A 113221-nucleotide genomic window follows, 5' to 3' on the forward strand; every position below is an offset into this window, starting at 1 on the left:
ACGTGACGGCGTCCGAGGCCATCGCCTCCGCGCTGAAGCACACCTCGGGCACGGTGGTCTCCGCCGAGCTGGACGACGAGGACGACAGCGACAAGGTGATCTGGAAGGTCGACGTCCTGTCCGGCGACAACACCTGGCACAGCGTGAGCGTCGACCCGTCCAGCGGCAAGGTCCTGGGCTCGCAGGCCGACGACGAGGACGACACCGCGCAGGTGCGGGCGGCCCTGAAGGGCTCGTCGGTGACCGCCGAACAGGCCGCGAAGGCCGCCGCCGACAAGGGTGTCGTGACGTCGGTCGACCTCGACGACGACGGCAGGACCAAGTCCTGGGAGGCCGAGACCCGCAAGTCCGGCGGCACCGAGCAGGACTGGAAGATCGACCTGAACACCGGCAAGGTCACGGCGGACCGCGCCGACGCGCAGGACGACGACGACACGGACGACCAGGACTGACAGCCCCCGCCTGTTGCCATCCGCCCCGGCGCCCGTGCGGCTGCCGGGGCGTCGCGCGACCCGGGCCGCAGCGGGGCCTGGTGGATGTCGGCGCGTCGTTCGCCGCGGAGGCCGGGCGCGAGTCGGGTCAGTTCAGGCGTGGCGGGACCCAGCCGTGGTGCCGGAGGATCATGCGCACAGCGGCCCGGGAGGGTGTCAGCCGCATCGCCGTGTTGCGCAGGGCGACGGCCAACGGGTGGGAGAGCTGGTGTCCCATCCGCCCGGCCTGCCGGGCGTCCCGGGCGACAGCCTGACTGCGCGGACGGCGCTCCGCGTCGTACCGGGCCAGCGCGGCCTCGACGGTGGGCTCGGCCGCGAACGCCGCGGCCAGGGTGACCGCGTCCTCCAGCGCCTGGCAGGCACCCTGGCCGAGGTTGGGGGTCATCGCGTGCGCCGCGTCACCGAGCAGCGCTGTCCGGCCGACGGTGTACGAAGGGAGCGGCACGCGGAGTTCGTTGACGTCGTGATGCAGCACGTCGCCGGGCCGGGTCGCGTCGAGCAGGGCGGGGATCGGGTCGTGCCAGGTGTGGAAGCGCCGGCGCAGTTCGGCCATGGGGTCGGCGAACCGCGTCCCTGCGGGAAGGCTGAGGACGGCGTGCCACTCCGCCCGCCCGTCCTGGAGAGCGATGTGCCCGAACTCGGCCCCGTGCCCCCAGGTCAGCTCGAAGTCGGTGCACAGTTCGACCGCTTGCCCGGTGATGGCGCGCAGCACCGTCGAGCCGCTGTAGACCGGGCCGGGGTGGACCGGGAAGAGACGGTCGCGGACCGTGCTGCCGATGCCGTCGGCCGCCACCACCAGCTCGGCGTCCACGACCGTGTCGCCGCAGCCGACTCGAACCGTCCCGGGGCCGATCTGCTGGACCGAGCCGACCTCGCAGCCGACCAGCATTGTCTCGGCGGGCAGGGACTCGCGGAGCAGCCGGTGCAAGGTGGCACGCGGGATGCCCATGATCGGCGTGCCGACCGCCTTCTCCAGCGCCACGCCGTCCATCCTGGCCAGCCAGCCGCCCTCGGGTGTACGGGTGCCGCCGTTGTACTGGCCCCGCGAGGCCGCCCGCACGGCCTCGCCGACGCCGAGTTCGTCCAGGGCCCGAAGGCCGTTGGCAGCCAGCGAGATGCCCGCCCCGGCGTCGTCGAGCACGGCCGCCCGCTCGACCACCGTGACCTGCCAGCCGACGCGATGCAGACCGATCGCGGCGGCCAGCCCGCCGATGCCCCCTCCGACCACCACGGCCGTGTTGCCCATGCGGCACCCACCCCCGATTTCTACATCTGTAGAAAGACGACCTTACCCCCACCTCTACAGGTGTAGAAAGGAACCATGGCTTCGGATCGGCGCACCCACCTCGCAGACGCGGCTCTGGCCGTACTCGCCGACGGGGGGATCCGCGGTCTGACCCACCGCGCAGTCGACCGCCAGGCGGCCGTGCCGCCCGGCACCACGTCGGCGTACTTCCGCACCCGGGCCGCACTGCTCACCGGACTCGTCACCCGCCTGGTCCAACTCGACCAGGAGGAACTGCACACGACGGCCGAGCAGCTTCCACCCCTGCGCACTGCCGAGGAACTGGTGGACGGCATGGCGCTGCTCAGCCGGCAGCGGCTCACCGGCGAGGGCCGCCGCCGCTCGCTCGCCCGCTACGCCTGCGCCGTCGAGAGCGTGCGCGACCCGGAGCTGCGCGCGATCCTCGTACCCCGCGAGAACGCCGGCCGCGACGCCGTCCGCCGCTTCCTCGCCGAGCACGGCGTGACGGACGTCGAGGCCCGCGCCCACACCCTGCTGACCTGCGTCGACGGCCTCGTGTTCGACCGACTGGTCAGCGGGGGCAGCGTCCCTCGCGAGGCTCTCGAAGGCCTGGTCGCAGCGGCCCTGCGCCGGCCCCCGGCCGTCTGAGCCACGACGCACGCGCACTCGCGGACGGCGAGAAGGGGCCGTGTCGGGGGGTGTCCGCCCGCAGCGGTTGGCGCGTCAACGAACAGTCGGTCGGCGTGAGACCCCATCGCGCCGTTCCGAGGACGGACACCCCCCGGCGCGGCCCCGACCCACCACCCGGCGAAGGCGAAGGCGCGCACCCCCACAGGCGCTGCCACAAGCCACCAAAAGGCACGGACCCTCAACTCGGCGATCGACGAGGACGCGCACGAGCCCTGGACGACAGGCGAAGCGAACGCACAGAGCCCAGGGCGACAGGCGAAGCGAACGCACAGAGCCCTGGACGACAGGCGAAGCGAACGCACAGAGCCCTGGACGACAGGCGAAGCGAACGCACAGAGCCCTGGACGACAGGCGAAGCGAACGCGCACCCCACCACCGGGAAGCCGAAGCAGCCTCAGCCCTCCGTCAACCCCGCGACCAGCTCGTCAGCCGCCCGGTAAGGATCCAGCTCACCCGAGATGATCCGCTCCGCCAGCGCCCCGAGCCGCCGGTCCCCGTGCAGGTCCCCGATCCGCTCCCGCAGCGCCGTCACCGCGATCGTCTCGACCTCCCGCGACGCGCGGGACAGACGCCGCTCCGCGAGCACGCCCCGCTCCTCCATCCAGGCCCGGTGCTTCTCCAGCGCCTCGACGACCTCGTCGACGCCCTCCCCGCGCGCCGCGACCGTCTTCACGATCGGCGGCCGCCAGTCACCCGGCCCCCGGGACTCCCCCAGCCCCAGCATGTGGTTCAGCTCGCGAGCCGTCGCGTCCGCCCCGTCCCGGTCCGCCTTGTTCACGACGTACACGTCGCCGATCTCCAGGATCCCGGCCTTGGCCGCCTGGATCCCGTCCCCCATCCCCGGCGCGAGCAGCACGACGGACGTGTCCGCCTGCGAGGCGATCTCCACCTCCGACTGCCCGACCCCCACCGTCTCGACCAGGATCACGTCGCAGCCGGCGGCGTCCAGCACCCGGATCGCCTGCGGAGCCGACCACGCCAGCCCGCCCAGATGCCCGCGCGTGGCCATGGACCGGATGTACACGCCCGGGTCGGACGCGTGCTCCGACATCCGCACCCGGTCCCCGAGCAGCGCACCGCCCGAGAACGGGGACGACGGGTCGACGGCGAGTACGCCGACCCGCTTGTCCTGCTTGCGGTACGCCGAGACCAGCGCCGAGGTCGACGTGGACTTGCCGACCCCGGGCGACCCGGTCAGCCCCACCACGTACGCCCCGCCCGTCAGGGGCGCGAGCGCCGCCATGACCTCCCGCAGCTGCGGGGACGCCCCCTCCACCAGGGAGATCAGCCGGGCCACGGCCCGCGGCCGGCCTTCCCTGGCCTGGGCCACCAGGGTGGAGACGTCCTGCATCACAGCTCCGTTCAGATCAGGTAGGGGACGTACCGGAACTCAGGCCTGGGCCTTGGGCACACGCACGATCAGCGCGTCACCCTGCCCGCCGCCACCGCACAGCGCGGCCGCACCCACGCCACCCCCACGCCGCTTCAGCTCCAGCGCGAGATGCAGCACCAGACGCGCGCCGGACATCCCGATCGGGTGACCCAGGGCAATAGCGCCACCGTTGACATTCACCTTTTCGGTGGACACTCCGAGGTCCTTCATGGACTGCACGGCGACCGCCGCGAACGCCTCGTTGATCTCGATGAGGTCGAGGTCCTCGACGCCCAGCCCCTCCTTCTTCAGCGCGTGCCGGATCGCGTTGGACGGCTGGGACTGGAGCGAGTTGTCCGGCCCGGCCACGTTCCCGTGCGCCCCGATCTCGGCGATCCACTCCAGGCCGAGCTCCTGCGCCTTGGCCTTGCTCATCACGACGACGGCGGCCGCTCCGTCGGAGATCTGCGAGGCGGAACCGGCCGTGATGGTGCCGTCCTTGGCGAACGCCGGACGCAGCTTCCCGAGCGACTCGGCGGTCGTGTCACCGCGGATGCCCTCGTCCTTGCTGAACAGCACCGCCTCGCCCTTGCGCTGCGGGATCTCGACCGGGGTGATCTCGGCCTCGAACAGGCCGTTCTTCTGCGCGGCCGCGGCCCGCTGGTGCGACAGCGCGGCGATCTCGTCCTGCTCGGGCCGCGCGATGCCCAGACGGGTGTTGTGCTTCTCCGTGGACTCGCCCATGGCGACGCCGTCGAAGGAGTCGGTCAGACCGTCGTACGCCATGGCGTCGATCATCTCGACGGCGCCGTACTTGAAGCCCTCACGGGACTTCGGCAGCAGGTGCGGGGCGTTGGTCATGGACTCCTGGCCACCGGCGACGACCACGTCGAACTCACCCGCACGGATGAGCTGGTCGGCGAGCGCGATGGCGTCGAGGCCGGACAGACACACCTTGTTGATGGTCAGCGCGGGCACGTTCATCGGGATGCCGGCCTTGACCGCGGCCTGACGGGCCGGAATCTGCCCGGCACCGGCCTGGAGCACCTGCCCCATGATCACGTACTGCACCTGGTCGCCACCGATCCCCGCACGGTCGAGGGCGGCCTTGATCGCGAAGCCGCCGAGGTCGGCCCCGGAGAAGGACTTGAGCGAACCGAGCAACCGCCCCATGGGCGTACGCGCGCCCGCGACGATCACCGAGCTGTTCGCCTCAGAAGTTCCAGAAGACATGAGCTGCGATCCCCTTACCGGCTGCACAGCCGAGGAGTGAACGAGGGTTTACTTCGAATGTACTGAGTGGCACTCCGTGCCGTCATCGGGCCGTCGGTGTGATCGCGCGCACGTTGCGTAACCACCTCGGGGGCGCTGCACTGAATCCATGCTGACGCGAATCGACCACATCGGAATCGCCTGTTTCGACCTCGACAAGACCGTCGAGTTCTACCGTGCCACCTATGGCTTCGAGGTGTTCCACTCCGAGGTCAACGAGGAGCAGGGCGTGCGCGAGGCCATGCTCAAGATCAACGAGACCTCCGACGGCGGGGCCTCCTACCTGCAGCTTCTGGAGCCGACCCGCGAGGACTCCACCGTCGCGAAGTGGCTCGCGAAGAACGGCGAGGGCGTCCACCACATCGCTTTCGGTACGGCGGATGTCGACGGTGACGCCGAGGAGATCAAGGGCAAGGGCGTACGCGTGCTGTACGAAGAGCCGCGAGTCGGTTCCATGGGGTCACGGATCACCTTCCTGCACCCGAAGGACTGTCATGGCGTACTGACAGAACTGGTCACTTCGGCGCCTGTTGAGTCACCTGAGCACTGACCCTCGTACATAGGGGCCGGTAGGGTTGGGGGCGGTCGCCGCTCAGTCCAGGGTGACCGCGGTCCCGCCGTGCGACGGCAGGACCACCGGGGTCCGGGTTTCGGGGGACGAGCGTCGGGGCAGCAGCCTCTGCTCCGCCGATGATCTGACACCATTCCCCGGGGGCCCCGTTCGGCGTATGGACGGAGCTCGTTCGGTAAGAGTTGCGACCAGGGGACGGATGGGACCGCGCAGTGCGGGGCTACGAGAGCCAGGAGCGAGAGCCGGCGGCTGACGTCGACCACCTCTCTCGGTTCGAAGCCGAGATGAAACGGCTGAAGACCGAGCGGGAAAAGGCGATCCAGCACGCCGAGGACCTCGGCTACCAGGTCGAGGTGCTGCGCGCCAAGCTGCACGAGGCGCGGCGCACCATCATGACCCGGCCCTCTTTCGAGGGGGGCGACATCGGCTGGCAGGCCGAACAGTTGCTCCGCAACGCGCAGGTGCAGGCCGACCAGATCCGCGCGGACGCCGACCGGGAGCTGAGCGAGGCCCGGGCGCAGACCCAGCGGATCCTCCAGGAGCACGCCGAGCAGGCGGCCCGGCTCCAGGCGGAGCTGCACCAGGAGGCGGTGACCCGCCGCCAGCAGCTGGACCAGGAGCTGTCCGAGCGCCGCCAGACGGTCGAGTCGCACGTCAACGAGAACGTGGCCTGGGCCGAGCAGCTGCGGGCGCGTACCGAGCAGCAGGCCCGCCGGCTGCTGGAGGAGTCCCGGGCCGAGGCCGAGCAGTCCCTGTCCACCGCCCGCGCCGAGGCCGAGCGGCTGGCGACGGAGGCCCGGCAGCGGTTGACGAGCGCGGCCGAGGAGGCCCGGGCCGAGGCCGAGCAGATCCTGCGCCGCGCCCGCACCGACGCCGAGCGCCTGCTCAACGCCGCCTCCACGCAGGCGCAGGAGGCCACGGACCACGCCGAGCAGCTGCGGACGTCGACCGTCACCGAGTCGGAGTCCGCGCGCCGCGAGGCCCAGGAGCTGAGCAAGGCCGCCGAGCAGCGGATGGCCGAGGCCGAGGAGGCGCTGCGCAAGGCGCAGACCGAGTCGGAGAAGCTGGTCACGGAGGCCGAGGAGGCCGCCGCCAAGGCCCTGGCGAGCGCCGAGTCGGCGAACGAGACGCGCACGCGCACCGCCAAGGAGCAGGTCGCCCGGCTGGTCGAGGAGGCCACGAAGGAGGCCGAGAACACCAAGTCCGAGGCCGAGCAGATCGTCGCCGACGCCAAGGCCGAGGCCGAGAAGATCGTCGCGGAGGCCTCCGAGAAGGCCCGCACGCTCACCGCCGAGGAGACCGCGACCCAGCTGTCCAAGGCGGCCAGGACCGCCGAGGAGGTCCTGAACAAGGCGTCGGAGGACGCCAAGAAGACCACGAAGGCCGCCGCCGAGGAGGCCGAGCGGATCCGCTCGGAGGCCGAGACCGAGGCGGACCGGCTGCGGGCCGAGGCGCACGACATCGCCGAGCAGCTCAAGGGCGCGGCGAAGGACGACACCAAGGAGTACCGCGCCAAGACGGTCGAGCTGCAGGAGGAGGCCCGCCGGCTGCGCGGCGAGGCCGAGCAGCTGCGGGCGGACGCGGTCGACGAGGGCGAGAAGATCCGCGCCGAGGCCCGCAAGGAGGCCGTGGCGCAGATCGAGGAGGCGGCGAAGTCCGCCGAGGAACTCCTCGCCAAGGCCAAGGCGGACGCGGACGAGCTGCGCACGACGGCCCAGGCGGACAGCGAGAAGGTCCGCACCGAGGCCATCGAGCGGGCGACGACCCTGCGCCGGCAGGCCGAGGAGACCCTGCAGCGCACCCGGCAGGAGGCCGAGCGGCACCGCGAGGAGGTCGTCGAGCAGGCCGAGGCGCTCAAGGAGGACGCCGAGCGCGCGGCGCGGGAGCTGCACGAGGAGACCGAGCGGGCCATAGAGGCCCGTCGGGCGGAGGCCGCCGAGGAGCTGACCCGGCTCCAGACGGAGGCGGAGGAGCGGCTGACGGCCGCCGAGCAGGCGCTGTCGGACGCCCGCGAGGAGGCGGCGCGGATCCGTCGCGAGGCCTCCGAGGAGAACGAGCGGCTGCGGGCCGAGGCCGCGGAGCGGATCCGTACGCTCCAGCAGCAGGCCGAGGCGGAGGCCGAGCGGCTGCGCGACGAGGCCGCGTCGGACGCGTCCGCGGCGCGCGCCGAGGGCGAGGCCGTCGCCGTACGGCTGCGCTCGGAGGCGGCGAACGAGGCCGAGCGGCTGAAGTCGGAGGCGCAGGAGAGCGCCGACCGGATGCGCGCGGAGGCGCAGTCCGCCGCCGAGCGGCTCGCCACGGAGGCCTCGGAGACGCTGGCCGCCGCCCAGGAGGAGGCCAACCGGCGTCGCCGCGAGGCCGAGGAAGTCCTCGGCAGCGCCCGTCAGGAGGCCGACCAGGAGCGCGAGCGGGCCCGCGAGCAGAGCGAGGAGCTGCTGGCCTCGGCGCGCAAGCGCGTGGAGGAGGCGCAGACCGAGGCCGTACGGCTGGTCGAGGAGGCCGACCGTCGTGCCACGGAGATGGTGTCGGCGGCCGAGCAGCACGCCCAGCAGGTCCGGGACTCCGTCGCGGGGCTGCACGAGCAGGCCCAGGAGGAGATCACCGGCCTGCGTTCCGCCGCCGAGCACGCGGCGGACCGTACCCGCCGGGAGGCCCAGGAGGAGGCGGACCGGGTCCGTTCCGACGCCTACGCCGAGCGGGAGCGGGCGAGCGAGGACGCGGGCCGGCTGCGGCGCGAGGCGCACGAGGAGTCCGAGGCCGCCAAGGCGCTCGCCGAGCGGACGATGACCGAGGCGATCTCGGAGGCGGAGCGGATCCGCGCGGAGGTCGCCGAGCACGCCCAGCGGGTGCGCACGGAGGCGTCGGACGCGATCGCCGAGGCGGAGCAGAGCGCCTCGCGCACTCGCGCGGACGCCCGGGAGGACGCCAACCGCATCCGGTCGGACGCGGCGACCCAGGCGGACACCCTCATCACCGAGGCGCGCACCGAGGCGGAGCGGCTCACCACCGAGACGGTCCAGGAGACCGACCGGCTGCGGATGGACACGGTCAACGAGGCCGAGCGGGTCCGCACGGAGGCCCTGTCCGAGGCCGAGCGGGTCCGCACGGAAGTTCTGTCCGAGGCCGAGCGCATCCGCTCCGAGGCGGCCACGGAGGCCGACCGGGTGCGGGCCGAGTCCGTGGCCAAGGCCGACCAGCTGGTCGCGGAGGCCACCGGCGAGGCGGAGCGGCTGCGGGCCGAGGCCGCCGAGACGGTCGGCTCGGCGCAGCAGCACGCCGAGCGGACCCGCCGCGAGGCCGACCGCGTCAAGGCCGACGCGGAGGCGGAGGCGGAGCGGCTCGTCGGCAGTGCCCGCGAGGAGGCCGACCGCACGCTGGACGAGGTCCGCAAGGACGCCAACAAGCGGCGCTCCGAGGCGGCCGAGCAGGTCGACAAGCTCATCACCGAGACCACGGCCGAGGCGGACAAGCTGCTGACCGAGGCGCAGCAGCAGGCGCACAAGACCACCGCGGAGGCCGAGTCGCGGGCCGACACCATGGTGGGCGCGGCCCGCAAGGAGGCCGACCGCCTCGTCTCCGAGGCGACGGTCGAGGGCAACTCCCGGGTGGAGAAGGCCCGTACGGACGCCGACGAGCTGCTGGTCGGCGCGCGCCGGGACGCCACCCGGATAAGGGAGCGTGCCGAGGAGCTGCGCGACCGCATCACCTCCGAGATCGAGGAGCTGCACGAGCGGGCCCGTCGCGAGTCGGCCGAGACGATGAAGTCCGCGGGCGACCGCTGCGACGCGCTCGTCAAGGCGGCCGAGGAGCAGCTGGCGAAGGCGCAGGCGAAGGCCAAGGAGATCGTCTCGGAGGCCAACTCCGAGGCCGGCAAGGTGCGTATCGCCGCGGTGAAGAAGGCGGAGGGGCTGCTCAAGGAGGCCGAGCAGAAGAAGACCACGCTGGTCCGCGAGGCCGAGGAGCTCAAGGCCGAGGCGATCCGCGAGGCCAAGCGCACGGTCGAGGAGGGCAAGCGCGAGCTGGAGGTCCTGGTCCGCCGCCGGGAGGACATCAACGCCGAGATCTCCCGTGTCCAGGACGTCCTGGAAGCGTTGGAATCCTTCGAGGCACCCGCCGGCTCCAAGGACAACGGAGTCAAGGCGGGCGCGACGGTCGGCGCGCCCCGATCGGGTGGCAAGTCCTCGGACGGCTAGCGGAGCGGCCGGGCCGGGGAGCCCGATTCCGGGGCCATCCGAGGGCTTTGACCAACTTTTGGCAAGCGATCCGCCGCTTAGCCACTCAAAAGGGGTCTCATTTTCCAGATCAAACGCGCATCCGCTCGATGACACACCGTTTCGGCCCCTAGGATTCCATCTATCACCTCACCGGTCTCATTCGACAGGAACCCCATGAGCGACACTTCCCCCTACGGCTTCGAGCTTGTGCGGCGTGGGTACGACCGCGCTCAGGTGGACGAACGTATCTCCAAGCTCGTCTCCGACCGTGACAGCGCTCTCGCCCGCATCACCGCTCTGGAAAAGCGCATCGAAGAGCTCCACCTCGAGACGCAGAACGCCCAGGCCCAGATCACCGACGCCGAGCCGTCGTACGCGGGTCTCGGCGCGCGCGTGGAGAAGATCCTCCGCCTCGCCGAGGAAGAGGCGAAGGACCTGCGCGAGGAGGCCCGGCGCGCGGCCGAGCAGCACCGCGAGCTGGCCGAGTCGGCGGCCCAGCAGGTGCGCAACGACGCCGAGTCGTACTCGGCGGAGCGCAAGGCGAAGGCCGAGGACGAGGGCCTGCGGATCGTCGAGAAGGCCAAGAGTGACGCTTCCCAGCTGCGTTCCGAGGCGCAGAAGGACGCGCAGTCCAAGCGTGAGGAGGCGGACGCCCTCTTCGAGGAGACCCGCGCCAAGGCCGCTCAGGCCGCCGCCGACTTCGAGACGAACCTCGCCAAGCGCCGCGAGCAGTCCGAGCGCGACCTGGCCTCCCGTCAGGCCAAGGCCGAGAAGCGCCTGGCCGAGATCGAGCACCGCGCCGAGCAGCTGCGCCTGGAGGCCGAGAAGCTGCGCACGGACGCCGAGCGCCGCGCCCGCCAGACGGTGGAGACGGCCCAGCGCCAGGCCGAGGACATCGTGGCCGACGCCAACGCCAAGGCCGACCGCATCCGTTCGGAATCCGAGCGCGAGCTGGCCGCCCTCACCAACCGCCGCGACAGCATCAACGCCCAGCTGACGAACGTCCGCGAGATGCTCGCGACGCTCACGGGCGCCGCGGTGGCCGCCGCCGGTACGCCGGCCGAGGACGAGCCGATCTCCCGTGGGGTCCCGGCCCAGCAGTCCCGGTAACACCGGGGTATACGGAGTCTGAACCTCCGCAAAGCCCTCTGCCGCTCGGGTGGCAGAGGGCTTTGTCACGCTCTAGCGTGGCGGCATGATTGAGCTCGAGGGGCTGACGAAGCGGTACGGCGAGAAGGTGGCGGTCAACAACCTGTCCTTCACTGTCAGACCGGGCATCGTCACCGGCTTCCTCGGGCCGAACGGCGCGGGCAAGTCGACGACCATGCGGATGATTCTCGGCCTCGACCACCCCACCGCCGGTGACGTCCGTATCGACGGCAAGCGCTACCCCCAGCTCAAGGACCCGCTGACGTACATCGGCGCCCTGCTGGAGGCCAAGGCCTGGCACGGCGGGCGTTCCGCCTACAACCATCTGCTGTGCCTCGCGCAGAGCAACGGCATTCCGCGCAGCCGGGTGGGTGAGGTGCTGGAGACGGTCGGGCTGACGGCGGTCGCGAAGAAGAAGACCAAGGGCTTCTCGATGGGCATGGGGCAGCGGCTCGGCATCGCGGCCGCGCTGCTCGGCGATCCGCGGATCCTGATGTTCGACGAGCCGGTCAACGGCCTCGACCCCGAGGGCATCCACTGGATCCGCACCTTGATGAAGTCGCTCGCAGCGCAGGGCCGGACCGTGTTCGTCTCCTCCCACCTGATGAGCGAGATGGCCCTGACGGCCGAACACCTCGTCGTGATCGGGCAGGGCCGGCTCCTCGCGGACACCTCCATGGCGGACTTCATCGACCGCAACTCACGTTCGTACGTCCGGGTCCGCAGCCCGCAGCGGGAGCGGCTGCTCGATGTGCTGCACCAGGCCGGGATCGTGGCCGTGGAGAGCGGTGACGGGGTGCTGGAGGTGGACGGCGGCAAGGCCGAGCACATCGGCGAGCTGGCGGCGCAGCACCGGATCACGCTGCACGAGCTGAGCCCGCAACAGGCCTCGCTGGAGGAGGCTTTCATGCAGCTGACCGCGGGGTCGGTGGAGTACCACGCACACAGCGGGACGAGTACGACGAGCCCCGAGCCACCGCGGCAGCAGTGGGGCGACGGCTGGAAGAGGGGCTGAGGCATGGCGGTGACGCAGGTCGTACGGTCGGAGTGGACCAAGATCCGGTCGGTGGCATCCACGGTGTGGACACTCTCGCTGGTGGTGGTCGTGACGGTCGCCCTCGGCATGCTGATCTCGGCGCTGTCGAAGAACGAGTTCGACTCGATGAACGCGCGGGACCGGGCGCAGTTCGACCCGACGTTCATCAGCTTCGCGGGGATGAGCCTGGGGCAGCTCGCGATGATCGTCTTCGGGGTGCTGGTCGTGTCTAACGAGTACAGCACCGGCATGATCCGCACCTCGCTGGCCGCGGTGCCGCGGCGCGGCTCCTTCCTGTTCAGCAAGATCGCGGTCGCCGGGGGGCTGGCCCTGCTGGTCGGTCTCGTCACGAGCTTCGCCGCCTTCTTCCTGGGGCAGGCGATGCTGGGCTCGCACCGGGCGGAGATCGGCGACCCGGGGGTGCTGCGGGCCGTGCTCGGCGGGGGCCTCTACATGGCGCTGATCGCGATGTTCTCCATGGGCGTCGCCGCGATGCTGCGTTCGCCGATGCTGTCGCTGGGCATCCTGATGCCGTTCTTCTTCCTGATCTCCAACATCCTGGGCAACGTCGACGCGACGAAGAAGGTCGGCCGGTTTCTTCCCGACCAGGCCGGCAGCAAGATCATGCAGGTGGTCACGCCGATCGACGACGACACTCCGTACGGGCCGTGGGGCGGCCTCGGGATCATGGGGCTGTGGGTGCTCGTGGCGCTCGCCGGCGGCTACGTGCTGCTGAGGAAGCGGGACGCCTAGGGTGACGCGCCCCGGCCCGACCTTTTACCTCCTCTTGGAAGGAACCGTCAGCGCCTCGATATCCTCCTAACCCTTACGGGGGCGTGTGCCCCGCTGTCCTGAACCTTGCGATGGGTGCGGAGCATGATCGAAGCAGTCGGCCTGACGAAGCGCTACGGCGACAAGACCGCTGTGTACAACCTTTCCTTCCAGGTGCGGCCCGGGGCCGTCACCGGCTTCCTCGGGCCGAACGGCTCGGGCAAGTCGACGACGATGCGCATGATCCTCGGCCTGGACAACCCGACGGCCGGGCAGGTGACGATCGGCGGCTATCCGTACCGCAGGCTGCCCAACGCGGCCCGGCAGGTCGGCGCCCTGCTGGACGCCAAGGCGGTGCACGGCGGCCGGTCCGCCCGCAACCACCTGCTGTCCCTGGCCCAGCTCTCCGGTATCCCGTCCCGGCGGGTGGACGAGGTGCTCGGGGTCGTCGGTCTGCAGGACGTCGCCAAGAAGCGGTCCAAGGGCTTCTCCCTCGGCATGGGGCAGCGGCTCGGCATCGCCGCCGCGCTGCTCGGCGACCCGCAGGTGCTGCTGTTCGACGAGCCGGTCAACGGCCTCGACCCCGAGGGCATCCTCTGGGTGCGCAACCTGATGAAGGCCCTGGCCGCGGAGGGCCGTACGGTCTTCGTCTCCTCCCACCTGATGAGCGAGATGGCGCTGACCGCCGACCACCTCATCGTCATCGGACGCGGCCAGCTGCTCGCGGACATGAGCGTCACCGACTTCATCTCGGCGAACTCGGCGGACTTCGCACGCGTGCGGACGCCCGACACCGAGCCGCAGCAGCGCGAGAAGCTGTCGTCCGCGCTGACCGAGGCGGGCGGTCATGTGCTGCCCGAGCAGGACGGCGCGCTGCGCGTGACCGGGCTGGCGCTGCCCCGCATCAGCGACATCGCGCATGGCACCGACGTACGGCTGTGGGAGCTGTCGCCGCACCAGGCCTCCCTGGAGGAGGCGTACATGCGGATGACGCAGGGCGCGGTCGACTACCGCTCGACCATCGACCAGAAGGAAGGGCTCCAGCAGCCGCTGCCGCCCGGGGCGCAGCCGCCGATGCCGGTGCCCGGGCAGGGCCAGCCGGGCTGGTACGCCCCGCCACCGCCCCAGCAGGGCGGCGCGCCGGGCCAGGCTCCGGCGGGACCGTACGGCGCCCCCGGGGCTCACGGCGCCGCCCCGGGCGCCCCTGCCGCCCCCGCGCCGGGCACTTCCAACCCGTACGCCCAGCCCGGGCCTCAGACCCCGGGGCAGGCCGCGGCAGCCGCCCCGCCCGCGCCCCAGAGCGCTCCGCAGTCCGCGCCCCAGCCGGCCGCCGCGCCCGCGCAGCCCGCCGCCGCGCCCGCCGCCCCGACCTCCGACCTGACCAAGCCCGAGGACGCCCGATGAGCAGCCCCCAGTCCCAGATGCCGCAGGCCGCGCCCGCCTGGCAGGCGGCTCCCGGTTCCGCCTCCTACCCCGGCGGTCCCGGCTACACCTCGCCGATCCCGGTCGTGCGCACCCACCTCGGGCACGCCATCGCGTCCGAGTGGACGAAGATCAGGTCGGTGCGCTCCACCATGTGGACGCTCGGGGTGTTCGTCCTGCTCGTCATCGGCATCGGCACGCTGACGGGCGTGGTGGTGGCCGAGTCCGACCCGGCCCTGGACGGCGAGAGCCCCCTCGGCCTGGGCTTCTTCGGGCTGCTGCTGGGCAGCATGTGCATCATCACGCTGGGCGTGCTGACCACGGCCTCGGAGTACGGCACCGGCATGATCCGCACCACGATGGTCGCGTGCCCGAGCCGGGGCAGGGTGCTGGCGGCGAAGGCCGTGGTGTTCTTCCTGACCGCGTTCGTCGTGACGCTGGTGTCCGCGGCCCTCGTCGCCTTCCTGCACGTGGCGATGCTGGAGGGCGACGGCGCCAAGTCCCCCTCCGGCGGTGAGTGGCTGAAGGGCACGGTCGGCATTTCGCTCTACATCGCGCTGCTCGGCCTGCTCTCGCTCCTCATCGGCTCGATCATCCGGCACTCGGCGGGCGCCATCACCATCATGATCGGTACCGTACTGGCCCCGCTGGTGATCGCGCTGTTCATGTTCTCGGAGTCCCTGCAGGGCGTGCGCGACGCCCTGTTCGAGTACTCGATCCCGAACCAGCTGAGCGTCTTCTACGCCAACTCCCTCAGCCAGTCCGGCCCGTCCGGCTGGGACCCGCTGTGGATCATCCTCGGCGTCACGGCCGTGGCGTTCGCCGGCGCGTTCGTGCTCCAGGAGAAGCGGGACGTCTGAGAGCCTGTCGGGCCGGTCTCGTCCGCACTCACGGCCCCGCGACTCCGGAGCCCGCCCGCGCCCTTCGCCTCCGCCGCCGGTCATGAGCCAGTGGCACCATTGCGCCCATGCTGAACTACAACCTCGCCGTTCCCGATGTGCACGACGCCGGTGTCCTGTCCGCTCTGGTCGCCGAGGGCGACGAGCTCGACGTCCTGGTCAGGGCGGTGGACGACTGGTCCGTACCCACACCGGCACCGGGCTGGACGGTTGCCCACCAGATAGCCCACCTCGCGTGGGCGGACGCGAACGTACTCAGCGCCTTACGCACTCCGGACGCGTTCGGCGCCGAGCTCGGGCGGGCGCAAGCCGAAGGCAGCGGGTACGCCGACCAGGCCGCCGCCGCGGGGGCGGCCAGACCGCGGCAGGTACTCCTGGACCAGTGGCGGGCCGGTCGGGCGGAACTGGCGGCGGCGCTGCGCGACACGCCATGGGACCACGCGTTCCCCTGGTACATGTCGAAGGTGACCCCGGCCCTGATGGCGCCCCTTCGCCTGATGGAGACCTGGGCCCACGGACAGGACGTCTTCGACGCCGTGGGCGTGGCACACCGCCCCACGGATCGGCTGCGGCACGTGGCGTCCCTGGGGGTGTTGGGACGGGCGCTGTCCTTCGCCGCCGTCGGACTGCCCGAGCCCGCGGACCTCTTCTGCGTCGAGCTGACAGCGCCTGGCGGAGGGACCTGGGTGTGGGGCCCCGAGGCTGCCCGGCAACGCGTACAGGGCAGCGCCGTCGACTTCTGCCTGTGTGTCACCCGGCGTCGCCCCCGGTCCGAGACCGACCTGACGGCGAGCGGCGAGGACGCGCAGAAGTGGCTGGAGCTGGCGCGCGTCTTCCTCTGAGGGCGCGTCGGGGCGCCCGGTCGTGCGAGAGGCGTGACGGTTGCGGTCGGCCCTGTCCAGGCACGGCGACGGTCCCCGACCAGTGGCGGGTGCCGGCGCGGCGGCTCCTGAGCCGTCAGCGCTCCCTGCCCGGCGTGATCGGCCGGCCGACCGGCTCCGAGCCCGGTCAGAACCTGGGCGCGTTACGGGACCGCTGCATCCCCGGGGTGCGGCGGTCCCGCGCGTTCCAGCAGGCCTTGTGCCAGTGTCTGCGGTCGTCGACGCCCGTGTGCTCCGCCCAGGCCACCACGTGCGGCACTCCGTCAGGGATCATCTGGTCGCAGCCGGGGCAGCGGTACGACTTGCCCTGCGCGCTCGCGCCGGCCACGTGCCGTACGTTCCAGCTCTCGCCCTGCCAGTTCTCCGAGGACTGCCAGCCGCCGTAGCGGCCGGGGCGGTCGTCCTCGGCGCTCCGGCCGGAAGAACCGGCGTCCTTGGGTCGGTTGCGACGCGGGGACACGGGACACCTCTCGGGGCTATACAGGAAGCACGGGCCGTATTCAGCCTACGCGGCGCGCAACGGGGTACGCGTACGCCACCGATCGCCATAAGTGCCTCGCGGGCCCTGCGGACCCACCCCGGGTGCCCTCCCCCCGGGCTCCTGGCGGAACCGCGCATTCTGCAGACAATCCGCAAAATACTCCGCCCGGCCGTGTCCTCGGCACGTGTCAGACGGTTATGCGCTGTGGGGGAGCTCCGTGTCGGAGCCAAGGAAGCAGGAAAGCAATGCGCGTTGGAAGTTTCGTGTTGGCGGCCCAGTTCCCCGGTCAGGGCGAGGGAGAGGCGCTGCACCGCGCGGTCCGCTCGGCCGAGGTGGCCGAGGAGGCCGGGCTCGACACGGTCTGGCTGGCCGAGCACCACTTCGTGCCGTACGGCACGTGCCCGTCGGCCATCACCCTGGCCGCCTTACTGCTGGGCCGCACCCGGCGCATCCGGGTCGGTACGGCGGTCAGCGTGCTGCCCACCGTGCACCCCGTGGCCCTCGGTGAGCAGGCGGCGCTGCTGCACCACACGAGCGACGGCCGCTTCACGCTCGGTGTCGGACGCGGCGGCCCCTGGGTCGACCTGGAGGTGTTCGGCGCGGGTCTGGAGGCGTACGAGCAGGGCTTCCCGGAGTCCCTGGAGCTTTTGGTGCGATGGCTGCGCGAGTCGTCCGTGGCGGCCGACGGGGAGCGCTTCCGCTTCCGTGAAGTCCCGGTGGTGCCGCGGCCGTCGGAGGCACTGACGGAGGGCGCGGGCCCCGAGCTGGTCGTCGCCTGCACCTCGCCGTCGAGCGTGCGACTGGCGGCCGAGCGGGGCCTGTCGATGCTGCTCGGGATGCACGTGGGCGACGAGGAGAAGGCCGAGATGGTCGCGCTGTGGCGGCAGCACGCGCGGGCCTGCGGCCGGTCGCCGGAGGAGATCCGGGGCGCGTCGCATGTGTCGGCCGGCGTCTGCCAGATCGCGGACCGGCGGGTCGACGCGGCGGAGACGCTGATGAAGGCGATGCCGGGCTGGCTGAAGCAGGGCCTGGAGGCGCATGTCACGGTCGACGGGCGCACGCGCCGGATGCGCGACCCGCTGGCCTACACCGAACTGCTCTGCGGTCTCCACCCGGTGGGCACCCCGCGCCTGTGCGCGGACCGGCTGGCGGCGACCAGCGAGCGGACCGGTATCTCGCGCTTCGCGCTGCTCGTCGAGGGCTCCGGGGACCTGACGGCGACCGAGGAGAACGTGCGGCGGCTGGGCGCCGAGGTGCTCCCCCAACTCGTCTGAGAGCTTGGTGACTTCCTGGGGGCTTGCCGCTCCGGTACAGAACCGCACCTCCCGCGTACGGAGCGGCAAGCAAATGGCGCCGCGTCAGCAGTCCCGGAACTCGGGAGACTGGTTCAGCACCTGACTGCGAACCGAGGTGAAACGGTCCAGCTTCTCGTCGACCGAGGGGTCGAGCGGGAACACGGCCACCCGGTGGCAGTTCTGGAAGGCAAGGCGTACACCGAAGTGCCGTTGCAGCGCGCCGCGTATCGCGTCACTCGCAAGCGCACGCAGCAGCTGACCGCGTGCCTGCTCGTCCGGCGGGGGCGTCTGGTTGTCGGCGAACGCACCGCCGTCCACCTTCAGCTGGGCCACCAGTGAGCTGATCATCTCCCACGCATAGGGCAGGGAGGTCCGGACGCAGTCGACGAATTCCGCTTCGTCGACCTCGCCTCGCTCGGCCTGTTCGAGTAGGGCCGGTGAGACGTCGAGCGACATGAGTTCTCCTCTCGCACCCCCGCCCGGCGGGCAGGGGTTGCCGGACAGATAAGGAAGTTCGCGACACCGGACACGCTGCGTACACACGCCGCGACCTCCCGCTCATACGGTAAGCAACGCGCGGTGACGGCACCAGGAAAATGCGCAGATGAGACACTCCCAATGCGCACACCATGCACACAATCGGCCATTACCGAACATGTGTTTTCCAGGGCGAATCGCGTCGACAGGCGCCCGTCGAGTAGCGTTGCCGACCATGCGTCTCGTCATTGCCCGCTGTTCCGTCGACTACGCCGGGCGGCTCACCGCCCACCTTCCCTCGGCCCCGCGCCTGATTCTGGTGAAGGCGGACGGCAGCGTCTCGATCCACGCCGACGACCGGGCCTACAAGCCCCTGAACTGGATGTCGCCGCCCTGCGCCCTGAAGGAGGGCACCGGCGAGGAGGAAGGCGTCTGGACCGTCGTCAACAAGGCGGGCGAGAAGCTCATCATCACGATGGAGGAAGTCCTCCACGACTCCTCGCACGAACTGGGCGTCGATCCCGGCCTGATCAAGGACGGCGTGGAAGCGCACCTCCAGGAGCTGCTCGCCGACCGTATCGAGACACTCGGCGACGGCTACACGCTGATCCGCCGCGAGTACCCGACGGCCATCGGACCGGTCGACATCCTGTGCCGGGACGCCGACGGCAAGACCGTGGCGGTGGAGATCAAGCGGCGCGGTGAGATCGACGGCGTCGAACAGCTCACGCGCTACCTGGAGCTGCTCAACCGCGATCCCCATCTCGCCCCGGTGCGCGGTGTCTTCGCGGCCCAGGAGATCAAGCCCCAGGCCCGCGTCCTCGCGACCGACCGCGGCATCGGCTGCCAGGTGCTCGACTACGACGCGCTGCGGGGCATCGAGGACGACAAGCTGCGGCTGTTCTGACAGCCGGCACGAAGATGAACAGACGAGCAGGGCCGGGTCCGTTCCACGGACCCGGCCCTGCTCGTCGCTGCGGGTGTCAGATCACCGTGTCCGGGCTGCTCGGCGCGCCCGTGGTGCTCTGCGGCGCGCTCGCCGTGGTGCTCGTGGGAGCGCTCGGCGCCGGGCCGCTGGCCGAGTCGGAGGTGGACGGGCTGGTCGTCGGCGGCTGCGAGGTGGGCGGCTCGGACGTCGGCGGCTGCGAGGTCGGCGGCTCGGACGTGGGCGGCTTCGACGTCGGCGGCTTCGACGTCACGGGCGGCTTGGACGTCGCCGGCGGCTTGGAGGTGGACGGCGGCTTCGAGGACGACGGCGGCTTCGACGGCGACGCGGAGTCGCTCGGCTCCTGCGAACCGCTCGGGGAGGACGTCGGCGTCGGGTCGTCCGACGTGCCGAGGGTGCCGTCCGGGCCCGGGTCCGTCGGGCGGGCGGGCAGTTCTCCGGGGTCGCCGCCGCCGGAGTTCTCCGGCCGGTCGGCGCCGAGGCCGTCGTCGCTGACCCCCTGGCTGGCGGACGGGTTGACGCCGACCTGACCGGAGGGCGGGTTCTTGCCGTTGTCGGAGGTGGCGCCGAGCGTCACCACCGTGCCCAGGACGGCCACGAGCAGGGCCCCGGCTCCGGCGGCCACGAGGTTGCGCCGGGCCAGGCCCTTGAGGCCGCCCCGGGCCGCCCGTGAGGGCGCGGGCGAGCTGCGGTGGGTGACCAGGGCCGGGGAGGGCGGCTGCTGGAGCGTGGGGAAGGGCGCGGGAACGCCGCCGGGCGGCGACGCCGACTCCTCGTCACGGGCGTCGGGCACCTCCTCCCCCGCGGTCGGCCCGAGCCCGATCGGGGTGCCCGAGCGGTCGGCGACCAGGGCGAGGGCACGGCGGCCGGCGACGGTGCCGCGCTTGTCGGCGAGGGCGCCGCGCAGCCCGATGGAGGCCTCCAGTTCGGCCCGGGCCCGGTCGAGCCGGCCCGCGCACAGGGCGAGGACGCCGAGCTCGTGGTGGAAGTAGGCCTCTTCGCCGACGTCCCCGGCGAGCCGGGCGGCCTCGGCGCCGGAGCGCAGGGCCCGCTCCCAGGCGCTCCAGTGCAGTCCGGCGGCGAGCGCGGGGGCGGCGGTACGGGCCAGGTGCACGGCCGCGCTCTCCTCGCCCTCGGCGGGCGGCCGGGTGGCGGGTCCGAGGAGGGCCAGCGCGGCGAGGAGCGCGTCGGCCTCGGCGCACACCCGCTCCGGGGTGACCGAGGGGTGCCCGGCCCACCAGGAGTAGTGCTGGGCGGCGCTGCGGGCCGCGGCCTCGGCCTCGTCGGCGTACCCGGCGGCCTCCAGCTGGGCCGGCACGCCGGCCGCGAGGCGGTAACGGGAGCCGACCGGGGAGACCAGGCCGCAAGCGGCCAGTTCGCCGAGGGCGGCGTCCGCGTGGGTGTCGCCGACCAGGGCGGGCAGATGCGCCTGGTGCGGAACCTCGCCACCGAGGGCGAGCGCGAACCGCAGGGTGGCGCGGGCGGAGGCGCTCAGCCGGGCCGCCAGCAGCGGCGCGGGCGCGGCGGCCTCGCCGAGTGCGGGCAGCGGCACGTCGTCGCCGAGGTCGTAGGTCTCTGCGCTGTCGGCCGGGGGCGCGTCCTCGAAGACGCCGAACTCGTCGACGGCGCTGGTGCCGGCGCGCAGCCGGTCGCGCTGCCGCAGCAGGGCGCCCGCCTGGACGAAGCGCAGCGGCAGGCCCTCGGACTCGAACCAGAGGTCACCGGCCCAGTTGGACTCGTCCTCGGTGAGGGTCCGGCCGACGGCGTGTTCCAGCAGGTCGAGCCCGGCCGCGCGCTCCAGTCCGCCGAGGAGGACCTCCTCGACGGCGGCGTCGGCGGAGGGGGCCGGCACGTCCGGGGTGGCGCCGAACAGGAAGGCGCACTCGGGGGTCGCCTCCAGCAGCTCGTCGAGCGCGGCGCCGCCGAACTCCAGGTCGTCGAGGACGACGACCGCGCCGATCTCACGGACATGAGTCAGCAGTTCGTCCCGGTCCGGGCGGTGCAGCGGGGCGCTGTACACCGCGTGGAACAGGCCGTACAGCAGGTCGTCGGAGGTGCGTCCGAAGCCGTTGAGACGGACGACGCCGTCGGGTGCGAGGTCGGAGCAGTCCTCGGCGACGAGGTCGAGCAGGCGGGTGCGGCCCGAGCCGGGCGCGCCGGTGAGGCGGGTGGAGCGGCCCCGGGCGAGCAGGCGCACCAGGCGCTCGCGTTCGTCCTGGCGGGCCAGCAGCGGCAGGGCGGGCTGCGGGGGGCCCGGCGGGACGGGCGGGCGGGCCGCGCGCTCGGCCTCGGCGCGCTCGGCCTCGGTGAGCTTCACCGGCCGGGCGGGCCGTTGGGTGGGCGGGCAGGCCTCGATCTCGCTGCCGTCGACGGGGTTGACCGTCAGCAGGAAATCGCCGGCGACGAGCTGCACCGTGCGGGCGAGCGCCGGCGCGTGCTGGGCGAAGTCCGGTGTGAGGGATTCCCTCGGAGGGCGCTGGCGGGGCGCGGGGCCTCCCCCAGTCTCGAACACGCTCGACCGGGAGGCACCCCGCTCGTCGTGGCCGTACTCCTCGGGTCCCTGGTTGTCAGGATCCATAGGTCAAGCCCCCAAAAGCGTGTGTGTGCTTGGAAAAGCCCCTCCCGGCCTTGCTGCACACCGCGCTGTCGCTTCTGGTCCGGTCCCGCTCGAAGGGTGTCAAGGCAGCGGGCAGCCGAACCCTAAACCTTCGCACAGTATCTACGACAGTCCGGGGTACCGCTCCGTCCGTAACGTCACGGTCTCGTGAGGATTGTGCGCGTCGCACGGTTGGGCGACGTGCGTCCGGGTCTCCCCGGTCGCCCGGCTCACACCCGCACGAGCCGTCACACGCGGGGAAGCGTCTCCACCCCGATGCCTCCCTCGATCGCCAGGATCCGGTGCAGTCGGGTGGCCACAAGCAGGCGCTGCATCTGCGGCGGTACGTCGCGCAGCACCAGGCGCCGGCCGCAGCGGCCGGCCCGCCGGTGGGCCCCCATGATCACACCCAGTCCGGTGGCGTCCCAGGAGTCCAGTTCGGACAGGTCCAGCACGAGGTCCCCGACTCCGTCGTCGACGGCCGAGTGCAGGACCGTACGGGCGTCCGCCGCGCTCCGGACGTCGAGGCGGCCCCCGACGACCAGCTCGGCGTGGTCGCCCCTGATGTACATATGCGCTCCCCGTGCGTGCGAATCGTGCTCCGCGTTCTGGATGTGGGTGATGCAACCTCTGACTGTGTGGAGGAGCCAGAGGTTGCTTCCTGTAAGCGAACCGATACCGAATTCACCCTGGGGTGTGATGGGCCCCCGGGCATGTGCGGTTTCAGTGCTTGTAGAAGCCCTGCCCGCTCTTGCGGCCGATGTCACCGGCGTCAACCATCCGGCGCATCGACTCGGGAGCCGCGAACTTCTCGTCCTGGGACTCGGTGTAGATGTTGTTCGTGGCGTGCAGCAGGATGTCGACACCGGTCAGGTCCGCCGTCGCCAGCGGGCCCATGGCGTGACCGAAGCCCAGCTTGCAGGCCAGGTCGATGTCCTCGGCGCTCGCCACGCCCGACTCCTGCAGCTTCGCGGCCTCGACGACCAGGGCGCAGATGAGACGGGTCGTCACGAAGCCGGCCACGTCACGGTTGACGACGATGCAGGTCTTGCCGACCGACTCGGCGAACTCCCGGGCGGTGGCGAGGGTTTCGTCGCTGGTCTTGTAGCCGCGCACCAGTTCGCACAGCTGCATCATCGGCACCGGCGAGAAGAAGTGCGTGCCGACGACCCGCTCCGGGCGTTCCGTCGCCGCCGCGATCTTGGTGATCGGGATGGCGGAGGTGTTGGAGGCGAGGACCGCCTCGTCCTTCACGATCTTGTCGAGCGCGCGGAAGATCTCGTGCTTGATCTCGAGCTTCTCGAACACGGCCTCGACGACCACGTCCGCGTCCGCCACGGCGTCCAGGTCGGTGGTCGCGGTGATGCGGGCCAGGGCGGCGTCGGCGTCGTGCGCCTCCAGCTTGCCCTTGGCGACGAACTTGTCGTACGACGCCTTGATGCCGTCGGTGCCCCGCGTCAGTGCCTCGTCGGTGACGTCACGCAGAACCACCTCCCAGCCCGCCTGTGCGGAGACCTGGGCGATGCCGGATCCCATGAGGCCGGCTCCGATGACGGCAAGCTTCCGTGCCACTGTGCGACTCCCCTGACGCGCTGCTTATGTCTGCCTCTCGGGCGGACACTAGCGTTCGTGAGGCTGTGTGTGAGCGCTTAGTAACGCGTTTCACGTCTCAAGGCATGAGACGCGCATCACGTCTCACACGACGGACTTGGCGATCCTCCCGACGGCCGCGCCGAAGGGATTCCGACCTCAGCGGTCGGAGCGGTAATTCCTTGCGGTTTCTCGCTGGTTGGCGCTTCACAGACCGGCTGATGCCGAGTCTCCACGCCCTGTGACCGACCCGGATTGACAGTGCGCACTGCGGTGCCTGTGTGACGGGCACGATTGCGGACTGCCAACTGAGCGACGCGATGAACCTCTCCTCGGTGAACGACGCTCGGTCCCTCAGGACACGCGTACGAATCAGGTGCGCACGTACGAGGCCAAAGGTGATGAGGTCAGCCCATGACGCGAACGTCTAGATTGGCCACATGGTCAATCTGACGCGCATCTACACCAGGACCGGCGACCAGGGCACCACCGCCCTCGGCGACATGAGCAGGGTCGCCAAGACCGACCTGCGGATCTCGGCGTACGCCGACGCCAACGAGGCCAACGCGGCGATCGGCACGGCCATCGCGCTGGGTGGCCTGGCCGAGGAGATCGTCACGGTCCTCACCCGCGTCCAGAACGACCTGTTCGACGTGGGGGCGGACCTGTCGACGCCGGTGGTGGAGAACCCGGAGTTCCCGCCCCTGCGGGTCGAGCAGTTCTACATCGACAAGCTGGAGGCGGACTGCGACCACTTCAACGAACAGCTGGAGAAGCTCCGCTCGTTCATCCTGCCCGGCGGCACCCCCGGTGCGGCCCTCCTGCACCAGGCCTGCACCGTGGTCCGCCGGGCGGAGCGCTCGACCTGGGCGGCTCTGGAGGCACACGGCGAGGTGATGAACCCCCTGACGGCGACCTACCTCAACCGCCTCTCCGATCTCCTGTTCATCCTGGCGAGGACGGCGAACAAGGAGGTCGGCGACGTGCTGTGGGTGCCGGGCGGGGAGCGCTGAAGCGCCCCTTTCAGGGGCGCGGGGAACTGCGCGACCAGCCACCACGGGCCCGCGGCCGAGGTACCGGACCTAACGCTGCGCCCCCTCCCTCTCCACCGTCTCCCCGGCCTCCCCGGCCTCCCCGGCGGGAGCCCTCCGCGGCCAGACCAGATAGCTCAGCGCGATCAGTCCGTGGATCCCCGCCGCACGCCAGGCCACATAGCGCCAGCTCTCCAGCGAGGTGACGCGGCTCGGGTCGTCGACGTACCAGATGGCCAGCTGGAGCAGCACGGTCGCGACGACAGCGCCTACCAGCGTGCCCAGCCAGACCCTCCCCTCGTGGCGCGCCCGGGCCATACCGAACCGCGGCGGCCCGAGCGGCTTCGGGGCGCCGCCCAGCCGGTGGGCGGCGTGGCCGTCGAGCCACTTCACCGTGCGGTGGCCGTGCCCGGCCGTGTAGCCGATGTACAGCGCGGCCAAACCGTGCGTCCAGTTCGGCTCGGCGCCGTTCTTCAGGTCCAGTGCGGTGGCCACCAGCAGGACGACCTCCAGCAACGGCTCGCACAGCAGCAGCGCCAGGCCGGTGCGCGGCATCTTCAGCAGGTAGCGGACGGACAGGCCGGCCGCCAGCAGCACCCAGAAGCCGATCTCACAGGCGGCGATCAAGGCGACGATCACGGTTCGCTCCTCTCGGTCACCTCTCCAGGCTCCCGGGCGGGGCGGCGGGAATCGTCGTCGCGACCGACGAACCCCGGGTACATCGAAAGATGCAGCCGGACCCCCTACGCGCGGATCATGCGCGGAGCCCGACCGGCCGTGTTGGATGGTGCCATGGCCGCCGGACTCCCCCGCCCCCGACGTTTCGACGTCTACGTCGCGCTCGGCAGTCTGCTCGGCGGACTGCTGCTGTGGGGTGCCGGCCTGGCCACGAGACCGAGCACCGAGGTGTACGTGCTCCTGCCCGGGCGCTGGCCGGTCCTGCTGCCGCTGTTCGTGCTCGCCGGCTGCGAGTTGCTGCGCCGGGCCGCCCCGCGCACCGGCCTGTTGATCGGCACGGCCGCGATCGTCCTGGACGTCGTCACCCAGGGCAACCTGGTCTCGATCCTGATGTACACCGACCTGATGTACGCGGCCGTCCTGTACGGCCCGCCCGCCTCGGCCCACCGCATCCCGCGGATCACCGGGCTGCTCACCGTGGCCGGTGCCGTCGTGCCGTTCGCGGTCTGGCGCGAGCCCGAGGCGCTGCTGATCGGTGTGGTCACCGGCCTGGTCTCCTTCGGGCCCGCCTCCACCGGGCTGATCGTGCGCAACCACCGCGAGGCCGCCGAGGCGGCGCGGCTGCGCGCCGAGCAGACCGCGCTGCTCGCGGAGATGGACCGCACCCAGGCCGTCACCGCCGAGCGCGCCCGGATGGCCCGCGAGCTGCACGACATGGTGGCCAATCACCTGTCCGCGATCGCCATCCACTCCACCGCCGCGCTGTCCCTCGACGATCCGAAGACCTCTCAGGACGCGCTCGCGGTCATCCGCGAGAACAGTGTGGAGGGGCTCGCCGAGATGCGCCGCCTGATCGGCATCCTGCGCGACAGCAGCGGTGACGTGGAGCCGTCCGCCGCTCCCACGCTCGACGGCCTGGGCTCGCTGGTGGACGGCGCCCGGGCCAACGGCCTCGACGTCACCCTCGACGCCGAGCCGAGCGACGCGCCCGCCCCCGTCGAGCTCGCCGCCTACCGCATCGTGCAGGAGTCACTGACCAATGCGCTCAAGCACGCGGCCCCGGGCCGGGTCACCGTGTCCCTGAGGCGGCGGGACGGCTCACTCGTCGTCAGCGTGACCAGCCCGTACGGCGACCGGGACGCGCCGCGCGCCCCCGGGTCCGGCGCGGGTCTGGTCGGCATGAGAGAACGTGTGGCCCTGCTGGACGGCACGTTCGACGCAGTCCCCGAGGACTCGTGCGCGGGCAAGATCTGGGCCGTGCGCGCCACCCTCCCCGTCGACGGCACCCTCGAAGGAGAAACCGCATGATCCGCGTCCTGGTCGCCGAGGACCAGTCCGCCGTCCGCGCCGGACTGGTCCTCATCCTGCGCAGCGCACCCGACATCGAGGTGGTCGGCGAGGCCGCGGACGGTGAGCAGGCGGTGGTGCTGGCCCGCGAGTTGCGGCCGGACCTGGTGCTGATGGACGTTCAGATGCCGCGCCTGGACGGGGTGTCGGCGACTCGGCAGGTCGTCGGGGAGCGGCTCGCGGACGTACTCGTGCTGACCACCTTCGATCTCGACGAGTACGTCTTCGGGGCGTTGCGGGCGGGGGCGTCCGGGTTCCTGCTGAAGAACACCGAGGCGAGGCAGCTGCTGGAGGCCGTGCGGACGGTCGCGCGCGGGGAGGGGCTGATCGCCCCGGCGGTGACGCGGCGGCTGATCGCGGAGTTCGCCGCGAAGCCCGCCCGGGAGCCCGCGGCCGATCCGGCGGTGCTCGAACAGCTGACCCGGCGGGAGCGCGAGGTGCTGTCCTGCCTCGGCCGTGGGTTGTCCAACGCGGGCATCGCGGAGCGGCTCGACATGGCCGAGGCGACCGTGAAGACCCATGTCAGCAGGCTGCTCGGGAAGCTGGGGCTGCGGAGCCGGGTGCAAGCCGCCGTGCTGGCACAGGAGTTGGGTGTCTGAGGAGTCCGGTGGATGGTGGTCCAGACCTATTGACCGGTGGTCCAGACCTTTCTATTCTCACCGCACCACGAGTGGGCGTGAGGCTCAGTCACGCCCCCACAACTCCATCGAGGAGGCGCACCATGCGCTTCAGACACAGAGCCGCGGCAGGGTTCGCGACCCTGTTGCTCCCGCTGGCCGGCCTCGTCGGCCTGGCGAGCCCGGCCCAGGCAGCCACGTCCGCCACCGCGACCTACGCAAAGACCCAGGACTGGGGCTCCGGCTTCGAGGGCAAGTGGACGGTGAAGAACACCGGCACCACGGCCCTCAGTTCCTGGACCGTCGAGTGGGACTTCCCCTCCGGCACCTCCGTCACCTCCGCCTGGGACGCCGACGTCACCTCCTCCGGCACCCATTGGACCGCGAAGAACAAGTCCTGGAACGGCAGCCTCGCCCCCGGCGCCTCCGTCTCCTTCGGCTTCAACGGCTCGGGCTCCGGCTCCCCCGCGAACTGCAAGCTCAACGGCGGCAGTTGCGACGGCGGCACCACGGAACCCGGCGACAGTGCGCCGAGCGCCCCCGGCACCCCCACCGCCTCCGGCATCACCGACACCTCGGTGAAGCTGACCTGGTCCGCGGCCACCGACGACAAGGGCGTCAAGAACTACGACGTCCTGCGCGACGGCACGAAGGTCGCCACGGTCACGACCACCTCGTACACGGACACCGGTCTGACCAAGGGCACCGACTACTCCTACTCCGTCCAGGCCCGTGACACCGCCGACCAGACCGGCCCGGTCAGCGGCGCCGTCCGGGTCCGCACCACCGGCGGCACCACCGAGCCGCCGCCCACCGGCGACAAGGTCAAGCTCGGCTACTTCACCGAGTGGGGCGTCTACGGCCGCAACTACCACGTCAAGAACCTGGTGACGTCGGGCACGGCCTCGAAGATCACGCACATCAACTACGCCTTCGGCAACGTCAAGAACGGCCAGTGCACCGTCGACGACACCTACGCCGCCTACGACAAGGCCTACACCGCCGACCAGTCCGTCAGCGGCACCGCCGACACCTGGGACCAGCCGCTGCGCGGCAACTTCAACCAGCTCCGGCAGCTGAAGGCCAAGTACCCGCACATCAAGGTGCTGTACTCCTTCGGCGGCTGGACCTACTCCGGCGGCTTCGGCCAGGCCGCGGCCAACGCCGCCGCCTTCGCCAAGTCCTGCAAGGCCGTCGTGGAGGACCCGCGCTGGGCCGACGTCTTCGACGGCATCGACATCGACTGGGAGTACCCGAACGCCTGCGGCCTGAGCTGCGACACCTCGGGCCCCGCCGCGTTCAAGAACCTGATGTCGGCGCTGCGTACCGAGTTCGGCCCGAACTACCTGGTCACCGCGGCCATCACCGCCGACGGCTCCTCCGGCGGCAAGATCGACGCGGCCGACTACGGCGGCGCCGCCCAGCACCTCGACTGGTACAACGTGATGACGTACGACTACTTCGGCGCCTTCGACAAGGACGGCCCGACCGCCCCGCACTCCCCGCTCACGTCCTACCCGGGGATCCCGCAGGCCGGCTTCAACTCGGCCGACGCGATCGCCAAGCTGAAGGCGAAGGGCGTCCCCGCGAAGAAGCTGCTCCTCGGCATCGGCTTCTACGGCCGCGGCTGGACCGGCGTCACCCAGTCCGCCCCCGGCGGCTCGGCGACCGGCGCGGCCCCGGGCACGTACGAGGCGGGCATCGAGGACTACAAGGTCCTGAAGAACTCCTGCCCGGTGACCGGCACCGTCGCCGGCACGGCGTACGCCTACTGCGGCAGCAACTGGTGGTCCTACGACACCCCGTCGACCATCGCCGGGAAGATGAGCTGGGCCAAGAACCAGGGCCTGGGCGGCGCGTTCTTCTGGGAGTTCAGCGGAGACACCGCGAACGGAGAGCTGGCGAACGCCATCGACAGCGGCCTGAAGTAGGCCGGGCCAGAAGGACGTTCGAGGGGGCTCAGACCCTAAGCCACATTGACGCTCCCCCAGACTTCGTCCGGGGGGACCCCCACCCAGCGGGTGAATGTGGCTACGCCACATTCACCCGCTGACCGGGCGGGGCCGCTTCGAGCCACGCGAGAAAGCCGGTCAGCGCGTCTTCGCTCATCGCGAGTTCGAGACGCGTGCCCCGGTGCAGACAGGCCAGGATCACATGGTCGGAGAGCAGCGCCAGCTCCTCCTCCCCCTCCGGGACCCGGCGGCCGGCCACCTCGATCGCGGAACGCTCCAGGACACGGCGCGGACGGGGCGAGTAGGAGAAGACGCGGTACCACTCGACGCGGTCACCGTTGTACCGGGACACGCCGTACGCCCAGCCCTTGCCGTTGCTGTCGCCCTCGGACGGGGCGTCCCAGCGCATGCTGGCGTCGAAGGTGCCGCCCGACCGCTGGATCAGCCGGCGGCGCAGACCGAAGACGAACAGGCCCACCACCACGAGGGCCACCACGATTCCGCACACAGTCAGAGCGAGGACCATCGACACCGACCTCCTCGTCTCCTAGGTAACGGAACGTAAAAATCACCCACATCCGCCTCAGCCGCGGCCGGGCCCGGATCTCTCCGGTACCCAGCCGCGGCTGAGTGACGTCATCACACGGCGGTCGGGGTCAGCGCGCCGCCGTCGCAGCCCGCAGACGGACGTCCGCGCGGCGCTGGGCCTCCGCGTCGTCCTCCGCCTTGGCGCGCTCGAGCTCCTGCTCCGCGCGCTGGACATCGATCTCGTCCGACAGCTCGGCGACTTCGGCGAGCAGCGAGAGCTTGTCGTCCGCGAACGAGATGAATCCGCCGTGGACAGCGGCGACGACCGTCCCGCCCTCACTCGTACGGATGGTCACCGGGCCCGACTCCAGCACACCGAGCAGCGGCTGGTGACCGGGCATGACGCCGATGTCGCCGGACGTGGTGCGCGCGACGACCAGGGTGGCCTGGCCGGACCAGACCTCACGGTCGGCCGCGACCAGCGCGACGTGCAGCTCAGCAGCCAAGGGTGGCTCCTCGGGTCACCACCCGGCGGGAGTGCCGGGTGTTGGTTACAAGTCTAGTAGGCGTGAATGAGGGGGCGGGACGAGCCCCGCCCCCTCATGACTCGAGCGCTGCCCGGGTCAGGAGACGCCCAGCTCCTTCGCGTTGTTCTTCAGGTCCTCGAGACCACCGCACATGAAGAACGCCTGCTCCGGGAAGTGGTCGTACTCGCCGTCGCAGATCGCGTTGAACGCGGCGATCGACTCGTCCAGCGGCACGTCCGAACCGTCCACACCGGTGAACTGCTTGGCGGCGTGGGTGTTCTGGGACAGGAAGCGCTCCACGCGACGGGCACGGTGGACGACGAGCTTGTCCTCCTCGCCGAGCTCGTCGATACCGAGGATCGCGATGATGTCCTGCAGGTCCTTGTACTTCTGCAGGATGTTCTTCACGCGCATCGCGGCGTTGTAGTGCTCCGCCGAGATGTACCGCGGGTCGAGGATGCGGGACGTCGAGTCCAGCGGGTCCACGGCCGGGTAGATGCCCTTCTCGGAGATCGGACGGGACAGAACCGTCGTCGCGTCGAGGTGGGCGAAGGTGGTGGCCGGGGCCGGGTCGGTCAGGTCGTCCGCGGGGACGTAGATCGCCTGCATCGAGGTGATCGAGTGACCACGGGTCGAGGTGATGCGCTCCTGGAGGGTGCCCATCTCGTCGGCCAGGTTCGGCTGGTAGCCCACCGCGGAGGGCATACGGCCGAGCAGGGTCGACACCTCGGAACCGGCCTGGGTGAAGCGGAAGATGTTGTCGATGAAGAACAGCACGTCCTGCTTCTGGACGTCACGGAAGTACTCCGCCATCGTCAGGCCGGCCAGGGCCACGCGAAGACGGGTGCCCGGGGGCTCGTCCATCTGGCCGAAGACCAGGGCGGTCTTGTCCAGAACGCCGGACTCTTCCATCTCCGCGATGAGGTCGTTGCCCTCACGGGTGCGCTCGCCGACGCCCGCGAAGACGGAGACGCCCTCGTGGAGGTTGGCGACACGCATGATCATTTCCTGGATCAGCACGGTCTTGCCGACACCGGCACCACCGAACAGACCGATCTTGCCGCCCTTGACGTACGGGGTGAGCAGGTCGACGACCTTCAGGCCCGTCTCGAACATCTCGGTCTTCGACTCGAGCTGGTCGAACGCGGGGGCCTTGCGGTGGATGGACCAGCGCTCGCCCGTGTGGACCTCGTCGGTGTTCAGCACCTCACCGAGGGTGTTGAACACCTTGCCCTTGGTGAAGTCGCCGACCGGGACGGTGATGCCCGCGCCCGTGTCGGTCACCGGGGCCTGGCGGACCAGGCCGTCGGTGGGCTGCATGGAGATGGCACGGACGAGGCCGTCACCCAGGTGCTGGGCGACCTCCAGGGTCAGCGTCTTCTTCTCGCCCGCGAGCGCCGGGTCGGCGACCTCGACGTGCAGGGCGTTGTAGATCTCCGGCATCGCGTCGACGGGGAACTCCACGTCGACGACCGGGCCGATGACCCGCGCGACGCGGCCAGTGGCCACGCCAGCAGGAGCGGTCGGCTCAACAGTGGTGGTCATTTATCGGTCACTCCCCGCGGTCGCGTCGGCCAGGGCGCTCGCGCCACCGACGATCTCGCTGATTTCCTGGGTGATTTCGGCCTGGCGGGCCTGGTTGGCAAGCCGGGTGAGCGTCTCGATGAGCTCTCCGGCGTTGTCGGTGGCCGACTTCATCGCGCGCCGCGTGGCGGCGTGCTTGGAGGCGGCCGACTGGAGCAGCGCGTTGTAGATGCGGCTCTCGACGTAGCGCGGCAGCAGGGCGTCGAGGACGTCCTCCGCCGAGGGCTCGAAGTCGAACAGCGGAAGGATCTCGCCCTTGGGCGCGGCCTCCGCAGCGACCTCGTCGAGGCTGAGCGGCAGCAGCCGCGCCTCGATCGCCGTCTGCGTCATCATCGACACGAACTCGGTGTAGACGATGTGGAGCTCGTCCACGCCGCCCTCGGCCGTCTCCGTCTCGATGGCCTCGATCAGCGGGGCCGCGACCTTCTTGGCGTCCGCGTACGTCGGGTCGTCGGTGAAGCCCGTGAACGACTCCGCGATCTTGCGCTCGCGGAAGTTGTAGTGGGCGACACCGCGGCGGCCGACGATGTAGCTGACGACCTCCTTGCCCTCGGCCTCAAGCTTCGCCGTGAGCTTCTCCGCGGCCTTGATGGCGTTGGAGTTGAAGGCGCCGGCCAGACCGCGGTCGCTCGTGAGGAGCAGGACCGCGGCACGGGTCGGGTTCTCGGCCTCCGTCGTCAGCGGGTGCTTGGTGTTGGATCCGGTCGCCACCGCCGTGACCGCGCGGGTGAGCTCGGTCGCGTACGGGGTGGAGGCCGCCACCTTGCGCTGCGCCTTGACGACGCGCGAGGCGGCGATCATCTCCATCGCCTTGGTGATCTTCTTGGTCGCGGAGACGGATCGGATGCGACGCTTGTAGACCCGGAGCTGGGCTCCCATGAGTCAGGTCCCTTCCGTCATCACTTACCGGCAGCCGGGGTGTCCTCGCCGAGCAGCTTGCCGTCGGAGGTCTCGAACTGCTTCTTGAACTCCGCGATGGCCTCGGCGACCGCCTGCAGGGTGTCGTCGGACATCTTGCCGCCCTCGCGAATGGAGGTCATCAGACCCTGCTCCTTGCGGTGCAGGTAGTCCAGCAGCTCCTTCTCGAAGCGGCGGATGTCGGCGACGGGGACGTCGTCCATCTTGCCGGTGGTGCCGGCCCAGACGGAAACGACCTGATCCTCGGTGGCCATCGGCTGGTACTGCGCCTGCTTCAGCAGCTCGACCATGCGCTGGCCACGCTCCAGCTGCGCCTTGGACGCGGCGTCCAGGTCCGAACCGAAGGCGGCGAACGCCTCCAGCTCACGGAACTGGGCGAGGTCCACACGCAGACGGCCGGAGACCTGCTTCATCGCCTTGTGCTGCGCGGAACCACCGACTCGGGAGACGGAGATACCGACGTTCAGCGCGGGGCGCTGACCGGCGTTGAAGAGGTCCGACTCCAGGAAGCACTGGCCGTCGGTGATGGAGATGACGTTGGTCGGGATGAACGCCGAGACGTCGTTGGCCTTGGTCTCGACGATCGGCAGACCGGTCATCGAGCCGGCACCCATCTCGTCGGAGAGCTTGGCGCAGCGCTCCAGCAGACGGGAGTGCAGGTAGAAGACGTCACCCGGGTAGGCCTCACGGCCCGGCGGGCGGCGCAGCAGCAGCGACACGGCGCGGTAGGCGTCGGCCTGCTTCGACAGGTCGTCGAAGATGATCAGGACATGCTTGCCCTGGTACATCCAGTGCTGGCCGATGGCCGAACCGGTGTACGGCGCCAGGTACTTGAAGCCGGCCGGGTCGGACGCCGGGGCGGCGACGATGGTCGTGTACTCCAGCGCGCCGGCCTCTTCCAGAGCGCCGCGCACACCGGCGATCGTGGAGCCCTTCTGGCCGATGGCGACGTAGATGCAGCGGACCTGCTTGTTCGGGTCGCCCGAGCGCCAGTTGTCACGCTGGTTGATGATCGTGTCGACGGCCAGGGCGGTCTTGCCGGTCTGGCGGTCACCGATGATCAGCTGACGCTGGCCACGGCCGACGGGGGTCATCGCGTCGACAGCCTTGTAGCCCGTCTCCATCGGCTCGTGCACCGACTTGCGGACCATGACGCCCGGGGCCTGCAGCTCCAGGGCGCGACGGTCTTCGGTCTCGATCTCGCCGAGGCCGTCGATCGGGTTGCCGAGGGGGTCGACCACGCGGCCGAGGTAGCCCTCGCCCACCGCGACGGAGAGAACCTCACCGGTACGGGAGACCGGCTGGCCCTCCTCGACGCCGCTGAACTCGCCGAGGACGATGGCACCGATCTCGCGCTCCTCGAGGTTGAGGGCGAGGCCGAGGGTGCCGTCCTCGAACTTCAGCAGCTCGTTGGCCATGGTCGAGGGCAGGCCCTCGACCTTCGCGATGCCGTCACCGGCGAAGGTGACCGTACCGACCTCCTCGCGCGAGGCCGCGTCCGGCTTGTACGCCTGGACGAAGTTCTCCAGCGCGTCCCGGATCTCCTCCGGCCGGATCGTGAGCTCCGCCATCTGGGTTCCCTGCTCTCCTTGTTGGGCCCGAAGTTTCACTTTGGGGGTCTGGGGGCGACCCCCAGGATTCTTCTGCACGGCCCAACCAGGGCCGTCGTAAGTACGTTGTGCCTATTGAGTTGCTGCTCAGCCGGCGAGCCGGCGGCTGGCGTCCTCGATGCGGTCCGCGAGGGAGCCGTTGATGACCTCGTCACCGACCTGCACCCGGATCCCGCCGAGGACCTCGGGGTCCACGTCCAGGTTGAGGTGCATCGTGCGGCCGTAGAGCTTCGCGAGGGCGGCGCCCAGGCGCTGCTTCTGCGGGTCGCTCAGCGGTACCGCCGAGGTGACGATCGCCACCATGCGGTCCCGGCGGTCGGCGGCCAGCTTGGACAGGGACTCGAGTCCCGACTCCAGGCTACGTCCCCGCGGCGCGGTCACAAGGCGCGTGACCAGACGCTCGGTGGCCGACTGCGCCCGGCCGCCGAGGAGGCTGCGCAGCAGCTCGCTCTTGGCCGAGGTGGTGGCCTTGCGGTCGGTCAGCGCGGCGCGCAGCTCGGTGCTGCCGGAGACGATCCGGCCGAACCGGAACAGCTCGTCCTCGACGTCGTCGAGCTTGCCCGCCTGCTGGGCGGCCGTGAGGTCGGCGGTGTCGGCCAGCTCCTCCAGCGCGTCCACCAGGTCGCGGGACTGCGACCAGCGGGAGCGCACCATGCCGGCCACCAGGTCGGCGGCGGGGCCGCTGACCTGGGTGCCGAGCAGACGCTGGGCCAGCCCGGCCTTGGCCTCTCCGTCCTGCGCCGGGTCGGTGAGGACCCGACGCAGCGACACCTCGCGGTCGAGCAGCGCGGTGACGGCGGCCAGCTCGTCGGCGAGCGAAGCCGCGTTCACGGACGTCGAGTCCGTCAGCGCGTCGAGACGCTCACGTGCGGCTGCCAGGGCCTCGCGGCTCGCTCCGTTCATCGCCCGGCCTCGGCCTTCTCCTCGAGCTCGTCGAGGAACCGGTCGATCACGCGGCTCTGGCGGGCGTGGTCCTCGAGGGACTCCCCGACGAGCTTGCCGGCCAGGTCGGTGGCGAGCTTGCCGACGTCCTGGCGCAGCGCGGAAGCGGCGGCCTTGCGGTCGGCCTCGATCTGGGAGTGGCCGGCGGCGACGATCTCCTCGCGCTGACGCTGGCCTTCGGCCCGCATCTCGGCGATGAGCGTGGCACCCTGCTCCTGCGCCTCCTGGCGCAGGCGCGCGGCCTCGTGCCGGGCCTCGGCGAGCTGTGCCTTGTACTGCTCAAGGACGCTCTGGGCCTCGACCTTCATGGTCTCGGCCTCTTCGATACCGCCTTCGATCGCCGCGCGGCGCTCCTCCAGAACCTTGTTGATGTTCGGAAGCAGCTTCTTCCAGAAGAAGAAGAACACGATGGCGAAGGCGATGGTGCCGATGAGCAGCTCGGGGCCCGGAGGAATAAGCGGGTTCTGCTTCTCCTCGGCCGCCAGCTGCACCAGGTTGGCGATCACATCAGTGCCTTTCGTCGAAACGTGTCGGTGAGCAGGTGATTACTGACCGAACACGAACGGCATAACGATGCCGATGAGGGCGAGCGCCTCACAGAAGGCGAAGCCCAGGATCTGGTTGGCACGGATCAGGCCGGCGGCCTCGGGCTGACGGGCCAGAGCCTGGGTGCCGTTACCGAAGATGATGCCGACGCCGACGCCGGGGCCGATGGCGGAGAGGCCGTAGCCGATGGAGCCGAGCGAACCGGAGACAGCGGCGAGGGTCTCAGTGGCAGCCATGCTGTTTCTTCCTTCTCTTTCACGGACCGGCGGGGGTTGGCCACCGGACGTTCTTGGGATTTGCGGGGCGGGCGGGGCTCAGTGGTGCTCGGCCAGAGCGCCCTGGATGTACGTGCAGGCAAGGAGTACGAAGACGTACGCCTGGACGGCCTGCACGAAGAGTTCGAAGCCGATCATCACGACGGTCATGACGAAGGAGACACCGGCCGCCGGGACCATCCAGCTGTTCAGCAGGTACCAGGAGGCGACGGTGAACATCACCAGCATCAGGTGACCGGCGAACATGTTGGCGAAGAGTCGCACCGCGTGCGTGAACGGCCGGACGAGCAGGTTCGAGAAGAACTCGATGACCATGACGAGCGGCAGCACCGGGCCGAGCGACTTGTCGTAGCCGGTGATGTTCTTGAAGAAGCCGACGAATCCGTGCCGCTTGAAGGTCAGCGAGACCCAGGTCACGTAGACGACCGCGGCGAGAACCGCCGGGAAGGCGATGATCGACGAGACCGGGAACTGCGCGAGCGGGATCACGGACCAGATGTTCATGATCCAGATGAAGAAGAAGAGCGAGACCATCAGGGGGACGTACTTCTCGCCCTCCTTCTTTCCGAGGGTCTCGTAGACGATGCCGCGGCGGACGAAGTCGTAACCGGCTTCACCGACCATCTGCAGCTTGCCCGGCACGACCTTGGCCTTGCCGAAGGCCGCATAGAAGAAGCCGATGACGAGGACGGTGGTGATGAGGGCAAGCAGCATCACCTTGTTGAACTCGAACCCTCCAACCGTGGCAATCGGCTTGAAGAGGAACGAGTGCAGGCCCGGTGCCGGAAAACCACACCCGTCGGACATGATCCGACAGCTCCAGTCAAAGGCGAGCTGGGTCTGGTCAGCACTCACCGCGGGCTCCTTCGGCGTGACGCATAGGTACGGCAACCTCGTTGTGTCGGCGCGGCACGGAGCCGCGGTTCGGCACGGGACTGGTGTTACGGATGTGAGGGCGGCTGGGGGGCATCGAGCCTCGCGTTCGAGCAGGCGTCAGCTCAGATGCCCGCGCCCGCGATGCCGCAGTTGGCACCGGACGATAGCAGGAGTTCCTACTGCCCTTTATCGCGCCCCTACTCGTCACGACGACGACCCGGTCTTCTCGGGCTTCTCACTCTTCTCGGAGTCCGGGTCGATGTAGAAGATCTTGGCCTTCATATGCGCACGAGCCTGCGCGGCCATCCACACGACGGTGGCGATGACGAGCCCGAGGGCGAACGTCTTCGCGTTGAAGAGAGAGGTGTCCTTGAAGAGGGCGACGAACATCAGGAGAAGCAGGAGCTGGGCGACATAGAGCATCAGCCCCATGGCCTGGAACAACTGCGGGAGCGTTTTTGCCGTCCACTGGAGAACGAACAGGCCGATTCCCATGAAGAGGATGGCCAGCACGGTGCCTACGGCCGCTCCGACGGCTCCCTTGCCTCCGGCCACCGCGCCACTGACGGCGACCACGACCACACCGGCAGCCGCTGTGGGTACAGCGCACTGCAAGAGGTTCCGGGCGTCATTGGACGGCATGGCGGCAACTCCGCTTTCGCAGGGGGCAGGGGTGTCGTCATGGACGAGCGTAGTCCCGGGCTGAGTGGAGACCTCACGCCAATGGACCGTCGCACTGCGGTCCTTCGGCTCTATCCGGGGGTTCTCGTGAACCGTATCACAAACTATTTGATGCAGTCTTTACCTGAAGGTGTGCGGACTCTCACACATGAGAGTGAACCTGCGCGTCTGAGCAAGAACAGCGCCGAGATGTCTGGTATTGGGCGCTTCGCACCCCCATCGCATCCCCACGACTTGGCAATGCTCTCGTCAGATTCTTACCTTGTCCCCGCCTTGCGCCGGTCGGCCAGACGCGAACGGGGGCCGATGGCGGTCGCCCCGTTGACGCCGGCCACCCCGGAGACCACGGGCGGGCGGCTCTCGGCGCCGACCGGGGTGGGCTGGTCCGCCGCGGAGGCCGGCGTCGACGCCTCGGGTGCGAGGGCGGCGACCGAACCGCGGCGCCGGTAGCGCGGCGGCACGAAGCGCTCCATCCAGCGCGGGGCGCGGGGCGTGAAGCGCGGCAGCAGAAGCAGGATCAGCCCGATCGCGCTCAGGAACACCACACCGAGCACGATCCACATGGACGCCGAGTTGACCGAGTAGGCGAGAGCGCCGAAGGCGATCAGCGCCGACCAGAAGTACATGATCAGCACCGCGCGGCTGTGCGAGTGGCCGATCTCCAGCAGCCGGTGGTGCAGGTGGCCGCGGTCGGCGGCGAACGGGGACTGGCCGCGCCAGGTGCGCCGCACGATCGCCAGGATCAGGTCGGCGGCCGGCACCGCGATGATCGTCAACGGCAGCAGCAGCGGGATGTAGACGGGGACCGTCTGGTGCACGGCCTCCTTCTCCGAGCCCACGTACAGGTTGAGCGCGTCCGGGTCGACCTGCCCCGTGATGGAGATCGCGCCGGCGGCCAGGACCAGGCCGATCAGCATCGAGCCCGAGTCGCCCATGAAGATCCGCGCCGGGTGCATGTTGTGCGGCAGGAAGCCCAGGCACATGCCCATCAGGATCGCCGAGAACAGCGTGGCGGGGGCGGCGGCCTCGATGCCGTACGAGTACCAGATGCGGTAGGCGTACAGGAAGAACGCCGTGGCCGCGATGCAGACCATGCCGGCCGCGAGGCCGTCCAGGCCGTCGACGAAGTTGACCGCGTTGATGGTGATGACGACCAGGGCGACCGTGAGCAGGGTGCCCTGCCACTGGGTGAGCGCGACCGAGCCGACACCCGGGACCGGCAGCCACAGGATCGTCAGACCCTGCACGACCATCACGCCCGCGGCGATCATCTGGCCGCCCAGCTTGATCAGGGCGTCGATCTCGAACTTGTCGTCCAGTACACCGATCAGCCAGATCAGGGCGGCCCCGGACAGCAGCGCCCGGGGTTCGTTCGACGTCTCGAAGACCTGGTTGAGGTTGGTCAGGTGGTCGGCGACCAGCAGGCCCGCGCACAGGCCGAAGAACATCGCGATACCGCCGAGGCGCGGAGTGGGCTCCCGGTGCACGTCACGTGCCCGGATCTCCGGCATGGCTCCGGCCACGATCGCGAACTTCCGTACCGGCCCTGTCAGCAGATACGTCACCGCGGCCGTGATGCAGAGCGTCAGGAGGTATTCACGCACGGGCTTCCCCACAGGTCTCGCTGGCCATCTCAGCCCCACACCCTAGCGATGCGCGCATATGGGTGGGGACTTCCGGGTAGCGACGATGGTTGCACGAGTGGCTGTGCACCCTGATGCGCTTACCCCGACTCAAGCGGGATACGGCGGAAATCGACCGGCCAGCTCCCGAACATCTTCACGGGCTCTCGAAATCTCCGTCACGCCCCGCAGCACCCCGGAGAACAGTGCGGCGATCCGGGCCATCTCGGCCTCGCCCATGCCCTGCGTGGTGATCGCGGCCGTGCCCAGCCTGAGCCCCCGGGCGTCCCCGTGCGGCAGCGCACAACAGTCCATGACCAGGCCCGCGGCGGCCAGACGGCCCCGGGCGGTGCGTCCGTCGACGCCGAGCGGCGCCGGGTCGGCGGTGATCAGGTGCGTGTCCGTGCCGCCGGTGGTGACGACCAGGCCCTCCGCCGCCAGCCGGGCCGCCAGAACCCGCGCGTTCGCCACCACCTGATGGGCGTACGCGGCGAACGCCGGTGTTGCCGCCTCCCCGAACGCGACCGCCTTCGCGGCGATGGTGTGCATCTGCGCACCACCCTGTGTGAAAGGGAACACGGCCCGGTCGACCCGCTCGGCCAGCTCCGCGCGGCACAGGATCACACCGCCGCGCGGGCCCCGCAGCACCTTGTGGGTGGTCCCGCAGACGATGTCCGCGTACGGCACCGGGTTCGGGGCCGCCTTCCCGGCGACCAGCCCGAGGGGGTGCGCGGCGTCGGCGATGAGGTAGGCGCCCACCTCGTCGGCGACCTCGCGGAAGAACGCGTAGTCGAGATGGCGGGGATAGGCGATCGAGCCGCACACGATCGCCTTGGGCCGGCGGGTGCGGGCCAGGGTGCGCACCTGCTCGTGGTCGATGAGCCCGGACTCGGCCTCGACCCCGTATCCGACGAAGTCGAACCATCGGCCGGAGAAGTTGGCGGGCGAACCGTGCGTGAGGTGGCCGCCGTAGGGCAGGCCGAGCGCGAGGACGGTGTCGCCGGGGCGGAGCAGGGCGGCGTAGGCGGCGAGCACCGCCGAGGAGCCCGAGTGCGCCTGGACGTTGGCGTGGTCGGCGCCGAACAGCGCCCGGGCCCGTTCGACGGCGACGCGTTCGGCGGCGTCGGCGATCTCGCAGCCGCCGTGGTGCCGGGCGCCCGGATAGCCCTCGGCGTACTTGTTGGCCAGCGGGGAGCCGAGCGCGGCCAGCACGGCCGGGGAGCTGAAGTTCTCGGCGGCGATCAGCTGGAGCGTGGTCGACTGCCGCTCCCGCTCCCCGAGCAGGATGTCGGCAAGCTCGGGGTCCTGACGGCGCAGGACGTCGGCCTGGATGGCAGGGGTGACCGTCATGGTGGGCTCCGGGCGACGCATTGTCTGGGCGGTTCGCCTCCGGGCGCCTGAGTCCTTCGGCTCACTCGCCGTGGTGACGTAGCACCAATGTAGGCCCGGGCCCTGCGGAGCGCTCGGCTGTTACGTCCTTGCGGGGACGCCCGTGAGCGCCGTGACGACCGGGTCGAGGGCCTGGTGTATCTCGTCCCCGATGGACCGGAAGAACGTCAGGGGGGCGCCGTAGGGGTCGTAGACCTCGTCCGCCTCGGCCGTCGGCGCGAGCAGCCACCCGCGTAGAGCGGCCGCGGCGCGGACCAGCGCACGCGCGCGGTCGACCACGCCCTCCTCCAGGGGCGGCAGGGTCGCCGGGTCGATGGCCTTGACCAGGCGCGTGAACTCCTTGAGCGTGAAGGTACGCAGGCCCGCCGAGTGACCCATGGAGATGACCTGCGCCCGGTGGTCCCGGGTGGCGGTCAGCACCAGGTCGGCGCGGATCACGTGCTCGTCCAGGAGCTCGCGCCCGGTGAAGCCGGAGGCGTCCGCGCCGAAATCCGCCAGGACGGTCTCCGCGTGGGACTCCATGGGCGCGCCCTCGTGGCCCCAGGTGCCGGCGCTCTCCACGATCAGCCCGCCGCCCAGGATCCCGAGCCGCTCCCGCACCGCATGGCGGGTCAGCCGCTCGGTGATGGGCGAGCGGCACACGTTGCCGGTACTGACGTGGAGGATCCGGAAGCTGTCACGCGGGAGCCCCACGAACGTCGTCGTGATCTCTGCCGCGCTTTCCCCGTTGCCTATGCCACGCCCCGATCCAGGGGCCGTCAATTCGCCACCTCGAGGTCGGGTACGACCTTTCGCAGCTCGTCCGCCGAGATGGCGCCGGCGCGCAGCAGCAGCGGCACCTCACGGGTCACGTCGACGATCGACGAGGGCACGATGCCGGGGGTCGGGCCGCCGTCGAGGTAGACGGAGACGGAGTCGCCGAGCATCTCCTGCGCGGCGTCGCAGTCCTCCGGCGCCGGGTGGCCGGTCAGGTTGGCGGAGGACACGGCCATGGGGCCGACCTCGGTCAGCAGTTCGATGGCGACCGGGTGCAGCGGCATGCGCACGGCGACCGTGCCGCGGGTGTCCCCGAGGTCCCACTGCAGGGACGGCTGGTGCCGGGCGACGAGCGTGAGCGCACCAGGCCAGAAGGCGTCGACCAGCTCCCAGGCCAGCTCGGAGAAGTCCGTGACGAGGCCGTGCAGCGTGTTCGGGGAACCGATGAGGACGGGGGTGGGCATGTTGCGGCCCCGGCCCTTCGCGTCGAGCAGGTCGGCGACCGCCTCCGAGGAGAACGCGTCGGCGCCGATGCCGTACACCGTGTCCGTCGGCAGCACCACGAGCTCGCCACGGCGGACGGCGGACGCTGCCTCGCGCAGACCGGTCACACGGTCGGTCGCGTCATTGGTGTCGTATCGCCGTGCCATCTTTAGCTGGCCTCCTCGTACACGTACTGCTGGGATGAAGTCCACGAAGTCCAAGAGGTCCGCGAAGACCGCGGGGTGCCCGGTGTGCTCACGGCAGTGCCTTGCGGGCCGTGGCGAAGCGCGGGCGGTTGTTGAGGTCCGGGTGGTCGGCCGCGTCGGCCCAGCCCCGCTCCTCGGTGAAGATCCACGGCACCTGGCCGCCCTGGGTGTCGGCGTGCTCGACGACGACCACGCCGCCCGGACGCAGCAGCCGGTGCGCGGTGCGCTCCAGGCCGCGGATCAGGTCCAGGCCGTCCTCGCCGGAGAAGAGGGCCATGTCGGGGTCGTAGTCCCGGGCCTCGGGGGCGACGTACTCCCACTCGGTGAGCGGGATGTACGGCGGGTTGGTGATGACCAGGTCGACCTGACCGTCCAGGTCCGGGAAGGCGGTGAGCGCGTTGCCCTGCCGCAGGTCGACCCTGGACCCCTCGACGTTCTTGCGGGTCCACCGCAGGGCGTCCTCGGACAGCTCCACGGCGTGCACGCGCGAGCGCGGCACCTCCTGGGCGAGGGCGAGCGCGATGGCGCCGGAGCCGGTGCACAGGTCGACGATGCACGGCTCGACGACGTCCATGGCCCGCACGGCGTCTATGGCCCAGCCGACCACGGACTCCGTCTCGGGCCGCGGCACGAACACCCCGGGACCGACCTGGAGTTCCAGGTAGCGGAAGTAGGCACGCCCGGTGATGTGCTGGAGCGGTTCGCGGGCCTCGCGGCGGGCGATGACCTCCCAGTAGCGGGCGTCGAAGTCGGAGTCCCTGACGGAGTGCAGCTCGCCGCGCTTGACGCCGTGCACGAACGCGGCGAGTTCCTCCGCGTCGGTACGCGGCGAGGGCACGCCGGCGTCGGCGAGCCGCTGGGTGGCCTGGGCCACCTCCGCGAGCAGCACGCTGCGGGGGCTTGGGGGTCGCCCCCCAAATGACTGCTGCACGCAAGTCCTCCGTATTACTCGTACGTGATCACTCGTACGTGCTTGTGCCTGCCTTACGCGGCCGCCAGCTTCGCCGCGGAGTCCGCGTCGACGCAGGCCTGGATCACCGCGTCGAGGTCGCCGTCCAGGACCTGGTCCAGGTTGTACGCCTTGAAGCCGACGCGGTGGTCCGAGAGGCGGTTCTCCGGGAAGTTGTACGTGCGGATCTTCTCGGAGCGGTCGACCGTGCGGACCTGGCTGCGGCGGGCGTCGGCGGCCTCCCGCTCCGCCTCCTCCTGCGCCGCTGCGAGCAGCCTGGAGCGCAGGATACGCAGTGCCTGCTCCTTGTTCTGCAGCTGGCTCTTCTCGTTCTGGCAGGAGGCGACGACCCCGGTCGGGATGTGCGTGATGCGCACGGCGGAGTCGGTGGTGTTGACGGACTGCCCGCCGGGCCCGGAGGACCGGTAGACGTCGATGCGGAGGTCGTTCGGGTTGATCTCGACGTCGACCTCCTCGGCCTCGGGCGTGACGAGCACACCGGCCGCGGAGGTGTGGATGCGGCCCTGGGACTCCGTCGCCGGCACGCGCTGCACGCGGTGCACGCCGCCCTCGTACTTCAGGCGCGCCCAGACGCCCTGACCGGGCTCGGTCGCGCCCTGGCCGCCCTTGGTCTTCACGGCGACCTGGACGTCCTTGTAGCCGCCGAGCTCGGACTCGGTGGCGTCGATGATCTCGGTCTTCCAGCCGACGCGCTCGGCGTAGCGCAGGTACATGCGCAGCAGGTCGCCGGCGAACAGGGCCGACTCGTCGCCGCCCGCGCCCGCCTTGATCTCGAGGATGACGTCCTTGTCGTCGCTGGGGTCGCGCGGGACGAGCAGGAGGCGCAGCTTCTCCGTCAGCTCCTCGCGCTGCCGCTCCAGGTCCTTGACCTCGGCCGCGAAGTCGGGGTCGTCGGCGGCCAGTTCGCGCGCGGTCCCGATGTCGTCGCCCGTCTGCGTCCAGGAGCGGTACGTGGCGACGATGGGGGTGAGCTCGGCGTACCGCTTGTTCAGCTTGCGCGCGTTGGCCTGGTCGGCGTGGACCGACGGGTCGGCGAGCTTCTTCTCCAGGTCGGCGTGCTCGGCGACGAGTTCCTCGACGGCCTCGAACATCTTGGGGCTCCTGTGTACGGACGGGGGTGAAGGGCGGGCGACCAAAAACGCCGGTCCCGGAGCGCCCGGCGAAGGGGGCGCGTCCGTGGACCGGCGCTAGGGCCTGCCCGGCGGATCAGGTCGGAGGAAATCCGCCGTACCCGTCAGTGCCGGTGAGCGGGGCCTGGTGCGTGCAGCTGCAAGGCGCAGGAAGGAGTCGACGCGGAGCGTCGGCGACTGACGACAACGCCGCAGATGTGCGCGCCAGGCCCCGCGTCTCCGACAGGATCCGCCGGGCAGGCCCTAGGGGGCTCGCTACTTCTTGGAGCCGGCGGCCTTGCCGAAGCGGGCCTCGAAGCGGGCCACACGGCCACCGGTGTCGAGGATCTTCTGCTTGCCCGTGTAGAACGGGTGGCACTCGGAGCAGACATCGGCGCGGATGGTGCCGGACTCGATGGTGCTGCGGGTGGTGAACGACGCGCCGCAGGTGCAGCTGACCTGCGTCTCGACGTACTCGGGGTGGATGTCGCGCTTCAAGGTGTCTCCTAGTTTCGGGAGGGCGCCGGGTCGCCGCCGCGGGATGCGGGAGCGTGAACCGGAGCCGACGTACCAGTCTGCCAGGACTGGGGCCTACTCCCAAAACCGGGGGTTGTCGTTGTTTGTTCCCGCGGGCCGTCGTGAGGTGCTCGCGCCCACGCGGCGGAGCCGCACATCGATTCAGCCCCGCGCCCCTAGGGGGCGCTGACCACGCCCTTGGCCTCGCCGGAGGCGCTGCCCGTCGTCGCGCTCTTCGGGATCGGCTTGTCCTGCTCCAGGGCCTTCCAGATCTGGTCGGCCTTCTTCTGCTGGAGGAGGACGCGGTTGGGGTCGGCCGGGTCGTAGGCCACCGGCATCGTGACCATGTGCATGTGGGACGGGCTGATGCCCTGGAGGCCGCTCGCGAAGGAGGCGAGCTTGTTGACCGAGCCCAGATCGGAGTCGGTCGTCACCGTCTTGGTCGCGGTCTCCGCGAGGTCGAGCAGCTTCTTGGGGTTCGAGAAGACGCCGACGTCCTTGATCTGGTTGACCAGGGCCTTGATGAAGGCCTGCTGGAGCTGGATGCGGCCCAGGTCGGAGCCGTCGCCGACGCCGTGCCTCGTACGCACCAGGCCGAGGGCCTGCTTGCCGTCGAGCGTGTGGGTGCCCGCCTTCAGCTTCAGATGGCTGTCGGGGTCGTCGATGCTCTTGGTCGTGGTGATCTCGACGCCGCCGAGGTCGTCGATGAGCTTCTGGAAGCCGGCGAAGTCGACCTCCAGGTAGTGGTCCATGCGCAGGTCGGTGATCGACTCGACGGTCTTCACGGCGCAGGCGGCTCCGCCGGTGGAGTACGCGGAGTTGAACATCACGCTGTGGGCGGCGGGGTGCTTGCCGCCCTTGGTGTCCGTGCAGGACGGGCGGTCGATCAGGGTGTCGCGCGGGATGGAGACGACACTGGCCTTCTTGTGGCCCTTGTAGATGTGCACGATCATCGCCGTGTCGGAGCGGGCGCTGCCGTCGTCGGTGCCGCCGCCGAGCTTCTTGTTGCCTCCGGCACGGGTGTCGGAGCCGAGGACGAGGATGTTCTCGGAGCCGTTGTCGGCCTTCTTGGGCCGGTTCGTGCCGAGAGCCTGGTCGATGTCGACGCTCTTGAGGTTGCCGTTGAGCTTGAAGTACAGGTAACCGGCTCCGGCACCACCCAGCACGACGATGCCCGCGGTGGTCCAGGCCGTGATCATCAGGCCCTTGCGGCGTCTCGGGGGCTTGCGCCGCCGGCCCTTGCCGCGATGACGCGCTCCGTTGATGCCGTTGTTTCCCGGTATGCCCGGTTCCGGCGTGCTCTCGGCAGACATGTACTCCTCAGCTCTTCTACGGTCGCTTACCCCCTGCGATCAGTGCCAGGCATGGCCGGAAAAGAACCTTCCCCGCACTATCGTCGCTCCACCTGGGCAGACGGAGAAACTCGGGAAAGGGTTGCACAACGGACTGTGCCCACCGCGTAGGACGGTGGGCACAGCGCGTGTTCGGCACAGCGGGACGCACCCCGCTCACCTGCAATTTCAGCCGAAGATGTCGTACTGCTTGAAATCGGTACCGACGGACTTCCTTGTGGCGAAGATCTCGCTGGTCCCCTTGCCGGTGCCCGGGTACAGGTAGAGCGTGCCGCCGGGGGTGCGGGCCAGGAAGTCGGCCTTGCCGTCACCGGTGACGTCGCCCGGCGCGTCGAAGGCGTTGTAGCCGTCCCACGTGCGCACCTTCACCCGGGCCGAGAAGGCGCCCGAGCCGGCCTTGCCGGTGCCCTTGTAGAGGTAGAGGGAGCTGCCCGACTTGCTGCGGGCGATCAGGTCGGTCTTGCCGTCCCCGTTGAAGTCGCCCTTGCCGCGCACGGAGTTGTACTGGTTCCAGCCGGAGCCGACCTTCACGCGGGCCGCGAAGGTGCCGTTGCCCTTGCCCGGGTAGATCCACATCACGCCCGCGGAGTCGACCGAGAGCAGGTCGGGCAGGTAGTCGCCGGTGACGTCACCGGGGGTGATGATGCGGGTGCGGGTCTTCCAGTTGTCGGCGATCTGCTTGGTGGACCAGGTGCCGCTGGAGATGACGTAGTGCGTCCAGAAGACGTCGCCGTCGCTGCTGCGCCGGTAGACCAGGTCCTGGTAGCCGTCCCGGTCCAGGTCGGTCTGCAGGACGACGTTGACGCCGTTCCAGTTGCCCCAGGACTCGCGGGCGGCGAACGACGTGCCCTTGGAGTCCTTGGAGTAGCCGGTCTTGGTGGAGGCGTTGCGCACCCACAGGTCGGCCTTGTGGTCGCCGCTGATGTTGGTGTCGTCGAGGCGCGGGTAGGCGGCGCCCACGTACGTGCTGACCTTGCTGAAGACGCTGTAGGCGCCCTTCGCGACGCAGTCGGTAACGCCCCAGGACACGACACCGACGATCCGGTTGTTGACGACCAGGGGACCGCCGGAGTCGCCGTTGCAGGCGGAGACGGTGCCGGTGTCGCTGCCGGTGGCGGGCTTGCCCGCGCAGACCATGTGGCCCTTGATGAAGTCCGCGCCGTACGCGCCGGAGCACGTCGTGTCGGACTGCATCGGCAGTGTGGCCGTCTTCAGCGTCTCGGAGATGTCGTCGCTGGTGGAGCTGGTGCGGCCCCAGCCGTAGACCTTGGCGTCGGTGCCGGACTTGTACGACGTGGTGTCGCCGGACGTCGTCATCCGGATCGGGGTGGCCTTGACCGGGACGGGCAGGGTCAGCACCGCGATGTCGTTGTCGATGGTGTTCGCGTTGTACGACGGGTGGTTCCACTGCCGCCAGACACCGGTGACGGTGCCGCCGTGCAGGTCCGTGCCGTCGGCCGAGGGCAGCTGGGAGGTGCCGGTGATGACGGCGCCGTTGGCGTTCCAGTTGTAGCCCTTGACGCAGTGCGCGGCGGTGAGGATCTTCGTCGGCGCGACGACGGCGCCGCCGCAGAAGAAGCCGATGTCGTCACTGGTGCTGGAGGTGCCCCGGTCGTCGTAGTAGTGGAGCTGCGCCATCCACGGGGCCGTGCTGATGGTCGTCTCGTTGCCGCCGATGACCTTCGGGTCGATGCGGCCGGCGACGGTGCCCGCGGTGAGCGCGGCCTTGCTCGTCTTGCCGGCGACGTCGTCACCGGCCATGGCGCCCGCGACGCGCTTCTCCAGTTCGGCGAGCGACGGCGAGCTGACGGCGGGCTTGACCGTCGGCTGCGGCAGCGGCGTGGCCGCGTCTGCGGACGTCGTCAGCAGCGCGCCGGCCACGGCGGCGGCGACACCGGCCGCGGCGACGGGCAGGGCTATACGTATCCGGCGTCTGTGCCGACCGCCCCCGGGCATGGGTGTACCCACGAATGTCCCCCCTCGGGATCACAAGTTCGAAGAGAGCGTGATCCTACCCGCACACGAACAGCACAGAGGGCCGCCCCCGTGCGGGGAGCGGCCCTCTTGCGCAGTCCTTACCCGAGCCGGCCCGAGCGGGCCGGCTCCCCTCAGTCTCCGTTGCCGGGCGTCGGGGTGGTCTTCTGGATCTGCATCAGGAACTCGACGTTCGACTTGGTCTGCTTCATCTTGTCGAGGAGCAGCTCGATGGCCTGCTGCTGGTCGAGCGCGTGCAGCACCCGGCGCAGCTTCCAGACGACCGCGAGCTCCTCGTTGCCGAGCAGGATCTCTTCCTTACGGGTGCCGGACGCGTCCACGTCCACCGCCGGGAAGATGCGCTTGTCGGCGAGCTTGCGGTCGAGCTTGAGCTCCATGTTGCCGGTGCCCTTGAACTCCTCGAAGATCACCTCGTCCATGCGGGACCCGGTGTCCACCAGCGCGGTGGCGAGGATGGTCAGCGAGCCGCCGTCCTCGATGTTGCGGGCCGCACCGAAGAAGCGCTTCGGCGGGTACAGGGCGGTCGAGTCGACACCACCGGACAGGATGCGGCCGGAGGCCGGGGCGGCGAGGTTGTACGCACGGCCCAGACGGGTGATCGAGTCGAGCAGCACGACCACGTCGTGGCCCAGTTCCACCAGGCGCTTGGCGCGCTCGATGGCGAGCTCGGCGACCGTGGTGTGGTCCTCGGCCGGGCGGTCGAAGGTCGAGGAGATGACCTCGCCCTTGACCGACCGCTGCATGTCGGTGACCTCTTCCGGACGCTCGTCGACCAGGACGACCATCAGGTGGCACTCGGGGTTGTTGTGCGTGATCGCGTTGGCGATCGCCTGCATGATCATGGTCTTGCCGGTCTTCGGCGGAGCCACGATCAGACCGCGCTGGCCCTTACCGATCGGCGACACGAGGTCGATGATGCGGGTGGTGAGCACGCCCGGGTCCGTCTCCAGACGGAGGCGGTCCTGCGGGTACAGCGGGGTGAGCTTGTTGAACTCCGGCCGTCCACGCCCGGATTCGGGCGCCATACCGTTGACGGAGTCCAGGCGCACCAGCGCGTTGAACTTCTCGCGCCGCTCGCCTTCCTTGGGCTGACGGACCGCACCGGTGATGTGGTCGCCCTTGCGCAGGCCGTTCTTGCGGACCTGGGCGAGGGAGACGTACACGTCGTTCGGGCCGGGCAGGTAGCCCGACGTGCGGATGAACGCGTAGTTGTCGAGGATGTCCAGGATGCCCGCGACGGGGATCAGGACGTCGTCCTCGGTGATCTGCGGCTCGGAGGCGATGTCGTCACGGCCGCGACGGCCGCGGCGGTCGCGGTAGCGGCCGCGACGCCCACGCCGGCCGCCCTCGAAGTCATCGTCGTCCTGCTGCTGTGCCCGGTCCTGACGGCCGCCGCCCTGCTGGCTCTGCTGCTGGCCGCGCTGGCCGCCGCCCTGCTGGTCGTCACCCTTGCCGCCGCGGCGGTCGCGGTCCCGGCCACCACGGTCACCGCGGTCACCGCGGTCACGGCGGTCGCGACGACGGCCCTCGCCGCCGTCACCGGCGTCGGACTTGGCCTCGTTGTTCTGGGACTGCTGCTGCGACTGGGCCGGCGTCTCGGCCTTGGTGTCGTTCTTCGCCTCGGCGACGACGGTCTCCGCGGCGGAAGCCGGGGCTCCGGCCTCGGCGGTGGCCCGGCGGCGACGGCGCTCGGGCGCCTCGTCTCCCCCGCGCTCGCCCGCATTCGCACGGGACCCGTCGCGAGAGGGGCCGCCGGCCGGCTGGCCGGGGATCTCGATCTGCTGCTGGGCCACGGCCTTGTCGGCCTTGTCGGCCTTGTCCGCGGGGGCCTGGGAGGCCTCCTGCGCGTCCGCCTTCTTGTCCGCCTTCTCGGCGTTGTCGCCCGTACGGGTCCGCGAGGTGGCGCGGCGCTTGGGCTTGGTCTCGGCGGGGGCGTCGGCCTTCGCCGAGACCGGAGCGGCGCCGCCGGACGCCTGCGCCTCCTTGATGACCTCGATCAGCTGGCTCTTGCGCATACGCGCCGTGCCCCTGATGCCGAGGCCCGAGGCGACCTGCTGCAGCTCGGCCAGCACCATGCCCTCGAGGCCGGTACCGCGGCGCCGCCGGGAGCCGGCACCGCTGGCAGGCGCGGAGGCGTCCGTGGCGGGCGCGGCAGCGGTGTCCTCGACACGTGCGCCCATCAGATCGGTGGTGTCGCTCACGAAGGGTCCTTCCCTGGAGCGGACGTCGGCCTGTCTGGCTCGGCGACCGTTTGTGCTGTCCGACTTCGGTTCGTTTGGTGTGAACCGCGCCGGGGCGGTGGTCCGCCTAAGCGGCGGAGGAATCTGGTGATGGCGCTTCCTTGAGTCGTGGCACCCAGTGTCAGTGTCACGCGGCGTGGTCGCACCGGTTCCGGAGCATGCCCTGCGCCCCGCTCAGTGTCCTCGTACGGCGTACGGTCCGACGTACGGCACACAGTGCGGCTTGGGGGGCTCCCGGAAAAATGTCTGTCCCGGACGGGGACACGAGGCACCTCGCCATGGTGGGGTCGGGTGCAGACTTGAGGTTAACACTACCGGATCCAACAAACATTCCCCCTCTCGAAATCCGGTAACCGAGGCTTTTCAGATGTCACCGGACGCCGCCAGCGGCAGCACGATCGCGCCCTGCTGATCGAGGCGCAGCCGGTTCGCGGCCCACTCCGCGCCCGCCAGGGCCTCGACCTTGTCCGCGGTCTCCGCGTCGGCGAGCGCCATGACCGTGGGTCCGGCGCCGGAGATGACCGCGGGGATGCCGTCGCCCCGCAGCCGCTCCACCAGTGCCGCGCTCTCGGGCATGGCGGGGGCGCGGTACTCCTGGTGCAGGCGGTCCTCGGTGGCCGGCAGCAGCAGTTCGGGACGGCGCGTCAGGGCCTCGACGAGCAGGGCCGCCCGGCCTGCGTTGGCGGCAGCGTCGACGTGCGGGACGGTGCGCGGGAGCAGGCCGCGCGCCGTTTCCGTGAGGACCGGCTTTCCGGGGACGAAAACCACCGGAACGATGGAATCGGCGGGATCCATCCTGATCGCGCGCGCCGCGCCGCCCTCCATCCAGGACAGCGTGAAGCCGCCCAGCAGGCACGCCGCCACGTTGTCGGGGTGGCCCTCGATCTCGGTCGCGAGCTCCAGCAGCGCGGTGTCGTCGAGCTTGGCGTCCGCCCCTATGGTCACGGCGCGGGCGGCGACGATGCCCGCGCAGATGGCGGCCGAGGAGGAACCGAGGCCCCGGCCGTGCGGGATGCGGTTGGCGCAGACGATCTCCAGACCGCGCGGCTGTCCGCCGAGCAGGTCGAAGGCGGTGCGCAGGGATCGTACGAGCAGGTGCTTCTCGTCGCGCGGGAGCGTCTCGCTTCCCTCACCCGCGATGTCGATGTGCAGCCCGGAGTCGGCCACCCGGACGACCACGTCGTCGTACAAGCCCAGCGCGAGGCCGAGGGCGTCGAAGCCCGGGCCGAGGTTGGCGCTGGTGGCGGGGACGCGCACCCGGACGGCGGCGGCGCGGAACGCTGGACCGGCCATCGCTCGATGACTCTCCTTGAGCTGCGGTGATTGTCGAATGACGTTCAGTGGACATTCGATGGCGTACGAGAACCCTTGAGGCCGCTGCCGACCGGGGTGGCCGGCCGCTGCCCGGCCGCGGAGACGGCGCGGCGCCGTGCTCATGCGCAGGCATATGCGGCGGGCGGGTTCAGTACAGCCTATCGAAGGAAGGTTCTGTGGCGACATAGGGCGCACAGGAGGCGCACGATGCGTGTCGTAAGCCCCCTATGCACCCCCCGTAGGGAACTCCCCCGGGCAAGCGCCGTCTTACGCCGGACCGTGTCGGCGGTGCACCGGCGCTCGGTGCGACGCCGCAGGTCAGGCCAGACCGAGGCGCTCCGCCGCGGCCGCCGAGTCGACGGGGACGGTGACCGGCTGCGGGGCACCGGCGACGGCCCAGTCGGGGTCCTTCAGCCCGTTGCCGGTGACGGTGCACACGATCCGCTGCCCCGGGTCGACCTTGCCCTGCTCGGCCGCCTTCAGCAGACCCGCGACGGACGCGGCGGACGCCGGCTCGACGAAGACGCCCTCCTGTGAGGCCAACAGCCGGTAGGCGCGCAGGATCTCACGGTCCGTCACCTCGTCGATGAAGCCGCCCGACTCGTCGCGCGCGGCAAGCGCGTACTGCCAGGAGGCCGGGTTGCCGATGCGGATGGCCGTGGCGATGGTCGAGGGGTCCTTGACGACCTCGCCGCGCACGATCGGGGCGCTGCCGGAGGCCTGGAAGCCCCACATCCGCGGGGTCCGTGTCGCCACCTTGTCGGCGGCGTACTCCGTGTAGCCCTTCCAATAGGCCGTGATGTTGCCCGCGTTGCCGACGGGCAGGACGTGGATGTCGGGCGCGTCGCCGAGCATGTCCACGATCTCGAAGGCAGCGGTCTTCTGACCCTCGATTCGGACCGGGTTGACCGAATTGACCAGCGCCACCGGGTAGTTGTCGCTCAGGCCGCGCGCGAGCGTGAGGCAGTCGTCGAAGTTGCCGTCGACCTGGAGGATCTTCGCTCCGTGCACGAGGGCCTGGCCCATCTTGCCCAGCGCGATCTTGCCCGTCGGCACGAGCACGGCGCACACCATCCCGGCCCGCACAGCGTACGCGGCGGCGGAGGCCGACGTGTTGCCGGTGGAGGCGCAGATGACGGCCTTCGCGCCCTCCTCCTTGGCCCGGGTGATGGCCATGGTCATGCCGCGGTCCTTGAAGGACCCGGTCGGGTTCGCACCCTCGACCTTGAGGTGGACCTCGCAGCCCGTGCGCTCGGAGAGCACCTGCGCGGGCACGAGGGGCGTACCGCCCTCACGGAGCGTCACGACCGGCGTGCTGTCGGAGACGGGCAGCCGGTCCCGGTACTCCTCGATGATTCCGCGCCACTGGTGGGTCATTGCTGGTTACTCTCCTTCAACCCGCATGATGCTGGCGACACCACGCACGGTGTCGAGCTTGCGCAACGCCTCGACGGTCCCGGTGAGGGCGGCGTCGGACGCACGGTGCGTGACGACGACGAGGGAGGCCTCGCCGTCCTTCCCCGACTGGCGAACCGTATCGATCGAGACTCCGTGCTCGGCGAAGACGGTCGCGACCTGGGCGAGAACACCCGGTTTGTCAGCCACGTCGAGGCTGATGTGGTACCGCGTGACGACGTCGCCCATCGGGGACACCGGCAGCGCGGCGTACGCGGACTCACCCGGTCCGGTCGCGCCGCCGATCCGGTTGCGGCAGACGGCGACGAGGTCGCCGAGCACGGCGGAGGCGGTGGGGGAACCGCCCGCTCCGGGGCCGTAGAACATGAGCTGCCCGGCGGCGTCGGACTCGACGAACACGGCGTTGTAGGCGCCGCGGACGGAGGCCAGCGGGTGGCTCAGCGGGATCATGGCCGGGTGCACGCGCGCGGTGACGGACGCCCCGTCGCCGGCCCGCTCGCAGATGGCGAGCAGCTTGATGGTGCAGCCCATCTCCTTCGCGGAGGCGAAGTCGGCCGCGGTCACCTCGGTCATGCCCTCGCGGTAGACGTCGTCGAGGCGCACACGCGTGTGGAAGGCGATGCCGGCGAGGATCGCGGCCTTGGCGGCGGCGTCGAAGCCCTCGACGTCGGCGGTCGGGTCGGCCTCGGCGTACCCCAGGGCGGTGGCCTCGTCGAGGGCCTCCTGGTAGCCGGCCCCGGTGGAGTCCATCTTGTCGAGGATGAAGTTCGTCGTGCCGTTGACGATGCCCATCACCCGGTTGATCTTGTCGCCGGCGAGGGACTCGCGCAGCGGCCGGACCAGCGGGATGGCACCGGCGACGGCGGCCTCGTAGTAGAGGTCCTTGCCGTGCTGCTCGGCGGCCGCGTGCAGGGCCGCGCCGTCCTGGGCGAGCAGCGCCTTGTTGGCGGAGACGACGGAGGCGCCGTGCTCGAAGGCGGTGGTGATGAGGGTCCGGGCGGGCTCGATGCCGCCGATGACCTCGACCACGACGTCGATGTCGCCGCGTTTGACGAGGGCGGTGGCGTCGGTGGTGACGAGCTCGGGGGCGATGCCCTCGCGCACCCTGTCGGGGCGCCGTACGGCCACGCCCGCGAGTTCCACCGGGGCCCCGATGCGGGCCGTGAGGTCGTCGGCGTGCGTCGTCATGATGCGCGCCACCTCTGAGCCGACCACTCCACAGCCCAGCAGCGCCACCTTCAGCGGACGCGTACGCATCATCCGACCTCGTTTCCTCTTTACCGTCTACGGTGGAACCAGTCTCACTCACCGGACGGGAGTTTCTGCCCCCGGTCCGGATCGTGAGATGTCTATTTCATTTTCACGGTGGCGAAAGACAGGAGATCTTCCGCCACCGGCTTTGCCGCCTCTGTCGCTCAGCCCACGTCGAGACGCAGCAAATCCTCCTCCGTCTCGCGGCGGACGATCACCCGGGCCTCGCCGTCGTGCACGGTGACGACCGGCGGCCGCAGCACGTGGTTGTAGTTGCTGGCCATGGACCGGCAGTAGGCACCCGTCGCCGGTACGGCGATCAGGTCACCCGGTGCCAGGTCGGCCGGCAGGAACGCGTCCTTGACCACGATGTCCCCGCTCTCGCAGTGCTTGCCGACGACCCGGGCGAGCATCGGCGCGGCGTCGGAGGTGCGGGAGACCAGCGCGACGCTGTACTCGGCGTCGTACAGCGCCGTGCGGATGTTGTCCGACATGCCGCCGTCGACGGAGACGTAGGTCCGCAGCCCGTCGAGGGGCTTGATGGTGCCGACCTCGTAGAGCGTGAACGCGGTAGGGCCGACGATGGCCCGCCCCGGTTCGACGGAGATACGCGGCGTGCGCAGCTTCGCGGCCTCGCACTCCCTGGTGACGATCTCGGTGAGCGCCTTGGCGATCTCGTGCGGCTCGCGGGGGTCGTCGTCGCTGGTGTACGCGATACCGAGGCCGCCACCGAGGTCGATCTCCGGCAGCTCGACGCCGTGCTCGTCGCGCACGGACTTCAGGAGCGAGACGACCCGGTGCGCGGCGACCTCGAACCCGGACATGTCGAAGATCTGCGAACCGATGTGGCTGTGGATGCCGACCAGCTCGAGCCCGTCGAGCTGCAGGGCCCGGCGTACGGCCTCGGCGGCCTGCCCGCCGGCCAGCGGGATGCCGAACTTCTGGTCCTCGTGGGCCGTGGCGATGAACTCGTGGGTGTGGGCCTCGACGCCGACGGTGATGCGGATGAGGACCTTCTGCCGCTTCCCGAGGCCCTGCGCGATGTGGGCGACGCGGACGATCTCCTGGAAGGAGTCGAGGACGATGTGCCCGACCCCGGCCTCGACCGCCCGGGTGATCTCGTCGACGGACTTGTTGTTGCCGTGGAAGGCGATGCGCGCGGCGGGCATGCCGGCGGACAGGGCGGTGGCCAGCTCGCCGCCGGAGCAGACGTCGACGTTCAGCCCCTCCTCGTCGAGCCAGCGCACCACGGCACGGGAGAGGAACGCCTTGCCGGCGTAGAAGACGTCGGCGTCGGCCCCGAAGGCGGTGCGCCAGGCACGCGCGCGGGCCCGGAAGTCGGCCTCGTCCAGGACGTAGGCGGGGGTGCCGAACTCCTCGGCGAGCCGGGTGACGGGGATGCCGCCCACGGTCACGGCCCCGTCGGCGTCACGGGTCACGGTCTGGGCCCACACCTTCGGGTCCAGAGCGTTGAGGTCGGCGGGCGGGGCGGAGTAGTGCCCCTCGGGGAGGACATCGGCGTGACGGGGCCCGGCGGGGTGTGCGGAACGGCTCATGATCTGTTCGTGTCTCTCAGAGATGGTCGGGTGCGTCGATGCCGAGCAGGGACAGGCCGCCGGCCAGCACCGTCCCGGCGGCTTCGGCGAGCGCGAGCCGGGCGCGGTGGGCGGCCGAGGGTTTCTCCTCACCGAGGGGCAGCACGGCGGGGAGGAGGGGCATGGCGGCATCGGCGACGGTGACGAGGTGCCGGGCCAGGCGGTCGGGGGTGTACTGCGTGGCGGCGGCGAGGACGCGGGGGTGGTCGCCGAGTACGGCGGTCAGCGCTTCCGCTGCGCTCACGGGACCCGGCTCGGGGTGGAAGCCGAGGTCGGCGGCGTTGCGCAGGAGGGCCCGGGTGCGGGCGTGGGCGTACCGGACGCGGAAGAGGGGGTTGCTCTCCCGCTGGAGAAGGTGGTCGCCGGGAATCTTCGGCCGGTCGTGGGCGGCGGGGTGCAGCAGGGCCCAGCGGGCGGCGTCCCGGCCGAGGGGCAGGGGGTCGAGGGGGGCGGGGACAGGGCTGACGGTGACGGACCGGTCGGAGAGGACACGCGGCCCTCGGGTGGTGATGTCCGCCCCGAGAACGGACGTCCACTCCGGGGCGGGCCGGCCGGTGCACGAGACACGGACGATGTCCCCCTGGCTGCGCGCCAGACGGCCCAGGACGTCCGTGACCACGACGGCACGCACCTCCGCCCGGCAGTAGATCTTGAGGGCGATCCCGCTGAACCCGTTCGTCGAGTGCCCGTAGCGCCGCCCACGCCGCAGGATCTCGTCGACCAGGTCGCCGGAGGCGTTGCCGTGCAGGCTGACGTTGAGGAAGCCGGGCCCGGTGACCACGACGTCGGCGAACCGCTGCTCGTCGAGGAGCCGCGAGCGCAGGACCTCGGCCACGTCACGCGGCGGCCGGCCTGCCGCGCGGGCCAGCTGGAGGGCGATGTTGGTGGCGTAGTCGCCACAACCCCCGGGCCCCGGCGGAGCGACCACGGCCCGCTCCGGAACGGTCACGCTGAGCTCACCCTCGTCGACGGCACGGCGCACGGCGTGCAGCACGGTGCGGGAGAGCTCGGCGGGGGTCACGGGACAAGCGTATGGGAGGGAGGGGGTGGGTATGCGAGCAGGTTTCCCGAGGGTCCGGGATGTGGACGGTGGGGTGGGGCTGGGGTGGGGCTGGGGCTGGGGGGCGTTCGGGGGGTGCGGGTGGGGGCTGCGGGGCGTTGGGGCTGCGCGGGTGGGGCTGTGCGGCGCTTGGGGCTGCGGGGGCGGGGGCTTGCGGCGCTAGGGGCTGCGGGGCCGCCGGGGCTGTGCGGGGACTGCACGGTTGAGGGTTGCGCGGCGTTTGGGCCCGCGGGGTCGGGGCTGCGGGTGAGGGGGGCGCGGCGCGTGGGCTCGTATGGGTGGGGCTGCCCTGCGTCCGGACCCGGGGGGGTGCCGCCACCGTAGGCATCTCCTGCCTACGGCACGGCGGGGAGATCCACTTCCCTCTCCTGGCCCGGCACCGGTTCCTTGGCTGGGGCACCACCGCCGTCGGCGTCGGGACCACCACCGCGCTGCCGACCCCCGCCCCGGGCTCGCTCCATCAACTGGCGGACCACGAGGACCAGTTCGGCGGGCTCGAAGGGTTTGGCGAGGAAGGCGTCGACGCCCACTTCAAGCCCGGCCTCGATCTCGTGGTGGCCGCAGGCGCTGATGATGGCGAGGGGCGTGTCCCGGGTCCGCGGATCGGCCCGGAGGCGAGCGGCGGTCCGCAGCCCGTCCAGCCGGGGCATGACGACATCGAGGGTCACGACATCGGGCCGCACCTGATGCACGACATCAAGACACTCGGCACCGTCGGCCGCGGTCACGACCTCCAGCCCCTCCAGCTCGAGGTTGACCCTGATCAACTGCCGGATGACCTTGTTGTCGTCCACAACAAGCACCCGACCCGACGCGCCTGGCACAACTCGAGAGTAGGTCGGCCCCGGCCATCGCGTCCGGGTTTTCCCCACTTCCACCCCGCACGAGCGACTCGCATCCCCCTCCCCGACAGCGGAAACCCGTTCATGACCACCCCGAGGGAGCTGGTAGTGTTCTACCCGTCGCCGCGAGCAACGCGACGAACACGCCCCCGTAGCTCAGGGGATAGAGCAACGGCCTCCGGAGCCGTGTGCGCAGGTTCGAATCCTGCCGGGGGCACCTTGCATGAGGTGCCCAAAGACCCCGCCATCAGCGCTTTCGCTGGGACGGGGTCTTCGTGTATGTGCAGGCGTGTGCCGCTCGAAGCGGCTGTATGTCGGGTGCCGTGGACTATCCGTGGACTGGCCACAGGCCAGGAATCCGCAGGTCAGGGCCGGAAAACGCCGAGGCCCCCGGACCGTAGTCCAGGGGCCATCATGCCGCAGGTGCGCGTGTCGGAGGTGTGCCGGGATCAGGTCCCGTCGCCGGGCTCGTCCTCCTGGCCGTCGTCCTCAGGACTGCCCGAGTCCGAACGCCCCGTCCCCCTCGTGCTGTTCGTAGACGAGGTCGCTGAACTGTTCCTCGTCGCCACCAGGAAGGACGAGGAACGACGGGACGAGATGGTCACCCAGCTCATTCGCCTCGCCCAGCTCGGCCGCGCGGCCGGCATCTACCTGGAGGTCTGCGGACAGCGCTTCGGCGTCGAGCTGGGCAGGGGCGCCACCATGCTGCGAGCCCAGTTGACCGACCGCGTCTGCCACCGCGTCAACGACGAAGCCTCCGCGAAGATGGCGCTCGGCGACATCGCACCCGAAGCGGTCTCGGCTGCATGTGCCATCGCACCTGAACGCCCCGGCCTGGCCGTCGCAGGTGACACCTCCGGCGGCTGGTCACGCATCCGGACCCCGTACCTGTCCCTCAGCGATGCGGCGGCGGTCTGCCGAGAGTCCGCACACCTGGTGCCGGACGTGCCCGCGCTCAAGCCCTTCCTGCCCGAGGTGGCCATACGGCCAGTCGAGTCTCCGGCCCTCGTCGCCGAACCCCGCCCGGCTACCGGCTGACCTCCTCCACCAACTCGGTCGGCGTGACCGCCTCACGCCAGGTCCCTACCCCTCGTATGCCTGAACCCGGAAGGAGCCGCATCATGCGCGCCCAACTGGCCCGCGTTGACGCGGTGCTCATCCAAGCTGTCATCGCCGCCGCGCTGTCCTTCGCCCACCTGCACGACATCGCCTCGGCGGCCGGACAGGACGGGGGGAATGCGTGGGCCTACCCGATCTCGGTGGACCTGCTGCTCGTCGCCGCCTGGCGCCGACTGCGGTCAGGGGAAGCCAAAGCGGCCGGGTGGTGCTGGTTCGTCATCGCCCTCACCGTCTCCCTGGGAGCCAACGTCGCCACCGCCGGCCTCCTCGACCTGAACCACGTCCCGGCCTGGCTGCGCATCCTCGTCGCGGGCTGGCCCGCGGTCGCCTTCCTCGGCGGCACGCTGCTCACGCACTCCGCACCGACAACGCTCGACCGTGGCGTATGTCGAGGTGGTTGAGGGGTTCGTCGAGGACCAGGACGCGGGGTTGCTGGGCCAGGGCCCGGGCGAGCAGGACGCGCTGGCGTTCGCCGCCGGAGAGGGTGGCGATGTCGCGGTCGGCCAGGTGGTGGGCGCCGACCCGGCGCAGCGCCTCCTCGGCGATCCAGTGGTCCTGGGCGCTGGGGTTCTGCCAGGCGCTGAGGTGGGCGGTGCGGCCGAGGACGACCACGCGGCGCACCCGCAGCCCGCTGACCGGTTCGGACTCCTGCGGGAGGGCCGCGGTGTGGCGGGCCGACGTGGCGGGGTCCCTGGCGAGCAGGTCCCTGCCGTCGACCAGTACGGTGCCGGCCTCGGGTGTCAGGGCCCGGTAGAGGCAGCGCAGCAGGGTGGACTTGCCCGTGCCGTTGGGGCCGACGATGCCGAGTACCTCGCCGGGTTCGGCCCGCAGGTCGACGCCGAGCAGAACGGGGACCCCGGACAAGCGGGCGTTCAGTCCCCCGATGGCCAGTTCAGCTGGCTTTGCCTCGTCGGACAAGATCACGGGGCTCCTCCCCCGCCGGGTCCTGCCAGTGCGCCGCCCCGGCGGACCAGCAGCCACAGAAAGACCGGGCCGCCGCACAGCGCGGTGACGACGCCGACGGGCAGTTCGGCCGGGGCGAGGACGAGGCGGGCGGCGAGGCCCGCCCACACCAGGAACACGGCGCCGCACAGCGCGGCGACGGGCAGGACGCGCGCGTTCTCCGCGGTGCGCAACAGCATGCGGGTGAACAGCGGCATCATCAGGCCGACGAAGCCGATCGCCCCGCTGACCGCCACCAGGGCCCCGGTGAGCAAAGCGGTGATCACGAACAGTTCGGTGCGCAGCCGGGACGGGCGCAGTCCCAGGCTCGCGGCGGTCTCACCGAGGGTCCCGGGTACCGGCACGCACAACGGGCCAGAACCCTTCACCAGCCCGCCAGAGGATACAAGGTAGGATAGGTAGCATGAGCGAACCTACCGGCAAGTACTCGATCACCATGCCGCGTGACATCGCCGAGGCCGCCAAAGCCCGCAGCGGCCCCTCCGGGCTGTCCGCCTACGTGGCCGCGGCCGTGGCCCGTCAGATCGAACGCGACAATCTCAACGAACTCATCCAGGTCGCCGAAGCCGAACACGGGCCCGTCACCGACGAGGAGATCCAGGCTCTTCGTGACCAGCTCCACCACGCCCGGCAGGAGCAGGCACAGGACGGGGCGCACGCCGCGTGACCCGCTCTCCGGCCGTTCCCGGCGGCACCCTGGTCCTGGACAGCGAAGGGCTGGCCAAGGCTGTCCTGCGTGACCGTACAGTCACCGGCTGGCTCGCGCTCGCCCGCGCCGACGACCTGCGCGTGATCACCTCCGCAGCCACCCTCGTCGAAGTGGTTCACCCTCGCATCAACCGCCCGGCCCTGGAGTGGACGCTGTCCCGCCTGGTCGTCGAACCGGTCACCGAGCCCATCGCCCGTCACGCCGCCGCTCTCCTGGCAGACGCCGGCCTGCACGGCCACAAATACGCCATCGACGCCATGCTCAGCGCCACCGCACTGGCCGCCCCTGGACCCGTCACCGTTCTCACCTCGGATCCCGAGGACCTCGCCGCGCTGTGCAACGGACGCGTCACCGTCATCAAGGTCTGACGACCGCCATCACGGGGACACACCCGGAAACGGAAGATACTGGAGCCGTGGACCGCGCTGTATCCGGCATGGTTTCAGATGTAGAACTTGAACTGAGGTAGCGGGGTCCGATCGGGCGGGATTTCCCGCATGATCTCTCCGACCAGTCCCGAGAACTTGATCGTGATAGGCAGAAGTCCACCCAAAGCGGCCGAGTTCCAGTTGAGCTTGGTGAGGGCCAGTACTTCTTTCAGCAGCACGTCACGGGACGAGTCCTGGCCGATGTGATCAGCCACCTGAAGCGGGGCCGGGACGTGCATCCCGTGGAACTCTCTCAGGGCGGATATGTAACCCGTGGTGTAGAGGTAGTCCAATTCGCCGAAGCTGAAGCGGGTTCCACGCAAGGGCGGGTACTTGGAGGTCGTGATGAGTCGCACCCGGCTTTGCGCCTCAAGAGCCATCAGGTCATAGCGTCGCACCCGGGCTTCGATCGCGGAGCGGAATCCGTCACGCTCATCCGGCCAGTAGCGAGAAGTCTTGTGGACCACGATCCGGGCCGGAGTCTGCTTCATCACCGACTCGTACTGGTCGAGGACCAGGGCCATCAGCTTGTGGGCGCCTTCAGCCGTCAGGTGAGGTGAACGGCTTCCGGTCTTGTGAGGGTCCCACTCGAATTCGTGGCCGCGTAGAACCAGCCCTTCCCCACGCTCGTCGAACGCCTGCACCAGGCTGGTCTGCATCGTGGCTCGCGCAGTGCCGAGCGGGCGGTAGAACCCGATTCCTACGTAACAGGTGCCAGGGGTCAGGCCGTACGGACTCCAGGGGTAGCCGCCTGCTTTGCAGTACATCGCGGTGAAGAAGTTCCACGCGATACGGGAGGGCGGTGTCCGGTCCCTGCCGTCCAGCGTGGGCGCTCGGACGATCTGTGTGGGGAGACGGAACCTCATGGCGCTCGCTTTGAGTGCGCGGCGCAGATCGCGGTGGACGGCTCCAGTCTCTTTGGTTGTGTAGTCGGCGGATCCGCAGCGGGCGACGACCTCGTCGGACAGCGCGATCACGACGTAGTCGGGGGTGCTGTCGCGTTCCGCGAGGTGCCGCAGCTTCGTCTCGAACAGGGTCACGGCGGCGTGGAAGCGCTCCTCCTGCGATCTGATCTCCAGCACCTGGCGCAGTTCCGCCTGGCCGAGTTCCTCGTCCCACGCATCGTCGAATTCCAGGGAGGAGAAGAATCCCCGGTCGGGCATCCAGCCGGGAAATTCAGGGTTGTTCTCATCGCCCGTCATGCCCTCGGCCCGGCTGCTCATCCAGGCGCGTGCTGCCTCGACAAACTCTGGGGTACCGATGAGCCCGACACGCAGCCGTGTGGGGTGCCGGCCCGAGGCGGTCCAGGATCGCGGGCCGTAGCGCGCGATCCTGGACCGCCTCGGGGTCGATGTGCAGACCGTCGTCAGCGAAGCGGAGCAGCGGTTCCGGGAAGTGGGTGCTCGTGATGAGGGAGGGCGGGCCGGCAGAGCGAGGCGCTGGGCGGCGCTGGGCGTGCCTTCAATCCACGATCCCCCCTTCGTACCCCGCTTGTCCGTCGTGCTCGTGGTCGAGCTCACCGTCCTCGCTCAGGCTCTCTGCCTCGGCCCAGGTGAACAGGTCGTCCACGTACTCGACGTTCTTGAAGGGCATATCGTGCTCGGGAGGAATGCCCGGCCAGCGCACCTGCCCGCTGCTCAGCGACGTCGAGATGACCAGACTCTGTCCGTCACCGAAAGGGAAGCTGATCCGTGGACTGCTCTTTCCCAGGAAGTCCCGCCAGAACTGCACCTCACCGAGAAGGTCGTAGTTGAACAGCCTGGATTTCTTCCGGGTGACCTGCCGCCCGACGTGCTTGGCGTCGATGGACTCGAAGCCATCGGATGTCACTCGCAGCTCAGGTCTGATACTCAGACACCACTGGCCGTTGCCGATCAGGAAGAAGCGCAGGGACACAGCACGGTGGAGCCAGTAGTTGCGTGCTTCTCCGGTGGCCTTCTTCTTGGGCTGCCACACCACGCTCCGCTTCGCCTTGTTGGTGTTCAACGGCCGGTACACCACCGTCCGCTCGACGCCCTCTTCCTCGGGTTCGAAGTAGTAGCGGTGGTGGTCTCGATCGAGCCGTAGGCCGAGACGCCCGGTGAGCTTGTTCAGCGAGCGGTTGAGCAACGCGACGTACCACTGAAGCTTGTCGGGGTCAGCCCACCAGTCCTGGGAGTCGAACCGCTCTGTTGCGGTACGGTCCACGAACGCGGCGAAAGGGCCGCTGTCGTCCCGCAGGTTCTGGAATGCCCACAGCCGCCCCTCCCGCAGTATGAACGGCGCCATCACCCCGGTGGACGTCCCCTCCGGTCTGACATCGCTTTCCCGATCGACCAGACAGGGCGCTCCGTAGACGTGGCGTGGCATCTGTGTGACCGGCAAGACATTGCTGTGCACGGTGCTGTTGACCATGGGCGGCAGATCCGCCTTGACGTTGGGGCGCCCGCCGAGTCTGCGTTCCACCCGCTCCTCGTGGTCCTCTTTCATGGCCAGGAGCCGTTCCACCGTGTACTTGGCCACCGCTCCGTCGGAATCGATCAGCTGATGATGCTGATTGCAGAGCAAGATCAGGTTCTCGTACCGGTTGCGCTGTTCGGCCGTCAACGGCGAGTCCCCTCGGGGGCCGTTCAGGCTCTCCGCGACGATGTGCGCCATCTCGCCGAGCACTACGACAGGTTCTTCCGGCGTGCCTTCGGCCGTGAGGAGCAGCCCGCACCCGGGAAACGCGCAGATGTTGCCCGAACGCTGACTCAGCTTTCGCTGCTGCGAAACAGGTACCGCCACAAACGCCACCTCCAGATTCAGCATCCTACGGACGGCCACCGACAAAGGGCCCCGTCCGTACCTCGGCCGCGGCCTCTCCCGTTCGCCCTGAGACTGGCCACCCCGAGGCCAAGCACCCGAGCGGCTCCCGCAGGCACTGACGTGACCGGTTCTGCATCATGGTTCACCGTGCGTACTTGTATGCGCCCCCATGCCCCGAACTACCTTTCCCCGCCGACCAGGGCAGGCAGACACCGTGGGGGGATGCATGGCAAGAACCGCGCGACAGATCCTGAACGCCCTCGCGCACCAGCGGAGCGTTCACGTCCGGTCAACGGCAGAACTCGCCGCCCACGTCGACTCCGCAGCGGCGGCCATCGACAAGAAACGCCGCGAGACGGGCCAAGAAGTGGCCCGCAGGAAACCCGAGCTGCGCACCGTCACGCGGGCCGAGTGCAGCCGGCCCATCGAGCTGACACCGTGGCAGGTCCTGCACGCCCTGGCCCGCGGCTACGTGCTGGCCAGCCAGGGAATGGGACGCGGGCTCGCGGAACACTGGCTGGCCCTGAAGTACTGCGAGGCACTGCACGGAAATCGCGCCGGCTCCATGGACCTCACCGAGAAAGGCAGCAGTTCCGAACGCTGGTACAAGGCCATGCAGGCCCGGGAGCTGGCCGTCGGCTTCGGGCTCGCCGCGGCAGAGCACATCGTGCAGCAGCGACACCCCGACCACATCGTCTCCGTCGTGGACACGAGCACGGTGCTGCGAGCCGGCTGGGCCCTGGGCGGCGCCCAGCGGGACAAGGGCTCACGGCCCCGCCCGGACTACCTCATCGAGGCGTGGAAGCCCGGCGAGCCGTCGAAAGTCACATTCGTGGCCTGCCGAGGAAACCACCAGAAACCGAGCAAGCGGACCAGCCGGACCGGCAGCACCACCATCCAGCAACTGGTCAAGGGCTCCGAACTGACCGAAGGCATGCAGATCGGCCCGTGGAACAGCACTCCGTGCCTGATGCTGTCCACCGAACTCATGGGACAGGGCGGGGTCGTGGTCAACGTCCTGCAATCACCCGGCGAAGTGCTCCTCCCCCTCCGCACACCGGGTGCCCGGGGAAACGCCGATGAGGAAATCCGAGACAAGCCCGGCATCCCCTACCCCAACGCCATTCGCATACCAGCCAACGGAGCCAAAAGGGCCCGGACTGTCGACGGCTTCCAGGTGCCCGAGAACGACCTCGACTGGTTCGGCCAACTCCTGGCCCGCACAGCGGCAGCCGGCTTCACCGCATTCGCAGGCGGAGGACCGACGACTGCCCGGTACCTCACCGCGCGCCAAGGCCAAAAGCACTATGCCGCGCCCACGTTCGCCGCCACATCAAGCTTCCACGACGCAGACATCGAGGTCGGTGACAAGAAATACGTCGGAACGGACCACGTCTTCCGCATGGAGACCATGCGGATCGAGGCGTTCTCCGGCATGGTCCCGGAGCTGTACGAGCTGATCAGGGACGGCCGACTGGAAGAGTACCGGCAAGCAGCCTACGAACTCCGCTCCAAAATGCACAACTCCCAGGCAGTCGGGAAATGGAACGGTCCGATCTCGTTCCACGAAGACGGCACCGTCATGGCTCTGAGCATCCTGCCCATCCGCAGAAGGAGCACGTCAAGGAGCACCTTCTGATTCAGCCTCCCGGCACCGTTCCCGTATAACACGCGTTCCCCGGTTAGGGAAACCGGGGTTTCTCCGCACTATTGGAGATCCACCGCCACGTCCCATCCAGCACGTCGAAAGGTCGCACCCCAAGCCAATCCCACAAGTTCACACGGCAGCCGTCTGCAGGTACGACCAGGAGCGGCCACCCCCTCGCGCACACTCCGGGGGCCAGTCGACTCACCTGTGCTCTGCATACCCGAGGCTTTGATGCATCCCGGCTTCCGCTCCGAGCATGTCCGGGCGAGAAGGCTGAGCGGCGCCGCCCTCCCGACCTTGCTCGTGCCGGCCGGCACGAGCCAGCCCCTTCACCCGTCGAGTCTGCAGCCATCGCCAGAACCCACCCGGGCGCCCAGCTCGTTCGCCCCGGCCGGTCGGCCGCGTTCCCGAACCTGTGCGCGAGACAGTCACACCCGCGAGTGGACGGACTGGACCCGGCAACCATGACCACGCGACACTTCGACAACAGGGCCTCTTGCTCCTCGCTGGACTCGACATCCGCGAGCTACCAAGAGGCCCTTCTTCCATGCGTCCGCACCGGCCGACTCACCCGAACCAGGCCCCTGTTCGAACCCCGCCGACCACCCGAGCGGATAGAGAACAGCCAGTTAGGCAGCCACTTTGGGGCGAGCCTCTAAGATCATGGCCCCAACGTCGTGCTTTAACGGGCAGGTCCACAGACTGCCCGACTCGCCGGAAGCTTACGGGGCCATGATCACTCGCCCCAAAGCAGCTCCAGCCCAAAGCCGTTCCGCCAACCGCAGTGCCTCAGGCACTGCGGGCTCACTCTTCACCGATCAACAGAGGGTAACAACCCCGTTTGGACCAGCATCACCTGCGCTGCCCCTCTTCTTCCGTAACCATGGCAAAGTATTCCCGTGTCTCAGTAATGGAGTGGTCTAATGCAGGAAGAATTGGCCGTGACGCTGTTGCACCACCTGCCAGCTTGGCGCATGAGAGCCATCGAGCGAATTGAATTTTCGAGCGCACAGTGGTCAGTTAGGGAGCATGAGATTCACGTCAAACCCCTTACAGAGGTGGCCGCCAAACACCCTGGTGATACGGAATATGTGCCCGGTTTGTACACGCACCTTCTTCACCCAGACGACAAAGGGAAAGTTGAACTACTCCTTCCAATCATCGAACTCCCTAAGGTTCCACTCCTTGATCTGCATATCACGGTAAACGGGGAGCCGGTCTACCGAATTCCACTCGATATCGGGGCCAATTTGGAGGCGCAATACATCAAAATGCTAGCCATGGAAGCTGGCATCGATGTGGCCAACTTTGAAAGTGATCTCACCGATCTACTTGCCGCCATCTTTTTCTTGCCGACGAGCGAGTATGCGGCAACGTGGAAGAAGTACTGCCAGGTATCCATTGACCCTCGACAATGGATTTACCCATTCCTGAGAAGTATCGGCAAAAGAGACCCTCTCCAAAAGTATTTGACCGAGTTTCTTCCGTTTGAGCTCAAGGGGCACATTCTGGACGAATGGAGGGATACCGCTTCACATATTAAGGAATATGTCCTCCAGGAAACGATGGAGGATCATCTAAGCGGTGCGGCATATCCGTTGATCGCTCTACCTCAAATGGCTAGGGAGATGGCACGCCTGGGGAGAGGCGACGCAGACGAGGAACTCTGCAGCCAGCGACTCAAGTCCCTCTACCTGCTGCTACACGATGCCCACGCTCGAAAATGTCACGCTAGTACAGATGAATCCAAGAATCGCGCAAGGGCCGCCTCTGCATTGCTCTCAACCTATGCCGCTTTTGGGAGCCAGTGGACCGCATTTGCCCGATGTAAAATTCCGACAGCTGAGCCATTCATTATTACCGTAAAGGAGACGCGATCCATCTATTTTCAGCATAAGTGGAATAGGGAGTATAGAAACTCACGGAAATTTCCCACTGCTGAACATATCGGCAGAACGGCGTGGACGATGGTTGCGTTCGCCGACGCAGAGACGAATCATCTTAGTATCAAAGCTGCAGACACGTCCGTTCGACTGCATGACTGTGTGGCTCTGGATCAGAAGGGAGTGCCACTCGAAAAATCGGCCAGAAAAGATACGGAGGAGTTGGATGAACACGCGAAGACTTTTGAACTTTATTTGCGTCACGATTCAACTGCTGGCCGAAGGAAACGCATCTGGATTAAATGCCATCTGCGCTTGAATCGAATCCTATCTCTCTTCATCTATCTGGCCATGACGGTCACGGGAGTCGGAACTTACTTGCTAATCCGGCGAGCGATTGAAGGAAAGGTTGGCGAGGATCAGATTCATGGACTCACCGCCAAAGACGCGACCGTCATCCTTATCCCTGTGGCATTCGTGACCGCCTTCGTGCTCGCCAAAGAGAATACGACATTGGTTATGCGCCTCCGAAAGTTCCGGCAGTCCATCCTGCTAATTGAACTGTTCGTATTGCTGGGAACGGCCTTTGCTCTCTATATTCACCACGCTGTTCGAACAACACCGTGAAAGAATTCCCATTTTGGCACCGCATGCTGAACCAGCCGGCAAAGACCTACGACGAGCCGTCTGCGAGAGAGCCTGTGCAGGTCACGGCAATCACGTAGTACGAGTGACGGCAGCGCTGACGGCAACGGCGGCGCACAGCCACGGCACTGGGTGACCCGGCACGGCGCCGACCCAGGATGATCGGACCAACTCGCCAAGGCCTGCCCGCGTCTTCTAATCGCCTGGTCTCGCGGCCCAGCTCGGCGTAGGGGCACGGAGCCAACCGGGCGAACGGAGCGCCGGCCGCACGGTGTAATCCCGCCTCGGGTGCACTGGAACTACTCACGTTTCGGCTAGGCCGTCAAAGTCCAGAAGTTGCTTCAATTCCCTACACATGATTTCTTTCTGCTTCTCGGTGAAACGGTCTTCAATTAGCCATGCACGGATCTCTGTGCGCCGATAGTCGCGATGCCGGTAGCTCGCATACTCGACACCGCAGATTTCCCCATCTGCGATTCGGCGTGCCTCCAACAAAGCCTCCTCGCGCGACTTGAAACCCCCTGTGCTGGTATGCCTCGGAGTCGCCCGTTCGCGGTCCGGAGTCCCGTCGCTTGCTTGGAGCGAGGAGACGTACCAAGGGTGTGACTTGTCGGGATCGTGACGGAAAACACGCGCTATGCGAAAGCCATCCTTAGACCAGACCGACTCCGGGTCATTACGGAACTCGGTGAGCAGATCCTCTGGCAGGTCTGTAACTCTATGCTCACACGTGTTGAACATATTTATATTCATAGTTCCCCCCTCAGCGGCATGCGGTGTAACCGCCGCCACCACGACATGAGAAAGTCACGCAAGCTTGCAGCTCTCCACGATCTGCCCTGCGGGCATACCCAGGACGGGAGCAAGCACAGCACACCAGAACATAGCGGAGGGCAGCGGTTGGTGGAGGCTGGACCCAAAAGCCGACAGGTAGTCGAACCCTTGCAACTCGATCTCTTGACGATGTCGCCGGGCTAGCGCGCGTGCCTTCCAAACCAGAGGTTGGAGTGAGGGCCGCCGAGCCGCTCTGCCCGTGCCCGCCGAACCTCAATGGCCCCCCATGCCAGACGCTGCGGGGAACCACGGGGAGCACCGGGAAATCAACGGATCGCCCACCATGCGGCCACATGCTTCCGTCGCAGGTCAGCACCCGCAGCGAGCCGAAATCACCTTAGCTTCCCAAGCTCAGGTCTCGTCTACGCGACCGTTCAGATGGAAGAGGAGCCACTCAAGCCAGTCCGGTGTGACACCAAGAGACGAGGCCCAGCCGTGCATGGCACTGACGTAGGTGGCATACCGGGTGGGCCAGTGGTGGGTGCTGGCCGCCTTGCAACTGGACCACCCGAGGGCGTTCAGCGAGCGAAAGACCCGGTCGTCCAGGATCAAGGCTCGATCCCATGTGGTTTCACGGTCGTCTACGGCCGCGAACCACTTGGTGAAGAAGGACCGCCCCACTCCCTTAAGGACAAACTGACGGTAGGCCCCGCTCAGGTCTCCGCCTCGGACCGCTTCGCGTGTGGCCAGGAGGACTCTTGGCAGACGGGGGTCGGACAGGGCCGCTTCGGTGTACCGCGGTCCACGTCCGTTGGTGGTACCTGAGCCCCAGATCATGACAGCCACGAACAGGTCACGCAGACCGTTGGGGTCGTCACCAACTTGGTCACGGAGACGAGCCAAGTCGCCCCGCTCGATGAGACGGTCACCGCCCTGCCCGCTCGCAGATTCGACACCGATATCAAGTACATGCGCCGCCCCGTGCGGCGCCAACCGCGGGTGCCACGTTCCTGGACGGAAGCGCACGGGCTTCTGTACGCATTCGCCGTAGCGGACAACGAGCCTCTGAAGCTGCTCCACCATGCCCCCCCCCTGGCCATGACGGCGGCGTGCCGTGGGCCGTAGCGTATGGGAAGCCGACCATGAACGCAGGTGAACGACCTCATATACGGCCTGGGCACCAACACTGAAGGCCTGCACGTGCGACGTGCTGTACCGACTCGCGCGCTCATGGAGCTTTCACACCGCTGACTATGCGCCCTACCCAGTGCTTGCACGCTGCTGCACGCTGAGTGCCGGCCGAGTCTTCGAGCGGACTACCGGGGGGGCGAACGGTGGGCGAGTGGAAGCAAGGCAAGTGCGGCTGGCCGACGACGGCTGGAAGGCGTTGCCAGAACAAGACGCTGAAGGGCACCTCACGCTGCTACCTACACCAAGGTGACTGGACGAAGCGTGGCCAGGCCGAACTGAAAAGGAGGGTGAGCAAGCGTCGCAAAAAGTAGGGCACGGTGAGGGATGAGTGTCTAACTGCGTGACAACACCCCGCCCCCACCGGACTGATCGCCCTCACCTGCAACGAAATGCAGCGACTCTTCGCTCGACCGAGCTCAGAAGCAACCGACCGAAGGCAGTGCGCACCCCGAGGGGGCCCCTCATGCCGCTGTCAGCGCCGCCAGGGCTCGGCCCATCGCGGCGTTGAATTCTTCCGGCGTCAGCGGCAGCCGGGACTTGACGTCCCGACTCCACTGGTCGGCGAGGACCTCGGCCGAGTTCGCCTCGACACCGTCGAGCGCCGCGTCGGCCAGGTCCGACGGCGCCATCTTGGCCACGGGCCAGCCCGCGGCCATGTCGGTGTCGGCCAGGCCGAGGTGCACCGCCGTCACGAGTGTGCCCTGCTCGGCGAGTTCCAGGCGGACGCCGTTGGTCATGGCCCAGGCGGCGGCCTTGGTCAGGTGGTAGGCATTGGCGCCCCTGCCCCCGAACCACGACATGGCGGAGAGGACGTTGACGATCGCGCCCCCGCCGTTCCTGGCGAGCGCCGGCGCGAACTCCCGGATCATTCCCAGGTGGCCGAACATGTTGGTCTCCAGCTCGTGCCGCACCGCGTCCAGCGAACCGGTCACCAGGTCGGTCCCCGTACTGATTCCCGCGTTGTTGATGAGCAGCGAGACGTCCGGGGCGGCCTCGGCCGCGGCCCTCACGGATGCGGGATCGGCGATGTCGAGGGGCAGCACCTCGACACCGGGCAGGTCCACGGTCTCGGGCCGGCGAGCCGTCGCGTAGACCTTGCGGGCGCCCCGTTCGAGCAGGCGCTGGGCGAAGGCGCGGCCCAGGCCGCGGTTGGCTCCGGTGACAAGGGCAACTGAGTTGGTGATGTCCATGCCCGTACGCTAAAACCTGACGCCAACGTCAGAGGCAAGCGCTGATCATCAGGGCCGGGGGAGAGGAATCGCCATGACCGTCACGGAAGCCGCGGGCGAGCGGATGATCCGCATCGGCGAGGTGGCGCGGGGTGCCGGAGTATCGGTGCGCGCCGTGCGCTACTACGAGCAGCAGGGGCTGCTCATCGCCGAGCGCAGCCCGTCCGGCCAGCGCCTGTACCGGCAGGATGCCGTCACCCTGGTCCGCTTCTTCCAGCAGATGTTCGCCGCCGGCCTGACCAGCCGAAGGATCACGGAGCTCCTTCCGTGCTGGGACTCCGGGCACACCGACGCCGGGCAACGAGCCATGCTGCGCGCCGAGCGGGACCGCATCCAGGCCAAGGTCGACGACTTGCAAGCTGCCCTGGACCGCCTCGACGAGGTCATCGCGATCACGGACACGCACCCGTAGGCGCGGTCGGTCGGGCGTCGCACCAGCGATCTAGGGCTGGAGTACTGAGCGCCTGATCGCATGTGGCATGTGGCATGTGGCATGTGGCATGTGGCATGTGGCTGAGTGTCTTGCTGCGTGGCCACGTCCACGGGCAGCGCCGGACAACCGCATACGCCTGCGGACCATCGCAGCGGGTGAGAACCGTACGCCCCCAAGGCCGGGGCTCAGTCACGTTGCTTCGGGACGAAGAGGTCCGGCTCACAAGCATTTGGGTACGCCCTCGGGACAAGGAAAAAGCAGTTCGCTGACTCCCACCCTCGCTCGGTGTCCGGTCGTGCTCGCGGCGGCGAGCTCCTCGCCATCCGGCAGGTCCGCCCTACAGCCCCGTCGCTCCGTCGAGGCGTTCGCGGAGCAGGTCGGCGTGGCCGTTGTGGCGGGCGTATTCGCCGATCATGTGGGAGAGGATGGCCCGGACCGAGACGGGGTCTCCGGTCAGTTTGTGAGGCACGGTCCGGTCCAGGGACGGCTCGGCGGTGACGATCTCGCGGGAGCGGGCGCACTCCGCCCGCCATGCCGCGAAGGCCTCCTCGGTGTTGCCGTCCACGCAGCGGAAGTCCCGTCCGGGGTCTTGGGGCGAGTGGTGCAGGAGCGGAACGTCCTCCTGTGCCCACTGGATGCGAAACCACCAGCGCTCCACGTCGGCCAAGTGGCGGAGCAGACCGTGCAGGCTCAGTTCCGAAGGTGCGACGCTCCTCTCGGACAGTCGTTCATGGGCGATGCCCGAACACTTGAGCTCGAACGTCGTCCGATGCCAGTCCAGTTGGGCCGTCAGGACTTGACGTTCGTCGCCGTGCAGGGAGGGCAGCGGGCGTTCGCCCCCCTCCCACAGCCGGGGAAGGTTCGGGGCGGGGATCTCCGGTTTTTCAGACACCTCAGTCACATCACGACACTCGCAGAGACCGCTGACACCGCGATGACAGCTCCCCCGGCCGGGCGTCGCCGGGATCGGCGACGGGGCCGGCCGTGTCGGACGGGGCCGGCCGTGTCGGACCGCACCGTCCGGCGTCGGGCGCCGAGTCAGTGGCTGCGTGTCGTCAGTGGCTGCGTGTCGTCAGCGCCGCCGTGAGCTCGCTCAGGCCGCGGCGGGCGTGGGATCGAGGTCCAGCGGGTCGAGAAGGTCCCAGGCCGCCGAGATCCGGCGGTCGGCCTCCGCCCGGGCCCACTCCCGGCCCCCGGCGGCCTCGATGAGCTCGGCCATGACCATCACCTGGGTGTCGGTGAGGTCACCGGGCATCGCGTAGAAGCGGGCGAGCCGGGCCGACTCCGCCGTGCCTGCCCGCAGCGCCGCCACCACCGGCGCGCTCTTCTTGCGGGCTCGCAGATCGCTTCCGGCGGGTTTGCCCGTCACCACTGGGTCGCCCCAGATGCCCAGGTCGTCGTCGACCAGCTGGAAGGCCACCCCGATGTACATGCCGAAGCGGCCGAAGCGGTCCGTCCAGTCCGGGGGTGCGGACGCGTGCCGGGAGCCCATGCGGCAGGCGCACGCCAGCAGCGCCCCGGTCTTCCCGCCGAGCATGGCCAGGGAGTCCTCGATGCCGATCCCCTGCTCGTGTTCGAAGCGCAGATCCTGTTCCTGACCGATCGCCAGGTGGCGCAGGGTCCGGGCGAGGTCGGCGACCGCCGAGGCGGTCGCGGGGTGCCGGTGGCTGCCGAGCACCTCGAAGCCGAGGGCGATGAGCGCGTCACCGGCGAGCAGGGCCAGCGGTACCCCGAACCGGGCCCAGACCGTCGGCCGGTGCCGTCGTGCCCGGTCGCCGTCCATGATGTCGTCGTGGATCAGGGAGGCGTTGTGCAGGAGCTCGATCGCCGAAGCGGCGGGCAGCACGTCGTCGGGCGTACCGCCTGCCGCGTCGGAGCACAGCAGGGAGAAGGCCGGGCGGACGAGTTTCCCGCCGTTGCCGTGGACCGGGGTGCCGTCCGCGTCGCACAGGCCCAGCTGGTAGCCGCAGATCCGGCTGAGCTCGTCGCCCAGAGTCGCGATCTGCTCCCGCAGCAGCGGGGGGAGGAGGGACCGTGCCTGGGCGACTCCCGCTTCGAGAACGGGTGTGAGGGCCGGTGTCGTCGTCATGGCCGCTCTCCCGAACCGCCCGGGGACCCGTCCACCAGGGCGAGTTCCAGATAGTCGACCGTCTCCGGGCCGGCGTCCGCCGCGTCGCGGTAGCGCCGGGTTCTCGCGGACCAGTCGAAGTTCCCGCGCATCCAGGAGCGCATTCCGGCGAAGTACGGCTCGAGCAGGTCGGTGTGCCCGGGCAGGCAGCGCAGCGCCTCCGCCTCCCACCTCCCGAACGATTCGACCTCGTCGGTGATCAGGCCGGTCACCCGGTCGATCGCCTGGGCGGTGGTCAGCGCGTGGGCGTGCTGCACGACGGTGACGAGGTTGTGGTACTCGCCGAGCGCGGTCTCCTTGTCCAGCGAGTACACGTCGTTGGTCCAGCAGACCACGTCGCAGGCCGCGCGCAACGCCCGGGCGAACGGCTCACTGTCGTACACGTCCGCGGGCAGGTCGATCCGCTCGACGACCTCGATCAGGTCCATGCACACGTAGATCGCTCCCGTGTGCCGGCGGTTCTCCACGTAGGAGGGGACGTCGGGGATCGCACCCCGCGCCCGGTTGTCCGCCTCCCAGCGGGCCGCGAGACCCCCGGCGATGACGTGTTCGACGAACCGGGCGCGCCACCGGGGCGACGCCTCGGTCCGGTGCCACAGGTCGGCGAGTGAGGTGACGATGGACGGTGCCCGTGCGGGTGGGGCGTTGCCGTCGCCGGCGAGGACATCGAAGATCTGGGTCATCAGTTCGCCGGTCCTGTGCGGGTCCTTGCCGAGGGCCCCGTCGTCGAGCTGGTCGTCCAGGAGGAAGAGCCACGCGAACCAGTCGGCGATCAGGCACAGGCCCCGCTCGTCGGCCGTGGGGTAGGTGGCCGCGGCGAACGTGCCGAAGTCGGCCCGGTCGAACCGTTCCCTCGCCGTTGTGGTGCCGATCAGGCCGTGCCGCTCCGTCCATGCGCGCAGGTGTGAGACGGCGGCGTCCGCGTGCGGGTTCAGTTGGGGCGGCAGGTCGCGGAACGCGCGGTGCAGTCCCTCCGGGGCCTCCGTTGCGGCGCTCATCGGCGTTCCAGGCGCAGCAGCACGTCGTGCTTCGGCCGCAGCGTCACCAACTGCTCCATACCCACCGGCGGATGTCCTTCCGGCAGCCGCAGACGGTACTTCTGCACGATCATGGCGGCGATGATGACGAGTTCGGTCAGGGCGAAGTGCTTGCCGATGCAGATGCGCGGGCCGGCGCCGAACGGCATGTACGCGCTCTTCGGCCGCCCGGCCACGGCCTCGGGTGTGAAGCGCTCAGGGTCGAACCGTTCCGGATCCGGCCAGAACTCCCGGTGGCGGTGCATGGTGTAGAAGTTGATGTAGATCCCGCTGTTCGGCTCGATGGCGAAGTCGCCCATGGTGTCCGGCCCCACGGCTCGGCGCATGGTCTGCCAGGCCGGGCCGCGCAGCCGCAGCGTCTCGTCGAGGACCATGCGCGTGTACTTCAGCCGCGCCACGGCGGCGAAGTCCGGCTTCCCTCCGTCCAGTACCTCCGCCACCTCGTCGTGCATGCGCTCCTGGATCTCGGGATGCTGCGCGATCAGGTAGAGCAGGAAGGACGCGGCGCCGGTGGTGGTCTCGTAGCCGCCGACCATGATGTTGACGACCTCGTGCTGCAGCTGCACCTTGTCCATGTGCCGGCCGGTGTCCTCGTCGACGGCGTCGGCGAGGATGCCGAGCAGGTTGAGGCTGGTGTCGCCGCGGACCTCGCGCTGCTCGATCATGTCGGCCACGAAGTTGTGCAGGTTCTCGATCAGTCTGCGCAGCCGGAGGTGGCTCGGGGTCGGCCAGTGCAGCGGTGGGAAGGGGAAACGGAAGAAGTCCCCCATGATGTGGTTCGCGTAGATGAAGTCCTGCTCGATGGCCTCGGTGGTGGGGCCCACATCGGCGCCGAAGAGGTTCCGCGTGACGATGCGCAGTGCGGTGTGGCCGACGTCCGGCACGACGGGCACCACGTCGCCGTCCTGGTAGCGCTGCTCCCACCTCCGCAGCATGGCGTCGGTCTCGTCGCTCATCGTGTCGGCGAAGGCCGCGATCTTCGGCCGGTGGAACGACGGTTGCATGAGGCGGCGCTGACGGTGCCAGGACTCGCCGCCCACCGCGCCGATCAGTCCGTTGCGCAGGACCGGACGCACCGTCCGGTACAGGAAGTTCTCCTTGTCGTAGTTCTCCCTGTTCTCGATGAGGACGCGCTGGACGTGGTCGGGGTGGTTGAGCATGACCAGCGAATTGCCGAGCAGACGCAGCCGGAAGACGTCGCCGTGCTTGTGGATCGCCCGGTTGAGGAACGCCACCTGGTCCTTGCGTATCGCGCGCAGCCCGGCCAGCTGGTCCCGCAGACCGAGGCCGGGGACGGCTCGCGTGCCGCTCCCCGCTGCGGGGGCGCCGGTGCGGCCCGGTGCGCCTGTGCCGGCGGGCCGGGTCGAGCTGGAAGATGCGGGCATGCGTCTCCTCGGTGTCCTCATCGGGGGTGCGACCGCGAGATCGGTCGTGGGCCGTTGTCGTCCGCCGCTCATGCTGCGCCGGGGCGCTGACGGATGGCTGATACGGCGGTCCGGGGTGCTGAACGGCCGGGGATACGGCGGTCCGGAGGCGGGGGTGACAGGCCGCGGATACGACGGTCCGGAGGGAGGGCTGACTGGCCGGCCACCGTCGAGCGGTGCCCGGCGCGCCGGGCGCTGGAACGGGGTCCCCGAAGTGGAATCGGTGTCAGCCGGTTGTCAGTGGCGGGCTGTTGCAATGGAGCCGGATCCGCACGGGTGCCGAACACGGTCGGCAGGCGGCGAGCAGGAGGCTCTTGATGTCCTGGACAGAATGCAGCGAACCCCGGCCGTTCGCCGCGAAGCGGCTGGTCTGCTTCCCGCATGCCGGCGGGTCGTCGTACTTCTTCCGGGACTGGCGCAAAGGGCTGCCGGAGTTCGAGGTGCACGCGGTCTGCTATCCGGGCCGGGCGGACCGGTTCGGGGAACCGACGGCCACCGACCTGGTGGCGATGGCGGGTGAGATCGCCGAGGCCGTCAGACCACTGATGGACCGGCCCACGGTGCTGTTCGGACACAGCATGGGCGCGGTGGTGGCGTACGAGACCGCCAGGGCCCTGGAGGCCGAAGGCGCCCGGCCGGCTCACCTGTTCGTGTCGGGTGCCGCCGCGAGCAGTCTGGCCCGCTCCGAGGCCCGGGCGGCCGGGGCGAGCGAGGAGAGCGTCATCGCCGCGCTCACGGCCCTGGGCGGCACCGATGCCGAACTGCTGGATCAACCGATGTTCCGTGAGCTGATCCTGCCCTACATCCAGGCCGATTTCCGGTTGCTCGGCAGCTATGAACACCGCCCCGGTGCGCTGCTCGGCTGTCCCGTCACGGCCGTGGCGGGGGCGGAGGACCGCCGCGTGACCACGGAGCAGGCGGCGCAATGGGCGAGCCTGACCGAGGGGACGTTCCGTCAGTGGACGGTGCCCGGCGGACATTTCTATCTGACGGACGCGCCACCGTACGAGCTGGTACGGGAGGCGCACATCGCGCCGGATGAGACGCGAAGCCGGTAGGCGCGGCCGGCAGACCGACGACGGCTGCCCGTGACCCGGCCGGCCGCGTTCCACACTCGATCACTGGGGGACGTACGTGCAGGCGAGAAATGGCCGATGGCCGGCCGCGGCCGTGATGGTCGTGGTGCCTCTGGCGGTGATCGTGTGGGCCGCGCTGGCGGTCGTCACGGCGAAGCCGCCGGGCCGGGAGGCGTTGCACGAGACGGCCCGGCTCGACAAGGGTGGGCACTTCTTCCTCGCGGTCGCGGCCATCCTGCTCGCTGCCGTGGTGGGCGGCCGGCTGGCCGAACGGCTCGGACAGCCGCGGGTGATCGGCGAGATCTGTGTGGGACTGGCCATGGGGCCGACGTTGCTGGGGCGGTTCGCGCCGGAGGCGAAGGACTGGCTGTTCCCCACCGAGACGCTGCCCATGCTGGACGGCCTGGCTCAAGTCGGTCTGGTCTTCTTCATGTTCGGTGTGGGGCGAGAACTGGCCGGGATGCCGCTGCGGGGCGTAGGACCGCAGATGCTGTTCGTGAGCCAGGCCTCCCTGCTGATTCCGTTCGCGGCCGGCACCGTCGCGGCTGTGGCCCTCGTGGACGACTTCACGGGCCCGGCGGGTGACCCGACGGCCTTCGTGCTGTTCGTCGGGTGCGCGCTGAGCGTGACGGCGCTGCCCGTGCTGGCCCGCATCCTCACCGACCTGCGGCTCACCCACACGCGTCAGGGGCAGTTGAGCCTGTTCGCCTCCGCACTCGGGGACGGCGCGGTGTGGCTGGTGCTCACCGCGATCCTTGCGGTCGTGCATGGGGGCAGCCCCGCGGGTGTGCTGTGGAACGGTCTGTTCGTCGTCGCGCTCACGGTCGTCTTCCTCGGCCCGCTGCGCAGTGGGCTGGCCCGCTGGAGCCGCTCCCGGGCAGCCTCCGGTGAGCCCGCCGGCGGGGATGCCACGATCATGGTCGTGCTGGCGGGCGGTGTCGCCGCGACGGCCACCCTCACCTCGCTCGTCGGCGTGCACCAGTTGATCGGGGCGCTGCTGGCGGGGCTGGCCTGGCCGTCGGGCAACGCCCGCCTGGCCCGGGTGGCGGAGCGACTGGCCGGCACGTCCAGGACCGTGTTGCTGCCGTTCTTCTTCTTCGGGTTCGGGCTCACCATCGATCTCGGGTCGCTGCGCTTCGACGAGGCCTCCGTGCTGGCCCTGACCACCCTGCTCTTCCTGGCCGTCGCCACCAAGGTGTGCGGGCCGGCGCTGTCCGGTGTGCTCACCGGAATGCGGCCGCGGCCGGCGCTCATCCTGGGCGTGCTGCTCAACACCCGTGGCCTGACCGAACTCGTCATCCTGCAGATCGGTTACCAGGCAGGTGTCATCGACGAGCGGTTGCTCGCCATCCTCACCGTCGTCGCGCTCGCCACGACGATCGTCACGCGGCCCCTGCTGCGGCTGCTCGGGCCGGACGCCCTCGAGCCCGCACCCGTGCCCCTCCCTGACGAGCATGCCGGCGCGGGCGGGGCGCGAAGCGTGCCGAAGCGCTCCTCACTGTCCCGGTAGCACCCCTGCGTCACTGTCCCGGTAGTCCCGGTAGAACCCCTGCACCACTGTCCCGGTAGAACCCCTGCAACAGGCGGCTCGCATGATCGACGAGATACTTCCCGCGGCCGTGACGAGCGGCGAGTCCTTCTGGGACGCCGCGGACGCGTGGCTGTTCCCCGAGGAGGAGACCGCGCTGGGAGAGGTCGGCGGGGCGCGCCGCCGGGAGTACACGACGGTGCGTCACTGCGCACGGCGGGCGCTGGGCGGACTGGGGTTCGCACCGGCACCGCTGCCGCCGGGCGCGGGCGGCGCCCCCCGGTGGCCCGACGGAGTCGTCGGCAGCATGACCCACTGCGCGGGGTACCGGGCCGCGGTCGCGGCGCGCCGGTCCGACGTACGCACCCTCGGCATCGACGCCGAGCCCCATGCCCCGCTGCCCGAGGGCGTGCTGGAGTTCATCGCGCTGCCGGAGGAGCTCGCACGCGTCGGACGGCTGGCTCGCCGCTTTCCCGAAGTCCATTGGGACCGGTTGCTGTTCTGTGCCAAGGAAGCCGTGTACAAGGCCTGGTTCCCCGCGACGCACGTCTGGCTCGGCTTCGACGGGGCGGTGATCTCGCCGGAGTCCGACGGCACCTTCCATGCTCGCGTCCTCGCGTCGGTGCCCGCTCAACAGAGTTCTGCCGAAAGGGAGTTCGCCGGCCGGTGGCTCGTGCGGGACGGCCTCGTGCTGGCCTGCGCGCTGTCTCCCGGCCATGTTTGACTGCTCTTCTGGCATGTGTAAGATTTGACTTACACATACAGTCCGTTGCGCTGGGAGGTGGGCGTTGACCAGCGAGGAGCTCCTCGCCTTACTCTCCGCCGTTGGCCATACCCAGAGGCTCCGGGCCATCGCAGGCCTTGCCGACGGCCGTATGTACGTCAGTGAACTGGCCCGGCAGCTGGGCATGTCCCGCCCCCTGCTGTACATGCATCTCGAGCGTCTGGAGAAGGCCGGCCTGGTCGCCGGGCACCTGGAACTCTCCGACGACGGCAAGGCTCTGAAGTACTTCGAGCTGGTGCCGTTCGATCTGCACCTCAACGTGCAGACGATTCTGGACGCCCTGCAGGCGGACGAGCAGCAGGCAGGCGAAGTGGATGAGCCTGCCGATGAGGAAGGTTAGAACGTTATGAGGGGGACCCGGACATGACCGGCGCCGTTGTCGCCATCGCCATCGTCTTGATCGTCGTCGGAGGTATCACGGCGGCGGTGGTCTCGCACTTCAGACTGCAGCGCCACCGCGCCGACGCGGTGGCGATGGCCTCGTACCGCAAGCTCGCCGAAGAGGCCGTCGCCCACCAGGGGGCTCTGCGGGCCGAACTGGCCGAGCTGAAGGCCCGGGTGAGCTCGATCGACGACATGCTCCGGAGGATCGAGTGAGCAGGCCGGTCCCCAGCCGCCTGCGCCCTCCGGCCTCTTCGATCAGACTTCCGCTGTCCGCCGCCCCCTGGCTCGCCGCCGGCTATCTCGCGAGCTACCCCTTGGTCGGGGGCGCCCTGTTCGCCGTGGCGACGGCCGCCCTGGTGAGCGGCGTGGTGCTGAGCCAGTTCACGGTGACCCTGCCGCTGATCATCGGCTCGGTGTGGGTGGTCAGGAGCTGTGCGCAGGTCGAGCGGGGCCGCGCCACACTCGTCGACCGGCCGATCCCCTACCGGTACAACGAGGTCATCGAGGCCGGTCTGCCCGCCCACCTCGTGACCCGCTGCACCGATCCGGCGTTCGCCCGCGACTGCGCCTACCTCGTACTCCTCTTTCCTCCGCTGCTGGTCCTGGATCTCTTCGCGCTGCTCGTCTGGCTGGTGTCCCTCGGCTGCGTCACGCTGCCCCTGTGGTACGCGGCTGTGGACGTCTCGGGCGGCCCCATGGGCCCGGACGGCACGCTCGGCTGGGTCCACACCCTGCCCGGGGCGGCAATCCTGGCGCTCCTCGCGCTGGTCCTGCTTCCCTTCGCCGCGCGGCTCCTCATGGCCACCGCCCGACTGCACCTGACGGTGGCCCAGGCGGTACTCCGCCCGCCGCGCGACCCTCTCGCGCGGGCCAAGGGCGTGCTCGACGGCCCCGGCCCCCTCTCCACCATGCCGGGCGCCCGTCGCGCCGGCGCCCCCTCAGAACCCTCAGAGAACGGGGAATCCCATGAACCGAACACAAGCCGGGTTATCTGACGTCGTCGTCCAACTGGACTCGGTGCACAAGGTCTACGGCGGCGGCAAGAACAAAGTGGCCGCTCTCGACGGTGTCAGCATCCACCTGCGCAGGGGAACCTTCACCGCGGTGATGGGACCGTCCGGCTCCGGCAAGAGCACCTTCCTGCACTGCGCCGCGGGACTGGACCGGCCGACGTCCGGATCCGTCCGGCTCGACGGCGTGGAGCTTGCCGGGCTCAAGGAAAAGGCCCTGACCAAACTTCGGCGCGAACGCGTCGGCTTCGTCTTCCAGGCGTTCAACCTGATGCCCGCGCTGAACGTACGGGACAACGTCACCCTGCCCCTGCGCCTGGCGGGACAGCGGCCCAGGGCCGCCGAGGTCGACGAGGTCATCGAGCGCGTCGGCCTCGCCTCGCGGCAGAAGCACCGTCCCGGTGAGCTCTCCGGCGGCCAGCAGCAGCGCGTGGCCATCGCCCGCGCACTCGTCACACGTCCCGCCGTGGTCTTCGGCGACGAACCGACCGGAGCGCTGGACACCCGGACCGCTCGCGAGGTCCTCGGGCTGCTGCGCGAGGCCGTCCAGTGGTCCGGACAGACCATCGTGATGGTCACCCACGACCCGATGGCCGCCGCGCACGCGGACCGCACCCTCTTCCTCGCCGACGGCAAGATCGTCGACTCGCTGGAGCGCCCGACCGCCGACATGGTCGCCGAGCGCATGACCCACCTCGGAGCCTGGGCCGAGGAGCGCACGGCGGCCGACGGGCAGTACGGAGCGGCCCGGTGATCGGGCTCGCGCTACGTTCCCTGAAGTTCCACAAGGGCGGCTTCGTCGCCTCGTTCATCGCGCTCTTCTTCGGCGCCACCATCGTGATCGCGTGCGGTGGGCTGCTGGAGACCGGGGTGCGGGGACTGGCCGAGCCGCAACGGCTGCAGGCCGCACCGATCGTCCTCACCGGGGACCAGGGCTACCCCGAATCCAACAAGGTCTTCCGCGAGCGGGTCCGGCTCTCCACCGCCGACGTGTCCAAGGCTGCGGCCGTGCCGGGCGTCCAGGCGGCCGTGCCGGACGTCTCCATCCCCGCCGTGGTCGCCCCGGCCGGCGGCAAGGGCACCGTCCCGGCCACCGGTCACGGCTGGGACTCCGCCCGGCTGGGGTCGTACCGCCTGGTCCAGGGCGGCGCACCGGACGCCGCGGGCCAGGTCGCGCTCGACGCGCGGCTCGCCGCCCGGACGGGCGCCAAGGCGGGCGACCGCATCACCCTCGGTCTGGACGGCACCCTGGCCACGTACCGGGTGACCGGGCTGGTCAGCGGACCGGGCGAGGCCGGGACGCTGTTCCTCGCGAACGACGACGCCGCCCGGCACGCCCCGCAGCAGGACAAGGTCGACTCCATCGGCATCCTCACCCGCCCCGGCGCCGACACCGGCGAGGTGCGGGCCGCGCTCTCCGCCGCCTTCGCCGACGCCCCCGTCTCGGTGCTGACCGGTGACGAGCGCGGCCGCGCCGAGTTCCCCGAGGTCGTGACCGAGGGCAAGAACCTGGTGTCCCTGTCGGCCGTGTTCGGTGCCATGTCCGTGATGGTCACGGTGTTCGTGGTGGCCAGCACACTCGGTCTGTCCCTGCAGCAGCGGCAGCGGCAGATGGCCCTGCTGCGCGCGATCGGCTCGACGCCCGGCCAGGTCCGGCGGATGGTGCTCGCCGAGACGTTCACCATCGCCGTGTTCGCCACCGCACTGGCCTGCGTGCCCGGACCCCGTCTGGGGCAGTGGCTGCTCGGCCGGTTCGTCGACGCGGGTGTGGTGCCGGACGTACTGATGCACCGTGCCGGCGGGGTCCCGATGATCGTGGGCGCCGGGGCGGGGCTGGTGACCGCCCTCGGGGCGGCCTGGATCGCGGCCCGTGCCGCATCCCGCACCCGCCCGACCGAGGCGCTGGCCGAGGCGTCCCTGCAGCGTCGCCGGCTCAACTGGATCCGGCTGCTCTTCGCCGTGCTCTGTCTGGCCGGCGGCACCGTCCTGGCGGCCGTCACGGCGAACCTCGACGGCCCGACGGCGAGCAGTACGGCCTCGCCGGCCGCGATGCTGTGGACCGCCGGCTTCGGCCTGCTGGGTCCCAACCTGAGCCGGATCATGACGGCCCTGCTGCACTGGCCGCTGCGCGCGGTCACCGGCTTCTCGGGTCAGCTGGCCCTGCTCAACGCCAAGGCCCGGGCGGCCCGGCTGGCCGGAGCCGTCATGCCGGTCATGCTCGCCACCGGCCTGGCCACCGCCCTCATCTACCTGCAGACGACCCAGAACCAGGGCGCCCAGCAGGCGTTCGAGGACAACCTCCGGGCCGACCTCGTCCTCACCTCGGTGACCGGCGGGATGTCCGCCTCGCTGGCCGGCGACATCGGCAAGGAGCCCGGCGTGGCGGCCGCCTCCGCCTATGTGCCGAGCTCCGGCTTCCTGGAGCCGTCCAAGGCCGAGATGGCGGCGTACGACGGAAAGGGCCGCAGGCCCAAGGGTGACCGCGTGCAGATCACCGGAGTCACCGGGACGGGCATCGAGCGCACCACGGCCATCCGTACGGTGAGCGGCGACCTCGCCGATCTGACCGGGGACACCGTGGCACTGCCCGAGTCCTCCGCCGGGGGACACCGGATCGGTGAGCGGATTCCCATGCGCATGGGTGACGGCACCGTGGTCGAGCCCCGCCTGGTGGCGACGGTGGGGAACCAACGCGGATACGGTGCGGCGCTGATGCCCGCCTCCGTGGTGGCCGCGCACACCACCGACGGCGCGGTGCCGCAGATCCTGGTCGCGGCGGCCCCCGGTACCGCCGCCGAGCGGCTTGCCGCCGAACTCACGGGCCCCGGCGCCCCGTCGCCCGGACTGCGTGCGGCCGACCGGGCCGACCTGGTCACCGCCTCGGCCGAGCAGAACGACACCCAGACCTGGGTGGCGTACCTCCTGGTCGCCATGGTCGTCGGATACTCGGTCATCGCCCTGGTGAACTCCTTGGTGATGGCGACCGGCGAACGGCGTCGCGAGTTCACCCTGCAGCGCCTGGTCGGGGCCACGAAGGGCCAGGTGATGCGGATGATGACGGTGGAGGCGCTGCTGACCGCTCTGGCCGGTCTGGCTCTCGGCATGCTGGTCGCCGTGCTGACGCTGGTGCCGCTGAGCCAGGCCGTGCTCGCCCGGTCGCTGCCCTCGGGTCCGCCGTCGATCGTGCTGGCCGTCGCAGGTGCGGCGCTCGTCCTGACAGTCGGGACGACGCTGCTGACGGCCCGCATGGCGCTGCGCACACAGCCCTCGGCGGCAATCGGCAGCCGCGACTGAACCGGACGCGGCCGGTTTCCTCCGGGTCTACCAGCGTATTTCGCCCACCACTTAACAACGTGGTGGGCGAAGTCTTGTCAAGAATACGCTCGCTGTTATGGCGTTGAAGCCCATCGGAATCCATCCCGTCGCAGAAATTGGAGTTTCTCGATGCTGAACAGAGTCGTGATCGTAGGAGGTGGTACGGCCGGCTGGATGACGGCGTCGTACCTGAAGGCGGCCTTCGGGGACCGGATCGACATCACGCTCGTCGAATCCGGAAAGGTCGGCACCATCGGCGTCGGTGAAGCCACGTTCAGCGACATCAGGCACTTCTTCGAGTTCCTCGGTCTGAAGGAATCGGACTGGATGCCCGCGTGCAATGCCACGTACAAGCTGGCGGTGCGCTTCGAGAACTGGCGCAAGCCGGGTCACCACTTCTACCACCCGTTCGAGCACATGCCGTCGGTCGACGGCTTCCCGCTCGCGGAGTGGTGGCTGAAGAGCGGCCGCAGCGACCGGTTCGACTCGGACTGCTTCGTGATGGCCAACATCTGCGACGCCGAGCGCAGCCCCCGCCACCTCGACGGCCGCATGCTGGAGCAGCCGTTCGACGAGAACGCCGAAGAACCCCGTGGCCTGACGATGTCGGAGCACCAGGGCAAGACCCAGTTCCCGTACGCCTACCACTTCGAGGCCGCGCTGCTGGCGAAGTACCTCACCACCTACACGGTGGAGCGGGGCGCCAAGCACATCATCGACGAGGTCAAGGACGTCAAGCTCGACGAGCGCGGCTGGATCAGCAGCGTGGTGACCGCCGAGCACGGTGAGCTGACGGGCGACCTGTTCATCGACTGCACGGGCTTCCGCGGGGTGCTCCTCAACAAGGCCCTGGAGGAGCCCTTCATCTCCTTCCAGAACACGCTGCCGAACGACAGCGCGGTCGCCCTCCAGGTGCCGCAGGACATGCAGGCGCGGGGCATCCGGCCGTGCACCACCGCCACCGCGCAGGAGGCGGGCTGGACCTGGACCATCCCGCTCTACGGCCGCATCGGCACCGGGTACGTCTACGCGAGCGACTACCTGTCCGCCGACGAGGCCGAGCGCACCCTGCGTGAGTTCGTGGGGCCGAGCGCGGCCGACGCCGAAGCCAACCACATCAAGATGCGCATCGGCCGCAGCAGCCGGTCCTGGGTCAACAACTGTGTCGGCATAGGCCTGACCAGCGGCTTCGTCGAGCCGCTCGAGTCGACCGGCATCTTCTTCATCCACCATGCGGCCGAGCAGCTGGTGAAGAACTTCCCCGGGCCGGACTGGAGCCCGGTGCAGCGCGACAACTACAACAGCGCCGTCGGCCATGTGATGGACGGTGTCCGCGAGTTCCTGGCCCTGCACTACGCCGCCGCCGGGCGCAACGACACGCAGTACTGGAAGGACACCAAGACCCGCGAGCTGCCCGACGGGCTGGCCGAGCGCATCGAGCGCTGGAAGCACCAGCTCCCGGACAGCGAGACGATCTACCCCTACTACCACGGGCTGCCGGCGTACTCCTACATGTGCGTCCTGCTCGGGATGGGCGGCATCGACGTCAAGCCGTCCCCGGCGCTTTCGCTCACCGACGACAGCGCGGCGCAGAAGGCCTTCCAGTCCGTGCACGACCGGGCGGCCGGGCTCATCCAGCAGCTTCCGTCGCCGTTCGAGTACTTCACGCACATGCGCCGTTGAGCACGCGGGCGCCGCGGCGGCCCGAGCGGCCACCGCGGCGCCGCGTCCGTCGTCCGAGGGAGCCTCACCCCGTGACCGAACTCATCCGACTCGACCAGCCCGCACGGCCCCCCGCCGCCCGCCCATGGTCCGTGGCCGACGGCCAGCGGGCCATGATGAGCGGCTTCCCCACCGGGGTCGCCGTCCTCACCACCACCGGCCAGGACGGCACCCCCCACGGCATGACCATCTCCTCGGTGTGCAGCGTTTCGCTGGACCCGCCCCTCCTGCTGGTCTGTCTCCGGATCGGCAGTCCCACGCTTCGCGCGGTCCTGGACACCGGCCGCTTCGCGGTGAACCTGCTGCGGTCGGGCGGAGCGGGCACCAGGGCCAGGGTGAGCAGCCCTTCGGTGACCGCGTTCATCGCCTCGACCGGATCCACCGTCTCGGTCTGCACCTCCACGGACGGCAGACACGCGGTGATCGCGTCCTTGAGGGTGGGCGGTGTCCACTCGACGTTTCCGACGCGCAGGATCTCCATGCTCTGGGCGGCCGCCTAGGCGATGAGGTCGTCACCGCGCCGGGCGAGGTCGACGAGCATGGGGATCAGTCGCTCACCGAGAGGCGTGGGCACCACACCGCTGTGCGAACGGACGAACAGTTCCCTGCCGAACTCGCGCTCCAGGCGGCGCAACTGGGAAGAAAGGGCGGGTTGCGGAAGATTCAGCAGGGTCGCGGCCGACGATATGCTCCCGGCGTTTGCGATAGCGGCAACGAGTCGGGCATGCCGTAACTCGACGCGCATTGCAGACCCAGCTCCCCCCGGACACGTGCCACCCGCATTACCGTAACATCACGGTATTGAATCTGGTGGTCGACGAAGGCCGGGGAATTACCGATTCCGTTGCCCGGAGGGCCGGTCAGTCGGTCAGTCGGTCAGTGAGCGTTTTCAGCGGTGCTTCTCCAGGGTGAGGACGGCCTTGGTGATGGCGCTCATGCGGTTGGGGCTGATGCGGGATCTGCGGAAGATCTGCCAGGACTTCAGCCGTGCCATGCCTCGTTCGACAGGTGCCCGGGCCGCGGACAGGGCGCGGTTCTCGGTCCGCTCGGTGAGGGTGAGTTCACCGCCTGGCGGGCGACGTTTGGCGGTGGTGACCCAGTCGCCCGCACCGATGCAGGCCATGTCGGCGAGGATCGGGACGCCTTGGCGCGCGCAGATCCGGAGGATCTGATGGGTGCGGGCGGCCGTCAGATCGTGGGTGCGGCCAGGCAATGCCGGCGACAGCCACAGAATCTCGCCGGTCGGGTCCATGACGACCTGCACGTTCACCCCGTGCCGCTTGTGTTTCGAGGAGCAGTCGGCCCTGCCGTCGCCGACGCGGTCGCACTCTGCGAGCGTGCCGTCCAGGAGGACGAAGTCCGGGTCGTGCGCGCGCAGCGTCTTCAGCAGGCCCGGCGCCTGCTCGGCGAGCAGACCCGTGACCGCGGTGACGTAGGCATGGGCGGTACCGACGGATACCCCGAAGGCTCTGGCAATACGGGCGGCGACGGTGCGCTGCTCGAAGATCTGCCGGGGAGTGACCTCCACACCCTGGGCGCGGGCGCGCGAGACGACCTGGATGGAGCGGATGGCAGCACCTGGCCTTCCCGGGGGAATAGAAGGCCGTTCGCGCGGCTGCCGAGGAAGGCAGCCGTGGCTCATACGCGCCCTGACTCGCGCGCTCGATAGGGAGGAGCAACCTCGGAAGCAGTCGCTCCGGTCTGCTTCGACTGCGCCGCCCGCATCCCTCGGGAGGGCCACCAGCTCAGGTCGCCCAGCAGGGTGAGGGCGGACGGCAGAATCATGATCCGCACGATGAAGGCGTCCAGCAGTACCGCGGCGGCGAGGACGAAGCCCATCTGCTTCATCTCGACCAGGGTCAGGAAGACGAAGCTGGCGAAGACCGTGACCATGACCACCGCCGCGCTCGTCACCACGCCCGCCGAGTTGCGGATCCCGTCCAGCACCGCCTTGCGGGTGGGCACACCGCGCAGCGCGGCCTCCCGGACCCGGCTGACCACGAACACCTGGTAGTCCATCGACAGCCCGAAGAGGATGACGAACAGGAACAGCGGCACCCGGGCCCCGATCGCTCCCGTGGAGTGGAAGTCGAGGATGCCCTCCGCCCAGTGCCCCTGGAAGACCAGGACCAGCAGGCCGAATGCGGACGCCGCGGAGAGCAGGTTGAGCGCGGTGCCGAGCAGACCGATGACCACCGACCGGAAAGCGAGCACCGTCACCGCGAACGTCACCAGCAGCAGGAAGCCGACGACCAGCGGCAGCTTGGAATTCTGGTGGTCCAGGTAGTCCGCGTCGCGGGCGATGTCGCCGGTGACGTACGCCTCGGCGCCCGGCACCTTCTCCACCGTCGCGGGCAGCAGGTCGTCGCGGACGCGGTCGAGCGACTGCAGCGCCTGGGGTGAACTGGGCTTGAAGGGCACGGAGAGCGTCAGAGTGGTGATCCTCCGGTCGCTGGAGGAGACCGGCTCGACGGCTGTGTCCTTGGCGAACATCGGGTCCGCCTGGGCCTGCCGCCGCAGGTCCTCCATCGCCTTCACCACCTGGGGTGAGCGGTCCGCGTCGGCACGCACGACCACCTGGTGCTGGACGAGTCGCTCCGGGAAGGCGCCGGTCAGCCGGTCATAGGTCTGCACGGAGGGGATCTCACGGGAGAAGGTGTCCCGGCCCAGCACGCTCAGTTTCAGGTCGAGGGCGGGCGCCGCCAGGCCCAGCATGACGAGCACCGAGACCAGCAGGGTGATCCCGGGACGCCGGGTGGCGGGCCGCAGCAGCGCGTTCCACACCGAGTTCGTCCCGCCCTGGCCCCCGGCCCTCTTGCCGCGGGCCGAGCGGCGGGCCCTGCGACGCTCGGAGCGGGCACCCAGCTTGGCCAGCAGGGCGGGCAGCACGGTCAGCGAGCTGGCCATGGCGACCGTGACGACGATGATGGCGCCGGTGGCCAGCGAGGAGAAGATGACGTCGGTCGCGAGGTACAGCGTCGCGGTCGAGACGATCACGGCCAGACCGGAGACCACGATGGCCCGGCCGGCGGTGGCCGCGGCGAGCTCCACGACGGCCTGGGATCCGAGGTGCCCCCCGGCCCGGGCCCGTTCCTCGCGGTCCCGCTTGAGGTAGAACAGCGAGTAGTCGACGCCGACGGCCAGGCCGATCAGCAGGATGATGTTGTTGCCCACGCCGGCGTCCGGCAGCACGTGCGAGGCGAGGGCGGACAGGCCCATGGCCGCGGCGATCGAGGAGAGCGCCAGCAGGACCGGGACTCCGGCCGCGATCACCGAACCGAACGCGATCATCAGCGTGATGACGGTGACCGGCAGGGTGAGCATCTCGGAGAAGGCCAGGTCGTCACTGCGCTGCTGGTCGAGGCCCTTGCTCATCGAGGGGCCGCCGGTCTCCTCCACCCGCAGGCCCGGGTGGGCCTTCTGCACGGCAGCGGTCTGCTCGGCCAGCGGGCCGACCTTCTTGCGCGCGGCGAGTTCCTCGCCGGCCATGACGACCTCGACCATCAGGACCTTGCCGTTCCGGGAGAGGACCGGCTTCTCGACCCGGTCGACCTCCTGGAGCCGCTTCATCCGTGCGGTGACGTCCGCGGCGGCGGCGCGGGCCGCCGGCACGTCCAGCGTGCCGGACCTGGAGTCGATGACGATCTGCTCGACGGGCCGGCGCTGCAGGCCGCCCTCCGTCGCGATCGCCTCCGCCTGCCCGGCCTTGCCGACCCGGTAGTCCTCGGTGGTGGCGCTGTTGGTCCCGACGGCGGCCGATGCTCCGAGGCACAGGGCGACGAAGACGAACCAGCCGACGATGGCGCGCCAGGGGTGGGCCGCGCTCCAACTCGCCACCCGGACGGTGACCGAGCGTTTCTCCACTGTCTCCAGCCCCTTACTCACGTCGACTATCTCTTCTACATGTAAGTCTGAGCTTACAGGCGTAAGAGCATGCTTCGTCAATCGCTCTTTGCGTCATCTGGGGCCTGGCGGAAGGCAGTTGGACCACATCCGGCCATTCAGCACGGACCCCGCCCCCCGATTTCGGGGAGCGGGGTCCGATGGGACATCCGAAGAGCCAGGTCACAGGGCTGCCAGGAGCTTGGCGGAGAAGCAACTACCGAGCCGCTCCGCGTCACCGGTCGCGCAGGGTGACCCCGATCAGTGCCGTGGCCCGGTCGAGGGCCTCGACGACGGCCTCCCGGCTTTCTCCCACGGCGACGACGTACCCGATCCGTCCGTACGCGTCCGTGGGCGGAGCCACCTTCGTCCCCGCCGCGGCGGTAACGGTCACGCGCTCCACCCCGGGAACCGCCCGGGCCTGCTCCAGCCCCGTCACACCCTCCAGCACTCCCGCCTCGCCGGGCAGGATGAACTGGATGCCGGCGTGGCGCGTGCAGCCGTCGGGGAGCAGCGGTCGCGTTCCGGCGGCGTGGGCCACCTGGGCGGCGAGCAGATCGACACCGGTCGCGAGACGGTACAGCTCGGGGATGAGACCGCCCGCGAGCCTCGGGTTGATCTCGACGACGGCACTGCCCGTCGCGGTGCGCTTCACCTCGGTGTGACTGGGGCCGCGGCCCAGCCCGGTCGCCTCCAGCGCCGCCGACACCGTCTCGGTCATCTCCCGCGCCGCCTCGGCCGGCAGGTCGGCGGGCACGAGGTGCCGGGACTCCACGAAATGGGGCGCGCCGGTCACGGTCTTCTCCGTGATGCCGATCAGCCGGTGCACGCCGTCGACGCCGAACATCTCCACGCTGTACTCCGGCGCGTCCAGATACTGTTCGACCAGGGCCCGGCCCGCCATGGGCTGACCGCGCCCGTTGGTGGTGCGGGCCGTGATGTCCCGGGCCAGTTCGGCGGCCTGCTGCGCGCTGTCGCAGCGGCGCACCCGCGTCGAGCCGGAGTCGTCGACCGGCTTGACCACACACGGGGTACCGACGCGCTCCGCGGCCTCGGCGGCGGACGGACCGTCCTCGACCACCTCGAACCCCGGCTGCCCGATCCCGGCCCGCTCCAGCGTCTCGCGCAGCCGCCCCTTGTCCCTGCAGCCGGCTATCGCCTCGGCACGCTCCGCGGGCAGGCCCACCGCGGTGGCCAGCCCGGCCGCCGCCACCAGATAGAACTCGCTCGTCGTGGAGACTCCGGCGATACAGCCCGGTTCGAATGCCTTCGTCACCGCCCGGAGCAGCGCGTCGGGGTCGTCGGTGTCGCAGTCCACGACCGTGGCACCGGTCTCGGCCAGCCCCTTGTACCGGGTGGAGTCGCCCGTCACCAGCACCGGCTCGTAGCCGGCCTCCGCCGCGATCCGCAGCGCCAGCATCCCGGTGCCGGTGGTGTTGGACTCCACGAAGACGAATGCCGGGCGCGGGGCGCCCGCGCGGTTGCGGCGGAACGACCAGCTGTGCACCTCGGTTCCGTCGAGAACCTGTCGCGGCACCGTGGCCACCGGCAGGCGCTGAAGATCCTTCTCGGCCCAGTGCGCGTCGCTGTGCACGGTGTCGGCGTAACGGTCACCGCGGTCCGGGAAGATCCCGACGACGGTCGTGCCCGGCGTGGCACGCGCGGCCATGGCCTCCAGAACCCGGTACACCGATCCGGACGTGTTGCCCGCGAACAGCTTCTCCGTGCGGGCCAGTTCACGGGTGGCGCCGAACGCCTCGCGGTCGTTGAGCCAGTGGACCTCGTCGATCAGGGCATGGTCGAGGTTCTTCGGGTGCAGGCTGTTGCCCAGCCCGCTCTGCAGCCGCTGGGGCCGGTCGGGCTGGCCGAAGAGCACGCTGCCGACGCAGTCCACCCCGACCACGTACAGCTCCGGCAGGGACTCCCGCAGCACCCGTGAGGTGCCGCACAGGGAACCGCCACTGCCCACCGCGCCGACCAGGACGTCCACCGTGCCGAGGTCGGTGAGCAGCTCGTGCGCCAAGTGCCGGTAGGCGGCGGGGTTCTGCGGGTTCTCGTACTGCCGCGGCCAGAACGCCCCCGGGTTGGCGTCCATGATCTCCCGCAGCCGGGTCAGCCGGGCTCCCTGCCAGCCGTGGGCGTCCATCGCGGGCACCACGTGCACCTCGCAGCCCAGGGCCTCCAGCTTGGCCAGCGTCGTACGGTCGATGCGGGGGTCGGTGACGATGTGCACCGGGTGGCCGAGCGCGGTGCCCACCAGGGCGACCCCGAGGGCCATCGTGCCCGAGGAGCTCTCCACGATCGGAGCGCCCTCGGCCAGCGCGCCCGTGGCACGCGCCTCGGTGATGATCTGCCGTGCCACCCTGTCCTTCATCGCGAACAGGTTGTTCATCTCGAGTTTCGCGTAGACCCGGACATCCCGGTCGGCGCCCACCCGCAGGCGTACCAGCGGTGTGTTGCCTATCGCCTCGATCACGTTCTGGCTCAGCATGTGTGCTCTCTCTTCCCATCCCTGCGCCGGGCCGGCGAAGCGCCGGAGTTCATCGGTCGAAGCTCAAGGTCCGGTACACCGTGACGTTTCCGACGAGCTCGGAGCACGCGCTCGCGGCATCCACCAGCCGCTGCGGATACGAGGGTTCGGCCGTGTCGAGGAGCACGCCCAGGCACGTCCCGCTGTGGCCGACCACCACGCCGAGCCCGCCCACCTGCCGACAGGTGTCGATCATGGCCTCGAGCTTCCTCTTGGGGCGCAGCACCTGGTTCATCAGGGCGCTGCGCGTGGCCACCTCACCCACCTCGGTGAGGTTCCCGCCCGCCACCGCCGTGGCCATCCGCTCCAGCAACCGCGCGTACTCCTCGCGGTCCGCCGCCGAGAAGGGCTTCGGGATGCGGTTGAAGGCGATCGTGTCGATCTCGCCGCCCTCGTCGGCGCCCACCACCGTCATCGACGGCAGGGACCCCAGCTGACTGTGGAGTGCCACGCGGCGGTGGTAGAAGGCCACGATGCCGGGGTAGAGCACGCCGTCGGTGGGCTCTATCCGCGCCAGCGCCGGAGGGCGCCGACTCGCCTCCGCCGCCTGCCGCATCAGGTCGTGCCAGGTGCGGCGCAGCACGCCCCGGGCCCCCAGCAGTCGTGGCGCGGCCGGATCGCCGTCGGCGGGCACGTACCCCGTGACCGGGTTCTGGTCGGAGGTCAGTGCCGCAACCACCCTCAGGTGTGCGGCCAGCAGCACGGCGTTCAGCGGGACCGCGCCGCGGGCGGCCACCGTGCGCAGTCGGGCGGTCAGTTCAGGGGGCAGGACGAGCTCGGCGGCCACCGTGGCACGCGCACCCGTCTCGTCCGAGGTCCACCGCAGGACGCGTACGGCCGACGCTCCGACGTCTTCCGAAGCGGGCTCGTCCGTCGTCCCGGCCGGTGCTGAGCAGCCCAGAATCTTCGCCACGTGATCGCCAACCTACCGAGGAATGGACGGAGGAATGTGTTGTTCGCATCGCCTTCGTGACCATGCTGAAGACACGCACTGACAGGCCACTGACGTCCCGCCGCCCGGGCCCCGCGGTCGGGCACGGCACGTGCAACCTGCGGTTTCGCACCGGGGCGCGACCCGTCGAAGGCGCTCACATGGCAGTTTTCGCCGCTGCTTAAGGACGTGTTCGCTGCCCGGCCGGGCCGCTTATCGTCCGGTCACAGCCTGGTGGTCAGGGAGGAAGACACAACGATGACTGCTCTCGACGACATCGTCAGGGGCGTGCGCGACGACATGGCGTCACGCCGCGTGCTGATACCCGAGGCGGACCTGCGGGCGCGGGCCCTGGCCCGGGGCGCGGGGCGGGACTGCGTGCCGCTGCTGCGCGGCGGCCCGCGGGTGCGGGTCATCGCGGAGGTGAAACGCGCCAGTCCTTCGCGGGGCCGGCTCGCCGACATCCGTGATCCGGCGGCTCTCGCCGCCGAGTACGCGGCGGGAGGCGCGGCCGCGGTCAGCGTCCTGACCGAAGGGCGCCGCTTCGCCGGGTCCCTGGCGGACCTGGAGGCGGTCCGCGCCCGTGTGGACGTCCCTGTGCTGCGCAAGGAGGGTCTCCTCCTTGACTACGAAACGGCACTGACCCGTCGCGGGCCGGACGACGGGCGCCTCTACGCCACCAGCGGGCACCTGCTCTGGATCGGCGAGCGCACCCGGGACCTGGACGGAGCCCATGTGGAGTACTTCTCCCGTATCGCCAACCCCGTCGCGGTCAAGCTCGGCCCCCGTGCGACTCCCGACGAGGTCCTCGGACTCATCGACCGCCTCGACCCCCGGCGCGAGCCGGGCCGGCTCACGTTCGTGGTCCGGGCCGGCGCCGAGCGCATCCGTGACGTGCTGCCGACCCTGGTCGAGAAGGTGACGGCCGAAGGCGCGCCGGTGTGCTGGGTCAGTGACCCGATGCACGGCAACACCGTGGTCGCGCCCAGCGGTCACAAGACCCGCCGCTTCGAGTCCGTGGTCGACGAGGTCCGTGGCTTCGTGGAGGTGCACCGGTCCCTTGGCACCCACCCCGGCGGCGTGCACGTCGAACTCACCGGGGACGACGTCACCGAATGCCTGGGGGGCGGCAACGCCGTCCTGGAGGAAAATCTGCATCGCCGCTACGAGACGGCCTGCGATCCCCGTCTGAACCACACCCAGTCCCTCGAACTGGCCTTCCTGCTCGCGGAGATGTACCGGCCCTTCACGCACCCGCTGAACGATCCGGCGGCGTGAACGGGTCGTCCTTCTTCATCACGCACAGCGCCCAGACGATGAACCCCGAGACCGCGATCATCACGATCGACCAGACCGGGTAGTACGGCAGGGAGAGGAAGTTGGCGATGATGACCAGGGCGGCGATGCAGACACCGGCCACGCGGGCCCAGGTCGCCGCCACGAACAGCCCGAAGCTGACGACGAACGCGAGCACGCCCAGGGCCAGGTGGATCCAGCCCCAGGCGGTCAGGTCGAACGCGAAAATGTAGGTCCGGGTCGTGACGAAGACGTCGTCGTCGGCGATCTCCGCGATGCCGCGCATGATGTCGATGACGCCGGCGAGTACGAGCATGACGGCCGCGAACACGGTCACGCCGGTGGCCCATTCCCTCAGGGACGTGCCGGAGCTTCCCGAGTGCGCGGCGGCCATGCCGCTACCTCGGGACCGAGTGGCCCGAGCCGCCGGGTGAGGGGTGGCCACCCGCCAGGACCAGTTCCTTCGCCCTGCGGAACTCCTCGTCCGTGATGTCGCCGCGGGCGCGGATCTCGGACAGCCTGGCGAGCTCGTCGACGCTGCCGGACCGGTTGTCGCCACCCTTCGCGGTCTCCCGCACGTAGCTCTCGAACGCCTCCTGCTGGGCGCGCGCCTGGGCGACTTCGCGGCGGCCCATGTTCTTGCCGCGGGCGATCACGTAGATGAACACCCCGAGGAACGGCAGGACGCAGACGAACACCAGCCAGCCCGCCTTGGCCCAGCCGCCCATGGAGTCGTCGCGGAAGATGTCGACGACGATCCGGAAGAGCAGCACGAACCACATGATCCACAGGAAGACCCAGAACACGGTCCAGAAGGCGCTCAGCAGTGGAAAGTCGTAGGCCAGGTACGTCTGCGCGGTCATGTCCGTCCTCCATCCCGGGTGCGGTCGGCACGGGCAGGCCCCGGCCGGTGACGCATGCCGTTGTCAGCGTGCCCACGGCAAGACGGGGCGGGCTTCACCCGGGAAGGGTGAGGTTCAGAGCAGCCTGATTGCCCACTTTCGCCCCATGCGCACCATTGTTCTACGGTAGAGAAGAACGACGCTGCTCACCCCCTCACCGATCATCGAGGTGACGGTCATGACGGAGACCACTCAGCGCAGAACCACAGCGGGCAGGCAGGACGGGGCGCCATCGCAGGGCGGTAAGGGTGCTCCCGGCACCCGCGGCAGCACCGCCATCGCGGACACGGTCGTCGCGAAGATCGCGGGCATGGCGGCCCGGGAGATCCCCGAGGTGCACAACCTCGGCGGAGGCATGACCAGGGCCTTCGGGGCCGTACGTCAGCGGGTGCCGGGCGGGGGCAGCGGAGTCACCCAGGGGGTGAAGGTCGAGGTGGGCGAGCGCCAGGCCGCCGTCGATCTCGACGTGGTCGTCGAATACGGCGCCGCCATCGCCGACACCGCCGCGGACGTACGGACCAACGTCGTCAACGCGGTGGAGCGGATGACCGGCCTCGAGGTCGTGGAGGTCAACATCGCCGTCGACGACGTCCATCTGCCGGACGAGGAAGAGGACGAGTCCGAACAGCCGACGGGCAGGCGCGTGGCCTGACCGGCAGGATCCTCCTCGGTGGATCTCGTCCCAGCGGGCAGGTGCGTGGCGTGCCTTGGCCCGACCCGCCGGGGGCGCCTCGCTGGGATCTCGGGCGGGTCGGCGTGCGGTCCGGCCCGCCGGGGGCGCCTCGCTGGGATCTCGGGCGGGTCGGCGTGCGGTCCGGCCCGCCGGTGGGCGTGGGCGGTCCGGCGGGAAGGGCGCACGCCGGGCCGTGCCCGACCGTTCGCCGCAGTGGGTTTCCGGGACCGCCCCCGGGCCGCACGGCACGCGGGCGTGCTCGCCGTGGCCCTGGTGGACGGCACGGTCGCCGAGGCAGAGCCCGCTGGTCTCGGCCTCGGCGCGTCAGGCCGTGCGCTTGCGGGACGCCGTCTTCTTCGCCGTCGTCTTCTTCGCGGTGCTCTTCGACGCCGTCTTCTTCGCCGTCCCCTGGCCCCGGCCCTGCCCCTGGCCGGACTTGGCCGTCGACTTCTGCGCCGCCGTGGTCTTCTTGGCCGCCGTCTTCTTCGCGGTGGACGTCGACTTCTTGCCGCCGGTCTGCTTGGGGGCCGCCCGGGCCGTCTTGCGCTGCGGGAGCGACTTCACCTCGGCGTGCCCGGCCTCCTCGCCGCGGGACTCGCGGGCCGCGCGGACACTGCTCTCCAGGGCCGCCATGAGATCCAGGACCTTGCCGCCCGTAGCCGGTTCCGGGGCCTGGGGCGGGGCTTCGCCGGCGGCCTTCGCGGCGATGACCTCTTCGACGGCTTCCCGGTACTCGTCGTGCAGGTCCTCCAGGTCGACCTCGCCCAGGGTGTCCATCAGCGCGTCCGCCAGGTCCAGTTCCTGGTCACGGACGGTGACGTGGGAGTCGGGGGCCAGGCCCTCCGGGGCGCGGACCTCGTCCGGCCACAGCAGGCCGTGCATGGCGATGGCCTCGCCGACGACCCGGAGCATGCCCAGCCGCTCCCGGCCCCGCAGGGCGAACTTTGCGATGGCCACCTTGTTGCTGCGCTTCAGCGCCTCGCGCAGCAGGGTGTACGGCTTCGCCGCCGGGGCTCCGCCGGCCTGGAGGTAGTAGGCGGCGTCCATCTGGAGCGGGTCGATCCGGTCGGCCGGGACGAAGGCGACGATCTCGATCGTCTTGGCCGTCGGGATGGGCAGGCTCGACAGGTCCTCCTCGGTGATCGGGATGATCGTGCCGTCCGCGTCCTCGTAGCCCTTGCCGATCTCCCCCTGGGTGACCTCGCGGTCCTCCAGTTCGCAGAATTTGCGGTACCGGATGCGGCCGCCGTCCTCCGTATGGATCTGGCGGAAGGAGATCGAGTGGCTCTCGGTGGCGTTCACCAGCTTGATCGGGATGCTGACCAGGCCGAACGAGATGGCGCCGTTCCAGATGGATCTCACGTGCAGCACCCTTCCGGTCACGCTGGGGAGTGTTCGTCGTAGTTTGCGTGGGATTCTTATCGTATGGCGCCTATCACGCGGGTGGAGGGGCGACGGCTCGCTCTCAGCAATCTGGAGAAGGTGCTGTATCCCGCCACCGGCTTCACCAAGGGCGAGGTGCTGCACTACTACGCGACCGTCGCCGAGGTCCTGCTGCCCCATCTGCGGGACCGGGCGGTGTCCTTCCTGCGCTATCCGGACGGGCCGGACGGGCAGGTGTTCTTCACGAAGAACGTGCCGCCGGGTACGCCCGAGTGGGTCACCACCGCCGAGGTGCCACGGGTCGAGGGGCCCTCACGGATGGTGCTGGTGCAGGATCTGCCGAGCCTGATGTGGTCGGCGAACCTCGTGACCGAGTTCCACACCCACCAGTGGCTCGTCGGCACGCCCGACGAGGCGGACCGGATCGTGTTCGACCTCGACCCGGGGGCGCCGGCGACCATCGTCCAGTGCTGCGAGGTCGCGCTGTGGCTGCGGGAACGGCTCGCGCAGGACGGCTTCGAGGCCTACGCCAAGACTTCGGGCTCCAAGGGGCTGCATCTGCTCGCCGCCGTGCGCGGCGCGTCCTCCGAGCGCGTGTCCGAGTACGCCAAGGCACTCGCCGTCGAGGCCGAGAAGGCCATGCCGCGGCTGGCGCTGCACCGGATGACCAGGAGCCTGCGCCCCGGGAAGGTCTTCGTCGACTGGAGCCAGAACGCCGCCCGCAAGACCACGGCCGCCCCCTACACCCTCCGGGCGCGCCCGGAACCGACCGTCTCGGCGCCGGTGACCTGGGAGGAGATCGAGGAGTGCCGCACACCGGGCCGGCTGGACCTCCACGCGGTGGACATCGCCCCGCGGATCCAGGACTACGGCGACCTGCTGGCTCCTCTGCTGGACGCGGACGAGGCGGGAACCCTGCCGTAGCGGAACAGCGGAGCCGACTCCCGGCCCCTACAACCGCGTCCACGTGTTCCGGTCGCGGGCCGTCGCGTGCAGGGCCTCCACGTCCGCCGGTTTCAGGACACCGCCCCGTCGCGTCAGGCCTTCCACCTCCGCCGCCGTCAGGACCTGGACCTCGCGGGGGGCTACCGGGACCGACAGCGCCGCAGGGTCCACCAGGACGAGCACCGGGCGGACCTCCGCCGTCAGGGCGTAGGAGGCTCGGTCGGCGTCGGCACGGACGCGGTGGAGGAGGGGGTGGGGCTCGCGGCGGCCCAGCGTGATCATGGGGTCGGCGATCCGGACGCGCTGCCTGCGCGCGTGCAGGGCGTGGACGGCGTACAGGCCGCCGGGGCCGATCAGCAGGTGGTGGATGCGGTCGCCGCCGGGGAGCGTCACGGAGTGCAGGGTGTGCCAGCCCGCGCCGTCGAGACGGTCCAGGGCGTCGCCGACCGTCTGCTCGGCCGCCAGGGCCCTGCGGCGCGGGTCGGGGCGCAGCCGGTGCGTGGGGCCGGGGTCGCGGTCGAGGGCGACGAGGAGGGCTTCGCCCGGGCGGTTGGGGGCCAGGTCGTCGTCGGGGTGAAGGATGAGACGGGCCAGCTCGGCGGGGGTGGGCACCGGTGGCGGCCCCACCGTCACGGGGCCGGTGATGTAGGGCCCGAGGGCTCTGAGGACCTCGTCCTCGCGGTCCTCGCCGAGCAGGTTCACCCGGCCGGCCTCACGGTCGTACCAGGCGATGTTCCTGCCGTCCGGGTGGCAGACGTAGAGCCGCTCCCGGCCGTGCCGCCAGGTCGGTATGACGCGCAGTCCGTTCATGCACCATCACCCCGTTCCATGGGAACAGGCGGGGTGCTGCGGGGGCAAGAACCCGGCTACCTTGGGAAGGAGTTGAGCCGGCCCGCGGTCCCTCGGGCGGTCATGGTGGGGAGGCGCCGTTGCGTACCCGCAGTAAACCCGACGTGCCCGCTCCGGAGAGTCCGTGGAGCGAGGTCGTCCCCGGGCTCTGGATGGGCGGTCACGAGTACACGGGGACCTTGGGGCATCTGGAGTTCGCCGTCGTACGGGACGAGTTCGATCTCGTGCAGACGCTGCTGCGGCTGCCGGGTCACGGGCCCGATCCGGGCATCCGGCACCACGTGTGGCCCATACCCGACGGGCCACTGGACGGGACGCAGCTCGCCGGGGTGATCCGGCTTGCCGAGGCGGCCTGCGAGGCGATGGACGACGGCCGCAGGGTTCTGGTCCGCTGCTTCCACGGCTACAACCGCTCCGGTCTCGTCGTCGCGCACGCCCTGATGCGCCAGGGCAGGTCCGCCGAGGCGGCGATCCGGCTGATCCGGGCCCGCCGCTCGCCCTGGGCGCTGCACAACGACCTGTTCGTCGAGTACCTGCGGGCCGGGCTGGCCACGGCCCGGCTGCTGGAGGAACTCAACGATTAGCGCGACGCCCTACCGCTGCATGTACACGGCACCCTCGCGCGCAAATGGGACTTCCCTGCGAATAAGGTGTACGCGGTCGGCGGTCGCGCCTGCCGTCCGGCCACTGCCCCCGTCCCTCCACCGCCCGCACCCCCTGCCTGCCCCCTGTCTGTTCCCCGTCACTCCACCGCCCGCCCCCCTGCCTGCCCCCTGCCTGTCCCCCGTCCGTCCACCGTGTGCTCGCCGTGTGCTCACCCATGAACCGCCAGGAGTGCAGTGCCCCTCAGCCGCCCCGGGCAGGCCGCCCGCCGCCTCGCCGTCGTCGCCCTGCTGCTGGCCACCGCCGTGGGCTGCGGGGACGCCGGCGAGCTGGAGGGCGCGGGATCCACCCCCACCGCACAGGGGCCGGCCCGCCTCTGGCCGGAGCTGACCCCGGCGTCCAGCCCGGCCTTCGAGATCGGCGAGGTGAACACCGAGGTGGTCAAAGGGGTGAAGGTGCCCGGCGACGACATCCGCCGGGTGGATCCGGTCGGGATCGTCCGGGCCGAGATCGCCGCGAACCCGGGCGACTACGACGGCGGCAAGGCGCCCTACCGCGACACGAAGCGCGCGATGGCCGACTGCGCCAAGGGCCCGGGGCACGGAAAGTGCCCGGTGCTCCGGCCGTACTACCGGGATCTGACCGGAGACGGGCGCGACGACCTGACGCTCGGTTTCCCGCTGCAGCCCGGCAGGACGACCGCGGTCCGCGTCTACACCGTCGAGAAGCACCGGCTGGTGCAGGTGATGGCGTGGGAGGACGCGCTCAGCGGTGTGGAGCTGGCCGGGCGTTCCCTCGTGATCCGCTCGCCGTCGGAGGTCGCGGGCTACGAGTACCGGCTGCAGTGGACCTGGGACCGGGACCAGGAGGCCATGCTCCTCACCCACGACGAGATGCTGCGCACCGTTGCGCACCAGCGCTCCCGGCATCCGTCGGACTCCGGCAGGGTCGCGCCGCCGGACACCCGCACGGGCTCTCCCTCGGCGTCCCGCTCCGGCTCTCCGTCGGCCTCGCCGGCCGCCGCCCCTCCCCTCTCGGCGTCCCGCTCCGGCTCTCCGTCGGCCTCGCCGGCCGCCGCCCCTCCCCTCTCGGCGTCCGCTCCTCCGTCGGCCTCGCCGTCCGTCTCCCCCTCGGCGAGCGGCGGATGAGACTCGCACTCCCCCCGTGGTCAGGGACGCTCGCCGCGAAGGCCGCCGCCTTCATCACGGTGATGTGCTGCGCGCTCGCGGCCCTGCTCGGCGTCCTGGTGCACGTGCAGGTGACGAACCAGACCGTCGGTCAGGCCCGTGACCAGGCCCTGCAGCGGCTGGCCCAGGCTACGCAGCGCTACGAGGCCGGAGACACCCTGCGACGGGGCGCCGGGGTGGATCCGCCGGAGCTGCCCGGTGAGCTGCGGGAGCTGGCTGTGGCCGGGGACCGCGGCACGATGGTCGCCGACAGTGAGGGACGCCCCACGATGTGGGCGGCGGGTCCCGTCGACGGCGAACGGGCGCTGGCCGTGGCGGTCGACTACTCGCAGCAGGCCCGCACGATCGAGGGCCTGGACCGGGCGATCGTGTGGTCGTCGGGCCTGGCCATCGGGGCGACGCTGCTGGTCGGGGCGTTCGCGGTGACGCGGGTGACGCGACGGCTGCACACCACGGCCCGGGTGGCGCGGCGGATCAGCGCGGGCGACCTGGACGCGCGCGTGAACGACCCCCGCACGGGCCCGCGCACCCCGGCCGGTGCGCAGGACGAGGTGGCCGCGGTCGCCGCCGCGCTGGACTCCATGGCGGCGTCGCTGCAGGGGAAGCTGCTGGCCGAACAGCGGTTCACGGCGGACGTCGCGCACGAGCTGCGCACGCCACTGACCGGGCTGCACGCGGCCGCGGAGCTGCTGCCGCCGGGCCGTCCGACGGAGCTGGTGCGCGACCGGGTGGCGGCACTGCGCACCCTCACGGAAGACCTGCTGGAGATCTCCCGGCTGGACACCGGCCGGGAGCGGGTGGAACTGGACACCGAGCAGTTGGGGCCGCTCGCCGAGCGGGCGGTGCGGGCGGCGGGCGACGGCACGGAGGTCAGGGTCGTACGGGACGTGTCCGTGGAAACGGACCGGCGGCGGCTGGAGCGGGTGCTGGGCAATCTCGTGGCGAACGCGCACAAGCACGGGCGGGGGCCGGTGGTGCTGACCGTGGACGGGCCGGTGGTGACCGTTCGCGACCACGGGGACGGGTTTCCGGAGTACCTGGTCGCGCACGGACCGCAGCGGTTCCGCACGGAGGGCGGTACGCGGGGGCACGGTCTGGGACTGACCATCGCGCGGGGACAGGCCGAGGTACTGGGGGCGCGGCTGGAGTTCGCGAACGCGCCGGAGGGCGGGGCGGTGGCCACCCTGAGGCTCGCGGCGGAGTGAACACCCGGTTCGCGCCCTCCTATGGCCCAGCGTGAGGGGCGGCGCCCCAGGGGCGCTCCTAATGTGTCGATTAGTCAGCTTCGGCACCTTCGCCCCCACATGGAGGTATCCCCCATGTCCCTGCGCACCCGCCTCTCCATAGCCGTAGTCGCCGGGCTCCTCGCCGCCGCGGCCGCCGTCACGCCCGCCGCCGCGGACGGCGACTGGGACCCGAGTGGCGGCAACGGAAACAGCCAGCAGGACCCGGGCGGCAACGGCAACCGGCCGAACGGCGGCAACCAGCAGGACCCGGGCGGCGGCAACGGCAACCGCCCGAGCGGCGGTAACGGCAGTAACCAGCACGACCCCAGCGGCGGCAACGGCGGCCACCACGGCCGCGATGACCAGCGCCTGTACGAGGGCGTCGTCACGGCGGGCACGCTGGCGCTGCGCAGCGCCCCGAACCGTGGTTCGCAGATCATCCGGTTCGCCCATCGGGGCGACATCGTCAAGATCTTCTGCAAGGTCGGCGGCCAGACCGTGCAGGGCAACCCGCTCTGGTACCTGCTGACGGACGGCACCTGGGCCTGGGGCGCGGCCCGGTACATCGACAACATCGGCCCCGCGCCACGCTGGTGCTGACACTCGGTCACCCGGCGCACGAGATGCACCATTGGGTAGATTCCGGACATGAGTAAGGCCGGAATCACCGTGGCGACGGCGGACCCGCCCGCACCCGCCGTCCGCCGCCTCCCCCGGCGCCGGGGCATCGAACTCGCCCTCATCGTGCTGGCCGTCCTGCTGTCGGTGTACGGCTACTGCGCCGTCGGCCTCGCCCGGCACGGAACGCTGCCGCCCGGTGCCGCCGGCTACGGCGCCGGCCTCGGCGTACTGGCGCTGCTGGCCCATCTGACGGTACGTCTGCGAGCCCCGTACGCCGACCCCCTGCTCCTCCCGATCGGGGTGCTGCTGAACGGGCTGGGCCTGGTGCTGATCTACCGGCTCGACCTGGAGACCCCCGGCGACCGGGCGGCACCGGCCCAGCTGGTGTGGTCGACGCTGGGCGTGGCGCTGTTCATCCTGGTCGGTCTGCTGCTGCGCGACCACCGGGTGCTCCAGCGCTACACGTACGTCTGCGTGGTCGCGGCCCTGATCCTGCTCACGCTGCCGATCCTGTTCCCGGCGGTGAACGGGGCCCGCATCTGGATCCGGATCGCCGGGTTCTCCATCCAGCCGGGCGAGTTCGCGAAGGTGCTGCTGTCGGTGTTCTTCGCCGCGTACCTGGCGGCGAACCGCAGCGCGCTGGCCTACACCGGCCGGCGCGTCTGGAAGCTCCAGCTCCCCACGGGCCGCGTGCTCGGTCCGATCGTCGCCGTCTGGCTGGTCAGCGTCGGGGTGCTGATCCTGGAACGCGACCTCGGCACCTCGCTGCTGTTCTTCGGCCTGTTCGTGGTGCTCCTCTACGTCGCCACCGGCCGCACCGGCTGGATCGCGGTCGGCCTGCTGCTGGCGGCGCTGGGCGCGGTCGCCGTGGGCCGGCTGGAACCGCACGTGCACAGCAGGATCGAGACCTGGCTGCACCCCTTCGCCTCCATCGAGGCCGGCGAGGGTGCCAATCAGCTCGCCCAGTCGCTGTTCGCCTTCGCGGAGGGCGGCATGCTCGGCACGGGCCTCGGACTCGGCCACTCCTTCCTGATCGGCTTCGCCGTGAAGTCGGACTTCATCCTGGCCACCGCGGGCGAGGAACTCGGCCTGGCCGGCATCGCCGCCGTCTTCCTCCTCTACGGCCTGCTGGTGGAGCGCGGCTTCCGCGCGGGTCTCGCGCAGCGCGAGCCCTTCGGCCGGCTGCTCGCGGTCGGCCTCGCCTCACTGGTGGCACTCCAGGTGTTCGTGATCGCGGGCGGGGTGACCGGGCTGATCCCGCTGACCGGCATGGCGATGCCGTTCCTGGCGCAGGGCGGCTCGTCGGTGGTCACCAACTGGGCGATCGTGGCGCTGCTGGTGCGGGTGAGCGACTCGGCCCGGCGCGGTCGCGACCAGCAGGACGCCCCGTGACCCGGCACATCCGGCACGCCCAGTACTTCTGCGCGCTGCTGCTGGCGGCCCTGCTGGTGAACGCCGCCCGCGTCCAGGTCGTCCAGGCACCGTCGTACGACCGCAACCCGGCCAACCGGCGTCCCGACATCGCCCGCTACGAGCAGCCCCGCGGGGACATCTGGGTCGGCGGGCGCCCCGTCACCGGTTCCCGGGACACCCGCGAGAACCTCCGCTACGAACGGACCTACACGGACGGCCCGATGTACGCCCCGGTCACCGGATTCGCCTCCCAGCTGTACGGGACGACGCTGCTGGAGAGCAGCGAGGACGGCGTGCTGTCCGGCGCGGATCCGATGCTCGCGCCGTTCCCGCTGTGGAACGACTTCACGCGGGCGCGCAACGCGGGCGGGGACGTCGTCACGACGCTCCACCCGGCCGCCCAGGAGGCCGCTTACCGGGGGCTCTCGGGCCACAAGGGCGCGGTGGCGGCGCTGGAGCCGTCGACCGGCCGGATCCTGGCCCTGGTGTCCGCCCCGTCCTACGACCCCCAGCCGCTCTCCGGAAACGGCTCGGCGGCGGCCCGGGCCTGGCGGCGGCTCACCGCGGACAAGGACAAGCCGATGCTCAACCGGGCGGTGCGGCAGACCTATCCGCCGGGCTCGACGTTCAAGGTCGTCACCGCGGCCGCCGCGCTGGACACCGGTGTCGTCACGGACCTCCAAGCGCCGACCGACTCCCCCGACCCCTACCGGCTGCCCGGAACGCGCACGCGCCTGACGAACGCGTCGAAGGGCTGCGCGGACGCCTCCGTCCGGGAGGCCTTCACCTTCTCCTGCAACACGGTGTTCGCCAAGCTCGGCGTGGAGGTGGGCGCGGCGGACATGACGGCCTCGGCGCAGGCCTTCGGCTTCAACAACGGGGAGCTGAGGATCCCCTTCCCGGTGGCCCGGTCCACGTTCGACACCAACCTCGACAGCGCCCAGCTCGCCCTGTCGTCGATCGGCCAGTACAACACCCGCGCCACACCGCTGCAGATGGCGATGGTCGCGGCGGCCGTGGCGAACGGCGGCCAGGTACGGGATCCCTACCTGGTGGAGCGCACGACCCGGCCGAGTGGCAGCACCCTCGCGGCGGCCGGTTCGCGGGCGATCCGCCAGGCGATGTACCCGTCCACCGCCGCCCGGTTGCGGGCGATGATGCGGGACGTGGTCGAGAGCGGCGGCGGACGCAAGGCCGCCATCCGCGGCGCCCAGGTCGGCGGCAAGACCGGCACCGCCCAGCACGGCCTCGGCAACTCCGGCGTCCCCTACGCCTGGTTCATCTCCTGGGCCCAGGGCGAGGGCGACCTGGTGCCGAGGGTGGCGGTCGCGGTCGTCGTGGAGGACGCGGCGGCGAAGCGCGGGGACATCAGCGGGGGCGGCGACGCGGCGCCGATCGCGCGGGCGGTGATGGAGGCGACACTCAAGTCGCCCTGATGGCTGCCCGGTTGATGAGACGGGGCTACCGGGGCCGGAAAAAGTGGACCTAGCGTTCGGCCCATGACCGAACCCATCGCGTACGAACTCGCCCAGGTCAACCTCGGCCGCCTCAAGGCCCCTCTGGACTCGCCGCAGTTGAAGGACTTCGTGGACAGCCTCGACCCGGTGAACGCGGACGCGGACGATGCCGACGGTTTCGTCTGGCGCCTTCAGGGCGAGGCCGGCGACGACGCCACGGACGTGCCCGTCTTCGGTGACTCCTGGCTGATCGTCAACATGTCGGTGTGGCGCGACACCGACGCGCTGACGGCGTACATGTACCAGGGCAGGCACCGGGAGATGCTCACACGTCGCCGCGAGTGGTTCGAGCGCGTGCAGGAGGCCATGGTCGCCCTCTGGTGGGTCCCGTCGGGCCACCGCCCCACAGTCTCCGAGGCGGAGTCGCGCGTGCTGCACCTGCGCACGCACGGCCCGACGCCCTACGCCTTCACGCTGCGGACGCAGTTCCCGCCGCAGGGAGCCGAGCCGCTGACCGGCGAGGTGCCGGAGGGGCTGGGCTGCGCGCTCTAGGTAGACATCGGGTCAACAAGTGGCGCGCAGGGGATTGACGAGCTTGCTGACAAGCAGTCTCATAAGTGCATCCGTGACGTGTGCACAACGAGGTGGGCAGCCATGACGACCCTGACGGAAGCCGACGCGCTCGACGGCCTGCGCGACGCCCTCGGCCTGCTGAAGGACCGGGAGCAGGTGGCCCAGCGGCTGCTCGACTCCTCCGCCAAGCACTCCTTCGACCCCGACGAGGAACTGGACTGGGACGCGCCCTTCGAGGAGGGCAAGTGGTTCTGGCCGCCGGAGCTGGTCTCGCTCTACGACACCCCGCTCTGGAAGCGCATGGGCGAGGAGCAGCGCATCCTCCTCTCCCAGCACGAGGCGGCGGCCCTGGCCTCCCTCGGCATATGGTTCGAGATCATCCTGATGCAGCTGCTCGTCCGGCACATCTACGACAAGGCGGCGACGAGCGCACACGTGCGCTACGCACTCACGGAGATCGAGGACGAGTGCCGCCACTCCAAGATGTTCGCCCGCCTGATCTCCCACGGCGACACGCCCTGGTACCCGGTCGGCCGCGCCCACCAGCAGCTGGGCCGCCTGTTCAAGACCATCTCCACCACCCCCGGTTCCTTCACCGCCACCCTCCTCGGGGAGGAGGTCCTCGACTGGATGCAGCGTCTGACGTTCCCCGACGAGCGCGTCCAGACCCTGGTCCGCGGTGTCACCCGCATCCACGTCGTGGAGGAGGCCCGCCACGTGCGCTACGCCCGCGAGGAACTCCGCCGCCAGATGGTGACGGCCCCCAAGTGGTCCCAGGAGTTCACCCGCATCACCTCCGGCGAGTTCGCCCGTGTCTTCTCGGTGGCCTTCGTGAACCCCGACGTCTACACCAATGTGGGCCTCGACAAGCGGGAGGCCCTCGCCCAGGTCCGCGCGAGCGGCCACCGCCGCGAGGTCATGCAGAACGGCTCCAGGCGCCTGACCGACTTCCTCGACGACATCGGCGTACTCCGAGGCGTCGGACGCCGCCTGTGGAAGTCGTCGGGGCTGCTGGCGTAGCAGACGCGACAACGGCCCGGCCACGCCGCACCCGCACCCGCACCCGCGGACGGCGAGAAGGGGCCGTGTCGGGGGGTGTCCGCCCGCAGCGGTTGGCGCGTCAACGCCAGTCAGTCGGTATGAAGCCCCATCGCGACGTTCCGAGGACGGAGACCCCCCGACGCGGCCCCGACCCACCACCCCGCGCAAGGCGAAAACCGCGCACCCCACCCGCGCAGGCATGACCACCCGCACCCGCGTGACCACAGCTACGCAGCCCCCCGGCCCCCCGATTACGCTGCGGTACATGACACCAGCCGCCCCCACCCCCGCCTACCGGCGACTCAGCGTCGAGGAACGGCGTAGTCAGCTGCTCGAATCCGCGCTGAACCTCTTCGCCCACCGCGCTCCCGAGGAGGTGTCCCTCGACGACGTGGCGGAGGCGGCCGGGGTCTCGCGGCCGCTGGTGTACCGCTACTTCCCGGGCGGCAAGCAACAGCTCTACGAGGCCGCCCTGCGCTCCGCCGCCGACGAGCTCCAGCACTGCTTCGACGAACCCCGCGAGGGCCCGCTCCTGCCCCGCCTGTCCCGCGCCCTCGACCGCTACCTCGCCTTCGTCGACCAGCACGACACCGGCTTCAGCGCCCTCCTCCAGGGCGGCAGCGTCGTGGAGACGTCCCGCACCACCGCCATCGTCGACGGTGTACGCCGTGTCGCCGCCGAGCACATCGTCAGCCACCTGGGCGTCACCGGCCCCGGCCCCGGCCTGCGCATGACGATCCGCATGTGGATCACGGCCGTGGAGGCGACCTCGCTCATCTGGCTCGACGAGGACAAGCAGCCCCCCGCCGGGGAACTCCGCGACTGGCTCGTCGAGCAGTTCGTGGCGATGCTGTCGGTGACAGCCCGCCGCGACCCGCAGACCGACGCCCTGGTCCGGGCGCTCGAGGACAATCCCTGACACTGATCCCGTGAGAAGCGAAGACACCCCCTTCGAGGGCGGCCCCATGGACGGCAGGGTCCTGCCCGTCCTCCTGGGCATCACCGGCCACCCGCCCAAGACGTACCGCATCCCCGTGCCGGACCCCGACGGCGGACCGGACACCGTGCTCGTCTACCGCCGTGTGCCCCGGGGACCGGGCAGGGTCGGCCTGTCCAACCGCTGGAAGTACGCCTATGCCCCCGAGGGCGTCCCGCCGCGCCGTCTCAACTGGCCCTGGTCGAAGCCAGCCGCCACGCCGCCCGGCAAGCCGGACGACGCCGACGGGTGACCCCGTTGCGCCGAACCGCGCACACCCACCGCGCGCGGCGCAGGCACCCGCCTGATCCTCACGGTGTCCGGCGGCACCACGCCGCCCCCGCAACGGAGGTGATGGCATGTCAGGAAAGCTGCTGCGTCTGGTCTGCATCGCGGCGACGGCGGCCGGAACCGCCCTGGCACCCGTCCTGGCACCCGCCCAGGCCGCGGCCGTCCCCGATCCGGACAAGGAACAGCCCGAGGTCGTGCATCTCCTGACGGATCTTCAGGGTCTGTACCGAAAGGCCGAGGAGGCCACCGAGGCCTACAACGCCACCGAGGAGAAGCTGAAGAAGCAGCGCGCCGAGACCGGCCGCCTGGACCGTGCCCTCGCTCGCGCCCGGCTCTCCCTGCACGACAGCCGGGGCGCGGCCGGCCGGCTGGCCCGGCAGCAGTACCAGAGCAGCACCGGCCTCTCCCCCTACGTCCGCCTGCTCCTGGCCCGCGATCCGCAGCACGCGCTCGAACAGGGCCATGTGATCGGCCGGCTCGCGCAGGAACGGGCCGGCACCATCACCCGGCTGACCGGCGACGAGCACAAGGCCCGGGAACTGGCCCGCAAGGCCCGCAGCGCCCTCGACCGGCAGCTCACCCTCACCGAGCGGCGCGGGAAGGAACGGGACGAGGTCCGCACCCGCCTCCGCGATGTCGAGGAACTGCTCGCCTCCCTCAGCCGTGAACAGCTCACCGAACTCGCCGAGTCGGAACGGAAGGCCACCGCGAAGGCGCAGTCGGAGTTCCTCGCGTCGGGCGCGCTCGGCAGCGAGGACGGCCCGGGCGGCACGGAGGACGGTGGCAAGGACGACAGTGGCGAGAACGGCAAGAACGGAGACCGCCCGGGGAGCGGTAACACCGTCCGTGCCCCGTCCGCAGAGGGCCGCCGGGCCGTGCGCTACGTCGTGCGGCAGCTCGGCAAGCCGTACGAGTGGGGAGCGGAGGGCCCGCGCACGTACGACTGCTCGGGGCTGACCTCGCAGGCGTGGGCCGAGGCCGGGACGCCCGTCCCCCGGACCAGCCAGGAGCAGTGGAAGCAGCTGGAGCGGATCCCGCTGGACGAACTGCGCCCCGGCGACCTGGTCGTGTACTTCCCGAAGGCCACGCACGTGGCCCTGTACCTCGGCGACGGCATGGTCGTCCACGCACCCCGGCCGGGCGCGAAGGTGAAGGCGTCACCGATCGCGGCCAACCCGGTCCTGGGCGCCGTACGGCCGGACCCGGGCGGGGAGCCCCTGCGGCGCTACGAGCCGCCGGAGCTCCCCGAGGGTGCCACGGACGGGTCGGACGAGGGCTACGACGGTTACGCGGCGCCCGCGCCGGACACCTCGGCGAGGTAGGCCTGCGTCTTGTCCGGGTCGTAGAAGAAGTTCTCGAAGTCGGCCGGGTTGTCGAAGCCGTTGGCGAAGCGGTCGGCGACGGGCTGGAGCTCACCGGCGGCGCCGATGAGGTTCAGGATGTGCTCCGGCGGCGGCGCGAGCATCGCGTTGGTCCACTTGGTGACGTGCTGGGCCGTGTTCCAGTAGCGGTCGAAGGTCGCCCGCATCCACTCCTCGTCGAACGGCTTGTCGCCGTGCTCGACGATCGAGGACAGGTAGGCGGCGGCGCACTTGGACGCCGAGTTGGAGCCCTGTCCGGTGATGGGGTCGTTGGCCACGACGACGTCCGCCACGCCGAGCACGAGTCCGCCGCCGGGGAGACGGCCGATCGGGTTGCGGACGGTGGGGGCGTAGCGGCCGGCCAGTGTGCCGCCGGCGTCGGTCAGTTCGACCTTGGTGGCGCGCGCGTACTCCCAGGGGACGTACCGCTCCATGAGTTCCAGGGTCAGGGAGAGGTGCTCCGCGGGGTCCTTCACGCCGTTGAAGGCGTCGAGCGGGCCGCCGGGTATGCCCTCCCAGAACAGGATGTCGGCACGGCCGGAGGTGGTCAGGGTCGGCATGACGAACAGCTCGCCGACGCCCGGCACGAGGTTGCAGCGGACCGCCTCGGTGCCCGGGTGCTCGGGGCGCGGGCCCAGGCCGTGGACGTACGACACGGCCAGTGCGCGCTGCGGCTCGCTGTAGGGGGAGCGCTCGGCGTCGCGGCCGAACATCTGCACCAGCTCGCCCTTGCCGGCGGCGACGAGCACCAGGTCGTAGGTGCGGGAGAAGTAGTCGAGGTCGCCGACGGCCGCGCCGTGGATGACGAGCTGGCCGCCGCGCTGGGCGAACGTCTCCATCCAGCCGGCCATCTTCACGCGCTGGTCGACGGACTGGGCGTAGCCGTCGAGCCGGCCCAGCCAGTCGATGGCACGGGCGGCGGGGCCCTCGGCCCAGGATCCGGGGGCGGCGACCGAGACGCCGAGTCCTTCGATCTTCGGGGCCTGGGACTCCCAGAAGTTCAGCTGGAGATCGCGCTCGTGCTGCAGGGCCGTGTGGAACATGCACTGCGTGGACATGACCCGGCCGGTGCGGATCTCGTCCGCCGTCCGGTTGGACATCAGGGTGACCTCGTACCCCTGTGACTGGAGGCCGAGGGCGATCTGGAGCCCGGACTGACCGGCTCCGACGACGAGTATCTTCCGCATGCGGGGCTTTCCTCTACTCGGGGGTTTCGTCGAGCGCGTGGCCCACGAGGGCCAGGAGGGTCTCGATCACGGAGATCCGGCGACGCGCGTCCATGATCATGACAGGTATGTGTCGCGGGATGGTCAGGGCCTCCCGCACGTCCTCCGGCTCGAACAGCTCACTGCCGTCGAAGTGGTTGACCGCGACCACGTACGGGAGCCCGGAGCTCTCGAAGTAGTCCAGGACCGGGAAGCAGTCCTTGAGGCGCCGGGTGTCGGCCAGGACGACCGCGCCGATCGCGCCGCGCACGATGTCGTCCCACATGAACCAGAACCGCTGCTGGCCCGGCGTGCCGAACAGGTAGAGCACCAGGTCGTCGTCGAGTGTGATGCGCCCGAAGTCCATGGCCACCGTGGTGGTGGACTTGCCCGGCGTGGCGGTGAGGTCGTCGGTCGCCTCGCTCGCCTCGGTCATCAGCGCCTCGGTCTGCAGGGGCGTGATCTCCGAGACGGCGGTGACCAGCGTGGTCTTGCCCACGCCGAAGCCGCCCGCCACCACGATCTTCGTGGCGATGGGGGCACGGGTGCGGTCCGTCTCCCAGGCGTGCATGCTCTCGCCGGGCTCGAGAGACGGGGATGAACCAGTGACGCCGTGAGCGGCGTCAGAGACGACGGAGTCCACTCAGCACCCTTTCCAGCAGAGCCCGGTCCGGGCGGCCCGTGCCATGGCCGGTGCCCGTTCCGTACACACGGATCTTTCCCTGGTCCGCGAGGTCGCTCAGGAGCACGCGGACCACGCCGAGCGGCATCTTCAGCAGCGCGGCGATCTCGGCCACCGTACGCATCCGGCGGCACAGTTCGACGATGGCCCTCAGCTCCGGCATGACCCGGGTGGAGAGGTGGCCGTTCGTCAGTTCCCTGCGCTCCTCCGGGGCGTCGAGCGCGGCCGTGCTCGCCACGAACGTCTCGACGAGGAGGACGTGGCCGAAGCGGGTGCGGCCGCCGGTGAGCGAGTAGGGGCGGACCCGGGCGGGTTTGCGGTCACCGCCGCGGACCGGGAGGTGCTGCTTGGGCGTACTGCTCATCGGGCGCTCCCCGTCGTCTGGGAATCCTCCAGGGACTTCCGGAGCTCGCTGCGGAGTTCCGGGGTCAGGACGTGACCGGCGCGGCCGACGAACAGGGCCATGTGGTACGCCACCACGCTCATGTCGCAGTCCGCGGAGCCGTGGACGCCGAGCAGCGAGCCGTCGCTGATCGACATCACGAACAGGCTGCCCTCGTCCATCGCGATCATCGTGTGCCTCACGCCGCCGAAGTCCATCAGCCGGGCGGCGCCGATGGTGAGGCTGCCGATGCCGGAGACGATGGTGGCCAGGTCGGCGGCGGAGCCGCGTGGGCCGGTGCGCTTGGTGCCGCGGGCCTGCAGGGCGTCCCGCGCCTCCTTGTTGCGGTGGTCGTCGGAGGAGAGCAGAAGCAGTCCGTCGGACGAGACGACCGCGACCGAGAGGATGCCGGGCACCTCCTCGACGAGGTTGGTCAGCAGCCAGTGCAGGTTGCGGGCCTCACTGCTCAGTCCGATCAGTCCGAAGGTACTGGGAGCGGTCAACTGCTTGCCTCCTCGACTGTGCCCCCCGTGGATTCTTCGGATCCAGCTGGTCGTGCTGCGCCGGTGGCCGGCCGCTGGTGCGAGGCCGTCCTCTCGGCGATCTCCGCCTCCACGTCGCGGTACCCCGCCTGGGCGCCCTGACGGAACCCGCCGAGGCGGCGACGCAGGGCATCGGCGTCGACGGAGCCGCTGCGCTGGCGCGGGGCGGTGGTCTGTGCGGTGATCTTCGGAGTGCGTTTGGGGAGGCCCTTGTCGGTGACGCGGTCCTCCTCCTCGTCGGACGCGCGCTCGTGCTCGGGGCTCTCGTCCCGGTCCTCGGCGCTCGTGTGGGCCGCATATTCGAGGGCTCGCTCCACGCCGCCCGGGTGGGCTCCGTCTTCGCGGGCCCGCTCCACGCCGTCTGTGTGGGCCCCGCCTTCGGGCGCGGGCTGCCCGAACGGGCCGGTCTCGCCCGTGCGGGAAGGA

Annotated in this window: 102 protein-coding genes, 1 tRNA gene and 4 pseudogenes (2 of these 107 cut by a window edge); 48 read left to right on the forward strand and 59 right to left on the reverse strand. The window is 70.1% G+C overall.

Annotated features, from left to right (window positions below):
- Positions 1-452, forward strand: partial view of a PepSY domain-containing protein gene (locus ACFCXS_RS05735; RefSeq protein ID WP_376641808.1) — the 3' portion only. Its footprint begins 193 nt before the window's first position; 452 of the gene's 645 nt are visible here — the last part of the coding sequence; its start codon lies off the left edge, out of view; the stop codon is at positions 450-452.
- Positions 453-579: 127 nt separating this feature from the next.
- On the opposite strand, the gene ACFCXS_RS05740 is transcribed toward ACFCXS_RS05735, so the two are convergent.
- Entirely contained in the window at positions 580-1737 is a 1158-nt protein-coding gene (locus tag ACFCXS_RS05740; RefSeq protein WP_376641809.1) for an FAD-dependent monooxygenase, read from the reverse strand.
- Between the two features lie 75 nt (positions 1738-1812).
- Here ACFCXS_RS05740 and ACFCXS_RS05745 point away from each other — a divergent pair, with 75 nt between their 5' ends.
- Positions 1813-2385 carry a TetR/AcrR family transcriptional regulator gene (locus ACFCXS_RS05745; protein WP_376641810.1) on the forward strand — a complete coding sequence of 191 codons (573 nt, stop codon included), beginning with the start codon at positions 1813-1815 and terminating at the stop codon, positions 2383-2385.
- A gap of 436 nt (positions 2386-2821) precedes the next feature.
- Here the strand turns inward: ACFCXS_RS05745 and meaB are convergent, their stop codons facing one another.
- Complete coding sequence (gene meaB, locus ACFCXS_RS05750) at positions 2822-3778, reverse strand: methylmalonyl Co-A mutase-associated GTPase MeaB (protein ID WP_362039884.1); 957 nt, start codon at positions 3776-3778, stop codon at positions 2822-2824.
- Between the two features lie 39 nt (positions 3779-3817).
- On the reverse strand, positions 3818-5032 hold the full coding sequence (locus ACFCXS_RS05755) for an acetyl-CoA C-acetyltransferase (protein WP_376641811.1): 1215 nt from the start codon (positions 5030-5032) through the stop codon (positions 3818-3820).
- Between the two features lie 148 nt (positions 5033-5180).
- Here ACFCXS_RS05755 and mce point away from each other — a divergent pair, with 148 nt between their 5' ends.
- The 8 genes from mce (at position 5181) to ACFCXS_RS05795 (ending at position 15975) form a co-directional block, all read left to right on the forward strand.
- Positions 5181-5621 carry a methylmalonyl-CoA epimerase gene (gene mce, locus ACFCXS_RS05760; RefSeq protein ID WP_031107947.1) on the forward strand — a complete coding sequence of 147 codons (441 nt, stop codon included), beginning with the start codon at positions 5181-5183 and terminating at the stop codon, positions 5619-5621.
- Between the two features lie 233 nt (positions 5622-5854).
- A complete protein-coding gene (scy, locus tag ACFCXS_RS05765; RefSeq protein WP_376641812.1) occupies positions 5855-9835 on the forward strand; it encodes a polarized growth protein Scy in 3981 nt (1326 codons plus the stop codon).
- A gap of 195 nt (positions 9836-10030) precedes the next feature.
- On the forward strand, positions 10031-10966 hold the full coding sequence (locus tag ACFCXS_RS05770) for a cellulose-binding protein (protein WP_031140747.1): 936 nt from the start codon (positions 10031-10033) through the stop codon (positions 10964-10966).
- 85 nt (positions 10967-11051) lie between these two features.
- A complete protein-coding gene (locus ACFCXS_RS05775; protein WP_376641813.1) occupies positions 11052-12020 on the forward strand; it encodes an ABC transporter ATP-binding protein in 969 nt (322 codons plus the stop codon).
- A gap of 3 nt (positions 12021-12023) precedes the next feature.
- Positions 12024-12794 (forward strand): ABC transporter permease, encoded by a 771-nt coding sequence (locus ACFCXS_RS05780; protein WP_376641814.1) that lies wholly within the window; start codon positions 12024-12026, stop codon positions 12792-12794.
- A 123-nt stretch (positions 12795-12917) separates the two neighbouring features.
- Entirely contained in the window at positions 12918-14216 is a 1299-nt protein-coding gene (locus ACFCXS_RS05785; protein WP_376641815.1) for an ABC transporter ATP-binding protein, read from the forward strand.
- The gene (locus ACFCXS_RS05790) at positions 14213-15094 is read left to right on the forward strand and encodes an ABC transporter permease subunit (protein WP_376641816.1); all 882 of its coding nucleotides are present in this window, start codon (positions 14213-14215) and stop codon (positions 15092-15094) included. The genes ACFCXS_RS05785 and ACFCXS_RS05790 overlap by 4 nt, the downstream gene beginning before the upstream one ends.
- Positions 15095-15201: 107 nt before the next feature.
- The gene (locus tag ACFCXS_RS05795; protein WP_376641817.1) at positions 15202-15975 is read left to right on the forward strand and encodes a TIGR03084 family metal-binding protein; all 774 of its coding nucleotides are present in this window, start codon (positions 15202-15204) and stop codon (positions 15973-15975) included.
- A gap of 166 nt (positions 15976-16141) precedes the next feature.
- Here the strand turns inward: ACFCXS_RS05795 and ACFCXS_RS05800 are convergent, their stop codons facing one another.
- A complete protein-coding gene (locus ACFCXS_RS05800; RefSeq protein WP_376641818.1) occupies positions 16142-16474 on the reverse strand; it encodes an ATP/GTP-binding protein in 333 nt (110 codons plus the stop codon).
- A gap of 266 nt (positions 16475-16740) precedes the next feature.
- On the opposite strand from ACFCXS_RS05800, the gene ACFCXS_RS05805 reads away from it, so the two are divergent.
- Complete coding sequence (locus tag ACFCXS_RS05805; protein WP_376641819.1) at positions 16741-17769, forward strand: LLM class flavin-dependent oxidoreductase; 1029 nt, start codon at positions 16741-16743, stop codon at positions 17767-17769.
- A gap of 84 nt (positions 17770-17853) precedes the next feature.
- On the opposite strand, the gene ACFCXS_RS05810 is transcribed toward ACFCXS_RS05805, so the two are convergent.
- The gene (locus ACFCXS_RS05810) at positions 17854-18246 is read right to left on the reverse strand and encodes an SCO5389 family protein (protein ID WP_376641820.1); all 393 of its coding nucleotides are present in this window, start codon (positions 18244-18246) and stop codon (positions 17854-17856) included.
- 256 nt (positions 18247-18502) lie between these two features.
- On the opposite strand from ACFCXS_RS05810, the gene nucS reads away from it, so the two are divergent.
- Positions 18503-19174, forward strand: a complete 672-nt coding sequence (gene nucS / locus ACFCXS_RS05815; protein WP_376641821.1) for an endonuclease NucS — start codon at positions 18503-18505, stop codon at positions 19172-19174.
- Between the two features lie 76 nt (positions 19175-19250).
- On the opposite strand, the gene ACFCXS_RS05820 is transcribed toward nucS, so the two are convergent.
- From ACFCXS_RS05820 to ACFCXS_RS05830, 3 genes are all read right to left on the reverse strand, one after another.
- The gene (locus ACFCXS_RS05820; RefSeq protein WP_376641822.1) at positions 19251-21791 is read right to left on the reverse strand and encodes an ATP-binding protein; all 2541 of its coding nucleotides are present in this window, start codon (positions 21789-21791) and stop codon (positions 19251-19253) included.
- A 266-nt stretch (positions 21792-22057) separates the two neighbouring features.
- Complete coding sequence (locus tag ACFCXS_RS05825) at positions 22058-22381, reverse strand: STAS domain-containing protein (RefSeq protein WP_344458811.1); 324 nt, start codon at positions 22379-22381, stop codon at positions 22058-22060.
- 151 nt (positions 22382-22532) lie between these two features.
- Complete coding sequence (locus tag ACFCXS_RS05830; protein WP_053670570.1) at positions 22533-23381, reverse strand: 3-hydroxyacyl-CoA dehydrogenase family protein; 849 nt, start codon at positions 23379-23381, stop codon at positions 22533-22535.
- 458 nt (positions 23382-23839) lie between these two features.
- Here ACFCXS_RS05830 and ACFCXS_RS05835 point away from each other — a divergent pair, with 458 nt between their 5' ends.
- Positions 23840-24412, forward strand: coding sequence for a cob(I)yrinic acid a,c-diamide adenosyltransferase (locus tag ACFCXS_RS05835; RefSeq protein ID WP_376641823.1), 573 nt, complete (start codon positions 23840-23842; stop codon positions 24410-24412).
- 69 nt (positions 24413-24481) lie between these two features.
- On the opposite strand, the gene ACFCXS_RS05840 is transcribed toward ACFCXS_RS05835, so the two are convergent.
- A complete protein-coding gene (locus tag ACFCXS_RS05840) occupies positions 24482-25069 on the reverse strand; it encodes a hypothetical protein (RefSeq protein ID WP_376641824.1) in 588 nt (195 codons plus the stop codon).
- A gap of 153 nt (positions 25070-25222) precedes the next feature.
- Between ACFCXS_RS05840 and ACFCXS_RS05845 the strand changes: the two genes are divergently transcribed.
- The 3 genes from ACFCXS_RS05845 to ACFCXS_RS05855 all read left to right on the forward strand — a co-directional run bounded on the left by ACFCXS_RS05845 (position 25223) and on the right by ACFCXS_RS05855 (position 29003).
- On the forward strand, positions 25223-26416 hold the full coding sequence (locus tag ACFCXS_RS05845; protein ID WP_376641825.1) for a sensor histidine kinase: 1194 nt from the start codon (positions 25223-25225) through the stop codon (positions 26414-26416).
- The gene (locus ACFCXS_RS05850) at positions 26413-27054 is read left to right on the forward strand and encodes a response regulator (protein ID WP_376641826.1); all 642 of its coding nucleotides are present in this window, start codon (positions 26413-26415) and stop codon (positions 27052-27054) included. Before ACFCXS_RS05845 ends, ACFCXS_RS05850 begins: the two co-directional genes overlap by 4 nt.
- 122 nt (positions 27055-27176) lie before the next feature.
- Positions 27177-29003: a glycosyl hydrolase family 18 protein gene (locus tag ACFCXS_RS05855; RefSeq protein ID WP_376641827.1), complete on the forward strand. Its 1827-nt coding sequence runs from the start codon at positions 27177-27179 to the stop codon at positions 29001-29003.
- Positions 29004-29103: 100 nt separating this feature from the next.
- Here the strand turns inward: ACFCXS_RS05855 and ACFCXS_RS05860 are convergent, their stop codons facing one another.
- The 26 genes from ACFCXS_RS05860 to ACFCXS_RS05985 all read right to left on the reverse strand — a co-directional run bounded on the left by ACFCXS_RS05860 (position 29104) and on the right by ACFCXS_RS05985 (position 57657).
- On the reverse strand, positions 29104-29550 hold the full coding sequence (locus ACFCXS_RS05860) for a DUF2550 domain-containing protein (protein WP_376641828.1): 447 nt from the start codon (positions 29548-29550) through the stop codon (positions 29104-29106).
- A gap of 130 nt (positions 29551-29680) precedes the next feature.
- On the reverse strand, positions 29681-30058 hold the full coding sequence (locus tag ACFCXS_RS05865; protein ID WP_033312984.1) for a F0F1 ATP synthase subunit epsilon: 378 nt from the start codon (positions 30056-30058) through the stop codon (positions 29681-29683).
- Positions 30059-30175: 117 nt separating this feature from the next.
- Positions 30176-31624, reverse strand: coding sequence for a F0F1 ATP synthase subunit beta (atpD, locus tag ACFCXS_RS05870; RefSeq protein ID WP_376641829.1), 1449 nt, complete (start codon positions 31622-31624; stop codon positions 30176-30178).
- A complete protein-coding gene (locus ACFCXS_RS05875) occupies positions 31625-32542 on the reverse strand; it encodes a F0F1 ATP synthase subunit gamma (protein ID WP_376641830.1) in 918 nt (305 codons plus the stop codon).
- Positions 32543-32562: 20 nt separating this feature from the next.
- Positions 32563-34152, reverse strand: coding sequence for a F0F1 ATP synthase subunit alpha (gene atpA, locus ACFCXS_RS05880; RefSeq protein ID WP_376641831.1), 1590 nt, complete (start codon positions 34150-34152; stop codon positions 32563-32565).
- A gap of 126 nt (positions 34153-34278) precedes the next feature.
- Positions 34279-35094 (reverse strand): F0F1 ATP synthase subunit delta, encoded by an 816-nt coding sequence (locus ACFCXS_RS05885; protein ID WP_344458798.1) that lies wholly within the window; start codon positions 35092-35094, stop codon positions 34279-34281.
- A complete protein-coding gene (locus tag ACFCXS_RS05890; protein ID WP_097220595.1) occupies positions 35091-35639 on the reverse strand; it encodes a F0F1 ATP synthase subunit B in 549 nt (182 codons plus the stop codon). The genes ACFCXS_RS05885 and ACFCXS_RS05890 overlap by 4 nt, the downstream gene beginning before the upstream one ends.
- Before the next feature lie 39 nt (positions 35640-35678).
- Positions 35679-35915, reverse strand: coding sequence for a F0F1 ATP synthase subunit C (locus ACFCXS_RS05895; protein ID WP_351098992.1), 237 nt, complete (start codon positions 35913-35915; stop codon positions 35679-35681).
- A 78-nt stretch (positions 35916-35993) separates the two neighbouring features.
- Positions 35994-36761 carry a F0F1 ATP synthase subunit A gene (gene atpB, locus ACFCXS_RS05900; RefSeq protein WP_376641993.1) on the reverse strand — a complete coding sequence of 256 codons (768 nt, stop codon included), beginning with the start codon at positions 36759-36761 and terminating at the stop codon, positions 35994-35996.
- A 273-nt stretch (positions 36762-37034) separates the two neighbouring features.
- On the reverse strand, positions 37035-37472 hold the full coding sequence (locus ACFCXS_RS05905) for a hypothetical protein (protein ID WP_376641832.1): 438 nt from the start codon (positions 37470-37472) through the stop codon (positions 37035-37037).
- Between the two features lie 296 nt (positions 37473-37768).
- Positions 37769-39115 carry an MraY family glycosyltransferase gene (locus tag ACFCXS_RS05910; protein WP_376641833.1) on the reverse strand — a complete coding sequence of 449 codons (1347 nt, stop codon included), beginning with the start codon at positions 39113-39115 and terminating at the stop codon, positions 37769-37771.
- Between the two features lie 129 nt (positions 39116-39244).
- A complete protein-coding gene (gene glyA / locus ACFCXS_RS05915) occupies positions 39245-40483 on the reverse strand; it encodes a serine hydroxymethyltransferase (protein WP_376641834.1) in 1239 nt (412 codons plus the stop codon).
- 120 nt (positions 40484-40603) lie between these two features.
- Positions 40604-41284, reverse strand: a complete 681-nt coding sequence (locus tag ACFCXS_RS05920) for a protein-tyrosine-phosphatase (RefSeq protein WP_376641835.1) — start codon at positions 41282-41284, stop codon at positions 40604-40606.
- Positions 41281-41928, reverse strand: coding sequence for an L-threonylcarbamoyladenylate synthase (locus tag ACFCXS_RS05925; protein WP_030854964.1), 648 nt, complete (start codon positions 41926-41928; stop codon positions 41281-41283). The genes ACFCXS_RS05920 and ACFCXS_RS05925 overlap by 4 nt, the downstream gene beginning before the upstream one ends.
- 88 nt (positions 41929-42016) lie before the next feature.
- Positions 42017-42856: a peptide chain release factor N(5)-glutamine methyltransferase gene (gene prmC, locus ACFCXS_RS05930; protein ID WP_376641836.1), complete on the reverse strand. Its 840-nt coding sequence runs from the start codon at positions 42854-42856 to the stop codon at positions 42017-42019.
- A 95-nt stretch (positions 42857-42951) separates the two neighbouring features.
- Entirely contained in the window at positions 42952-44028 is a 1077-nt protein-coding gene (gene prfA, locus ACFCXS_RS05935; protein ID WP_376641837.1) for a peptide chain release factor 1, read from the reverse strand.
- Between the two features lie 294 nt (positions 44029-44322).
- Positions 44323-44544: a 50S ribosomal protein L31 gene (gene rpmE, locus ACFCXS_RS05940; protein WP_003992975.1), complete on the reverse strand. Its 222-nt coding sequence runs from the start codon at positions 44542-44544 to the stop codon at positions 44323-44325.
- A gap of 194 nt (positions 44545-44738) precedes the next feature.
- Positions 44739-45875 carry an LCP family protein gene (locus ACFCXS_RS05945; protein WP_376641838.1) on the reverse strand — a complete coding sequence of 379 codons (1137 nt, stop codon included), beginning with the start codon at positions 45873-45875 and terminating at the stop codon, positions 44739-44741.
- Positions 45876-46082: 207 nt separating this feature from the next.
- Positions 46083-47870 carry a trypsin-like serine protease gene (locus ACFCXS_RS05950; RefSeq protein WP_376641994.1) on the reverse strand — a complete coding sequence of 596 codons (1788 nt, stop codon included), beginning with the start codon at positions 47868-47870 and terminating at the stop codon, positions 46083-46085.
- A gap of 152 nt (positions 47871-48022) precedes the next feature.
- On the reverse strand, positions 48023-50110 hold the full coding sequence (gene rho / locus ACFCXS_RS05955; RefSeq protein ID WP_376641839.1) for a transcription termination factor Rho: 2088 nt from the start codon (positions 50108-50110) through the stop codon (positions 48023-48025).
- 402 nt (positions 50111-50512) lie between these two features.
- The gene (gene thrB, locus ACFCXS_RS05960) at positions 50513-51442 is read right to left on the reverse strand and encodes a homoserine kinase (RefSeq protein WP_376641840.1); all 930 of its coding nucleotides are present in this window, start codon (positions 51440-51442) and stop codon (positions 50513-50515) included.
- 339 nt (positions 51443-51781) lie between these two features.
- Positions 51782-52840, reverse strand: coding sequence for a threonine synthase (gene thrC / locus ACFCXS_RS05965; RefSeq protein ID WP_053670600.1), 1059 nt, complete (start codon positions 52838-52840; stop codon positions 51782-51784).
- Positions 52841-52846: 6 nt separating this feature from the next.
- The gene (locus ACFCXS_RS05970) at positions 52847-54139 is read right to left on the reverse strand and encodes a homoserine dehydrogenase (protein WP_376641841.1); all 1293 of its coding nucleotides are present in this window, start codon (positions 54137-54139) and stop codon (positions 52847-52849) included.
- 155 nt (positions 54140-54294) lie between these two features.
- Complete coding sequence (gene lysA, locus ACFCXS_RS05975) at positions 54295-55686, reverse strand: diaminopimelate decarboxylase (protein WP_376641842.1); 1392 nt, start codon at positions 55684-55686, stop codon at positions 54295-54297.
- 16 nt (positions 55687-55702) lie between these two features.
- Positions 55703-56746 (reverse strand): ArgS-related anticodon-binding protein NrtL, encoded by a 1044-nt coding sequence (gene nrtL / locus ACFCXS_RS05980; RefSeq protein WP_376641843.1) that lies wholly within the window; start codon positions 56744-56746, stop codon positions 55703-55705.
- Positions 56747-57120: 374 nt separating this feature from the next.
- Positions 57121-57657, reverse strand: coding sequence for a response regulator (locus ACFCXS_RS05985; protein WP_376641844.1), 537 nt, complete (start codon positions 57655-57657; stop codon positions 57121-57123).
- Positions 57658-57772: 115 nt separating this feature from the next.
- Between ACFCXS_RS05985 and ACFCXS_RS05990 the strand changes: the two genes are divergently transcribed.
- The 3 genes and pseudogenes from ACFCXS_RS05990 to ACFCXS_RS06000 form a co-directional block, all read left to right on the forward strand.
- Positions 57773-57844: transfer RNA gene (locus ACFCXS_RS05990), tRNA-Arg, on the forward strand.
- Positions 57845-58119: 275 nt separating this feature from the next.
- Positions 58120-58665 (forward strand): annotated as a pseudogene (locus tag ACFCXS_RS05995) (FtsK/SpoIIIE domain-containing protein); the annotation flags it as partial.
- Between the two features lie 83 nt (positions 58666-58748).
- Positions 58749-59123, forward strand: a pseudogene (locus tag ACFCXS_RS06000) (DUF2637 domain-containing protein); the annotation flags it as partial.
- On the opposite strand, the gene ACFCXS_RS06005 reads toward ACFCXS_RS06000, so the two are convergent.
- Positions 59095-59748 (reverse strand): ABC transporter ATP-binding protein, encoded by a 654-nt coding sequence (locus tag ACFCXS_RS06005; RefSeq protein WP_376641845.1) that lies wholly within the window; start codon positions 59746-59748, stop codon positions 59095-59097. The pseudogene ACFCXS_RS06000 and the gene ACFCXS_RS06005 overlap by 29 nt on opposite strands.
- Positions 59667-60029, reverse strand: a pseudogene (locus ACFCXS_RS06010) (iron chelate uptake ABC transporter family permease subunit); the annotation flags it as partial. The gene ACFCXS_RS06005 and the pseudogene ACFCXS_RS06010, both read right to left, overlap by 82 nt.
- Positions 60030-60112: 83 nt before the next feature.
- On the opposite strand from ACFCXS_RS06010, the gene ACFCXS_RS06015 reads away from it, so the two are divergent.
- Positions 60113-60376: a CopG family transcriptional regulator gene (locus tag ACFCXS_RS06015; protein ID WP_376641846.1), complete on the forward strand. Its 264-nt coding sequence runs from the start codon at positions 60113-60115 to the stop codon at positions 60374-60376.
- Entirely contained in the window at positions 60373-60786 is a 414-nt protein-coding gene (locus ACFCXS_RS06020) for a PIN domain-containing protein (RefSeq protein WP_376641847.1), read from the forward strand. Before ACFCXS_RS06015 ends, ACFCXS_RS06020 begins: the two co-directional genes overlap by 4 nt.
- 74 nt (positions 60787-60860) lie before the next feature.
- Here the strand turns inward: ACFCXS_RS06020 and ACFCXS_RS06025 are convergent, their stop codons facing one another.
- Positions 60861-62069, reverse strand: coding sequence for a hypothetical protein (locus ACFCXS_RS06025; RefSeq protein ID WP_376641848.1), 1209 nt, complete (start codon positions 62067-62069; stop codon positions 60861-60863).
- 238 nt (positions 62070-62307) lie between these two features.
- Entirely contained in the window at positions 62308-63636 is a 1329-nt protein-coding gene (locus tag ACFCXS_RS06030) for an HNH endonuclease (protein WP_376641849.1), read from the reverse strand.
- 166 nt (positions 63637-63802) lie between these two features.
- Here ACFCXS_RS06030 and ACFCXS_RS06035 point away from each other — a divergent pair, with 166 nt between their 5' ends.
- A complete protein-coding gene (locus ACFCXS_RS06035; protein WP_376641850.1) occupies positions 63803-65272 on the forward strand; it encodes a hypothetical protein in 1470 nt (489 codons plus the stop codon).
- 932 nt (positions 65273-66204) lie between these two features.
- Positions 66205-67791, forward strand: coding sequence for a hypothetical protein (locus tag ACFCXS_RS06040; protein ID WP_376641851.1), 1587 nt, complete (start codon positions 66205-66207; stop codon positions 67789-67791).
- Positions 67792-68994: 1203 nt separating this feature from the next.
- Here ACFCXS_RS06040 and ACFCXS_RS06045 read toward each other — a convergent pair.
- Both ACFCXS_RS06045 and ACFCXS_RS06050 read right to left on the reverse strand, forming a co-directional pair.
- Positions 68995-69666, reverse strand: a complete 672-nt coding sequence (locus tag ACFCXS_RS06045) for a hypothetical protein (protein ID WP_376641852.1) — start codon at positions 69664-69666, stop codon at positions 68995-68997.
- A gap of 569 nt (positions 69667-70235) precedes the next feature.
- Positions 70236-70964 carry an SDR family oxidoreductase gene (locus ACFCXS_RS06050; RefSeq protein ID WP_376641853.1) on the reverse strand — a complete coding sequence of 243 codons (729 nt, stop codon included), beginning with the start codon at positions 70962-70964 and terminating at the stop codon, positions 70236-70238.
- Positions 70965-71037: 73 nt separating this feature from the next.
- Here ACFCXS_RS06050 and ACFCXS_RS06055 point away from each other — a divergent pair, with 73 nt between their 5' ends.
- A complete protein-coding gene (locus tag ACFCXS_RS06055; RefSeq protein ID WP_376641854.1) occupies positions 71038-71415 on the forward strand; it encodes a MerR family transcriptional regulator in 378 nt (125 codons plus the stop codon).
- 358 nt (positions 71416-71773) lie between these two features.
- On the opposite strand, the gene ACFCXS_RS06060 is transcribed toward ACFCXS_RS06055, so the two are convergent.
- The 4 genes from ACFCXS_RS06060 to ACFCXS_RS06075 all read right to left on the reverse strand — a co-directional run bounded on the left by ACFCXS_RS06060 (position 71774) and on the right by ACFCXS_RS06075 (position 75986).
- On the reverse strand, positions 71774-72328 hold the full coding sequence (locus ACFCXS_RS06060; protein WP_376641855.1) for a DinB family protein: 555 nt from the start codon (positions 72326-72328) through the stop codon (positions 71774-71776).
- A 201-nt stretch (positions 72329-72529) separates the two neighbouring features.
- Entirely contained in the window at positions 72530-73525 is a 996-nt protein-coding gene (locus ACFCXS_RS06065) for a polyprenyl synthetase family protein (protein ID WP_376641856.1), read from the reverse strand.
- The gene (locus tag ACFCXS_RS06070) at positions 73522-74562 is read right to left on the reverse strand and encodes a terpene cyclase (protein WP_376641857.1); all 1041 of its coding nucleotides are present in this window, start codon (positions 74560-74562) and stop codon (positions 73522-73524) included. Before ACFCXS_RS06070 ends, ACFCXS_RS06065 begins: the two co-directional genes overlap by 4 nt.
- Entirely contained in the window at positions 74559-75986 is a 1428-nt protein-coding gene (locus ACFCXS_RS06075; protein WP_376641858.1) for a cytochrome P450, read from the reverse strand. Before ACFCXS_RS06075 ends, ACFCXS_RS06070 begins: the two co-directional genes overlap by 4 nt.
- Positions 75987-76342: 356 nt before the next feature.
- On the opposite strand from ACFCXS_RS06075, the gene ACFCXS_RS06080 reads away from it, so the two are divergent.
- The 10 genes from ACFCXS_RS06080 to ACFCXS_RS06125 all read left to right on the forward strand — a co-directional run bounded on the left by ACFCXS_RS06080 (position 76343) and on the right by ACFCXS_RS06125 (position 86344).
- Positions 76343-77083, forward strand: a complete 741-nt coding sequence (locus tag ACFCXS_RS06080; RefSeq protein WP_376641859.1) for a thioesterase II family protein — start codon at positions 76343-76345, stop codon at positions 77081-77083.
- A 76-nt stretch (positions 77084-77159) separates the two neighbouring features.
- On the forward strand, positions 77160-78611 hold the full coding sequence (locus tag ACFCXS_RS06085; protein ID WP_376641860.1) for a cation:proton antiporter: 1452 nt from the start codon (positions 77160-77162) through the stop codon (positions 78609-78611).
- A gap of 82 nt (positions 78612-78693) precedes the next feature.
- Positions 78694-79353, forward strand: a complete 660-nt coding sequence (locus tag ACFCXS_RS06090; RefSeq protein ID WP_376641861.1) for a 4'-phosphopantetheinyl transferase — start codon at positions 78694-78696, stop codon at positions 79351-79353.
- Between the two features lie 64 nt (positions 79354-79417).
- Positions 79418-79753 carry an ArsR/SmtB family transcription factor gene (locus ACFCXS_RS06095; RefSeq protein WP_376641862.1) on the forward strand — a complete coding sequence of 112 codons (336 nt, stop codon included), beginning with the start codon at positions 79418-79420 and terminating at the stop codon, positions 79751-79753.
- 23 nt (positions 79754-79776) lie between these two features.
- Positions 79777-80010: a hypothetical protein gene (locus ACFCXS_RS06100; protein ID WP_376641863.1), complete on the forward strand. Its 234-nt coding sequence runs from the start codon at positions 79777-79779 to the stop codon at positions 80008-80010.
- On the forward strand, positions 80007-80792 hold the full coding sequence (locus ACFCXS_RS06105; protein ID WP_376641864.1) for a sensor domain-containing protein: 786 nt from the start codon (positions 80007-80009) through the stop codon (positions 80790-80792). Before ACFCXS_RS06100 ends, ACFCXS_RS06105 begins: the two co-directional genes overlap by 4 nt.
- Complete coding sequence (locus ACFCXS_RS06110) at positions 80764-81561, forward strand: ABC transporter ATP-binding protein (protein WP_376641865.1); 798 nt, start codon at positions 80764-80766, stop codon at positions 81559-81561. The genes ACFCXS_RS06105 and ACFCXS_RS06110 overlap by 29 nt, the downstream gene beginning before the upstream one ends.
- Positions 81558-84101 (forward strand): FtsX-like permease family protein, encoded by a 2544-nt coding sequence (locus tag ACFCXS_RS06115; protein ID WP_376641866.1) that lies wholly within the window; start codon positions 81558-81560, stop codon positions 84099-84101. The genes ACFCXS_RS06110 and ACFCXS_RS06115 overlap by 4 nt, the downstream gene beginning before the upstream one ends.
- Positions 84102-84251: 150 nt before the next feature.
- Positions 84252-85805, forward strand: coding sequence for a tryptophan halogenase family protein (locus tag ACFCXS_RS06120; protein WP_376641867.1), 1554 nt, complete (start codon positions 84252-84254; stop codon positions 85803-85805).
- Between the two features lie 71 nt (positions 85806-85876).
- Entirely contained in the window at positions 85877-86344 is a 468-nt protein-coding gene (locus tag ACFCXS_RS06125) for a flavin reductase family protein (RefSeq protein ID WP_376641868.1), read from the forward strand.
- Here ACFCXS_RS06125 and ACFCXS_RS06130 read toward each other — a convergent pair.
- From ACFCXS_RS06130 to ACFCXS_RS06150, 5 genes and pseudogenes are all read right to left on the reverse strand, one after another.
- Positions 86341-86589 (reverse strand): LysR family transcriptional regulator, encoded by a 249-nt coding sequence (locus ACFCXS_RS06130; protein ID WP_376641869.1) that lies wholly within the window; start codon positions 86587-86589, stop codon positions 86341-86343. The two genes, ACFCXS_RS06125 and ACFCXS_RS06130, sit on opposite strands and share 4 nt — an antisense overlap.
- A gap of 144 nt (positions 86590-86733) precedes the next feature.
- A pseudogene (locus ACFCXS_RS06135) lies at positions 86734-87327 on the reverse strand (transposase family protein); the annotation flags it as partial.
- Between the two features lie 155 nt (positions 87328-87482).
- Positions 87483-89729, reverse strand: a complete 2247-nt coding sequence (locus ACFCXS_RS06140) for an MMPL family transporter (protein ID WP_376641870.1) — start codon at positions 89727-89729, stop codon at positions 87483-87485.
- A 232-nt stretch (positions 89730-89961) separates the two neighbouring features.
- Positions 89962-92217 (reverse strand): pyridoxal-phosphate dependent enzyme, encoded by a 2256-nt coding sequence (locus tag ACFCXS_RS06145; protein WP_376641871.1) that lies wholly within the window; start codon positions 92215-92217, stop codon positions 89962-89964.
- A gap of 49 nt (positions 92218-92266) precedes the next feature.
- Positions 92267-93169, reverse strand: a complete 903-nt coding sequence (locus ACFCXS_RS06150; protein WP_376641872.1) for a kinase — start codon at positions 93167-93169, stop codon at positions 92267-92269.
- Positions 93170-93445: 276 nt separating this feature from the next.
- Here ACFCXS_RS06150 and ACFCXS_RS06155 point away from each other — a divergent pair, with 276 nt between their 5' ends.
- Positions 93446-94465: a 3-deoxy-7-phosphoheptulonate synthase gene (locus ACFCXS_RS06155; protein WP_376641873.1), complete on the forward strand. Its 1020-nt coding sequence runs from the start codon at positions 93446-93448 to the stop codon at positions 94463-94465.
- Here ACFCXS_RS06155 and ACFCXS_RS06160 read toward each other — a convergent pair.
- Together ACFCXS_RS06160 and ACFCXS_RS06165 are read right to left on the reverse strand one after the other, a co-directional pair.
- On the reverse strand, positions 94434-94877 hold the full coding sequence (locus ACFCXS_RS06160) for a hypothetical protein (RefSeq protein ID WP_376641874.1): 444 nt from the start codon (positions 94875-94877) through the stop codon (positions 94434-94436). The genes ACFCXS_RS06155 and ACFCXS_RS06160 overlap by 32 nt on opposite strands.
- Positions 94878-94881: 4 nt before the next feature.
- Positions 94882-95346 carry an SHOCT domain-containing protein gene (locus tag ACFCXS_RS06165; protein ID WP_376641875.1) on the reverse strand — a complete coding sequence of 155 codons (465 nt, stop codon included), beginning with the start codon at positions 95344-95346 and terminating at the stop codon, positions 94882-94884.
- A gap of 217 nt (positions 95347-95563) precedes the next feature.
- On the opposite strand from ACFCXS_RS06165, the gene ACFCXS_RS06170 reads away from it, so the two are divergent.
- On the forward strand, positions 95564-96037 hold the full coding sequence (locus tag ACFCXS_RS06170) for an Asp23/Gls24 family envelope stress response protein (protein WP_376641876.1): 474 nt from the start codon (positions 95564-95566) through the stop codon (positions 96035-96037).
- Positions 96038-96382: 345 nt separating this feature from the next.
- On the opposite strand, the gene ACFCXS_RS06175 is transcribed toward ACFCXS_RS06170, so the two are convergent.
- Positions 96383-97429 (reverse strand): Ku protein, encoded by a 1047-nt coding sequence (locus ACFCXS_RS06175; RefSeq protein ID WP_376641995.1) that lies wholly within the window; start codon positions 97427-97429, stop codon positions 96383-96385.
- A 54-nt stretch (positions 97430-97483) separates the two neighbouring features.
- Between ACFCXS_RS06175 and ligD the strand changes: the two genes are divergently transcribed.
- A complete protein-coding gene (gene ligD, locus ACFCXS_RS06180) occupies positions 97484-98365 on the forward strand; it encodes a non-homologous end-joining DNA ligase (RefSeq protein WP_376641877.1) in 882 nt (293 codons plus the stop codon).
- Between the two features lie 27 nt (positions 98366-98392).
- Here the strand turns inward: ligD and ACFCXS_RS06185 are convergent, their stop codons facing one another.
- Positions 98393-99196, reverse strand: a complete 804-nt coding sequence (locus ACFCXS_RS06185) for a nuclease-related domain-containing protein (RefSeq protein WP_376641878.1) — start codon at positions 99194-99196, stop codon at positions 98393-98395.
- Between the two features lie 119 nt (positions 99197-99315).
- On the opposite strand from ACFCXS_RS06185, the gene ACFCXS_RS06190 reads away from it, so the two are divergent.
- From ACFCXS_RS06190 to ACFCXS_RS06240, 11 genes are all read left to right on the forward strand, one after another.
- The gene (locus tag ACFCXS_RS06190; RefSeq protein ID WP_376641879.1) at positions 99316-99819 is read left to right on the forward strand and encodes a dual specificity protein phosphatase family protein; all 504 of its coding nucleotides are present in this window, start codon (positions 99316-99318) and stop codon (positions 99817-99819) included.
- Between the two features lie 255 nt (positions 99820-100074).
- Positions 100075-100986, forward strand: a complete 912-nt coding sequence (locus ACFCXS_RS06195; protein WP_376641880.1) for a hypothetical protein — start codon at positions 100075-100077, stop codon at positions 100984-100986.
- Positions 100983-102230 (forward strand): ATP-binding protein, encoded by a 1248-nt coding sequence (locus ACFCXS_RS06200; RefSeq protein WP_376641881.1) that lies wholly within the window; start codon positions 100983-100985, stop codon positions 102228-102230. The genes ACFCXS_RS06195 and ACFCXS_RS06200 overlap by 4 nt, the downstream gene beginning before the upstream one ends.
- 114 nt (positions 102231-102344) lie before the next feature.
- A complete protein-coding gene (locus tag ACFCXS_RS06205; protein WP_376641882.1) occupies positions 102345-102851 on the forward strand; it encodes an SH3 domain-containing protein in 507 nt (168 codons plus the stop codon).
- A 48-nt stretch (positions 102852-102899) separates the two neighbouring features.
- On the forward strand, positions 102900-104264 hold the full coding sequence (locus tag ACFCXS_RS06210) for an FtsW/RodA/SpoVE family cell cycle protein (RefSeq protein ID WP_376641883.1): 1365 nt from the start codon (positions 102900-102902) through the stop codon (positions 104262-104264).
- Positions 104261-105721 (forward strand): penicillin-binding transpeptidase domain-containing protein, encoded by a 1461-nt coding sequence (locus tag ACFCXS_RS06215; RefSeq protein WP_376641884.1) that lies wholly within the window; start codon positions 104261-104263, stop codon positions 105719-105721. The genes ACFCXS_RS06210 and ACFCXS_RS06215 overlap by 4 nt, the downstream gene beginning before the upstream one ends.
- Positions 105722-105784: 63 nt before the next feature.
- Positions 105785-106294: a DUF3291 domain-containing protein gene (locus ACFCXS_RS06220; RefSeq protein ID WP_376641885.1), complete on the forward strand. Its 510-nt coding sequence runs from the start codon at positions 105785-105787 to the stop codon at positions 106292-106294.
- Positions 106295-106396: 102 nt separating this feature from the next.
- Positions 106397-107335 carry a diiron oxygenase gene (locus ACFCXS_RS06225; RefSeq protein WP_376641886.1) on the forward strand — a complete coding sequence of 313 codons (939 nt, stop codon included), beginning with the start codon at positions 106397-106399 and terminating at the stop codon, positions 107333-107335.
- Between the two features lie 286 nt (positions 107336-107621).
- Complete coding sequence (locus ACFCXS_RS06230) at positions 107622-108275, forward strand: TetR/AcrR family transcriptional regulator (RefSeq protein WP_376641887.1); 654 nt, start codon at positions 107622-107624, stop codon at positions 108273-108275.
- Positions 108276-108285: 10 nt separating this feature from the next.
- Complete coding sequence (locus ACFCXS_RS06235; RefSeq protein ID WP_376641888.1) at positions 108286-108585, forward strand: hypothetical protein; 300 nt, start codon at positions 108286-108288, stop codon at positions 108583-108585.
- A 106-nt stretch (positions 108586-108691) separates the two neighbouring features.
- Positions 108692-109945, forward strand: coding sequence for an NlpC/P60 family protein (locus tag ACFCXS_RS06240; RefSeq protein WP_376641889.1), 1254 nt, complete (start codon positions 108692-108694; stop codon positions 109943-109945).
- Here ACFCXS_RS06240 and ACFCXS_RS06245 read toward each other — a convergent pair.
- The 5 genes in view from ACFCXS_RS06245 to ACFCXS_RS06265 are tightly spaced (at most 13 nt apart) and all read right to left on the reverse strand, a layout consistent with a single transcriptional unit that may run on beyond the window.
- Complete coding sequence (locus ACFCXS_RS06245) at positions 109909-111171, reverse strand: styrene monooxygenase/indole monooxygenase family protein (protein WP_376641890.1); 1263 nt, start codon at positions 111169-111171, stop codon at positions 109909-109911. The two genes, ACFCXS_RS06240 and ACFCXS_RS06245, sit on opposite strands and share 37 nt — an antisense overlap.
- A gap of 13 nt (positions 111172-111184) precedes the next feature.
- On the reverse strand, positions 111185-111832 hold the full coding sequence (locus ACFCXS_RS06250; RefSeq protein ID WP_362245542.1) for an ATP/GTP-binding protein: 648 nt from the start codon (positions 111830-111832) through the stop codon (positions 111185-111187).
- The gene (locus ACFCXS_RS06255; protein WP_104784842.1) at positions 111813-112235 is read right to left on the reverse strand and encodes a DUF742 domain-containing protein; all 423 of its coding nucleotides are present in this window, start codon (positions 112233-112235) and stop codon (positions 111813-111815) included. The genes ACFCXS_RS06250 and ACFCXS_RS06255 overlap by 20 nt, the downstream gene beginning before the upstream one ends.
- Positions 112232-112756, reverse strand: a complete 525-nt coding sequence (locus ACFCXS_RS06260) for a roadblock/LC7 domain-containing protein (protein WP_104784845.1) — start codon at positions 112754-112756, stop codon at positions 112232-112234. Before ACFCXS_RS06260 ends, ACFCXS_RS06255 begins: the two co-directional genes overlap by 4 nt.
- Positions 112753-113221, reverse strand: partial view of a nitrate- and nitrite sensing domain-containing protein gene (locus ACFCXS_RS06265; protein ID WP_376641891.1) — the final stretch only. The gene runs 2615 nt beyond the window's last position; the window shows 469 of its 3084 coding nt (coding positions 2616-3084); the start codon falls outside the window, past its right edge; it ends in the stop codon at positions 112753-112755. The genes ACFCXS_RS06260 and ACFCXS_RS06265 overlap by 4 nt, the downstream gene beginning before the upstream one ends.

The organism is Streptomyces sp. NPDC056373, assembly GCF_042262425.1.
Lineage (GTDB): Bacteria > Actinomycetota > Actinomycetes > Streptomycetales > Streptomycetaceae > Streptomyces.

Bases quoted from the DNA above. Each gene is read 5' to 3' on its own strand.
- ACFCXS_RS05875 (WP_376641830.1), bottom strand. From the start codon at position 32,542: ATGGGAGCCCAGCTCCGGGTCTACAAGCGTCGCATCCGATCCGTCTCC.
- thrB (WP_376641840.1), bottom strand. From the start codon at position 51,442: ATGGCCGGTCCAGCGTTCCGCGCCGCCGCCGTCCGGGTGCGCGTCCCC.
- ACFCXS_RS05850 (WP_376641826.1), top strand. From the start codon at position 26,413: ATGATCCGCGTCCTGGTCGCCGAGGACCAGTCCGCCGTCCGCGCCGGA.
- atpA (WP_376641831.1), bottom strand. From the start codon at position 34,152: ATGGCGGAGCTCACGATCCGGCCGGAGGAGATCCGGGACGCGCTGGAG.
- ACFCXS_RS06055 (WP_376641854.1), top strand. From the start codon at position 71,038: ATGACCGTCACGGAAGCCGCGGGCGAGCGGATGATCCGCATCGGCGAG.
- ACFCXS_RS06070 (WP_376641857.1), bottom strand. From the start codon at position 74,562: ATGAGCGCCGCAACGGAGGCCCCGGAGGGACTGCACCGCGCGTTCCGC.
- ACFCXS_RS05745 (WP_376641810.1), top strand. From the start codon at position 1,813: ATGGCTTCGGATCGGCGCACCCACCTCGCAGACGCGGCTCTGGCCGTA.
- ACFCXS_RS05925 (WP_030854964.1), bottom strand. From the start codon at position 41,928: ATGGCACGGCGATACGACACCAATGACGCGACCGACCGTGTGACCGGT.
- ACFCXS_RS05895 (WP_351098992.1), bottom strand. From the start codon at position 35,915: ATGGCTGCCACTGAGACCCTCGCCGCTGTCTCCGGTTCGCTCGGCTCC.
- ACFCXS_RS06165 (WP_376641875.1), bottom strand. From the start codon at position 95,346: ATGACCGCGCAGACGTACCTGGCCTACGACTTTCCACTGCTGAGCGCC.
- ACFCXS_RS06200 (WP_376641881.1), top strand. From the start codon at position 100,983: ATGAGACTCGCACTCCCCCCGTGGTCAGGGACGCTCGCCGCGAAGGCC.
- glyA (WP_376641834.1), bottom strand. From the start codon at position 40,483: ATGACGGTCACCCCTGCCATCCAGGCCGACGTCCTGCGCCGTCAGGAC.
- ACFCXS_RS06230 (WP_376641887.1), top strand. From the start codon at position 107,622: ATGACACCAGCCGCCCCCACCCCCGCCTACCGGCGACTCAGCGTCGAG.
- meaB (WP_362039884.1), bottom strand. From the start codon at position 3,778: ATGCAGGACGTCTCCACCCTGGTGGCCCAGGCCAGGGAAGGCCGGCCG.
- ACFCXS_RS06100 (WP_376641863.1), top strand. From the start codon at position 79,777: ATGACCGGCGCCGTTGTCGCCATCGCCATCGTCTTGATCGTCGTCGGA.
- ACFCXS_RS06240 (WP_376641889.1), top strand. From the start codon at position 108,692: ATGTCAGGAAAGCTGCTGCGTCTGGTCTGCATCGCGGCGACGGCGGCC.
- ACFCXS_RS05755 (WP_376641811.1), bottom strand. From the start codon at position 5,032: ATGTCTTCTGGAACTTCTGAGGCGAACAGCTCGGTGATCGTCGCGGGC.
- ACFCXS_RS06120 (WP_376641867.1), top strand. From the start codon at position 84,252: ATGCTGAACAGAGTCGTGATCGTAGGAGGTGGTACGGCCGGCTGGATG.
- ligD (WP_376641877.1), top strand. From the start codon at position 97,484: ATGGCGCCTATCACGCGGGTGGAGGGGCGACGGCTCGCTCTCAGCAAT.
- ACFCXS_RS06145 (WP_376641871.1), bottom strand. From the start codon at position 92,217: ATGCTGAGCCAGAACGTGATCGAGGCGATAGGCAACACACCGCTGGTA.
- ACFCXS_RS05775 (WP_376641813.1), top strand. From the start codon at position 11,052: ATGATTGAGCTCGAGGGGCTGACGAAGCGGTACGGCGAGAAGGTGGCG.
- ACFCXS_RS06075 (WP_376641858.1), bottom strand. From the start codon at position 75,986: ATGCCCGCATCTTCCAGCTCGACCCGGCCCGCCGGCACAGGCGCACCG.
- ACFCXS_RS05825 (WP_344458811.1), bottom strand. From the start codon at position 22,381: ATGTACATCAGGGGCGACCACGCCGAGCTGGTCGTCGGGGGCCGCCTC.
- ACFCXS_RS05970 (WP_376641841.1), bottom strand. From the start codon at position 54,139: ATGATGCGTACGCGTCCGCTGAAGGTGGCGCTGCTGGGCTGTGGAGTG.
- ACFCXS_RS06045 (WP_376641852.1), bottom strand. From the start codon at position 69,666: ATGGTGGAGCAGCTTCAGAGGCTCGTTGTCCGCTACGGCGAATGCGTA.
- ACFCXS_RS06220 (WP_376641885.1), top strand. From the start codon at position 105,785: ATGACCGAACCCATCGCGTACGAACTCGCCCAGGTCAACCTCGGCCGC.
- ACFCXS_RS06160 (WP_376641874.1), bottom strand. From the start codon at position 94,877: ATGGCCGCCGCGCACTCGGGAAGCTCCGGCACGTCCCTGAGGGAATGG.
- ACFCXS_RS06015 (WP_376641846.1), top strand. From the start codon at position 60,113: ATGAGCGAACCTACCGGCAAGTACTCGATCACCATGCCGCGTGACATC.
- ACFCXS_RS05780 (WP_376641814.1), top strand. From the start codon at position 12,024: ATGGCGGTGACGCAGGTCGTACGGTCGGAGTGGACCAAGATCCGGTCG.
- ACFCXS_RS06040 (WP_376641851.1), top strand. From the start codon at position 66,205: ATGCAGGAAGAATTGGCCGTGACGCTGTTGCACCACCTGCCAGCTTGG.
- ACFCXS_RS06090 (WP_376641861.1), top strand. From the start codon at position 78,694: ATGATCGACGAGATACTTCCCGCGGCCGTGACGAGCGGCGAGTCCTTC.
- ACFCXS_RS05945 (WP_376641838.1), bottom strand. From the start codon at position 45,875: ATGTCTGCCGAGAGCACGCCGGAACCGGGCATACCGGGAAACAACGGC.
- ACFCXS_RS06210 (WP_376641883.1), top strand. From the start codon at position 102,900: ATGAGTAAGGCCGGAATCACCGTGGCGACGGCGGACCCGCCCGCACCC.
- atpD (WP_376641829.1), bottom strand. From the start codon at position 31,624: ATGACCACCACTGTTGAGCCGACCGCTCCTGCTGGCGTGGCCACTGGC.
- prfA (WP_376641837.1), bottom strand. From the start codon at position 44,028: ATGTTCGAGGCCGTCGAGGAACTCGTCGCCGAGCACGCCGACCTGGAG.
- ACFCXS_RS06130 (WP_376641869.1), bottom strand. From the start codon at position 86,589: ATGCGCGTCGAGTTACGGCATGCCCGACTCGTTGCCGCTATCGCAAAC.
- ACFCXS_RS06080 (WP_376641859.1), top strand. From the start codon at position 76,343: ATGTCCTGGACAGAATGCAGCGAACCCCGGCCGTTCGCCGCGAAGCGG.
- ACFCXS_RS05810 (WP_376641820.1), bottom strand. From the start codon at position 18,246: ATGTCGCTCGACGTCTCACCGGCCCTACTCGAACAGGCCGAGCGAGGC.
- ACFCXS_RS06255 (WP_104784842.1), bottom strand. From the start codon at position 112,235: ATGAGCAGTACGCCCAAGCAGCACCTCCCGGTCCGCGGCGGTGACCGC.
- ACFCXS_RS05770 (WP_031140747.1), top strand. From the start codon at position 10,031: ATGAGCGACACTTCCCCCTACGGCTTCGAGCTTGTGCGGCGTGGGTAC.
- ACFCXS_RS06065 (WP_376641856.1), bottom strand. From the start codon at position 73,525: ATGACGACGACACCGGCCCTCACACCCGTTCTCGAAGCGGGAGTCGCC.
- ACFCXS_RS05885 (WP_344458798.1), bottom strand. From the start codon at position 35,094: ATGAACGGAGCGAGCCGCGAGGCCCTGGCAGCCGCACGTGAGCGTCTC.
- atpB (WP_376641993.1), bottom strand. From the start codon at position 36,761: ATGTCCGACGGGTGTGGTTTTCCGGCACCGGGCCTGCACTCGTTCCTC.
- ACFCXS_RS06225 (WP_376641886.1), top strand. From the start codon at position 106,397: ATGACGACCCTGACGGAAGCCGACGCGCTCGACGGCCTGCGCGACGCC.
- ACFCXS_RS05845 (WP_376641825.1), top strand. From the start codon at position 25,223: ATGGCCGCCGGACTCCCCCGCCCCCGACGTTTCGACGTCTACGTCGCG.
- nucS (WP_376641821.1), top strand. From the start codon at position 18,503: ATGCGTCTCGTCATTGCCCGCTGTTCCGTCGACTACGCCGGGCGGCTC.
- ACFCXS_RS05950 (WP_376641994.1), bottom strand. From the start codon at position 47,870: ATGCCCGGGGGCGGTCGGCACAGACGCCGGATACGTATAGCCCTGCCC.
- mce (WP_031107947.1), top strand. From the start codon at position 5,181: ATGCTGACGCGAATCGACCACATCGGAATCGCCTGTTTCGACCTCGAC.
- ACFCXS_RS05855 (WP_376641827.1), top strand. From the start codon at position 27,177: ATGCGCTTCAGACACAGAGCCGCGGCAGGGTTCGCGACCCTGTTGCTC.
- ACFCXS_RS05905 (WP_376641832.1), bottom strand. From the start codon at position 37,472: ATGCCGTCCAATGACGCCCGGAACCTCTTGCAGTGCGCTGTACCCACA.
- ACFCXS_RS06025 (WP_376641848.1), bottom strand. From the start codon at position 62,069: ATGAGCAGCCGGGCCGAGGGCATGACGGGCGATGAGAACAACCCTGAA.
- ACFCXS_RS05785 (WP_376641815.1), top strand. From the start codon at position 12,918: ATGATCGAAGCAGTCGGCCTGACGAAGCGCTACGGCGACAAGACCGCT.
- ACFCXS_RS05795 (WP_376641817.1), top strand. From the start codon at position 15,202: ATGCTGAACTACAACCTCGCCGTTCCCGATGTGCACGACGCCGGTGTC.
- ACFCXS_RS05790 (WP_376641816.1), top strand. From the start codon at position 14,213: ATGAGCAGCCCCCAGTCCCAGATGCCGCAGGCCGCGCCCGCCTGGCAG.
- ACFCXS_RS06030 (WP_376641849.1), bottom strand. From the start codon at position 63,636: ATGCTGAATCTGGAGGTGGCGTTTGTGGCGGTACCTGTTTCGCAGCAG.
- ACFCXS_RS06170 (WP_376641876.1), top strand. From the start codon at position 95,564: ATGACGGAGACCACTCAGCGCAGAACCACAGCGGGCAGGCAGGACGGG.
- ACFCXS_RS05860 (WP_376641828.1), bottom strand. From the start codon at position 29,550: ATGGTCCTCGCTCTGACTGTGTGCGGAATCGTGGTGGCCCTCGTGGTG.
- ACFCXS_RS05835 (WP_376641823.1), top strand. From the start codon at position 23,840: ATGGTCAATCTGACGCGCATCTACACCAGGACCGGCGACCAGGGCACC.
- thrC (WP_053670600.1), bottom strand. From the start codon at position 52,840: ATGACCCACCAGTGGCGCGGAATCATCGAGGAGTACCGGGACCGGCTG.
- ACFCXS_RS06185 (WP_376641878.1), bottom strand. From the start codon at position 99,196: ATGAACGGACTGCGCGTCATACCGACCTGGCGGCACGGCCGGGAGCGG.
- ACFCXS_RS06050 (WP_376641853.1), bottom strand. From the start codon at position 70,964: ATGGACATCACCAACTCAGTTGCCCTTGTCACCGGAGCCAACCGCGGC.
- ACFCXS_RS05805 (WP_376641819.1), top strand. From the start codon at position 16,741: ATGCGCGTTGGAAGTTTCGTGTTGGCGGCCCAGTTCCCCGGTCAGGGC.
- ACFCXS_RS06035 (WP_376641850.1), top strand. From the start codon at position 63,803: ATGCCCCGAACTACCTTTCCCCGCCGACCAGGGCAGGCAGACACCGTG.
- ACFCXS_RS06245 (WP_376641890.1), bottom strand. From the start codon at position 111,171: ATGCGGAAGATACTCGTCGTCGGAGCCGGTCAGTCCGGGCTCCAGATC.
- ACFCXS_RS06205 (WP_376641882.1), top strand. From the start codon at position 102,345: ATGTCCCTGCGCACCCGCCTCTCCATAGCCGTAGTCGCCGGGCTCCTC.
- lysA (WP_376641842.1), bottom strand. From the start codon at position 55,686: ATGAGCCGTTCCGCACACCCCGCCGGGCCCCGTCACGCCGATGTCCTC.
- ACFCXS_RS06155 (WP_376641873.1), top strand. From the start codon at position 93,446: ATGACTGCTCTCGACGACATCGTCAGGGGCGTGCGCGACGACATGGCG.
- ACFCXS_RS05740 (WP_376641809.1), bottom strand. From the start codon at position 1,737: ATGGGCAACACGGCCGTGGTGGTCGGAGGGGGCATCGGCGGGCTGGCC.
- ACFCXS_RS05820 (WP_376641822.1), bottom strand. From the start codon at position 21,791: ATGGATCCTGACAACCAGGGACCCGAGGAGTACGGCCACGACGAGCGG.
- ACFCXS_RS06110 (WP_376641865.1), top strand. From the start codon at position 80,764: ATGAACCGAACACAAGCCGGGTTATCTGACGTCGTCGTCCAACTGGAC.